112 protein-coding genes and 1 pseudogene (1 of these 113 running past the window's edge) are annotated in these 115,343 nt (G+C 36.0%); 75 read left to right on the top strand and 38 right to left on the bottom strand.

All coding sequences use genetic code 11. The features are described from left to right. From ACFP65_RS07905 to ACFP65_RS07835, 15 genes are all read left to right on the top strand, one after another. Nucleotides 1–2,294: the 3' portion of a type I restriction endonuclease subunit R gene (locus tag ACFP65_RS07905; protein ID WP_379917458.1), read on the top strand. Its footprint begins 868 nt before the window's first position; the window shows 2,294 of its 3,162 coding nt (coding positions 869–3,162); its start codon lies beyond the left edge, outside the window; it ends in the stop codon at nt 2,292–2,294. A 347-nt stretch (nt 2,295–2,641) separates the two neighbouring features. Next, on the top strand, nt 2,642–3,691 hold the full coding sequence (locus tag ACFP65_RS07900; protein WP_379917456.1) for a hypothetical protein: 1,050 nt from the start codon (nt 2,642–2,644) through the stop codon (nt 3,689–3,691). A gap of 655 nt (nt 3,692–4,346) precedes the next feature. Further along, nucleotides 4,347–4,796 (top strand): hypothetical protein, encoded by a 450-nt coding sequence (locus ACFP65_RS07895; RefSeq protein WP_379917454.1) that lies wholly within the window; start codon nt 4,347–4,349, stop codon nt 4,794–4,796. A gap of 24 nt (nt 4,797–4,820) precedes the next feature. Continuing rightward, a complete protein-coding gene (locus ACFP65_RS07890) occupies nt 4,821–5,021 on the top strand; it encodes a hypothetical protein (RefSeq protein WP_379917452.1) in 201 nt (66 codons plus the stop codon). Nucleotides 5,022–5,269: 248 nt separating this feature from the next. After that, nucleotides 5,270–5,698, top strand: a complete 429-nt coding sequence (locus tag ACFP65_RS07885; protein ID WP_379917843.1) for a MarR family winged helix-turn-helix transcriptional regulator — start codon at nt 5,270–5,272, stop codon at nt 5,696–5,698. A gap of 25 nt (nt 5,699–5,723) precedes the next feature. Next, nucleotides 5,724–7,436 carry an ABC transporter ATP-binding protein gene (locus ACFP65_RS07880; RefSeq protein ID WP_379917450.1) on the top strand — a complete coding sequence of 571 codons (1,713 nt, stop codon included), beginning with the start codon at nt 5,724–5,726 and terminating at the stop codon, nt 7,434–7,436. Between the two features lie 22 nt (nt 7,437–7,458). Beyond that, a complete protein-coding gene (locus ACFP65_RS07875; RefSeq protein WP_379917841.1) occupies nt 7,459–9,231 on the top strand; it encodes an ABC transporter ATP-binding protein in 1,773 nt (590 codons plus the stop codon). Between the two features lie 359 nt (nt 9,232–9,590). Then, nucleotides 9,591–10,694, top strand: coding sequence for a HEAT repeat domain-containing protein (locus tag ACFP65_RS07870; RefSeq protein WP_379917448.1), 1,104 nt, complete (start codon nt 9,591–9,593; stop codon nt 10,692–10,694). Beyond that, nucleotides 10,687–12,090, top strand: a complete 1,404-nt coding sequence (locus ACFP65_RS07865; RefSeq protein ID WP_379917446.1) for a glycosyltransferase family 2 protein — start codon at nt 10,687–10,689, stop codon at nt 12,088–12,090. Before ACFP65_RS07870 ends, ACFP65_RS07865 begins: the two co-directional genes overlap by 8 nt. Nucleotides 12,091–12,121: 31 nt before the next feature. Beyond that, nucleotides 12,122–12,925 (top strand): hypothetical protein, encoded by an 804-nt coding sequence (locus ACFP65_RS07860; protein ID WP_379917445.1) that lies wholly within the window; start codon nt 12,122–12,124, stop codon nt 12,923–12,925. A gap of 155 nt (nt 12,926–13,080) precedes the next feature. Further along, nucleotides 13,081–14,205 carry a helix-turn-helix domain-containing protein gene (locus ACFP65_RS07855; protein ID WP_379917443.1) on the top strand — a complete coding sequence of 375 codons (1,125 nt, stop codon included), beginning with the start codon at nt 13,081–13,083 and terminating at the stop codon, nt 14,203–14,205. A 1-nt stretch (nt 14,206) separates the two neighbouring features. Continuing rightward, nucleotides 14,207–14,422: a PLDc N-terminal domain-containing protein gene (locus tag ACFP65_RS07850; RefSeq protein WP_379917441.1), complete on the top strand. Its 216-nt coding sequence runs from the start codon at nt 14,207–14,209 to the stop codon at nt 14,420–14,422. Beyond that, complete coding sequence (locus ACFP65_RS07845) at nt 14,422–15,348, top strand: ABC transporter ATP-binding protein (RefSeq protein WP_379917439.1); 927 nt, start codon at nt 14,422–14,424, stop codon at nt 15,346–15,348. The genes ACFP65_RS07850 and ACFP65_RS07845 overlap by 1 nt, the downstream gene beginning before the upstream one ends. Further along, nucleotides 15,345–16,109 carry an ABC transporter permease gene (locus ACFP65_RS07840; RefSeq protein ID WP_379917437.1) on the top strand — a complete coding sequence of 255 codons (765 nt, stop codon included), beginning with the start codon at nt 15,345–15,347 and terminating at the stop codon, nt 16,107–16,109. Before ACFP65_RS07845 ends, ACFP65_RS07840 begins: the two co-directional genes overlap by 4 nt. A 373-nt stretch (nt 16,110–16,482) precedes the next feature. Beyond that, nucleotides 16,483–16,719 (top strand): hypothetical protein, encoded by a 237-nt coding sequence (locus tag ACFP65_RS07835; RefSeq protein WP_379917435.1) that lies wholly within the window; start codon nt 16,483–16,485, stop codon nt 16,717–16,719. Between the two features lie 211 nt (nt 16,720–16,930). On the opposite strand, the gene ACFP65_RS07830 is transcribed toward ACFP65_RS07835, so the two are convergent. Then, entirely contained in the window at nt 16,931–17,374 is a 444-nt protein-coding gene (locus ACFP65_RS07830; RefSeq protein WP_379917433.1) for a VOC family protein, read from the bottom strand. A 635-nt stretch (nt 17,375–18,009) separates the two neighbouring features. Here ACFP65_RS07830 and ACFP65_RS07825 point away from each other — a divergent pair. Continuing rightward, on the top strand, nt 18,010–18,261 hold the full coding sequence (locus ACFP65_RS07825) for a hypothetical protein (RefSeq protein WP_379917431.1): 252 nt from the start codon (nt 18,010–18,012) through the stop codon (nt 18,259–18,261). 241 nt (nt 18,262–18,502) lie between these two features. Here ACFP65_RS07825 and ACFP65_RS07820 read toward each other — a convergent pair whose 3' ends face one another. Both ACFP65_RS07820 and ACFP65_RS07815 read right to left on the bottom strand, forming a co-directional pair. Continuing rightward, nucleotides 18,503–18,793 (bottom strand): hypothetical protein, encoded by a 291-nt coding sequence (locus tag ACFP65_RS07820; protein ID WP_379917429.1) that lies wholly within the window; start codon nt 18,791–18,793, stop codon nt 18,503–18,505. Between the two features lie 25 nt (nt 18,794–18,818). Continuing rightward, nucleotides 18,819–19,259, bottom strand: a complete 441-nt coding sequence (locus ACFP65_RS07815) for a hypothetical protein (protein ID WP_379917428.1) — start codon at nt 19,257–19,259, stop codon at nt 18,819–18,821. Nucleotides 19,260–19,577: 318 nt separating this feature from the next. Between ACFP65_RS07815 and ACFP65_RS07810 the strand changes: the two genes are divergently transcribed. Continuing rightward, on the top strand, nt 19,578–19,892 hold the full coding sequence (locus tag ACFP65_RS07810; RefSeq protein WP_379917426.1) for a hypothetical protein: 315 nt from the start codon (nt 19,578–19,580) through the stop codon (nt 19,890–19,892). A gap of 30 nt (nt 19,893–19,922) precedes the next feature. On the opposite strand, the gene queF is transcribed toward ACFP65_RS07810, so the two are convergent. Continuing rightward, nucleotides 19,923–20,420, bottom strand: coding sequence for a preQ(1) synthase (gene queF, locus ACFP65_RS07805; protein ID WP_379917424.1), 498 nt, complete (start codon nt 20,418–20,420; stop codon nt 19,923–19,925). Beyond that, nucleotides 20,417–20,920, bottom strand: a complete 504-nt coding sequence (locus tag ACFP65_RS07800) for a QueT transporter family protein (protein ID WP_379917422.1) — start codon at nt 20,918–20,920, stop codon at nt 20,417–20,419. Before ACFP65_RS07800 ends, queF begins: the two co-directional genes overlap by 4 nt. Nucleotides 20,921–21,173: 253 nt before the next feature. On the opposite strand from ACFP65_RS07800, the gene ACFP65_RS07795 reads away from it, so the two are divergent. Continuing rightward, the gene (locus tag ACFP65_RS07795; protein WP_379917420.1) at nt 21,174–21,548 is read left to right on the top strand and encodes a hypothetical protein; all 375 of its coding nucleotides are present in this window, start codon (nt 21,174–21,176) and stop codon (nt 21,546–21,548) included. A 56-nt stretch (nt 21,549–21,604) separates the two neighbouring features. Here ACFP65_RS07795 and ACFP65_RS07790 read toward each other — a convergent pair whose 3' ends face one another. Continuing rightward, on the bottom strand, nt 21,605–23,473 hold the full coding sequence (locus tag ACFP65_RS07790; protein WP_379917418.1) for a diguanylate cyclase domain-containing protein: 1,869 nt from the start codon (nt 23,471–23,473) through the stop codon (nt 21,605–21,607). A gap of 579 nt (nt 23,474–24,052) precedes the next feature. Here ACFP65_RS07790 and ACFP65_RS07785 point away from each other — a divergent pair. From ACFP65_RS07785 to ACFP65_RS07760, 6 genes are all read left to right on the top strand, one after another. Continuing rightward, nucleotides 24,053–25,816 carry an ABC transporter ATP-binding protein gene (locus tag ACFP65_RS07785; RefSeq protein ID WP_379917416.1) on the top strand — a complete coding sequence of 588 codons (1,764 nt, stop codon included), beginning with the start codon at nt 24,053–24,055 and terminating at the stop codon, nt 25,814–25,816. Continuing rightward, the gene (locus tag ACFP65_RS07780; RefSeq protein ID WP_379917414.1) at nt 25,809–27,578 is read left to right on the top strand and encodes an ABC transporter ATP-binding protein; all 1,770 of its coding nucleotides are present in this window, start codon (nt 25,809–25,811) and stop codon (nt 27,576–27,578) included. Before ACFP65_RS07785 ends, ACFP65_RS07780 begins: the two co-directional genes overlap by 8 nt. 61 nt (nt 27,579–27,639) lie before the next feature. Beyond that, nucleotides 27,640–28,077 carry a MarR family winged helix-turn-helix transcriptional regulator gene (locus tag ACFP65_RS07775; protein ID WP_379917412.1) on the top strand — a complete coding sequence of 146 codons (438 nt, stop codon included), beginning with the start codon at nt 27,640–27,642 and terminating at the stop codon, nt 28,075–28,077. Between the two features lie 165 nt (nt 28,078–28,242). Continuing rightward, on the top strand, nt 28,243–29,232 hold the full coding sequence (locus tag ACFP65_RS07770; RefSeq protein WP_379917410.1) for a metallophosphoesterase: 990 nt from the start codon (nt 28,243–28,245) through the stop codon (nt 29,230–29,232). A gap of 155 nt (nt 29,233–29,387) precedes the next feature. After that, on the top strand, nt 29,388–31,076 hold the full coding sequence (locus tag ACFP65_RS07765) for a methyl-accepting chemotaxis protein (RefSeq protein ID WP_379917408.1): 1,689 nt from the start codon (nt 29,388–29,390) through the stop codon (nt 31,074–31,076). A gap of 145 nt (nt 31,077–31,221) precedes the next feature. Beyond that, on the top strand, nt 31,222–31,839 hold the full coding sequence (locus ACFP65_RS07760; RefSeq protein WP_379917406.1) for a hypothetical protein: 618 nt from the start codon (nt 31,222–31,224) through the stop codon (nt 31,837–31,839). Between the two features lie 17 nt (nt 31,840–31,856). Here ACFP65_RS07760 and ACFP65_RS07755 read toward each other — a convergent pair whose 3' ends face one another. The 9 genes from ACFP65_RS07755 to ACFP65_RS07715 form a co-directional block, all read right to left on the bottom strand. Next, a complete protein-coding gene (locus ACFP65_RS07755) occupies nt 31,857–32,252 on the bottom strand; it encodes a hypothetical protein (protein ID WP_379917404.1) in 396 nt (131 codons plus the stop codon). Nucleotides 32,253–32,294: 42 nt separating this feature from the next. Beyond that, the gene (locus tag ACFP65_RS07750; protein WP_379917402.1) at nt 32,295–32,435 is read right to left on the bottom strand and encodes a hypothetical protein; all 141 of its coding nucleotides are present in this window, start codon (nt 32,433–32,435) and stop codon (nt 32,295–32,297) included. Further along, nucleotides 32,432–32,791, bottom strand: a complete 360-nt coding sequence (locus tag ACFP65_RS07745) for a hypothetical protein (protein ID WP_379917398.1) — start codon at nt 32,789–32,791, stop codon at nt 32,432–32,434. The genes ACFP65_RS07750 and ACFP65_RS07745 overlap by 4 nt, the downstream gene beginning before the upstream one ends. 23 nt (nt 32,792–32,814) lie before the next feature. Then, on the bottom strand, nt 32,815–33,639 hold the full coding sequence (locus ACFP65_RS07740) for a metallophosphoesterase (RefSeq protein ID WP_379917396.1): 825 nt from the start codon (nt 33,637–33,639) through the stop codon (nt 32,815–32,817). A gap of 43 nt (nt 33,640–33,682) precedes the next feature. Continuing rightward, nucleotides 33,683–34,060, bottom strand: coding sequence for a hypothetical protein (locus ACFP65_RS07735; RefSeq protein WP_379917394.1), 378 nt, complete (start codon nt 34,058–34,060; stop codon nt 33,683–33,685). A gap of 39 nt (nt 34,061–34,099) precedes the next feature. Beyond that, complete coding sequence (locus tag ACFP65_RS07730; RefSeq protein WP_379917392.1) at nt 34,100–34,477, bottom strand: hypothetical protein; 378 nt, start codon at nt 34,475–34,477, stop codon at nt 34,100–34,102. Nucleotides 34,478–34,497: 20 nt separating this feature from the next. After that, a complete protein-coding gene (locus ACFP65_RS07725; RefSeq protein WP_379917390.1) occupies nt 34,498–34,926 on the bottom strand; it encodes a hypothetical protein in 429 nt (142 codons plus the stop codon). A gap of 644 nt (nt 34,927–35,570) precedes the next feature. Continuing rightward, nucleotides 35,571–36,176, bottom strand: coding sequence for a DUF1349 domain-containing protein (locus ACFP65_RS07720; RefSeq protein WP_379917388.1), 606 nt, complete (start codon nt 36,174–36,176; stop codon nt 35,571–35,573). 23 nt (nt 36,177–36,199) lie between these two features. Beyond that, on the bottom strand, nt 36,200–36,787 hold the full coding sequence (locus tag ACFP65_RS07715) for a sugar O-acetyltransferase (RefSeq protein ID WP_379917386.1): 588 nt from the start codon (nt 36,785–36,787) through the stop codon (nt 36,200–36,202). 258 nt (nt 36,788–37,045) lie between these two features. Here ACFP65_RS07715 and ACFP65_RS07710 point away from each other — a divergent pair, with 258 nt between their 5' ends. Next, nucleotides 37,046–38,488: a sodium/glutamate symporter gene (locus ACFP65_RS07710; RefSeq protein WP_379917384.1), complete on the top strand. Its 1,443-nt coding sequence runs from the start codon at nt 37,046–37,048 to the stop codon at nt 38,486–38,488. A 50-nt stretch (nt 38,489–38,538) separates the two neighbouring features. Here ACFP65_RS07710 and ACFP65_RS07705 read toward each other — a convergent pair whose 3' ends face one another. Then, nucleotides 38,539–39,564, bottom strand: coding sequence for a YdcF family protein (locus ACFP65_RS07705; RefSeq protein ID WP_379917382.1), 1,026 nt, complete (start codon nt 39,562–39,564; stop codon nt 38,539–38,541). 130 nt (nt 39,565–39,694) lie between these two features. Between ACFP65_RS07705 and pgeF the strand changes: the two genes are divergently transcribed. Next, on the top strand, nt 39,695–40,423 hold the full coding sequence (pgeF, locus tag ACFP65_RS07700; protein WP_379917380.1) for a peptidoglycan editing factor PgeF: 729 nt from the start codon (nt 39,695–39,697) through the stop codon (nt 40,421–40,423). Nucleotides 40,424–40,468: 45 nt separating this feature from the next. Here the strand turns inward: pgeF and ACFP65_RS07695 are convergent, their stop codons facing one another. Further along, nucleotides 40,469–41,260, bottom strand: a complete 792-nt coding sequence (locus ACFP65_RS07695) for a methyltransferase domain-containing protein (RefSeq protein WP_379917378.1) — start codon at nt 41,258–41,260, stop codon at nt 40,469–40,471. A gap of 277 nt (nt 41,261–41,537) precedes the next feature. On the opposite strand from ACFP65_RS07695, the gene ACFP65_RS07690 reads away from it, so the two are divergent. From ACFP65_RS07690 to ACFP65_RS07675, 4 genes are all read left to right on the top strand, one after another. Then, a complete protein-coding gene (locus ACFP65_RS07690) occupies nt 41,538–41,747 on the top strand; it encodes a helix-turn-helix transcriptional regulator (protein WP_379917376.1) in 210 nt (69 codons plus the stop codon). Beyond that, nucleotides 41,744–42,103, top strand: a complete 360-nt coding sequence (locus ACFP65_RS07685) for a hypothetical protein (RefSeq protein WP_379917374.1) — start codon at nt 41,744–41,746, stop codon at nt 42,101–42,103. The genes ACFP65_RS07690 and ACFP65_RS07685 overlap by 4 nt, the downstream gene beginning before the upstream one ends. Before the next feature lie 125 nt (nt 42,104–42,228). Next, nucleotides 42,229–42,534: a helix-turn-helix domain-containing protein gene (locus tag ACFP65_RS07680; RefSeq protein WP_379917372.1), complete on the top strand. Its 306-nt coding sequence runs from the start codon at nt 42,229–42,231 to the stop codon at nt 42,532–42,534. A 294-nt stretch (nt 42,535–42,828) separates the two neighbouring features. Continuing rightward, nucleotides 42,829–43,113 (top strand): hypothetical protein, encoded by a 285-nt coding sequence (locus ACFP65_RS07675; protein WP_379917370.1) that lies wholly within the window; start codon nt 42,829–42,831, stop codon nt 43,111–43,113. 66 nt (nt 43,114–43,179) lie between these two features. On the opposite strand, the gene ACFP65_RS07670 is transcribed toward ACFP65_RS07675, so the two are convergent. From ACFP65_RS07670 to ACFP65_RS07660, 3 genes are read right to left on the bottom strand one after another with little or no spacing between them, the layout of a single operon-like run. Then, on the bottom strand, nt 43,180–43,635 hold the full coding sequence (locus ACFP65_RS07670; RefSeq protein WP_379917839.1) for a PH domain-containing protein: 456 nt from the start codon (nt 43,633–43,635) through the stop codon (nt 43,180–43,182). Further along, nucleotides 43,622–45,151, bottom strand: a complete 1,530-nt coding sequence (locus ACFP65_RS07665; RefSeq protein WP_379917368.1) for a PH domain-containing protein — start codon at nt 45,149–45,151, stop codon at nt 43,622–43,624. Before ACFP65_RS07665 ends, ACFP65_RS07670 begins: the two co-directional genes overlap by 14 nt. Further along, a complete protein-coding gene (locus ACFP65_RS07660; protein ID WP_379917366.1) occupies nt 45,144–45,629 on the bottom strand; it encodes a PH domain-containing protein in 486 nt (161 codons plus the stop codon). The genes ACFP65_RS07665 and ACFP65_RS07660 overlap by 8 nt, the downstream gene beginning before the upstream one ends. A gap of 169 nt (nt 45,630–45,798) precedes the next feature. On the opposite strand from ACFP65_RS07660, the gene ACFP65_RS07655 reads away from it, so the two are divergent. The 4 genes from ACFP65_RS07655 (at nt 45,799) to ACFP65_RS07640 (ending at nt 49,318) form a co-directional block, all read left to right on the top strand. Next, complete coding sequence (locus ACFP65_RS07655) at nt 45,799–46,137, top strand: PadR family transcriptional regulator (protein WP_379917364.1); 339 nt, start codon at nt 45,799–45,801, stop codon at nt 46,135–46,137. A gap of 2 nt (nt 46,138–46,139) precedes the next feature. Next, nucleotides 46,140–46,820: a hypothetical protein gene (locus tag ACFP65_RS07650; RefSeq protein WP_379917362.1), complete on the top strand. Its 681-nt coding sequence runs from the start codon at nt 46,140–46,142 to the stop codon at nt 46,818–46,820. Then, a complete protein-coding gene (locus ACFP65_RS07645; RefSeq protein ID WP_379917360.1) occupies nt 46,807–47,415 on the top strand; it encodes a DUF4825 domain-containing protein in 609 nt (202 codons plus the stop codon). The genes ACFP65_RS07650 and ACFP65_RS07645 overlap by 14 nt, the downstream gene beginning before the upstream one ends. Before the next feature lie 523 nt (nt 47,416–47,938). Continuing rightward, on the top strand, nt 47,939–49,318 hold the full coding sequence (locus tag ACFP65_RS07640) for an FAD-dependent oxidoreductase (RefSeq protein WP_379917358.1): 1,380 nt from the start codon (nt 47,939–47,941) through the stop codon (nt 49,316–49,318). Nucleotides 49,319–49,428: 110 nt separating this feature from the next. Here the strand turns inward: ACFP65_RS07640 and ACFP65_RS07635 are convergent, their stop codons facing one another. After that, nucleotides 49,429–49,980 (bottom strand): NADPH-dependent FMN reductase, encoded by a 552-nt coding sequence (locus ACFP65_RS07635; protein WP_379917356.1) that lies wholly within the window; start codon nt 49,978–49,980, stop codon nt 49,429–49,431. Between the two features lie 165 nt (nt 49,981–50,145). Here ACFP65_RS07635 and ACFP65_RS07630 point away from each other — a divergent pair, with 165 nt between their 5' ends. Both ACFP65_RS07630 and ACFP65_RS07625 read left to right on the top strand, forming a co-directional pair. Further along, entirely contained in the window at nt 50,146–50,715 is a 570-nt protein-coding gene (locus tag ACFP65_RS07630) for a TetR/AcrR family transcriptional regulator (protein WP_379917354.1), read from the top strand. A 125-nt stretch (nt 50,716–50,840) separates the two neighbouring features. Further along, nucleotides 50,841–51,773 (top strand): magnesium transporter CorA family protein, encoded by a 933-nt coding sequence (locus tag ACFP65_RS07625; protein WP_379917352.1) that lies wholly within the window; start codon nt 50,841–50,843, stop codon nt 51,771–51,773. 46 nt (nt 51,774–51,819) lie between these two features. Here the strand turns inward: ACFP65_RS07625 and ACFP65_RS07620 are convergent, their stop codons facing one another. Further along, complete coding sequence (locus tag ACFP65_RS07620) at nt 51,820–52,764, bottom strand: aldo/keto reductase (RefSeq protein ID WP_379917350.1); 945 nt, start codon at nt 52,762–52,764, stop codon at nt 51,820–51,822. A 157-nt stretch (nt 52,765–52,921) separates the two neighbouring features. Between ACFP65_RS07620 and ACFP65_RS07615 the strand changes: the two genes are divergently transcribed. Together ACFP65_RS07615 and ACFP65_RS07610 are read left to right on the top strand one after the other, a co-directional pair. Then, nucleotides 52,922–53,095 (top strand): PspC domain-containing protein, encoded by a 174-nt coding sequence (locus ACFP65_RS07615; protein WP_379917348.1) that lies wholly within the window; start codon nt 52,922–52,924, stop codon nt 53,093–53,095. 139 nt (nt 53,096–53,234) lie between these two features. Beyond that, the gene (locus ACFP65_RS07610; protein ID WP_379917346.1) at nt 53,235–53,675 is read left to right on the top strand and encodes a GNAT family N-acetyltransferase; all 441 of its coding nucleotides are present in this window, start codon (nt 53,235–53,237) and stop codon (nt 53,673–53,675) included. A gap of 54 nt (nt 53,676–53,729) precedes the next feature. Here ACFP65_RS07610 and ACFP65_RS07605 read toward each other — a convergent pair whose 3' ends face one another. From ACFP65_RS07605 to ACFP65_RS07595, 3 genes are all read right to left on the bottom strand, one after another. Continuing rightward, nucleotides 53,730–54,641, bottom strand: coding sequence for an AEC family transporter (locus ACFP65_RS07605; protein ID WP_379917344.1), 912 nt, complete (start codon nt 54,639–54,641; stop codon nt 53,730–53,732). 154 nt (nt 54,642–54,795) lie between these two features. After that, nucleotides 54,796–56,565 carry a methyl-accepting chemotaxis protein gene (locus ACFP65_RS07600; RefSeq protein ID WP_379917342.1) on the bottom strand — a complete coding sequence of 590 codons (1,770 nt, stop codon included), beginning with the start codon at nt 56,563–56,565 and terminating at the stop codon, nt 54,796–54,798. Between the two features lie 413 nt (nt 56,566–56,978). After that, entirely contained in the window at nt 56,979–58,739 is a 1,761-nt protein-coding gene (locus ACFP65_RS07595; RefSeq protein ID WP_379917340.1) for a methyl-accepting chemotaxis protein, read from the bottom strand. 623 nt (nt 58,740–59,362) lie between these two features. Between ACFP65_RS07595 and ACFP65_RS07590 the strand changes: the two genes are divergently transcribed. The 12 genes from ACFP65_RS07590 to ACFP65_RS07535 all read left to right on the top strand — a co-directional run bounded on the left by ACFP65_RS07590 (nt 59,363) and on the right by ACFP65_RS07535 (nt 73,812). After that, nucleotides 59,363–60,331 carry a phytoene/squalene synthase family protein gene (locus ACFP65_RS07590; protein WP_379917338.1) on the top strand — a complete coding sequence of 323 codons (969 nt, stop codon included), beginning with the start codon at nt 59,363–59,365 and terminating at the stop codon, nt 60,329–60,331. A 25-nt stretch (nt 60,332–60,356) separates the two neighbouring features. Further along, a complete protein-coding gene (locus ACFP65_RS07585) occupies nt 60,357–61,871 on the top strand; it encodes a phytoene desaturase family protein (protein ID WP_379917336.1) in 1,515 nt (504 codons plus the stop codon). 76 nt (nt 61,872–61,947) lie between these two features. Next, nucleotides 61,948–63,075: a glycosyltransferase gene (locus tag ACFP65_RS07580; RefSeq protein ID WP_379917334.1), complete on the top strand. Its 1,128-nt coding sequence runs from the start codon at nt 61,948–61,950 to the stop codon at nt 63,073–63,075. A gap of 14 nt (nt 63,076–63,089) precedes the next feature. Then, complete coding sequence (locus ACFP65_RS07575; RefSeq protein ID WP_379917332.1) at nt 63,090–63,590, top strand: glycosyl-4,4'-diaponeurosporenoate acyltransferase; 501 nt, start codon at nt 63,090–63,092, stop codon at nt 63,588–63,590. A 72-nt stretch (nt 63,591–63,662) separates the two neighbouring features. Continuing rightward, on the top strand, nt 63,663–64,526 hold the full coding sequence (locus ACFP65_RS07570) for a VOC family protein (protein ID WP_379917330.1): 864 nt from the start codon (nt 63,663–63,665) through the stop codon (nt 64,524–64,526). A 49-nt stretch (nt 64,527–64,575) separates the two neighbouring features. Beyond that, a complete protein-coding gene (locus tag ACFP65_RS07565; RefSeq protein ID WP_379917328.1) occupies nt 64,576–65,040 on the top strand; it encodes a glutathione peroxidase in 465 nt (154 codons plus the stop codon). A gap of 176 nt (nt 65,041–65,216) precedes the next feature. Continuing rightward, entirely contained in the window at nt 65,217–66,623 is a 1,407-nt protein-coding gene (locus ACFP65_RS07560; RefSeq protein WP_379917326.1) for a cryptochrome/photolyase family protein, read from the top strand. A 623-nt stretch (nt 66,624–67,246) separates the two neighbouring features. Beyond that, entirely contained in the window at nt 67,247–70,114 is a 2,868-nt protein-coding gene (locus ACFP65_RS07555) for a sigma-54-dependent transcriptional regulator (RefSeq protein ID WP_379917837.1), read from the top strand. 263 nt (nt 70,115–70,377) lie between these two features. Further along, a complete protein-coding gene (locus tag ACFP65_RS07550) occupies nt 70,378–70,863 on the top strand; it encodes a mannose/fructose/sorbose PTS transporter subunit IIB (RefSeq protein WP_379917836.1) in 486 nt (161 codons plus the stop codon). A 171-nt stretch (nt 70,864–71,034) separates the two neighbouring features. After that, nucleotides 71,035–72,018 (top strand): mannose/fructose/sorbose PTS transporter subunit IIB, encoded by a 984-nt coding sequence (locus ACFP65_RS07545; RefSeq protein ID WP_379917324.1) that lies wholly within the window; start codon nt 71,035–71,037, stop codon nt 72,016–72,018. 23 nt (nt 72,019–72,041) lie between these two features. Next, complete coding sequence (locus ACFP65_RS07540; RefSeq protein WP_379917322.1) at nt 72,042–72,839, top strand: PTS mannose/fructose/sorbose transporter subunit IIC; 798 nt, start codon at nt 72,042–72,044, stop codon at nt 72,837–72,839. Between the two features lie 19 nt (nt 72,840–72,858). Beyond that, nucleotides 72,859–73,812 (top strand): PTS system mannose/fructose/sorbose family transporter subunit IID, encoded by a 954-nt coding sequence (locus ACFP65_RS07535; protein ID WP_379917320.1) that lies wholly within the window; start codon nt 72,859–72,861, stop codon nt 73,810–73,812. A 52-nt stretch (nt 73,813–73,864) separates the two neighbouring features. On the opposite strand, the gene rpoN is transcribed toward ACFP65_RS07535, so the two are convergent. Both rpoN and ACFP65_RS07525 read right to left on the bottom strand, forming a co-directional pair. Beyond that, on the bottom strand, nt 73,865–75,157 hold the full coding sequence (rpoN, locus tag ACFP65_RS07530) for an RNA polymerase factor sigma-54 (protein ID WP_379917318.1): 1,293 nt from the start codon (nt 75,155–75,157) through the stop codon (nt 73,865–73,867). A gap of 147 nt (nt 75,158–75,304) precedes the next feature. Next, nucleotides 75,305–76,768: a PTS transporter subunit EIIC gene (locus tag ACFP65_RS07525; RefSeq protein ID WP_379917316.1), complete on the bottom strand. Its 1,464-nt coding sequence runs from the start codon at nt 76,766–76,768 to the stop codon at nt 75,305–75,307. Between the two features lie 247 nt (nt 76,769–77,015). On the opposite strand from ACFP65_RS07525, the gene ACFP65_RS07520 reads away from it, so the two are divergent. Continuing rightward, nucleotides 77,016–78,713: a M3 family oligoendopeptidase gene (locus ACFP65_RS07520; protein WP_379917314.1), complete on the top strand. Its 1,698-nt coding sequence runs from the start codon at nt 77,016–77,018 to the stop codon at nt 78,711–78,713. Nucleotides 78,714–78,762: 49 nt separating this feature from the next. Here the strand turns inward: ACFP65_RS07520 and ACFP65_RS07515 are convergent, their stop codons facing one another. Both ACFP65_RS07515 and ACFP65_RS07510 read right to left on the bottom strand, forming a co-directional pair. After that, entirely contained in the window at nt 78,763–79,803 is a 1,041-nt protein-coding gene (locus ACFP65_RS07515) for a GNAT family N-acetyltransferase (RefSeq protein WP_379917312.1), read from the bottom strand. Nucleotides 79,804–79,806: 3 nt separating this feature from the next. Next, on the bottom strand, nt 79,807–80,571 hold the full coding sequence (locus tag ACFP65_RS07510) for a GNAT family N-acetyltransferase (protein WP_379917310.1): 765 nt from the start codon (nt 80,569–80,571) through the stop codon (nt 79,807–79,809). Between the two features lie 516 nt (nt 80,572–81,087). Here ACFP65_RS07510 and ACFP65_RS07505 point away from each other — a divergent pair. From ACFP65_RS07505 to ACFP65_RS07480, 6 genes are all read left to right on the top strand, one after another. Continuing rightward, nucleotides 81,088–82,398, top strand: coding sequence for an ABC transporter substrate-binding protein (locus tag ACFP65_RS07505; protein WP_379917308.1), 1,311 nt, complete (start codon nt 81,088–81,090; stop codon nt 82,396–82,398). Between the two features lie 5 nt (nt 82,399–82,403). Beyond that, on the top strand, nt 82,404–83,270 hold the full coding sequence (locus ACFP65_RS07500; protein ID WP_379917306.1) for a carbohydrate ABC transporter permease: 867 nt from the start codon (nt 82,404–82,406) through the stop codon (nt 83,268–83,270). Next, nucleotides 83,270–84,094: a carbohydrate ABC transporter permease gene (locus ACFP65_RS07495; protein ID WP_379917304.1), complete on the top strand. Its 825-nt coding sequence runs from the start codon at nt 83,270–83,272 to the stop codon at nt 84,092–84,094. The genes ACFP65_RS07500 and ACFP65_RS07495 overlap by 1 nt, the downstream gene beginning before the upstream one ends. 345 nt (nt 84,095–84,439) lie before the next feature. Continuing rightward, the gene (locus ACFP65_RS07490; RefSeq protein ID WP_379917302.1) at nt 84,440–85,882 is read left to right on the top strand and encodes a murein hydrolase activator EnvC family protein; all 1,443 of its coding nucleotides are present in this window, start codon (nt 84,440–84,442) and stop codon (nt 85,880–85,882) included. 134 nt (nt 85,883–86,016) lie between these two features. Beyond that, on the top strand, nt 86,017–86,778 hold the full coding sequence (locus ACFP65_RS07485; protein ID WP_379917300.1) for a TrmH family RNA methyltransferase: 762 nt from the start codon (nt 86,017–86,019) through the stop codon (nt 86,776–86,778). Between the two features lie 215 nt (nt 86,779–86,993). Continuing rightward, complete coding sequence (locus ACFP65_RS07480) at nt 86,994–87,518, top strand: HD domain-containing protein (RefSeq protein WP_379917298.1); 525 nt, start codon at nt 86,994–86,996, stop codon at nt 87,516–87,518. 170 nt (nt 87,519–87,688) lie between these two features. Here ACFP65_RS07480 and ACFP65_RS07475 read toward each other — a convergent pair whose 3' ends face one another. After that, nucleotides 87,689–88,111: a hypothetical protein gene (locus ACFP65_RS07475; RefSeq protein WP_379917297.1), complete on the bottom strand. Its 423-nt coding sequence runs from the start codon at nt 88,109–88,111 to the stop codon at nt 87,689–87,691. A 368-nt stretch (nt 88,112–88,479) separates the two neighbouring features. Between ACFP65_RS07475 and mgtE the strand changes: the two genes are divergently transcribed. The 9 genes from mgtE (at nt 88,480) to ACFP65_RS07430 (ending at nt 98,886) form a co-directional block, all read left to right on the top strand. Continuing rightward, a complete protein-coding gene (mgtE, locus tag ACFP65_RS07470; protein WP_379917295.1) occupies nt 88,480–89,844 on the top strand; it encodes a magnesium transporter in 1,365 nt (454 codons plus the stop codon). A 123-nt stretch (nt 89,845–89,967) separates the two neighbouring features. After that, nucleotides 89,968–90,312, top strand: a complete 345-nt coding sequence (locus ACFP65_RS07465) for a winged helix-turn-helix transcriptional regulator (protein WP_305067563.1) — start codon at nt 89,968–89,970, stop codon at nt 90,310–90,312. A gap of 339 nt (nt 90,313–90,651) precedes the next feature. Then, nucleotides 90,652–91,698, top strand: a complete 1,047-nt coding sequence (gene pheS / locus ACFP65_RS07460; protein WP_379917294.1) for a phenylalanine--tRNA ligase subunit alpha — start codon at nt 90,652–90,654, stop codon at nt 91,696–91,698. A gap of 6 nt (nt 91,699–91,704) precedes the next feature. Beyond that, nucleotides 91,705–94,122, top strand: coding sequence for a phenylalanine--tRNA ligase subunit beta (gene pheT, locus ACFP65_RS07455; RefSeq protein WP_379917292.1), 2,418 nt, complete (start codon nt 91,705–91,707; stop codon nt 94,120–94,122). A 281-nt stretch (nt 94,123–94,403) separates the two neighbouring features. Further along, a complete protein-coding gene (locus tag ACFP65_RS07450) occupies nt 94,404–94,670 on the top strand; it encodes a cell division protein ZapA (protein WP_379917290.1) in 267 nt (88 codons plus the stop codon). A gap of 41 nt (nt 94,671–94,711) precedes the next feature. Then, nucleotides 94,712–95,287, top strand: coding sequence for a CvpA family protein (locus tag ACFP65_RS07445; protein ID WP_379917288.1), 576 nt, complete (start codon nt 94,712–94,714; stop codon nt 95,285–95,287). A gap of 129 nt (nt 95,288–95,416) precedes the next feature. Beyond that, nucleotides 95,417–97,792 (top strand): endonuclease MutS2, encoded by a 2,376-nt coding sequence (locus ACFP65_RS07440; RefSeq protein WP_379917286.1) that lies wholly within the window; start codon nt 95,417–95,419, stop codon nt 97,790–97,792. A gap of 118 nt (nt 97,793–97,910) precedes the next feature. Beyond that, on the top strand, nt 97,911–98,222 hold the full coding sequence (trxA, locus tag ACFP65_RS07435; RefSeq protein ID WP_327756801.1) for a thioredoxin: 312 nt from the start codon (nt 97,911–97,913) through the stop codon (nt 98,220–98,222). 379 nt (nt 98,223–98,601) lie between these two features. Further along, nucleotides 98,602–98,886 carry a hypothetical protein gene (locus tag ACFP65_RS07430; protein WP_379917284.1) on the top strand — a complete coding sequence of 95 codons (285 nt, stop codon included), beginning with the start codon at nt 98,602–98,604 and terminating at the stop codon, nt 98,884–98,886. Nucleotides 98,887–99,045: 159 nt separating this feature from the next. Here the strand turns inward: ACFP65_RS07430 and ACFP65_RS07425 are convergent, their stop codons facing one another. Then, on the bottom strand, nt 99,046–99,468 hold the full coding sequence (locus ACFP65_RS07425; protein WP_379917282.1) for a DUF2507 domain-containing protein: 423 nt from the start codon (nt 99,466–99,468) through the stop codon (nt 99,046–99,048). A 287-nt stretch (nt 99,469–99,755) separates the two neighbouring features. Here ACFP65_RS07425 and racE point away from each other — a divergent pair, with 287 nt between their 5' ends. From racE to cbpB, 4 genes and pseudogenes are all read left to right on the top strand, one after another. Then, nucleotides 99,756–100,595 carry a glutamate racemase gene (gene racE, locus ACFP65_RS07420; protein WP_379917280.1) on the top strand — a complete coding sequence of 280 codons (840 nt, stop codon included), beginning with the start codon at nt 99,756–99,758 and terminating at the stop codon, nt 100,593–100,595. Further along, nucleotides 100,594–101,196, top strand: a pseudogene (locus ACFP65_RS07415) (XTP/dITP diphosphatase); the annotation flags it as partial. The gene racE and the pseudogene ACFP65_RS07415, both read left to right, overlap by 2 nt. Nucleotides 101,197–101,213: 17 nt before the next feature. Next, nucleotides 101,214–101,726, top strand: a complete 513-nt coding sequence (locus ACFP65_RS07410; protein WP_379917279.1) for a metallophosphoesterase — start codon at nt 101,214–101,216, stop codon at nt 101,724–101,726. Nucleotides 101,727–101,974: 248 nt separating this feature from the next. After that, nucleotides 101,975–102,460: a cyclic-di-AMP-binding protein CbpB gene (gene cbpB, locus ACFP65_RS07405; protein ID WP_379917277.1), complete on the top strand. Its 486-nt coding sequence runs from the start codon at nt 101,975–101,977 to the stop codon at nt 102,458–102,460. Nucleotides 102,461–102,501: 41 nt separating this feature from the next. Here cbpB and ACFP65_RS07400 read toward each other — a convergent pair whose 3' ends face one another. The 4 genes from ACFP65_RS07400 to ACFP65_RS07385 all read right to left on the bottom strand — a co-directional run bounded on the left by ACFP65_RS07400 (nt 102,502) and on the right by ACFP65_RS07385 (nt 104,899). Next, nucleotides 102,502–103,407 (bottom strand): mechanosensitive ion channel family protein, encoded by a 906-nt coding sequence (locus ACFP65_RS07400; RefSeq protein WP_379917275.1) that lies wholly within the window; start codon nt 103,405–103,407, stop codon nt 102,502–102,504. Nucleotides 103,408–103,507: 100 nt separating this feature from the next. Continuing rightward, nucleotides 103,508–103,753 carry a hypothetical protein gene (locus ACFP65_RS07395; protein WP_379917273.1) on the bottom strand — a complete coding sequence of 82 codons (246 nt, stop codon included), beginning with the start codon at nt 103,751–103,753 and terminating at the stop codon, nt 103,508–103,510. Between the two features lie 22 nt (nt 103,754–103,775). Then, complete coding sequence (locus ACFP65_RS07390) at nt 103,776–104,174, bottom strand: hypothetical protein (RefSeq protein WP_379917271.1); 399 nt, start codon at nt 104,172–104,174, stop codon at nt 103,776–103,778. A 41-nt stretch (nt 104,175–104,215) separates the two neighbouring features. Then, a complete protein-coding gene (locus ACFP65_RS07385) occupies nt 104,216–104,899 on the bottom strand; it encodes a hypothetical protein (protein WP_379917269.1) in 684 nt (227 codons plus the stop codon). Between the two features lie 202 nt (nt 104,900–105,101). On the opposite strand from ACFP65_RS07385, the gene ACFP65_RS07380 reads away from it, so the two are divergent. The 3 genes from ACFP65_RS07380 to ACFP65_RS07370 all read left to right on the top strand — a co-directional run bounded on the left by ACFP65_RS07380 (nt 105,102) and on the right by ACFP65_RS07370 (nt 106,820). After that, nucleotides 105,102–105,500: a DUF948 domain-containing protein gene (locus tag ACFP65_RS07380; protein WP_379917267.1), complete on the top strand. Its 399-nt coding sequence runs from the start codon at nt 105,102–105,104 to the stop codon at nt 105,498–105,500. 87 nt (nt 105,501–105,587) lie between these two features. Further along, nucleotides 105,588–106,223: a YtxH domain-containing protein gene (locus ACFP65_RS07375; protein ID WP_379917265.1), complete on the top strand. Its 636-nt coding sequence runs from the start codon at nt 105,588–105,590 to the stop codon at nt 106,221–106,223. A gap of 99 nt (nt 106,224–106,322) precedes the next feature. Beyond that, nucleotides 106,323–106,820 (top strand): DUF421 domain-containing protein, encoded by a 498-nt coding sequence (locus tag ACFP65_RS07370; protein WP_379917263.1) that lies wholly within the window; start codon nt 106,323–106,325, stop codon nt 106,818–106,820. Nucleotides 106,821–106,916: 96 nt separating this feature from the next. On the opposite strand, the gene ACFP65_RS07365 is transcribed toward ACFP65_RS07370, so the two are convergent. Beyond that, nucleotides 106,917–108,008 (bottom strand): M24 family metallopeptidase, encoded by a 1,092-nt coding sequence (locus ACFP65_RS07365; protein WP_379917261.1) that lies wholly within the window; start codon nt 108,006–108,008, stop codon nt 106,917–106,919. A 246-nt stretch (nt 108,009–108,254) separates the two neighbouring features. Between ACFP65_RS07365 and ccpA the strand changes: the two genes are divergently transcribed. After that, entirely contained in the window at nt 108,255–109,262 is a 1,008-nt protein-coding gene (gene ccpA / locus ACFP65_RS07360) for a catabolite control protein A (protein WP_379917259.1), read from the top strand. A gap of 149 nt (nt 109,263–109,411) precedes the next feature. Here the strand turns inward: ccpA and ACFP65_RS07355 are convergent, their stop codons facing one another. Together ACFP65_RS07355 and ACFP65_RS07350 are read right to left on the bottom strand one after the other, a co-directional pair. Further along, nucleotides 109,412–112,165 (bottom strand): transglycosylase domain-containing protein, encoded by a 2,754-nt coding sequence (locus ACFP65_RS07355; protein WP_379917257.1) that lies wholly within the window; start codon nt 112,163–112,165, stop codon nt 109,412–109,414. A gap of 225 nt (nt 112,166–112,390) precedes the next feature. After that, on the bottom strand, nt 112,391–113,356 hold the full coding sequence (locus tag ACFP65_RS07350; protein ID WP_379917255.1) for a rhodanese-related sulfurtransferase: 966 nt from the start codon (nt 113,354–113,356) through the stop codon (nt 112,391–112,393). Nucleotides 113,357–113,649: 293 nt separating this feature from the next. On the opposite strand from ACFP65_RS07350, the gene ACFP65_RS07345 reads away from it, so the two are divergent. Then, the gene (locus tag ACFP65_RS07345) at nt 113,650–115,224 is read left to right on the top strand and encodes an NlpC/P60 family protein (protein WP_379917253.1); all 1,575 of its coding nucleotides are present in this window, start codon (nt 113,650–113,652) and stop codon (nt 115,222–115,224) included. Nucleotides 115,225–115,343 lie beyond the last annotated feature (119 nt).

Here is a 115,343-nt window from a genome sequence, read left to right as displayed (position 1 = left end):
GATACGTATGGCATGCAACGGGATCGGGTAAAACACTGACTAGTTTTGTTTCAACTAAGCTCCTTGCTAAGAAACCGGGCGTAGATCGTACAATTATGCTAGTAGATAGAAAAGATTTGGATAACCAAACTACCACTGAGTTTTCTAAATTTGCATCAGAGTACAATACAGGAATTTCTTCTGGTAATAATAAATCCAATAGTCTGATTGTTGGAACGGATAGTGCTAAAGAACTAAGTAAAACCTTGCTATCGGATGCTAACTCTAATGTCATTATAGTGACGACTAGACAAAAGTTGGATTCAGCCTTACGTTTTGCTAAGAAAGAAGAGGAAAGAAAAGGAACAAATCGATTTGAGAAATTAATGGGTCAGCACATCGTATTTGTAGTAGATGAATGTCATCGTGCGTTGAGTGCAGAAGGTATGGAAGAAATAAAAAAATTCTTCCCTAGGTCAACTTGGTTCGGTTTTACTGGAACTCCAATATTTGAAGTCAATAAAAAGCAAGCACAAGGGCAATTAGCGAGAACAACTCATGATCAATATGGTGAAGTATTACATACCTATACAATCAAAAACGCTTTAGAAGATAAATCAGTCCTAGGTTTTCAGGTAGAACATGAAAATACGATTTTGCCAACATCTTTAAACAATCATATATATGAACAATTCAGGTCAGATGAAAAGAATAGCTTAAAAACTTCTGAAGAAATCAATCAAGAAATAGATCATTTGGGTGAAATAAAAAAGGAAGAATATATAGATAATAGTATTTTTGAAAGTGACGAACACATAAAAAAAGTAGTACGCAAAATACTCCGACCGGACAATGCCTACAACAAATTTGATTTTGAAAATGGACGTCCTCAAAAGTCTGCAATTTTGACGACGAGTTCAATTGAAATGGCTAAGCGCTATTATTATGCTATTAAAGAGTTAACTGCAGATACTGAATGGTTTCAGAATGAATTTTCGAAACAACCTGTTCGAAAAGGAAGAACTTTCGATGATCCGGATTTCCCTAGAGTTGCTATTACATATTCTCTAGATGAAAATAACGAAGAAGCTAAGGCGAATCAAGACGAAATGAAATTCATAATCGAAGACTATAATCATTATTATAATACTTCGTGGTCAATAAAGGATTTAAACCGCTACAATGGAGATATTAATAATCGCTTAGCTAGAAAAAGAGCTGAATTCAAAAAACTAGGGAGTCAAATAGATTTAGTAATTGTAGTCGATCGCTTGTTGACTGGATTTGATGCTCCTACTATTCAGACATTATTTGTTGATCGCAACTTGACATATGCAAATTTAATTCAAGCATTTTCTAGAACGAACCGAACTTACCCTGAAAAAGATAAAGGAATGATTGTGACATTTCGTAAACCAAATACGATGGAAAAAAATGTAGCAGACGCTACAAAATTATATTCTGAAGCTAAAGAAGAATCTGGACTAATTTATCCCACGTATGAGGAGTCTAAGAAAAGATTCAAGAAGGCTCACAACAATATCAAGGAATTTATCATCGTACCGGGCGATATAGATGAGCAATCATCTATTGAGACTAGAATTGATTACGTTAAAGCTTATCAGGAGCTAAGTAATTCTTACAAGGCATTGGTGACGTATGATAACTACAATGATGATATTGAAAAATCTAATGTATTAAAAAATCAAGTTCATGTTGTTGAAGAACAAATGGGAATTTATAATACAGTTAAAGGATCACTGGAAAGGGAACTGTCAATAGATCCAGTAGACCCACCAGATTTTTCTGAAATTGAATTTTACAACGATAGTAATATCAAATTGTATGATATTGATGCAACTTATATAAATCGCTTATTAAATATTTACTCTGCGAACAATCAGGATATACGTGAAGAAATTGAAAAAGCTCTGCAGAAGTTAAATAAAATTGAATACGTTAAAGAAGTTTATCGCGAGATATTAAACGCTATAGATACGAAAGAACTAGACATTAATGAAGATATATTTGTTGTGAAGAGACAATACTTCGCAGAAGCTAGAGATAAATCAATTCGGGAGTTTACAAAGAATTGGTTTGTTTCAGAACATGAATTACATTCTTCTGCTTTGCAGTATGTAATAGGAGCAGATCCCATACCGAATATGGGTGGTATCATAAACAGTAAAGATTATGATAAATATAAACTATCCAACCCAGAAGCTAAACCTTTTAAGTATGCACAAGCTGTTAAAAGAAGTTGGCGACTAGTTCTAGACGAAGTGATTGTTCCATTAGATAATGAATTAAGATAACTAAATTGACCAATTCGCTTTTTAAGTGAAGTGGTCAATTTTTATATCTAGATAATAGATTTAAATAAAATTACTAATTGATCTTTATTTAAAAAGATTGATATTTTAAAATTAAGGTATCATAAATTTGAGCAAGACTATTTGAAAGTTGAAGTATAAGAATTTTAGGCCTTTTAATTATTTTGATTTAGACATAAAATTTAAAATTTCTTTTGGAAATTAAGCAATTTTTAATAGGATATTAGAAACCCCGATAAATTCAAAGCAGAATATAGAATAAGAAGAAATGATATTTTAAAGAAAGTAGGGATTTTCTGAATTCAATTAAACACAAATATAATAGAATAATGGAAAATAAGTTCTCAAAGTTTATTAAGAAAATTGCACACGTTGTATTAGTCATTCTCATCTTGATCCTGCTTGGCAAGGAAGTGAGTCTTTTCCTAGGTATTACTGTCTTTATTTATTTTTTACATATTTCGATTCATGAATTAGGACATTTGATTGCTGGATTAATTTCGGGGTATCGATTGAATTGGATTCGTATATTGAATATTGTTTTATACAAAAAAAAAGGTAAGTATGAAATTCGCTATCAACCTTTTCCAGGGTTGATTGGACAATGCTCCATGAGACCCCCTGAAGACCTTGAATCTGCTCCTTTCGTACTTTATCATCTTGGAGGAATAATAGCTAACGCCGTATCCTCTGGATTAGTGAGTGTGTTTTTAATGAGCTCGCTACCTGAATTTGTCAGGAGCGGTATACTCATCTTTTGCGCAACTGGAGTTTTAATTGTTGTAGCTAACCTTGTTCCTTTTGGGTCAAATGATGGAAAAAATATATGGAATGGATTGAAAAGTACTAATCGAAGAATTCAACTAAATTATATTTTACAAATAAGCACGGATATGATGGAAGGAGCGACTTTTACAGAATTAGAGAAATATATATACTACAATAATGAAGAACCGTTAACTGACCCTTACAATGTCGCGATGATTTTACTGGATGTCAATCGTTACGAAGAAAAGTACGCATTTCAACAAGCAAAGAATTGCCTAATGCCATTAGTGAAAAATATTGATAAAGTGCAACATGCGCATAAAAAAGTTGTGTTAGCAGAATATTTGTTTCTTTCATTAATGTGCTCACCTGAGGATAAAGAGATTGAAAACTTTATGGAGAATAAGTGGTTAAAAGTTTATTTGTCCTTAAAACAAACAGATACCATAAGAGTATTAGCCGCGTATGCGCTTATCAAAGAACAGGATATAAAGAAATTTGAGACTTTGATAGTAGATGCTAGGTCATTGTTAGAAAAAATAATTGTTCCAACAGATAGTAAGTTAGAAGCTCAATTGATTGACTACTTAGAAGACATTGCCAAAAATTAACAATAGAGTGGCAAAAGCAAAAGACGGCTCCGTGTACACGAATGGGCTTGAAAAATAGGTTAGATAAATATTAAGCGAAAATGAAGTAGATTCAAATTTATTAAATCATGACATACTAAGTTTACATCACAATAAAGAGACCGTTAAATTAATCATGATTAATTTAACGGTCTCTTTATTAAAATTCGACAGCTAATACAGGTAACGGAAACTTCATTCCTTAGGTGATAGACTCAACAACATGAAAAGAACACTCATCGTCATGCAGAACATGTTATATGAAATACCATAATAATAAATATCTGGAACTGAGCCTTCGCTAAAATTACGAGTAACAAAAAGCATACTAATAGCAAATACGAAAGAAATGATTCTATAGATAATTTTCTTTGTCATATGAATTACCGCCTATTCTTTATTTTTAAATACCTTCTTTGTAAAAGTCGTTACTTATTTTATAGGTAAAGTATACTCTTCAGTGTTCGTCAGAAACAGTAGCCTTTAAAATAATTTTCGAATAGATAATATATTCTATAAAAAGACTTTTCGTATACATATCAAAGGTAAAAAGTAAGCTAAAAGCGTTCATTTTAATCATTAATTGATATATGTTAGACTCAACTATATGTGAAGATTAAAAAGGAGCGCATAAATCTTGAGTAAGGAAATCTATACAAAGGAACAGGAAAGAGAAGTATTGGAAGAAACGCTCAGAGATATGGGATATTACTTAAATCATAATTATTTTATAGCAGAAAGAGGAATTCGACCAGATCTGCAATGGTATTTTAATTGGTCACACTACATAACAGCGTATTTTGGTTTTTATTGTTTACTTTTCGAGGAAGATCATTTAGTCATGCTGAGTTTGAAGTATTTACAAAATGATCCAGAGAAACATAGCCTAAAAATCAATTACGCTGATATTACTGACTTTTTTATATCACGTCCACTTATACAATACTGTCTAGGGTTTAAAGTTGAGAACAAACGGTACTATTTTTATATTGATGCGAATGCTTCTTATTCCTTTACAGGACTGGACTTTTCAGATAAAAACTTTCATTACTTAATGGAAAATCATTTCAAAGGATTGATGAAATAAGAATATGTTAGGAGTATACGGTAAATGAAAGATAATAGTAGAAAAACTTTATTTATACTGGTCATTTTACTCGTATTCATAAGAGTAGGAGGGGCCTTTCTTAGAAGTGGGTTGGGTAGCTCGAGTAGTAACTTATCAGGAATACAACAAATCATTATTTTGGTGTCAACGATTGGGTTCTGGGGTCTCGTTTACTGGTATTTAAGAAATAAAAGACATAAATAGAGAGAACAGAACAAGGAAATCTTAATTTGACTTATAAAAAATCCTACTTTCGTTCATCTTACCGTTGAAGATTTACCACCAAAAGAATAAAAGATTTGAAATGCGAAACGTTAGTGATTCTGATTACTAGCGTTTTTTCTCTTGAATTTACCTAGTTGGTAGTTTGTAGACCTAATTCGTTGCACGCGCAACAAATATTTGATAAGGTTATCAAAGAGTAAATGAAAAGAAGGTGAATAGTATTGTCCATGATGCGCTTGATCAATAGAACCACTCGTTTAGGTGAGATGTATCGAAATGAAAAGATGAAGCAGTACGGTTTGAAAGGCATGCACCATACATATATCTTGAATATTTGTAACAATCCTGGGGTAACGCAAGAAAAACTTGCAGAGATTATCTATGTAAATAAAAGTAATGTGACCAGACAACTGACGAATCTAGAAAAAGCGGGTTATGTCACGCGTTCTCCTGATCCAAAAGATGGTCGAAAGTTGCTAGTGTATCCAACAGATAAAGCACGGGAAGTGTATCCAAAAGTCGCTAAGATTTTAAAGGAATGGAACGAGATGATTCTGGATGGCTTTTCAATAGAAGAACAAGAACTTTTACTAGAACATATGTCAAAGATCATGAATAAAGCAAAAGCGAAAGTCGATAAAATGGATACAGATTAAACTCATAGAGTAGAAAGGTATGTTCATGAAATTATTTATAGAATATTTGAAACCTTTACGGGGAAGATTAGCGAGCGGTTTGACGGTGAAATTCATAGGCACGATTATGGATTTGTTTCTACCATTGATTCTAGCTTTTATTATTGATGTCGTGATTCCAACGGGTAATATCAATCGGGTACTGCTTTGGGGAGGGGCGATGGTGCTTTGTTCGATTATAGCAATCGTACTGAGTATCAAAGCGAATCAGATGGCATCAGGCGTTGCCAGAGATGCTGTTGAACGGATTCGCCATGATCTGTATGAGAAGATTACCTATCTTTCTGCCAGTCAGGCAGACCAGTACGGAACACCGTCTTTGATTTCAAGACTGACGTCAGATACGTATAATCTTCACCGGACGATTGGCTTGATGCAGCGAATCGGTGTGCGGGCACCGGTCTTGTTGATTGGTGGAATTTTGATGACCGTCACTTTGGATCCCGTATTGACCTTGGTGATGATGGGCGTATTACCCTTTGCGACGGTGACGATTTATTATATCTCGAAAAAGGGTGTCCCCTTGTTTGATCAGCTCCAACAAGAAGTCGATAAGTTGGTCCGAACCGTTAGGGAAAATATTACCGGGGCTCGAGTGATCAAAGCCTTGTCTAAAACCGAATACGAGAAAGTACGATTTGAAGGGGTCAATCAAGGCGTCGTCGATGCAGAGACCAGTGCCAATAAAACCATGGCTGCCACAACACCATTAATGAATCTCTTTTTGAATATTGGATTAACGCTTGTTCTATTGACGAGTGCTTACAGAGTTAATGAAGGCTTAACGCAACCAGGCGTGATTATTGCTTTTATGACATATTTCACGATTATCTTAAATGCGATGCTCAGTATTACCCGAATCTTCGTCTTGTTCTCTAAAGGCTTGGCGTCTGCGGACCGAGTGCATACGATTTTACAAACGGAACCAGAGCTTGAAGTCCAGCCGCTGGATGAAATAGAAGATTCGGCTCATGTCCGTTTTGACCATGTGTCTTTTGGTTATGAGAAAAACAATACGGTAGAGGATATTGATTTTGTTTTAAACAGAGGTGAAACGCTTGGGATCATCGGCGCGACAGGTAGCGGGAAAACGACTATCGTCAAATTATTATTGAGACTCTATGATGTCGATTCCGGCAGCATCCGAATCGATGGCCGAAACATTAACAGTATGGATTTGGAAGAGTTGCATACAAAATTTGGCGTTACCTTCCAAAGAGATTTCTTATACGCAGATACCTTAAGTGAAAATATTGACTTTGGTCGCCAACTTCCAGAAGAAGACATTTTACAATCAACGGAAGCGGCGCAAGCGGAAGAGTTTATTGAGTCCTTAGACGAAGGCGTGGATCATCGTTTGACGGCTAAAGGGACGAATTTAAGTGGGGGACAAAAACAGCGGGTCTTGTTGTCGCGTGCTTTGGCGGGAGATCCTGAGATCTTGGTATTGGATGATTCTTCTAGTGCCTTGGATTACAAAACGGATGCCAAGTTAAGAAAAGCCTTGAATAAACATTATCAAGAGACGACAACCATTATGGTCGCTCAGCGCATCAGTTCCATTCAGCAAGCCGATCAGATTCTGATGATCGATAAAGGGCAAATCATTGGCAAAGGGACGCATAAAGAACTGATGGAGACCTGCGAACCGTATAGAGACATCTACTTTAACCAGTCGGGAGGCGAAGAAATTGCGTAAAGGCGGAAAGAAACCAAGACCGATTCCTAAAAAGAAGGAAAAGCTGAAAACGAGCCGCGCCCATGTCTTGAAACGATTGTGGTCTTATTTATTCAACTACAAGTGGATGCTTATAACCGCAACGATTTTAATGGTCACGAGTAATGGCTTGTCACTGATTGGACCTTATTTGTCGGGGCTTGCGATTGATGCCATCCAACCAGGAATGGGAAATGTCCTATTTCAGAGAGTGTTTTATATTGTAGGCTTAATGGCCATCTTTTTCGTACTCTCTTCGATGCTTGAGTATATGATGCAACGCTTGATGATTCGCTTAACGCAACGGACGGTCAGACGAATCAGGCGAGATGTATTCAATAAGATGTCGGAGTTACCAGTCGGCTTTTTTGACCAGCATCAAACTGGAGACATTATTAGTCGCATCACCTATGATATCGATACGATCAACCAGTCTTTACAAAATGATTTTATTCAAATCGTGACGAGTGCCATCACGATTATTGGGTCATTAACGATGATGATCCTGATTTCACCTATACTAACCTTGGTCTTTGGAGTCACTTTACCGATTTCCATTTTCCTGACAAAGTTTATGGTGGCGCGTTTTCGACCGTTATTCAAAAAACGCTCTGTTAAATTGGGAGAGCTGAACGGCTACGTTGAAGAAATGATTTCTGGTCAACAAACGATCAAAGCCTATAATCAGGAAGAAAATATGATCATGCGCTTTGACGAGAAAAATGAAGAAGCGGTCTCTGCTTATTATGATGCTGATTACTACGGCAGTATGGTTGGACCTTCGATTAACTTTATCAATAATCTTTCCTTGTCTTTGGTCAGTGTAGTGGGGGCACTGCTTTATTTATTCAATTATTTAACCCTAGGTGGCGTTTCTTCATTCGTTTTATATTCTAGACGATTTTCAGGACCGATCAATGAATTGGCGAATATCATCAGTGAACTGCAATCAGCTTTTGCCGCTGCGGAACGCGTCTTTTTACTGATGGATGAACCTTCTGAAGTAAAAGATATGTTGGATGCGCATGTTTATGATGATGCGGAAGGACACGTACAGATGAATCACGTTGATTTTGGCTATACACCAGAGAAAATGACGATTCATGACTTGAACTTTGAAGCACCAATTGGCAATGTGATTGCGGTCGTTGGACCAACAGGCGCTGGAAAAACAACTTTAGTGAATTTGCTGATGCGCTTTTATGATCCGAGTGCCGGAACGATTGAACTGGACACTGTGGATACAACGAAAGCAACAAGAGAGAGTCTGCGAACATCATATGCCATGGTCTTACAAGATACTTGGCTGTTCAGTGGGACGATCTTTGATAATCTCGCTTACGGGAAAGAAAATGTGACGGCTGAAGAAGTAGAAGAAGCCGCAAAAACGGCACAAATTCATGACTATATTATGAATCTGCCGAACGGCTACCAGACAGTGATCGACCAAGAAGGCTTGAATATCTCTCAAGGTCAGAAACAATTGTTGACCATTGCCCGTGCCATGATCTTGGATGCGAATCTATTAATTCTGGACGAAGCGACTTCAAATGTGGATACACAAACAGAAATGAAAATCCAAGAAGCCATGCAAAAGCTGATGAATGGGAAAACCTCTTTTGTGATTGCCCACCGACTGTCAACGATTCGTAATGCCGATACAATTTTAGTCGTTAAAGATGGACGGATTGTCGAACAAGGCAATCATGACGACTTACTTGAAAAAGAAGGCCTTTATTCTGATTTGTATTATTCGCAATTTGAAAGTGCTGTTTAAAAACAGAATCGAAACAAGAATTTTCACCGTTAGTCTAAGACGTAAGATCTGTTCACTATCAGATCTTACGTCTTTTTTATGGTCGAAAAGAACTTTAAAATGGAAGCGTTTAGTATAATATAACTTGTTTGATTGTATCTTAGGTTATATATGTCTAAATAATGTACAAATGGAGAATTTGAAAGATCATACTTCGAATTCGGATGAAATAGAATAGATTCCTAAAAACAAATATGATATTCTTAGCTGAATAAAAAAATCGTACAACTAGTTATAGAAAAAGTTTAAGTGAAAAACAGTAAAGCTACAAAATATTTCATCTACTCAACCTCGACTAAATTTAAAAAGGAAGTGATTATATGATCTGGTATTTTCTATTTGCACTGATTGCAGTGACACTCGTGATTATGGGGAGTCTTATCTTGTACAAAGTAAGAGAGTCAAGAAGAAGCAAAAAACAATTAAAGTTAACAAACAACTGGAAAACGTATTTTGATGACCGTTTCACAAATAAGCAAAGTGGCAGTGAAGTAATAGAAGAAACTACTTTTAAGCGCTTATACTCAATTGAAGAACTGATTGCATTTTTCGCAGGAGGCGCAGCATATCATCATTCTCCTTTATTAGAAGAAAGAGAACAATTCAGACAATTGATTCGCAATAACAAAAAAGACTGGATTCAGTTAGGAAAAGCTTATGGCAAGAAAAAGTTGATTGAAAAAGCCTACTTTGCTTATATCTGCGAACAGCTTCGCATCAATGATCCAAAAGAATACGATGAATTGACAGAGCTGATGGTGTCTTTTGCATTAGAGCCTTCCATCAACAGTCGTGAGAATGCACTTAAAGCACTCTATGCCTTTGGAAATGAAGATGCCGTAGTAGAAGTTTTCAAAAGATTGTCAAAAACAGCTCACACGCATCACCGTAAACTGGTAACAGATGGTCTGCTTGAATTTAAAGGAAACCAAGAAGGACTAGCAGAATCACTTTACGACAACTTCAGTGCGTTCAATGCAAACTACCAGGTTGCGATGGTCGACTTCTTCCGATTGTCAGACGCACCACTATCAGACAAGTTGATCGCCTTACTCAAGCAAGGAACAAAAGATAAAGAAGTGTTATGTGCATTGCTACGTTACTATGAGAAATATCCCGTTCAAGCCTACAAAAAAACCATTTTATCTTATCTAACACAGAGCTTTGATGAGAATTGGGAATGCGTCTCAACGGCAGCGGCTGTTTTGAGTCAATACCCTGGTGAAGATACACTTCAGGCCTTAAAAGTGGCTTTGTCTTCGCAGTATTGGTATGTAAGACTAAATGCAGCTCGTTCAATAGCAGAACTTGGTGTGTCAGAAGAATGTGTGATGGACATATTAGACGGTCAAGATGCTTACGCGAAAGAACAATTAGTGTATCAAATGGCGAGTACAAGAGAAAGGCTGGTTCAAAATGGATAATGTGGATATATTTCTACTTATAACAGGAATTTTCTTTGCGACGTATACCATTATTTATGGTTGTTATCTAACAATTAGTGGAATCATTTCTATGAGTAGTCTGCGCAATTACAGAATAAAACAGCGACTTGAAAATGAATTGAATCATCAATTTTACTTTCCGATTTCGATCCTTGTACCAGCTTATAATGAAGCGACAACGATTGTGACAACCGTGAATCATTTATTGGAAATGGATTATAAACTATATGAGATCGTTGTGGTCGATGACGGTTCAACAGACAAAACAGCTCAATCTATGATCGATAAGTATAATTTGAAAAGAGACTTTAAGCCGGTAAGGCTTCAAGTGCCTTCAAAAGAAATACTTGAGGTTTACAGCGGTGAGCATAATCATATTCCTATCGTCTTGGTTAGAAAGAAAAATGGTGGAAACAAAGCAGATGCTGTGAATGCTGGGATCAATGTTTCAAGATTTCCATACTTTGTAAGTATGGACGCTGATGAGATTTTACAAGCAGATGCTTTGAAATATGCGGCGAGACTATTCTTAGAAGACGATAAAGTCATCGCGATCGGTGGACAAATTTGTATCGCCAATGGTGTGACCTTCGAAAAAGGTATGCCAGTCGAAACTAAAATGAGCAAGAATCCCATCGTCAGTATTCAAACACTTGAATATATCCGTTCATTTATCACTTCCCGTATTTTTCATGATAAATTCAATGGGAACTTGAATATCTCTGGTGGATTCGGTTTGTTCAAAAAAGAAGCGGTGATTACAGTTGGTGGATATGATCCAAACAGTGTAGGAGAAGATATGGATCTGGTTTTGAGACTCCACGTTCATCACCGTGAAAACAATATTCCTTATGCTATCAAATACACATCTGATGCAATTTGTTGGACGCAAGCACCATTCACTGTGGAAGACTTGGGCAAACAGCGTGCAAGATGGCATCGTGGGCTGATTCAATGTATGTGGAATCATCGTGTCTTGTTTATGAATCCAAAATTCAAAGCAATCAGTATGATCTCTTACACCTATTATTTTTTATATGAATTGATTGCACCTTTCGCGGAATTACTAGGAATTATCGTGATTGGAGTAGCCTTGTATTTAGATAAGTTGAATGTACCTTTTGCGATTATGATTGCATTTTTATATCTGGGATTCTGTATTTTACAGACCATCGTTTTATATATGAGCAAGTCTTTGCAAAGAGTCGATAAAATGTACGCAGAAGATGTAGCTTGGACTGTGTTAATGGCTTTTGCTGAATCACTTGTTTTTAGACCTGTACTATTTTTCATTAGAATTTATGCGACGTTGACCTATGTAAGCAAACTTCATAGCTGGAGTTCGATAGAGAGGGAAGTACTTGAAGAAAACTAGGAGAAAATCCAAAAGGAAAGTGGTGATAAGTATGCTGTTTTGTTCTGCTTTACTGCTTTCTACTGCTGGTTTTATGTTTCAAAAGGATAAGTCAAGTACCGTCCTCTCGTGGTCGATTGGACAGGATACGCAGAAGCTGATGGATAAGTATCAGAAACCTTTGTCTATCAATCGTATTTTCCAATATGTTTACCCTCATGAGTATATTGACGGTAAACTTGCTAGCCATATTCAAGCGATGCGAGAGAATGAAATATCGGTTTATGCGATGGACGGTGGACATCATTGGGGAACGACAGAAGATGGTTTTGAAGAAATGACGGACTTTGTTGATCAAGTAGTGGAATTCAATGGTGCACAAGATTCTGACAACGTCATTGAAGGTATTGTATTTGATGTAGAACCTGCGCAAGATGAACGCTTTGAAAATAATGAACAAGAAATCATGAAAGAGTTTGTAGATAAAATGATACAAGCTTATGATTATGCTTCAAGTAAGGGTTTAAGGGTAGTGGTGTGTGTTACGTATTGGTACGATGAAAATCATTCAGCTGAGTTGAGACGGCTGATCAAAGACGGCTTGGATGAAGTAGCCGTCATGAATTATTATCGTAATAGAGAAATCGAGCATATAGAGAATGAAGTCAAGATGGCTAGAGAATACAATAAACCGATTATGAGTATTTTTGAGTTCGATAAACCAGATAATGAAGGCATATTTGATCAAAATACTTATTACAATCAGGGACCAGAAGCAGCGCATACAGTATTCAAAAAAATAGACAAACACTTTAACTATGATGGCCTAACACCAGGCTGGCATCAGTTGAGATGATTCAAAATAATCTAAAGACTACTCAAGACACTCGTCCATTGTTTTGAGTAGTTCTTTTTTTGTTTCCTTTTAGTTAACTTTAACACTTCAAAGTTAACAACTACTCTATTGAGTTCCTACAAAAACAATCGTACACTTATGTAGAGGTGATTGAGATGAAAGTAAGTTTAGGAACAGTGATTTTGAATGAGCGTAAAAAGAAACACATTACTCAACAGCAATTAGCGGATTTTATGGGTGTGTCCAAGACATCTGTGTCGAAGTGGGAAAACGAGTATGCCTATCCAGATATTACATTGTTACCTTTATTAGCAGCTTACTTCGATATCAGTATTGATTCATTATTAAACTATGAACCAGAACTAAACAAAGAAGAGATTCAGCAAATTTATCTTTCGTTACAGAAATCTTTTGAAACCCAAGAACCTAAGGAAGTTTGGAAGTCGATTAAAAGTCTGACTCGAAGATATTATTCGTGCTATCCTTTTATTTTGCAAATAGGTTTATTGATTTTAAATCATTTTGATAGATTGCCCGGAGAAGATCCTAGTGAACAAAAGGATCACTACGTTGGAGAAGCGCTGAACTTGTTTATACATATTAGAACGAGTAGTTCTGATACAAAATTGGTCGGCGAAGCAACCAAATTAGAAGGCTTCTGTCTATTATTATTGAACAGACCAGATGACGTTTTGGAAACTTTAGGAAGTTACGTTGAAAATTACATACCTACAGATGATTTAATTGCTAGCGCTTATCAACAAAAAGGACAGCATGAACGTGCAGCCGCTACGGCTCAAAGCGGTATTTATCAAAATACTTCGGTATTGATGAGTGCTTTAACCAATTATACCCAGTTAGTTTCAGCGGACTTTGACAAGTTTGAAGAAACCTTCCATAGACAACGAATACTAATTGAAACATTCAATATTGAATACGTTAATCCTTCTTTAGCTTTAAATGCGTATTTATCAGCGGCAGTCGTATATGCACAATATCAGTCAGAGAAAAAAGTTTACTACTGTTTACAAAACGTAATAGAGGTTTTAGAAAAGAATCAATGCATACTTGCATTCAATAGTGATGGCTATTTCAATTTGATTCAAGACTGGTTAGATCACTTACCTCTAGGTGATCATACCCCAAAAAGCTCCTATCAGGTTATTGAATATATAGGGAGTCTCATCTTGACTCATCCAGCATTTGATCTTTATAAAGAATCGGAAGAGATGATAGACATTGTAAGTAAGATTAAAACGACTATTAAAAGGAGTAAATGATATGAATACAGAAGTGCCAACATGGCTACTGGATTACTGGATGCTACTAGCTCCCATTATATTACTGCAGCTTATTTTGATGGTTACTGCATTAATCCAAGTTTTGAAACAAGAACAGTTTCGTTTTGGGAATAAAGTCTTTTGGATCATTGTCGTAGTAGCCATTCAGGTAGTCGGACCGATTGCTTATTTTGCTTTTGGAAAGGAAGATCAGTAATGGCTATCCTAAAACTAGAAAAAGTCACAAAGTCTTTTGGTGATCAACAAATACTCAATCGCATTGATTTGTCTATACCTAAAGGCAGTGTCTATGGATTTATTGGAATGAATGGTGCTGGTAAAACGACGACCATGAAATTGATCCTCGGCTTAGAGGAATTAACTGAAGGAGAAATCACAATAAATGGAGAAAGAGTGACATTTGGAAATACGAAAACAAACCGCTACACCGGTTACCTCCCAGATGTTCCAGATTTCTATGGCTTTATGACAGCGAGAGAATACTTGAAGCTTTGTGGTGAGATTACAGGTATACCTAAAAAGATATTATCAGATAAGATACAGGAAATGATTCAAAAAGTTGGCCTTAAAGAAAATAAAAAGCAAATTCGAACATATTCTAGGGGAATGAAACAACGCTTAGGTGTCGCACAGGCGCTTTTGAATGAACCAAAATTACTGATATGTGACGAACCAACTTCAGCTTTAGATCCAAGTGGAAGACGAGAATTTTTGGATTTAATAGCATCTTTAAAAGGTGACATTACAATTTTATTTTCAACGCATATTTTAGATGATGTAGAACGTATTTGTGATCAAGTCTGTATTTTACATCAAAGTAAAATCGTTGCGGACGGTGCGATTAAAGAATTGAAGAGTCAATATACAAGTCCTCAAATAGAGATACAAGTTGATCAAGAATCAGAGACTTTTCTGGTAACGATTTTAGATCAGTTGATGGAAGAGCAAAAAATTCAGTCATACCTTAAAGAAAATGATGCCTACATTCTTTCGTTTACAGGTAACTATACAGAGTTAGCGAGTCTGATTTTTGGTCAGTGTAAGGAATCGGGGTTTGTTCCCAATTTGTTTCGTAAAGTAGAACCTTCCCTAGAAAGAATCTTTTTGGAGGTGACTAAATGAGAGATATAGTCATATTTACAAAAAAAGAATGGTTAGAAGCGTGGAGAACCAAGAAACTACTCCTAATTTTAACAGTGTTTGTATTTTTTGGTGTACTGAGTCCCTTGATTGCCATATTAACACCAGAAATCCTCAAAAGTTCACTAGGAGAGAGCCTTCAAATTTCATTACCGGAACCAACATCACTGGACTCATGGGTACAATTTTATAAAAACTTAACGCAGATCGGTATTTATTTATTGGCGATATTCTTTAGTAATAGTGTGAATGGAGAAGTGAAAAGAGGTAGTTTGGTCAATTTAGTCACGAAGGGACTAAATCGTTCAGCGGTTATAACCAGTAAATTTTTGATGATAAGCATATTAGCAATAGGATCAATTGTCCTAAGTTTTCTTGTAACAGCAGCTTACACAAGTGTGTATTTCACGGATAGTATTAGTCAGCATACCGTATTAGGATTGATTCCTTTTTTAATCTTTCTATTATTTTTCTCAGCAGTGGTTATCTTAGGTTCAACCCTTTTTCAAAGTAGCTTTATTTCCTTACTCTTTACCTTATCGATTACGGCATTGATGTACCTAATCAATATTTTTGAAAGTGCACGGCCTTATAATCCGCTGACATTAATCGTAGAGAATGTAGCAATCATCCAAGGAACCACTGAGTTCAATCAAGTAAATTGGGCAAGCGTCATCAGTTTGGTACTAGCCACGATATCATTGTTGGTAGCTGTTAAAGTGATGGATAGAAAAAAGTTGTAATCGTAGTAGGCATTAAATAGAATTTAGAATATACAAAAAAGCTGACTTCAGTTATGTACTGGAATCAGCTTTTTTTTATTACTTATGTATATTATTTTTTAGCGGGTCCAAATTCTTTGGCGATTGAATGTATAACATTTGAGAGAAGATTTGTAGAGAATGCAATTGCAAGCATAATGATTTTGAAAAAAGCACCAATCATATATTTGATCCTTTCTGAAAAGAGTATAATAGAGTTGAATTACTTATAATGCTAGATTAGCATGAAAAAAGTGAGGAGCTCAATGGTTTTGAGGAGATAGTAAGCTTAGTTTCTTACTCATAATGATATGAGTGCCTAAGCTAGGGTATTCAATTGGATGAAGTAGCCGTCATGAATTATTATCGTGATAGAGAAATCGAGCATATAGAGAATGAAGTCAAGATGGTTAGAGAATACAATAAACCGATTATGAGTATTTTTGAGTTCGATAAACCAGATAATGAAGGCATATTTGATCAAAATACTTATTATAATCAAGGACCAGAAGCAGCGCATACAGTATTCAAAAAAATAGACAAACACTTTAACTATGATGGCCTAACACCAGGCTGGCATCAGTTGAGGTAACCATCTGAAAACGAATAACATAAGAAAGAGCTATTCAAGGTAAGCAATCTTGAGTAGCTCTTTTTAGTACTTCAACTAAAACTTAATGACTAACTTGGAATAAAGGGTAGCCTTATTTGAACAAGAACAGAATATTTCTTCTTTGTCGACAGATTATAGGGTAACGTTAACTCATAAAATTCTTACTTTTAACGCAGATCTTTTCTAATGTCTAATGATCCATTGTATGCTTATCTTTAAATTCTGTTATGATTTGCCAATTGATACCAAATTTGTCAGTAAGTTGAGCATAGGCAGGGCTATAGCTGGTCTTACCTAAAGGATAATCAATTTCTGCTCCCATAGATAATTTATCATATAGTTTTTCTGCATCAGCTATTTCTTTTAAATCGATCATAATACTAATGGCTGAACCTGGATGGAAGTTTTGGTCAGGTAGAGTGTCTGCAAGCATTAACCAAGAACCTCCAATATTAATAAGTGAATGCATGACATTTTCTTCGTACCCCTCCGGAATCCCATTCTCAAATTCATGAGGCCAGTCTTTTACAAGCTCCATGCTTTCAACAGATCCACCAAAAGCATCTGTATAAAAGGATATTGCTTCTTTTGTGTTACCATTTAGTAATAAATAAGGACTTAATTTTACTTCCATCTTAAAAACTTCCCTTCCGAATTAGATTCATCTAAATAATTTAATCCTTTTCATTTCTAGTTTGTTTTAAAGAAGAGTAATCTAGTCAACATACTTAATTGAACGGTGTTTCTATCAGTTTTTGTGAGATGAAATCACTTTAATAAGCAAATGGAAATAGCGTGACGATCACCTCCTCTAGTAGGATGTAATTGTAAGTTTACACAAACGTGGAAATAATATTTCTCGTCAGGAATAGATAGAAAGGCATGAGAATTTATACATATTAAAGTATTTCTCTTGTTAATAGGATAAGGATCGACCACTAAAAATGCTATCTTCAGTCAAAAAAGATTTAATTATAGCTAGTATAATCCCTTGACAGCCTGTATACAAACGAAACTATTTTCATGTTAGTTTCAATGATATAGAAACATCTCGTCCACGATGATTCAAATGAGTATTGATGCTGAAGTAGTTTTTTAGGAAGCGATGAGATATTTCGAAAGAGAAGTTGACGATTTGGAGAATTAATAAACTTAGTGAATACTATCTTATAAAGGATATGTTCAATCGTATATTTTGAATTACCTAAAAGCGGTTGATATACTTAAATTGGTTGGAGTAGTTCACATATACAGACAGGGGGAATCATTTTGTCAAAAGATATTTTAAGAGATCGAATCATTGAGATCTACAAAAGCGACGAGGGCATCAATGGTAAAATAGGTGACTTAAAGACAGCTTTTCCTGACGGTGAAATTATTGAAAAAGTGGAACAACTTTATGAAGAAGGGGTTTTAACAATCAGATCAGATAAAGGTTCTGGAAAAGAAGCCTTTCTTGACAAAGCAGACAGTGATAAAGAAGTGACAAATTTTTATCCAGAAGTATTGAAGTACAAATAGTAACAAATACAAATGAGCGTTAGTGAATAAAACTCACTAGCGCTTTTTTTATACACGTATCTATATACATATTCTGCCATAAAGACTAGTCGATTTTTTTAATCATTAAGATGTGAGGACCTAGACCAGGATAGGCAAACGGATCTCCTTGTTGCTCAAAACCGATTTTTTTATAATAATTCTTAACTTCTAAGCGTCCTTTACACCACAGAAAATCAATAGTCTTTTCTTTTAAGACTTCTTATGCAGATAATATAACGGATTTTCCAATGTTTTGTCTTCTAAATTCCGGTAATGTAGCCATTGCTCTCAATCGATATTGTTTTTCACTAGGTAACTCAGGACAAACATCTACCGAAAAAGAAGCTACTGAAACTAATGTGTGTTCAATGAAACCACCCACATGAAAAGTTGAAGGCAATAAATCTGTGTCGTATTGACACTCCTCAAAAGTCTGGTGGGGTCTTAGTATTTTGTGTCTGATAGGATAAACTTCTTCTGCAGATAGCTGTTTAATACTTAGTTCGGTCATTTTTATCATTCCTTTAAGAGATAAACTAGATGAAGGTGAAAAACAGAAGATAAGTGATAACGATAGTTAGTAAAACAAAAAATGTCTCAGACTTATTCATTAATAAAGCTACACACGCATCTCCATAAGGAACCGATCGTGTCTTAAACATGATAAAATCAAATAGAATATATCCAAAAGTGAGTATTGCAGAAAGTATCATCATATAAATAGCTAGAGACCGAGACAAGAAAAAGGCTAGTGCAGTCGTGAGTATAATAAACATAAAGGTTTGAAAAATTAAACCAGCGAGTACAAACCAGAAAGAAAAGTCTTTATTCTTTTTTGCGAGTTGTTGGTAGACTGATATATAGTTGTCCATTTGTTCTCCAGGTTCAATCCATATTCCATCGTTATTTTTTAGCGCCACATGAGCCGGATTACGATTCAACACGATTTTTATAGAATCTTTTGGAATGCCGGCCAAGATTCAACCGCAGAGATAATGACCTGTTTCGTGCACTGTAAGATAAAGAATCACTATCAAAATAAACCAAACTAGGTAAGTGAGTACATTCATATTAATCTTCCTTTCCATAGAGAGCTTCTAATTTATTTTATTCGCTGCTTGAACTATTGGATAAGAAACAAAAAGATGACCTAGATAAGTGGGAACGGTAATAGGAGAATCCTTATGATGAATATAAAATTTAAAGCAGAATTAGGTCAAGTGAAATGTGTAACAGAATATTTAAAAGAAGAAAGGTCTTTCATGATTCAAACTAATTGAGGAACAGTATCCTTAATGATAGGACATCAATATCTTTCTTTAGAAGTAGATTGTCATCAACAATCCGTTATTGGGATATCTGGGTTTTTTGATATTGAGTTATGCAAAACAGGACATGTATCTCATTTGAATTTTGAAGAAAATACTTTAGCAAAGATTGTATCTGAATCGCTATTGCTAGAATGCGAGGTTGGATACGACTATAAAATGATTGGCGAAACCATTTTTGATCCAATTTCAAAAAGATTGTTGGTTGGGACTATAGATAAAAACGCATATAAAAAAACCTCAACTTTTTCTAGAGACATTTGGAATCAAATGACTTACTAGTATAGTAGAGGTTTTTGCGATTATATAGCCCTAACGATTATCAATTGTCTCTGGATACAGATCATGATTCGCTAATCTATTCCAGGCTACGTCTTCCCAGCGTGTACCAGGTTTACCGTAGTTACAGTAAGGATCAATTGAAATACCGCCGCGAGGAGTGAATTTACCCCAGACTTCAATGTATTTGGGATCCATTAATTTGATTAGGTCTTTCATGATGATGTTCATGCAGTCTTCATGGAAATCTCCATGATTCCTGAAACTAAAAAGATACAGTTTCAAAGACTTGCTTTCAACCATTTTTTCACCGGGTACATAAGAAATATAGATTGTCGCAAAGTCCGGTTGTCCTGTGATTGGACAAAGACTTGTGAACTCCGGGCAATTGAATTTTACAAAGTAGTCGTTATTAGGATGTTTGTTGTCAAAGCTTTCGAGTACTTCTGGTGCATAATCCATACTGTACTTCACTTCTTGATTTCCTAAGTGAGAGATACCAACTAAGTCTTCTTCATTACGTCCTGTCATAAAATCACCTTTCTAGCTTTCAAGGGTTTTTCTAGTGCTTGAACCAACAGCACACCAAGAATCCCTGGAATAATTTGTCCAATGACTAGATTAACTACTAGCGCCCAATAAGGAACACCGAGTAAAAAGTTCAAGTAACTTGGAATACCTAAACCAATTAAAAAGATAATCGGTAAAGCGATAGACCAACGAGGTAATGCAAAACGTTTGATAAGAACGATAGAACCGGAAACAAGTATTCCGATAACCAATCCTCCAATAACATCAATAGGTCCTAATCCGCCAAGTAAAAAGTTCGAAAGTGCGTTAGCCAAACCAAGTGGAAGAACAAGAAAAGGGAATAAATAAGAAAGAGCGTAAAGACTGGTCGCGATTCGAATCTGATAAGCGCCGAAAGAAATCGATGCAGTAGAAGCCATAGCGACGATGTATAATGCAATTACAAGTGCTGAAATGGTCAGTTTACGGGTATTAAATGACTGTTGAGTAGTCTCTTTCATATTGATCACCTCCAATAAATTTGCGTTGAGTAGGATCCATAAAAAGATAATCCTAAACAACAAAAAAACGTCCAGTGCATGCGTATGCTAGGACGTTAAAATAAGCAATAGTCAAATGCTATTGCTTCCCTAGTTTTGTTTTCCGACAGGATGGTTACGAACTGTCTATTCTATTGGCTTATAGTAGAATACCATGGAATAAGGAGACATGCTACAAGATCTTTATTTTCGAATCAATTTAAGGTAATTGTTAATGAGTGATCGACTCACAATATGTGATATTGATTTATTTGAAAAGAGTCCAAGCCTGAACCAAGTAGGGGAAGATTATTGGGGAACGAGACGGATGAAAGCACCGGAAGAGTACCAATTGAACGCAGTCATTGATTCTAAGACGACTGTATTCACAATCGGCTCACTTTTTTTCAATCTCTTTGGGCATTATTCACAGGAAATATTGAAGGAGATCCATTTTAAAAGCCAATTCATTCCAATAGATAAAAAAGACTGGAAACTGTCTGATGAACTGTATCCATTGGTACTGAAAGCTGTAAGCAAAGATAGACAGGATCGGTATCCGACTGTAAAAATATTTGCTAGAGAATGGTTAAGGAGATCCAATAACTAAAAATAGACCAGTAAGCAATCAATTAGATGATTGATACTTACTGGTCTATTAAGACTTTATTTATATTGTTGTGCATTTCTTTTCACTCTATACATAGCATTATCAGCTCTGCTGAGTAATTCAGTAGCGGTAGTCCCATCAATTGGATAGTAAGCAAATCCTATACTAGCCGTACATATCAAGGTATATTTATCAATAATATGAGGCTCACTTAGCAATTCTCGCAAAGATTGAATCTTAGCAGACACGAGATAGGCTGAGATATTCTTTATAAGAATTGTGAATTCGTCTCCACCAAGTCTAGCCGCAAAGTCATCCTCTTCTATAAACTCTCTGATTCTAATAGCGATAGAAACTAAAATTTCATCCCCAACAGCGTGTCCATAGAGGTCGTTGATTTCTTTGAATTTATCTAGGTCAAGAAACAAAATAGCAAACGATGTTCCGTCCACCTCTGAATGCATAATTGTTTCTTGTAAGTTATTTTCAAAAGATCTTCGGTTAGCCAGGCCAGTCAAATGATCATGATACGCATAAAAGTGAATGCGTTCTTGATCCAATTTATGCTCAGTGATATCTCTACCAATGCCAAAACTCCCTACTAGTTTACTTTTAACTAAGATAGGAATATGGGTCATATGGATCCATAGATTTTTTCCGTGATATGTCTTAAATGTGAACTCATGGCTGTTAATCCAACCTTCGGTGATTTTAGCCATGTTCTCTTTAGCGGTTTTTAACTGCTGTTTATCGATATAATCAGTGATTGGAGAACCAATTAAGCTGTTTTGATCTGTTCCTAATAGAGACAATCCAACAGGGTTCATACTTTGGATTTTACCTTTCAAATCCAGAGAAAAGACGGAATCAGGGTGATACTCAAATAATGACCGATAACGTTCTTCACTGAGTTCGAGCTCTTCCGCTTTATCGTAATATTGTTTAACAAGATTTTGATTTTCAAATAGTACGATAAATTGCCTAAGAATAACAAGAATGATAGAAATTCCTGAACCGATACTAATCACATCAAGCCCGCTAGAGTGATTGATCATAAATACAAATAGAATGACGACTAATGCATAAGGTAAAACGAGTCGTGCGATCGAAGTAGAAATAACGTCGGTATCTGATAGTTCAGTTACTTCTTGCATATCACATTCTTTTTCCAGTAATGCCGTATAGCCAATCAACAAAACAGGTAGGATAAAGAGCGGATCAAACCAGCTTCCAGAAAAGTAAGAAGCTTGTGTAATTTCAAAGAAGTACAAACCAATTGAAAATACCTGTATACAAATGGCTGATATGATGTAATAGACAGCTTTTTTTTGATAAAAGTATTCGCCACCAAAATAGAAAATCGAGACACAAAGGATCAATACAATATCTCCTACAAGATAAAATAAAGCGACTAAAACAGAAGCGAGTAAGGAATCAGATGTTTGAGTGACTATTGGTCCTAAAAGATAATACCAACTGAAAGTAAGTGATACAGATAAGATCACTAATATATCGAACATAAATTTTAAAATGAAGGACTTTTTGGCGTAGGTGAAGATCCTCCAAGCGAAAGCAAGAAAGTAGCAGATACCTGAGCCAATATAGAAAATATCATAAATACCTGGGGAGTTTGATTCTCCTGGCAGAAATGAATTTGCAAAAGTCCAGCTAAACTCTGCAAGTAAGTAACTTATGGAAGCAAGCAATAATAATTGCCAATACCGTTTGTTTCGCTCTGTCTGTGCATATTTAAAGGAGTCAGCTATCCAAATAACGGGTAGAAAGGTGCCGAATAAGGAAATGATGTTACCGCCAGTTGTTCGAATCATTGCATCAGTTGGCCATACTACAAGCCAACTATAGTAGAATGCGATCCAACCAACGATAATGAATAACCAAATTCTATTTTTTGATTCTATGGGCATAGTTCATCTCCTTTAATTTAGTATTTAGAAAAATGATAACGTACAAAATGATGGTTATAGGACTAGTTATAATTCTCTTTATATATGTACTCAATATCGTAATAAATCCCTTTAAATTAAGTGTATCACAGCGAATTTTAACTATAATACAGAATTAAAAAATAGTATTTATAAATAGACTTGATAGTAAAAAATGGTGATAAATCTGTTATAGAAAAAATCAATCAATGAATTTTATGTTTTTAAGCGTATGACAATTTACAGGAATAGAAGTGAACGTTAGTCGCACTAGAGGCGATTTTTTTATTTCACTATGCAACCGTCGTCAACGTTGAGAAACTAGAAGCTAATCGCTATACGCCTTGATACGAAAAGGATTTCATAGAGTCTAGGGCACAGAAAATTCATGATTTTCTCGTTGACATTTACTAATAGTAAGTATAATATAGTTAGCACGGTAACTATATTTGAGTGGGTAGAATAAAACGTTGAAGATTGAGAAAGGATACTAAGAGATGATTACTTTTCGAAGTAACCATTTAAACGTAAAAATAGCTCGCTTATTAAACGGAGGACATTATGGTTAAATTATTAAGAAAAGCAAATACAAAAGAGAGAATCGGGATTATTCTCAGTATTCTTTTTATTATGGTTCAAGTATGGCTGGAATTGAAAATTCCTGATTACTTAGCTGATATCACTACAAGATTACAAACTCCAGGAACAACGGTTTCTGATATTTTCTCACCTGGATCCATCATGGTCACACTTTCTTTACTAAGTTTAGTGGCATCGATCATTGTGGGATATATTGCCTCAAAAGTAGCAGCAGGTGTAACGCAAAGAATCCGTGGACAAGTCTTCAACAGTGTCATGGATTACACGCCCGGAGAAATCAAACAGTTTTCAGTTCCAAGTTTGATTACAAGAACGACTAACGATATTACTCAAATTCAATTGGTTATTGCAGTTGGATTACAAGTAGTGATAAAAGGCCCCATTACAGCTATTTGGGCCATTACGAAAATTGCGGACAAAAACTGGCAATGGACTGCAGCAACAGGTGTAGCGGTACTTGCGCTACTTATCATGTTGAGTACAATTCTCATCTTCGTTCAACCAAAATTTTCAAAAATCCAATCTTTGACAGATAGATTGAATAGCTTGACTCGTGAAAACTTACAAGGAATTCGTGTAGTTAGAGCCTACAACGCTGAAGATTACCAGAATGGTAAATCATTAGACGCTAATGAAGAACTGACAAACGTGAACCTATTTACGAGTAGAATGTTAGCCATTATGAATCCGGGAATGTCAATCATTTCAAATGGACTAGCTTTATCAGTTTACTGGATCGGTGCACATCTGATTGATGCAGCAGGACTGGAAGAAAGAATTACCTTATTTAGCGATATGGTCGTATTTTCTTCTTATGCCTTCCAAGTCGTTTTAGGATTTATGTTAATGACAATTGTTTTCTTGATTTTACCAAGAGCACTGGTTTCAGCAAAACGAATCAACGAAGTTCTAGAATTGGAATCGACAATCAAGTTTGCTAGAGAGAGTGAACAACCAGCAGATGGAAAAGGAACAGTCGCATTCAAAGACGTGACCTTTGCTTATCCAAATGCTTCAGAACCTGTGATTAGTGACATCAACTTTACCGCTAATGCGGGGGATACGGTTGCTTTTATCGGTTCAACGGGTAGTGGTAAAAGTACGATCATTGGCTTGATCCCAAGATTCTACGACGTAACAGAAGGTCAAATCTTGATTGATGGACAAGATATCAAATCATACAGTCATCAAGACTTGAATGAGAAAATCGCATATATTCCGCAAAATCCATTCTTGTTCAGTGGAACGATTCGTTCGAATATGAATTTTGGTCATAGTTCTAAATTGCCAGAAGACGATTCAGAAATTTATAAAGCATTAGAACTCGCAGAAGCAAAAGAATTTGTCCTTAGCAAAGAGGACCGATTAGAAAGTCGTGTTTCACAAGCCGGAAGTAACTTCTCTGGTGGACAAAAACAACGGTTGTCTATTGCTCGTGCAATTGCTAGAAAAGCTGAAATTCTTATATTTGATGATTCATTCTCAGCGCTGGATTACAAGACGGATAGAAAACTTAGACATAATCTGTCTGAACAAATGGCCGGTACGACTAAACTCATTGTTGCCCAAAGAATCAGCACGATTATGGATGCAGATCAGATTCTTGTTTTGGATGAAGGAAGAGTCGTCGGTCAAGGAACACATAAAGAACTGTTGGAAAGTAATCAAGTGTATCAAGAGATTGCCTATTCTCAACTTTCCAAGGAGGAACTGAATAATGGATAATACAAAAAATGCTAAAAATTATACTTTCAAAGAAATACTAGCGAATGTAAACATCTATGCTGGACAATACAAGATTCTATTCTTGTTGTCTATCATCTTTGCAGCATTCGGAAGCGTCACGATCATTATTGGTCCTGACCGCTTAAGCGAAATCACAGATATCGTTGTCCAAGGTATTGGAACTCAGATTGATATTGCCCAAATCAACCGTATTGCACTTACATTAGTGACATTATATTTGATCGGTAGTTCCTTAACCTATGGGCAAGGCTTTATCGTAGCAACCATTACTCAAAAATTCTCTAAACGTTTAAGAGAAGAAATCTCTATCAAAATCAACAAATTACCACTTAAATATTTTGACTCAAACAGCCAAGGAGATATTTTAAGTCGCGTCACTAATGACTTGGATACAGTTGGACAGTCATTGAATCAAAGTCTTGGGACACTCGTTAGTTCAGTTGTTTTGTTTATCGGATGTTTGTTTATGATGTTGAAAACAGATCTGATCATGAGTTTCTCAGCGATTGCTTCAGTATTACTTGGTTTCGTCATTTTGACATTTTTGATCAAAAAATCTCAGATTCACTTCAAAGGTCAGCAAAGTAAATTGGCTAAGGTAAATGGATTTGTTGAAGAAGCGTATACTGGACATAATACGATTTATTCTTATAATGCAAAAGATCAATCCGTTGAAGATTTTGAAGAAATGAATGCAGATCTTTATACAAGTGTCTGGAAAGCGCAATTTCTTTCAGGTATGATGCAGCCTCTAATGGGATTCATCGGAAACTTTGGTTATGTTGTCGTGTGTATCGTTGGGGCGATTTTAGTCATCAACGGATCGATCACTTTTGGTGTGATTGTAGCCTTCACTGTATACGTTAGACTGTTTTCTCAACCACTTGGTCAAATGGCGCAAGCTTTCACAGGCCTACAACAAGCGAATGCCGCAATGGGTCGAGTATTTGAATTCTTGAACGAAGACGAGATGCAAGATGAAACAGCTAAAACACAAAAAATCACAGGTAAAACTACAGGACACGTAGCGTTTGACCATGTGAGCTTTGGCTATGATCCAACGAAAACAATTATTGATGATTTTTCTACAGAAGCACTGCCAGGCCAAAAAATTGCCATCGTTGGACCTACCGGAGCCGGTAAAACAACAATCGTTAACTTATTGATGAAATTCTATGAAGTAACAGAAGGTAGAATTTTGATCGATCAAAAAGATATTGCAGAAATGACGCGTGAAGAAATCCATGATCAATTCTGTATGGTCTTACAAGATACTTGGTTATTCGAAGGAACGGTTAGAGAAAACTTGATTTACAACCAGAAAAACATTACAGACCAACAAGTTATAGATGCTTGTAAAGCTGTCGGTGTTGATCATTTTATTAAAACACTTCCTGAAGGTTACGACACTGTTTTGAACGATACCGTTTCACTTTCCGTTGGTCAAAAACAATTGATGACGATTGCTCGAGCGTTACTGAAAGATTCTCCAATGTTGATTCTAGATGAAGCAACCAGTTCAGTCGATACGAGAACAGAAGAATTGATTCAAGCAGCGATGGATAAATTGATGGAAGGTAGAACGTCATTTGTAATTGCTCACCGTCTATCTACGATCCAAAATGCAGATACCATTCTTGTAATGAAAGACGGTGCCATTATCGAAAGTGGTAACCACGAAGCGTTGATGCAAGCTCAAGGATTCTACTCTGATCTTTATAACAGTCAATTTGAAAAATGATCCTTTAAATCGATTTAACCTTCAACACATCGGTGACATGGTTAAGAGAGGATGAATGAAAATGGACCCTCATGGTACGATTGGATATGAATTGAGAGAGTTATCGATCTTATTTGTACGCTATATCGAAAAGGAAAAAGCCGGTAAGAATTTTGAAGAAATGCATCGAATGCAGGCATGGACGTTGAGTTTCTTGTACGAAAATCAACATAAACCTATCTTTCAAAAAGATATCGAAAAAGAATTCTCTATTCGTAAATCTACAACAAGTAACTTAGTTAAACGCCTGAAAAATAATGGCTATATTGAAGAAAAAAAAGGTACCCAGACAGACAAGCGCCTCAAAGAGATTGTTTTAACAGATAAAGCAATTGAACAGATCAATGCATTTAGACCGTATGTCGAAAAACTTGAAGAAACTATTACTCAAGGAATCAGTGAAGCGGAACTTGCACAGTTCAAAGAAACGCTATCTAAAATCAAAGCAAACTTTGAATAATCATGAGAAATCACTAACGATAGAACAGTCGTTGGTGATTTTTTTTTTGCAAATCCATTCTTTATATATCTGTTTTGAATTCTTACGAGCAATTACTTTATTATTTTAACCTGCATACCGTATACTAGGGATAAGAGAAATATGGTTTAATAGGAGAATAATAAGATGTTTACAGACAAAAGATTGACAGAAGCTTATCAGAATGCAAAACAACTGTATTTTGACGATCACTCTCGTATCGTCTTTATGAGTGATGCCCATCGAGGCGATGGTAGTGTGTCTGATGAATTTCTGAGAAGTCAGAACTTGTTTACGCATGCACTGAACGAATATTATGAGAGTGAGTATACATTTGTAGAAGTAGGTGATGGCGAAGAACTTTTAGAGTATTCTGAGTTTGAACATATCAAGAATGCCTACGTCGGTGTATATGAAACAATCAAAAAGTATTATGACGATGATCGTTATATTCGAATTTACGGAAACCATGACCTCTTTTTAAGAAATAAAAAGTATGTAGAAAAGAATTTTTATGTTAATTATGATGAGTATACAGAAGAATATTTTGATTTTATGAAAGGACTAGAGCCGATAGAGGCCCTTGTTCTCAAGCATCGTCAAACGAGTCAGGAAATATTTGTATTACATGGCCATCAAGGGGATGCACCAAATGATCAGTTCTGGTTTTTCACCATGCTATCACTGAAATATTTCTGGCGTTTCTTGCACCGTTTTGGAATTAGAAACCCGGCAAGTCCTATCAAAAATGTCAATAAACGACACAAGATTGAACGGAATTATAGTAAATGGATCCAAAAGAATAGGAAAATGTTAATTTGTGGTCATACTCATCGATTCAAGTTTCCTAAAAATAATGATCGTCCCTATTTCAATACCGGCTGTGGTATCTATCCTGCAAGTATTACGGCAATCGAACTTTCGGAAGGGATGGTTCGCTTGGTGAGATGGAAAGAAAAAGTTAATGAAAAGGGTCAATTGTATATTGAAAGAGAAACGATGAGAGGTCCAGAACCAGTTGAGCTATTTGATATTCGTAAACCCAAAGAGGTAGTAGAATATCTAGCGAAACTCAAGCTACAGCGCACAAAAAAAGAGAGAGAAGACCGAGCAGCTTTCAGAGAAAAACATATGTGAATTTGATTTTGTAAAATGTATGATAAAGAGCTTCTACCGAATGGGGTTAAACCATTGGTAGAAGCTTTTTTTAAACTTACTTTAAATAAACTGAAGTTGTTCCGATAACAATAGATAGGAGAGTACAAAAATAAGAAAAGATGAGGGAATGTGTATTGAAGAAGAAAGGTCTTAAATTAACAAGCCAAATGAGTATCATTATTGCAGTATTATTTGCAGTAGTATTTATCAGTCTAGGGTTGACGATTTATGTTAAAACGACTGAAACGATTGAGGAAATGACTAGTGAAAAAGCTCAGACAGATTTGAAGTTGACGGAAGAGGTATTAGATTACTGGTATCCGGGGGACTGGAATGTTGTGAGCGGGGAATTATACAAAGGTCAAGTGCCCGTTAGCAATGACATGGTAGATAGAGTCACAGCGATCACTAATGGTCCTTCCACACTTTTTTTAGGAGACTCAAGAGTAGCGACAACGGTCGAAAGAGATGGCCAGCGTGTAGTCGGGACAGTCGCTTCAGAAGAAGTGGTCACAGCAGTTCTAGAGAATGAAGAAACATATATTGGAACGGCAGTAGTTGCCGGAGAAAAGAACCAAACTGCTTATGAGCCGATATATGACGCTACGGGTAACGTGGTAGGTATGTGGTTTGTTGGTGTTTCCCAACAAATGATCAATGAGTCAATTTGGTCCATTTTTTCAGTGCTACTTATTGTAATGACGCTTGCAGTTATCGTATTCATCATTATCTTGTCGCTATTCAATAAGCAACTAAAAAGACGATTTGCGGAAGTTTCAACTGTATTGGAGCAAGGTGGTCAAGGAGACTTTACTAAGGAAGTCAATGTCACTTATTACGATGAAATTGGTCTTATTGGAGAAAGTTTCAACATTATGAGATCACAACTCGCTAATTTGTTACATCACGTAGATGAGCAAGCCAATTCAGTAGCTGCTTCGTCAGAAGAATTGCTTGCGAGTTCTTCTGAATCTTCAAAAGCGACAGAAGTGATTACAGAATCAATGAATTCAATGGCAGACACTACAATGACTCAATCCGAAAAAACGAGTAAAGTGAATCAGACGATTTCAGATATTATTCAAAATATTGCGAATATGTCTAAACGGATTAAAGTGATTCATACTTCAGTAGAATCTGTTCAACAAAACGTTACAAATGGTGAATCAATTATTCAAGAATCTGTTTCAGATATGCATACCATCAAAGAAAAAACAGATCAGACATCATCGTATGTAGATGTACTGAGCACTCAATCTCTAGAAGTAGAAAAAATCGTTTCGTTTATCAACGAAATTTCAGAACAAACCAACTTACTAGCATTAAACGCAGCGATTGAAGCAGCACGTGCAGGTGAGCAAGGAAAAGGATTTGCGGTAGTAGCTGAGGAAATCAGAAATCTTGCGGAGAAATCTGCCAACGCTACAAAACAGATCGAATCCATAATTAGCGAAATCCAAGGAAACATTTCAAAATCTTCTCTTTCTATGAAGGAAGCAGATGAAGCAGTTGTTCACGGGGAAGAAAGTGTGCAAGAGGCTGGAAAAGTATTTGAAAAGTTGACCAATTACATTAACCGATTGAATCAAGAATCCAGTTCCGCTGAAAAAGAAGGAAGCATTGTTGCGAATCATTCATCAGAACTAGAATCGATGATCAATGAAGTAACCGGTGCAATTGAAGAAATTTCAACTAAAGTAGAAGATGTTGCATCATCTACAGAAGAACAAAATGCCTCAATGGAAGAAATCACAGCCGCCTCCAATGACCTTGCAGAAATGGCACAAGAACTGCAAAGCAAAGTGAGTTTATTTAAAGTTTAAAGAATAGTAGAACCCTTATCAGACAGAAAATTTGATGAGGGTTCTTTCTATTCAATCATTTAATAAAGCGGTAACAAAAATATATGTCTATTATATCTATAAACAAGTATAATCTTATTAATAAAAGATGGGTGGAGGAAACTATGTGAGGAAAATAAAATGGTCGAGTCTGTTACTGTTGTTTTTGATTGCCGGATGTTCAAGTCTTGAAGAATCCGTAGAAGTTGAACCAAAAACAGAGTTAGTGGAAGAAATAGTAGAAGCAAATACGGAAGTAGAAGATTTGGAGAGAAAATTCGATTACGAAAGCTTTGAACAATTATACAAAAGAATATTAAAAAATTTGAAGATAAAGGATATGGACATAACTCATACCGAAAATAATAATCATTTTACAGCTGTAGATAAGTCGATGACTTTTGGTAAAAGAGACATATTAACTCTAGATGGAAATCGCGATAGCGCAATAGATCCAACACAAAGAGTGCTTTACTTAGAAAACGAAGAAAAATCGATATTAATTAAAGTGATCATTGCATACACTGAACAATTCATAGGAGATGATATGGTATATTACAGTAGTGATCTTTCTTCAGAGGGTTTAAGTGAGTTAAATAAAAAATCTGAACTGATCACATTGAGTTATAAAAATTTGCTATTTACAGTAGTACAAACTACGGATGAAGCGATAGAGAATGATTTTACTCGAAAAATTACAAGCAGTCTCATCAATATTATAGAGAAACCAGCAGATTCCTTTTAGGAGTCTACTGGCTTTTTTTAATAATTTTCTGGAGGAATGACAGGTAACAACTTCAATTGATAAACAGGAAACACCAAGTTTATGATAATAAAAGTCGCAAGCAACCCGAAATTGAAAAGAAATAGATATTCGGATGGGACTATCTGCCTAGACAAGTTAAGGAGAACGACGAATAAAATAATACTGATTAATGACCAGAAACGAGTAGATATTTCTACTTTTTGACCGTCTTTAACAGGTAGCAGATTACTTTTACATCCAAATAATTTTGCGCGAATGACTGTTTGATTAGTATTCAAATCTAATTCAGAAGATGGACCTGCAATTTTTTCATCGGGTTGACCACCTATTTTAATGGTCATAAATCCTGGTGATCCCAACAAACCGGTCTTTCTAACGATGGTAACACTCATGAACTCATCCTTTCTATACTCTATACCTTCATTGAACCCTATTTAAATAACAATTGTAAAAGTTAGCGACTCTTTATCGTTAATGATCATCATGAACAACACACTTAAAGTCATGAATAGACGGCAATTCCCATTAAACGAACCACCTGAGCGACCTGGTTCACTAACGATAAAAAATTTCATCGATAAACTCTTTTCTTAGAATAGAGTTTGAAGCAAAATATTTGAAAAAATATCATTATAATTGTCACAAAAAGTAAAAGACCTATTGCTGAAAATGGTTTAAAATACCATTGATTTTCTATCAAACCACTAGCAAAAATCAATAAAGCTGAAGAGCAGAAACTAATGATATTTCCTTTAACAATAAGTTCTTGCTGATTGTTTTTTGTTAAAAACAAACTGAGAGCGATAAATGCGATTAGCATGAATAGATACATCCACATACTTCCGAAAGCGAAATCTGTATACATTGATAGAAATACATAAGGAAATAAATAGCTTAACAAACTGATTTTTTTAAGCATTTTTGAATTCAAAAGATCACTCCTCAAAGGTCTTGTTAATACCTTGTTGAAAATCGTAAAAAAATGAGTTCGGGCTTATTGTTGATCCTAAAAGGGAATAAGCTATTTCCAAGCCCTCTACTAACAACCATATTCGTATCTTCTTCAGTGTAAATACCTTCTGTATATTTTGGGAAAAGTCCTTGATCGGGTGCGATAAGACCACCAATAAAAGGAAGTCTAAACTGACCGCCATGAGCATGACCACTGAAGACTAGGTCAATATCCTGTTTGACATATAAATCGAACAGTTCAGGGCGATGAGATAAAAGAATTTTAAATCCTTCAACATCCTCTGTGAGGCTTTCTAACTCATTTTCTGGGTCTGCTCCAGGAAATGAAGGATCTTCTATTCCTAAAAGAGTCAGCTCACTAACTCCGGAAGATAAGGTAAACGTTCGATTATCTAAAAGAATGACGGTTTGATTGATAGCCTCAATTAGTTCTTCATACTGACTGCTTCTAGCTTCGTGATTACCCGTAACGAAATAGACAGGCGCAATTTGAGCAGCTCTTTCAATAAACTCAACAGCAACAGGAATATCGGTATTTCTTGAATCAATCAGATCACCAGTTACCACAATGATATCTGGATAAGCCGCTTCCAATTCTCTGATAAGTTTATTACCCCAGTCCTTATTATGTAAATCAGATACTTGAGCGATTGTATAGTTGTCGAAATCGCTTGGCACTTCATCATCAATTAACTTATACCATTTTGTCTCAATATGCGTGTTGCCCCATATGATCCAAATTAAAAGTAACGGAATGAGAAAAAGGAGAAAGCTGAGCACTTTATGACTTTTGATACGTTTGATCATTTATATTCCTCCAATTATAGGACAGATAAAAGCAGCGTATGGGTTAGTCTTCAATAATGGACAATTCGTAGGGTGGGAAAAAATAGTTCGTAACGAAAAAAACGGGTATTATTACTAGAAGGGATTTCCAAAAGTTGCTGACACCTAATATAGAATTAGCTATGACAAGCAATATAATGATAGAAAAAATCATAGGTGTGTACCATTTTCTTGTCTTGATTTCTAGCGCAGCTCCGTCTTTGACATTGACTATCTGTCTTTGAGTACCCAATTCCTTTAATTCAATTGTAGCTATATTTTCTTTTATGTGGATAATGTTCGGTTCATCCAGCTTAAGCTTTTCTGTTTGATCATTGACCTTGATTTTCATTAATCCACCTGAGCCCATGAGGCCGGTGTTTCTATGTATTGTAATACTCACTTAGACTTCCTCCCAAAATTTAATATAGAATGATTCATTTCAAAGCTTTTTTATGATCTTCAACTCATAAAAACTATAAAAAAATCCTACTATCAAAGATCCAAGTAGCAATAGAAAAACTAAAACTAATTTCCATTTAGGACTAAGAATAAAGAATAGAGAAGTGAAGGCAATAATCAGTGTCCAATAATAATAGTTAAAACTGGATTTCACTGTAATTTCTATAGAATCTCCATCTTCGATAGTAATAGATTTGTTCCTAACAGCAAATTGCTTGAGTGCAATGGTAGCGGTTTGATCAGGGATATCGAGCTCAAGCATCTGGTTTGAACGGATGCTTTCGATACGTTGATTATCGATTTTAAGATTCAATACGAAAGACGAATTCTTAGTATTTCTATGGATTTTAATACTCATTTAAGTTACCTCCATCGTTATTAATAACTATTCCAATGTTGCTCTTTTTCAGACATCTCCGATGTTCGTTTAATCAAATACTTTGGTACAAACATATCAAAAATAGTCAGCCCTATGATAAAGAAAAGTTGCATGTAGATAGTTGAACGAGTCATTGAGAAATCATTAAAAAAAGGGATGAGGGCTGTAATCATCAGAGCAAAACAAATTAAATATCTTAATCCCCACATGAGATTATATCTTACAATATCAAACGTCTCCCCATCTTCCACGGTAAATATTTTACTGGTTAAAGCGGTGCTGATTTTGATGGTTTCTTGTTCTTTGGGAATTTCAAAAGTAACAGATTCTCCAGGCGCAAGCTTTTCTAAAACAACATCGTCCATCTTGACTGAAATATTACTCATCACACTGAATGCTCCAACACTTCTTTTGATCGTTACACTCATAATCAAACAACTCCTTTGAATAAAAGTACCATAACTTCAAGTGAAATGAAATCGTATTTATAAATTTATTTAGGAGTATATAAACCTTTATATTTTTCTAAACTATTATCTAGATATAAGCTATAATAAAACTATATGAATAGAGGAGCATGCACATGTTATTTCCGTTGGATGTTAAAGCAGCAATTGTAATTGTGATAATACATATCATAATATCTTTTAGTCTCCATGTTTCCACAAAGTACAAAATGATATTTCGTATCTATTCAATTTTGGTAAGTTTCAGCTTTATTATTTTTTATATAGGATTTCCTATGTTCTTTTACGACATCTTTTCTGACGAGACTATATCAAGGGGATTTTATTTTGAAGGACTAGCGTATTCATATCTTCTGCTTTTTCTTCCACTCATAGTGACAGCTATAGTGTTATTTGGGCAATGGATCATGAAACAAGACCATTTTTCGAAGCCGACTAAATATATTGCGCTCACAGGACCATCTCTGTTATTAGCAGGTTTAGGCATAATGGCATACTATCCATTTATGTTATTTTTTTATGGGTTTAATTAATACCAATTTAAACATAAAGAAAATCGCTTCACCCAAATAAATGGGCAAAGCGATTTTTTTGAGCACTTTAAATTACTTACCCTCACGAAGATTTTTGACCGTCCGTTTTTCTAGTAAAAAGTTTTTGAAAAATCGTGGTCCACCTTGTCCATCGGGGGCTTGTGCTACTAGCCCAACTTTCACAATTGAAGAAACAGGTAAATTAAATACTCTCATCATATCGAACTGGTTGCCATCTAAAGAGTAATGAAAGGAAAAGGCAGGTCCTACTCTAGCAACTTGCAGCCATACGGTATCTTGTTCAATAGTAGGTCCATTCGCATCGTCAGAAGTTTGATTCGTAACGACACTGACGACTGCTTTGGTACCTAAGTCTGTGTTCTCGAAACAGGCTTTTGCCCATAAAGATTCATTTTCCATAACCATGAGGACAGCCGCATCATACAAATCAGCAAAAGGATGAGAAACCTCAACGTGCATTATAAAATCACCTTCAACTTCTTGGTACAAAAAAGGTGCATTAGATAAGTTATCTGGACTTACACCTGTTTCAGATACGAATCCTTCATTGCAAAAGAAATCTGTCTTAGCTGGGGCGTCAATAATCAAAGTATCTTTTTCAAATCTTGCTTGGCTTTCATTTAACCAACTAAATTGTGTTAAGTCTATTCTAGTCAATTCTATTCTCCTTTAAATTCAATTTATTTACGCCATTTAATATCTGATTCTTTTATCGGTCTGATCACTCTACATGGATTGCCAGCAGCGAGTACATTTGGAGGGATATCATTTAATACGACACTACCCATACCAATGATAGAATTTTCTCCAATAGTTACATCTTGAGCGATTTTTACATCTCCGCAAAGCCAAACTTTGTCTCCAATAGTCACTGGTTTTGCATAGACTCCGCCATCAGCACGTTCTACTGGGTCTTCAGCGTGATTCCCTGTGTAGATTCCAACCCTAGGTCCAATGTAGACATCATGACCGATTCTTACTTCGTTACAATCTAAAATAATCATATCGTGGTTAATATAAACGTTATCGCCTATATAAATATTGAATCCAAATTCACACCTGAAATTGGATTCGATAAAAACATTTTCACCAATGGATCCAAAAAGGTTTTCCAGTATGCTGTTGTAATAGTTACTTTCATCGTTGACGAGTTTATTGTACTGACGACATAAGAGGATTGCTTCTCGTCGCGCTTTTTCAATATCTTCATGGGTATCATCATACATTTTCTGAGAATTCACAATTTTTTTAATATCTGATGGTGACATGGTTCACCTCTTTTTCGTTAGAATAGTCTTCTCAAAAATAGACTACCTTATTGAGTAACCGTTTGCAATCTTAATAAGAGGTAGATTGAGTATCGTCCGTTTTAGTTTCGATTTCTTTCATTTTGTATTTTATTAGCTGTACTTTATAGTGGAAATAAGAGCAAGCGTAATCATACTTTGAGTGATTGCTTGATTATCTTTAAGGCGGTATACTAGTAAGATAGCCCAAAAATAGGCTTGGGAAGAAGGAGAAGATTTATGACACCAAATATGATCGGATTTAGCTTTGTAATGATCGGAATTTTCCTGATTTTAGGAAAGTATGTTAGAAACAATGCGAAGTGGTTACGTAATTTATTTTTACCAAGTTCAATTATAGCTGGATTTATTGCATTACTTTTAGGACCAGATGCTTTAGGAAGACTGACTTCGATGTTTTTAGATGAAGGAAATTTTTTCTATAATGGATTGGTTCCGGAATTTATTCTTGAAGTCTGGCGACCGCTCCCAGGTATGTTTATCAATATTGTGTTTGCGGCATTATTCTTAGGTAAAACTGTACCGAGCGTTAAGAAAATATGGAAAACAGCCGGACCTCAAATTGTTATGGGACAGGCTGTTTCTTGGGGACAGTATGTTGTAGGATTACTACTAACGATATTCGTTCTAACACCATTTTTTGGAATGAGCCCGTTAGCTGGCGCACTAATCGAAATTAGTTTCGTGGGTGGACACGGTACGGCTGCTGGTCTAGCAGATACTTTTGCTACCTTAGGATTCGCGGAAGGGGCTGATTTAGCACTCGGGCTTGCAACCATTGGGATTCTAGTAGGTGTTCTAGTCGGTATTATTTTGATCAATATCGCATATAGAAGAGGGACAGCAAAATACGTAGGTGGCGATACAGATTTTACAGACGAAGAGCGTGAACAGCTTGGGGAATCTTATGGGTACGATATGGAGCCTACCGTCAAAGAAGCGAAGGCTATCGAACCACTGGCTTTTCATTTTTCATTGATAGCCGTTGCGATTGCATTCGGATATCTCTTACAACAAGGATTGATTCTTTTAGAAGCTTATACTTGGGGGGCTTGGACAGATGTTTACTTGTTCCCTTATATGCCGTTATTTCCACTAGCCATGATTGGCGGTATGCTGATTCAGTTATTCTTCGATAAGATGAACATTCATATGTATATTGATCAGAACTTGATTAGCAAGATTTCAGGATTTGCACTAGATATCTTACTGGTATCTGCATTAGCAACCTTGTCATTAGATGTTATTGGAGATAACATTATTCCATTTCTATTAATTTCGATTGTAGCAATCATATGGAATGTGTTTGCCTTTTTATATCTTGGTCCGCGTATGATTCCGGATAACTGGTTTGAAAGAGGCCTTGGTGACTTTGGTCAAGCTACGGGAATGACTGCAACAGGCTTACTCTTAATGAAAGTTGCGGATCCTAAACATCAGACACCGGCACTTGAAGGATTTGGATACAAGCAGATTCTATTTGAACCTTTTGTGGGTGGTGGATTAGTCACTGCAGCATCACTACCCTTTATCTATCAATTTGGACCAGTGGTTTTCTTGATTGTTTCAATTATTGTAACAGCAGCATTTCTGATATTCGGTTTGGTTTACTTTGGACCGAAAAAGAATCATGAAAAACAAAGATCAAAAAAGTCTAAATAGTAACTATATAAAAAACACGACGGACTCAATGAGTCTGTCGTGTTTTTTGTTTAATTGAGATAAAGGTACAAAGCCGTTAAAATAATATTTAAGACGAAGCCGATAGATAAAATAATCAGATGATACTTTCGGTAAAGATTCATAAAGGCAATAAATTCTCTAATAAATGCATTAGGAATATAATAAAAGGCCGTTCGTGCACCTATGCCGTCAGCATCTATATTGGCTCTTTTAGCATAAATACCAGCTCTTAGTAAGTGATAGTTATTAGTTACAAATACAGCTTTTTTATTAGAAGAAGTCATTTTTTCAGCAGAAAACTTCATATTCTCATAAGTGTTTTTTGACTGACTTTCCAAAATAATCTGTTCTTCTTCAAGTCCAAGTGTTTTCGCAAACTTTGCCATCGCTTCAGCTTCAGGTAAACGTTCATCCTTACCTTGTCCACCCGAGAAAATCACATACGCCTTTTTATTGTTTTTCTCTAGTTGTTTTCGGTAAAAATTGAGACCTTTCTTGATTCTGCTTTGTAGTAAGGGGGGGACTTTATAACCATCAATCAAACCGCTACCTAATATAATGATGTAATCTTTATCAAGTTTAGGATAGTAAATCTGATAAAGAAGCGAAGAAACAGCAAACATAAATAAAAAGAAACCGACGTAGGCTAAACAGAAACTAGCAAAAGAAAATAAAAAGTCCAGTTGAGTAGGAATGTATTGATCTAGATTTAAAATTCTAGCAATATTTAAAAAGAGTATGCCAATCCCAATGACTAGTAATAAAGAATTTTTAAGCCGAATACCTTCCTTTTGATAGATTTTTATGGTGTTGAAAAAAGAAAAAATAATTAGACCAAATCCTCCGAAGGCTAATAAGATAACAATCAAACCGAATAAAAAAACGAAAATATAAGTGATGAATGTTCCAGGATTTTGAACCGTTTCATAAGCAAGGGACCCCATTACACTGATTAAAGCGAGTGTCAGAAAAAAACCGTTTAAAACTTTTCGGCGATCTTGTATATATGCTATGATAAAAAGTGCTATAAAAAATACTGTAATTAAATGAACCATAAAGTCTCCTTTAAATAGTGTAATCAGCGAATTTGCTGTTTTCTTATGCACCCATCATATAATATTTAGTACATTATGCCTACAAAAACAATAAACGAGTTATCGAGTAAGAAGAATGGGAGTGAATCGAATGAAATCTAAACGGTTAGAAGAGCATGGATTGATCAACAAGGTTGCAGGTAGTGACTATAACTTCAGATACCAGAAAGCGGGAAATCGAGTTGTGGAGGATCTAGAAAAAGTTCTTAGAGACTTATCGATAAAGCCTAAAGAAATATACTCCGGTCAGCAAACGCATAGTGAGCATATCGAATATGTAGACGGTAAGAATGGAGATGCTTTTGTATTTGGAAAAACCTTTAAAAATACAGATGGATTGATTACAGATCAAACAGATGTGGCCTTACTCATAAAATTCGCTGATTGTACGCCAGTCGTTTTATTTGATCCAGTCAAGAAAGTTCAAGCAAGTGTTCACTCTGGATGGAGAGGTACAACGAAGCAGATTTCATTGAAAGCAATTGAACGAATGGTTGAAGAGTTTGGGTGCGATAAAGAAGATATTTTAGCCTATGTAGGACCTTCTATAGACCTTGCAAATTATGAAGTAGGGCCAGAAGTTTACGAAGCGTTTAAAGAATTTAAGACGCGAGACGATTTTTTTGAACCTAGGGGAGAGAAATACTTGATGAGTATGCTGGATGCAAATCTGTCCATTTTACTTGAAGCAGGGCTTAAGGCAGAGAATATTGAAGTAGAGCGAGCTTCTACTTATACAGATAATCGTCTTCATTCAGCTAGAAAAGAAGGACCTGAATACCAACTTAATGGGATAATAACTATGATGCTATCAAAATAAACTAAAAACTCCGTGTCTCTTAATGAGAGGTACGGAGTTTTTTTATTATTTGAGATTATTTAACATATTTTTAGTATTTAACTGTGCTACAATAACGAATCGGTGCTCAAGATTCAAAACAAATCCATTTCTCTTTAATTCATCATTTAAATTTACGAGACGATCAAAGTGGGTATTTACTGTGAAATTAGGAAATTCCCACGGTATCGTTCGCACATAATAAATTAACCCATCCATATCGTAAAATTTTTGTTTCGGATAAGATTCGTTTTGATAAAGTATCTTAAAACCAGTTTCTTTTAATTCAGTTTCTACCGTAGATAAATGAAGATTAAAGGATAACTTTTGAAAGTCTGGAATGAGTTTTGATGCTAGTAAAACCCCATTTATGTCGCCGACTTGTTGAGTAATAAAATAGCCACCTGGTTTGAGTACCCGTTGGACTTCGCTGACTAGAAAGGATTCATGTGAATTGATGATAATATCAAAAGAATCATCTGGGAAGTCAAGGAAATCATCGTCGCCGACAAACTTAACATTAACTCCTAACGGTAATAATTTTTGTAACAATAAAGCGTAATTTTTTTCCCATCCTTCTGTTACTGAAGTAAGCTGATGAGGATGATTCAATGAATCAAGTAACTCTCCACCACCAGTACCCATATCTAGTAACTTCATCTCAGAGCCAAGTAAATTCAAAACAAGTTTACTATAGTCCCAAGGGAGTGGGTCCATTTCAGATTTACCTTCTAAATAAGAAAAATCCCATCCAATAAATTTTTGCTGATTTTTTTCACTTTTAAGCCAGTCTTTTTTTATTTTTTCTAGATTTATCATCGTTCTATCTCCTCAAATTTAAAATTATGGAGGCGATATAGCCGATGTTGATAGGAATCATTTATCTCGATATAGTGCCCATCACACTCAGCTATATCGAGTAGCTACATCGTTTGAAGTTCATAAAGGCTCACTCCTTAACTATGATGATTAAATTATAGCAGTAAAATACAGGAGTTGAAAGTGTATTCAAAAAAGTATCTAACTATTGACAAAATGTAACGACTTAGTTACTATTAGTGTAATGACTTGATTACATTTGGAAGTAGGAAAAGAAATGATTGAAAATCGAATTAAAGTTTTAAGAGCTGAGATGAAATGGACACAGGCGGATTTAGCTGAAAAAGTAGGGATTTCTAGACAAGCGGTTATTTCTATTGAAAAGTATAAGTATACACCTTCTCTTGAACTCGCTTTTCAAATAGCTGCTGTATTTGATAGAGATATTAATCAAGTTTTTACAATGAAAAAGGAGGAAAAAGAATGATTGTATTATTAGAAATCGTAGGTGGGTTAAGTTTAGCTCTTTTTGTACTTGTAGGGGCTTTGAAAGAAGCGAAGGATACTGCGGACAATAATGAAGATGAAAGATGGCGGATGATTATTGGTAAGGCAGACCAAGCGGCATTGAATACGTTTATTGGAATCAGTTTTGTCTCATTTTTTGTTCCAGCTGTTCTAAGAGGTATTGGACATGTAGCTACTCGATTTTCTTGGGAGACACTATCCAATCTACCTGATGGGTTTTCGATTAGTTTTTATAATAGTTATCCGTTAACTTTAATGCTTATTGTACTCTCTTTCAGATACATAGCAATCTGGCACTACAAGAATAAATACTAAATATAGAGTAAACCAGCTTGCTACATATTGTATCGTTTGATATATCGCGTAATGATACGTTTTTAATATAGAATAAAACTCCCTCGTAAGTCATACTATAAATATAGAAAAGGGGGAAATAGAAAATGAAAATTGGCGATAAGATAAAAGAGGGTAGGCTTAATAAAGGCTATACACAAGAACAAGTAGCAGAAATTTTGTATGTTTCCAGATCCACTGTATCGAGTTGGGAAGTGAATCGAACTTATCCTCCTTTAGATATGTTAGTGACGCTAGGTGATTTGTATGAGATTTCATTAGATATCATGTTAAGAGAAGATAAAAAAATGGTAGAAAAAATAGTAGAAGAAACTAAACTAAGTATGAATCTTAAGAAAATCAATATATTTTTACTGATCTTATTTATTCCATTAGCCATCTTCATGGGATAAAGCTTATGGATATCCGGTAAAGATATAAGTTAAAAGCAAACAAAAGATGTCCAATTGTTCATTACAAACGATTGAGATTCCACTAGAACATATAGTAAGTAGTTCAGAAGAAGTTAGGAAGATCGAACTGATCACGAAAAGGAGCAAAATTAAAATAGCTACAAGTTTTGATGGATTCCATAATTATATTTCCTGTATGCTTGAAGGTAATAATGTAGTAATATAAGTTGTAAACAACCCTACTACGTGGTCATAAAGTACAATTTAAATTAAGAAAGGTAGAGGAATAAAGCAATGACTAAAAACCAGTATCCACTTGTAATGATTCGACTAGTACTATACATAAGTATCGTTTTTTTAATTGGTGCTAGCCTAGTAATCAACAATTGGTATAACGCACCAACATCTGAAATATTGATGAATTATCTTTTACCAACAATGCTAATTGTTTTTGGGATCGAAATAGAAGAATACCGTAAAGCTTCAAGACTTATAATGATCTTTTTAGGACTACTTTTCTTTATCTATATAGCAGTACACTATCTTATAGGGTTTCATAATCCCTATTGGGGAAATTAATTGAATCAAACAAAAAACGTATTCGATCTCGCAGTAGTTTAAACTACTCTAATCGAATACGTTTTTTTAGCTTAAGGTTGTTTGAATTCTTTCTTGAATTTCAAAGGCTTCTTCCTGTTTTAATTCTGGCAAATAATTTGTCTGAAAGGCGGTAGTCACTCGGATTTCAGCAAGATCGAAAGAATTAGCTATAGGACCGATATCTGACTCAATAGTTTGAACGCGTAACAAAGGAATTGTAATTTGTTCTCTTCGCCATAACCCCTTGTAAATGATCAGCTGATCTTCGTTCAGGCTATAGCGCCAGTATTTTGCTTTAAAAGAAGGGCGAATGCCTATAAAAAATATCCATTGTATGGTAATCAGAATACCTGTTAATCCAAAGATCCAATCAGGCACAGTAAAAAATTTGAAAAATTGATTCATCAAGAAGAGTACAATGATAACTGCTAAAAAGAAAGAACAATGGATGAATGATTTTATTCTCCAATAACGGATAACATTAGGGTTAGTTTGATTCATATTCACCAAGTTCACCTCTTTCTGATCTAAACCATTCAAATAATTGAAAAGCATCTACTTCTTCAACAAAGTTTAGTTTTATATTTTGTGATAATTGACCTTGGGCGGAAAAAAGTACGACTTTGGCAAGGTTAGCTTTTTTCAAGAAAGGATTTTGTGCGAACTTAAAGTTCAGAATTCTATTTTTTGGAATATACGTTTTTTTTATCGAAAATCTTTGAGCGACTTGTAACGTAATTTCATTTTGCGATAGCGCGTAGCCATTCAACTGTTGAGAACGGTAACCGTATGATAGGTTTATTACAATAAACACAACGCATATGACCCAAGCGTATGACCAAAATAGCGCAGAGATGATTACTGAGGTAGCGATCCAGAACAACATTCTGAATTGGATAAATCTTCGAATAGAGCGTTTTGGAGTAATTAGTTTCGCAGATAAGAAGTCATATTCCGGGAAGCAAGACTGAACGAGTATTGCTAATTGATCCGTTTTAATGAGTGGAAAAAGGATTACTTTTCCACTTCCAGCTTCATCATTTTTGTCGCTTGAATCGTCCTCTTCTTCATCTTCAGTGGCAATTGATAAAGAAAGTGTTGTATACCCAAAACATTTCATTAAAATGTTCTGTTGTTCTTCAATACTTTGAACATTTTCTAGGACAATCGTTTGGCTGTTTGTCTCTAACAGACCTCGTTTAATCGTTAACTGTTTATCAGATAAAAAGACACTAAACTGATATTGTTTAATCACCATCAAACAGATTCTAGTTAAGTAAACAAAGAGAATCAAACTCAAAATGATTAAGAATAAAAGCGCAATAGATGTTTGAACAATGAGAGATTCTACTTGGTCAAATAAACTGATCTCTAAATTATTGGATAAGAAGCTACCGACTGTTAAAAATAAAAAAAGGCTTTGCATAAAAGAAGTATTCAATAAAGCCATCTTAATAATTTCTTTGATTGACAATTGAAAAATTAATGCGTCTTTTGTAGTTATTTCCAAAAAATCTGATTTTGAAAATAACTCTTTAGTATGCGTATCAGGATCAGCGAGGCTTGAATCGATATCAGTATTTAAACGGTTGATTTGGCTTTTAATTTGATCAAGTTGCTCATCTGAGATAGCTTCTAGCAAAATGTTTTTTCCGGGAGTTTGAATCGTAACTTTAGTGATTTTTAAAAATCGATGTATCAAACTCTCAGAAGTATCAATACTTTGAATACGACTGATTTGAATATCTTTCTCTTTTCTTATCACAAGACCGGTTTTTAGAATAAATCGGTTATCCTGAATAGAGTAGGATGTTCTGAAATACTTGATGAGATCGATTATTAAACCAAACAGTAAGACGACGGTCAGTACACTTACCGATATTAGAAGAGACTCTAAAAAAGCTCCATCAGAAGGTTTTACTAAAGTATAGATAAACAAAGGTACAAATAAAGTGGTAAGTCTCTTAAAGGCTTTAGTGATTAGAATACCTATATGTAGTCTTTGCTCATTATACATCTGAATGGACCTCCTTAATGAGATCCATAATACGAATCTTTAAAGCTTGAGCATCTTTTTCAAGTAAAAGTGGAACAGTATGGCTTGTACCGGCAGTTTGAATTTCGACTACTTGTACCTGATATCTTCTAGATAAAGGACCGTCTTCAACAAGCACTTGTTGAATTCTTTCTATAGGAATAATCTCTCTTGTCCTGAAAAAGACTCCTTTCAGTATCTCTAAATAAGTAGGATGCACTTCATAGCGAATGGATCTGTATCTTATGTAAGGTAAAATAAAATAATCTATACAAAAAGTTATACTTATCAGTGAAATCAGTATGATAGATAAAACATTGGACCATTCGAACCAGTGAATAACCCCAATTAGACTAGCACAGCCGAGTACATAGAAAATAGCGATGACTAAGCTGTGTGTTCTATCATACTTAACGACAGCCGCATCTAGTTTGTTTAAAGGTGCTTGTTCTTCAATCAAATTGTTCATTCCTTTTCATTAAAATCTGTAACTCAATCATTATAGCAGTCGGAACTAAAATTTCATATACGTCGAAAGTAGGATTAAACTTAGCAAACATTACAATGGATGGAAAAGTACTATGTGTGAAATAGTAATTGTGATATACTCAGATAAAGGAGCGGGTGGAGTGAGTGAATCTATCAATAAAGACTACATTAGAGGACATATCGATACGATTATCTTAAGAATACTTCTTGAACAAGATAATTATGGATACGAAATTATTAAAAGTATAAAAATACTTAGTAATGGTAATTATGAACTTAAAGAACCTTCTTTGTATACAAGTCTAAAACGACTAGAAAAACTAGCATACATCGAATCATACTGGGGAGATGAAACACACGGTGGTCGTAGAAAATACTACAAAGTTACCAAGGCAGGTAACCAGTATTATATCAATGCTTTAAAAGAATGGAAAATTGCGAAGACATTAATTGATCAATTAGTAGAGGGGACATCATAGAAATGAAGACCATTGAACGACATATTGATAAATTATTTAAACCTTATAAAAAGAGCAAATATATTTTAGAATTAAAAGAAGAAGTATACTCCAATCTACTAGCCAGAAAAGAAGATTTAGAGTTAGAAGGTTATAGCGAAGAAGAAGCGGTTAAAAATACCATTAATTATTTGAACTCTATAGAGCATCTTATAGAAGAAAATAAAGTTATAGATATGAATGTGCTTTTGTCCACTCTATTCCAATCAGTAACTTTATATACTGTGCTGATCTGGATTGGAACACTGCCTTTGTCCTTATTTCCAGAAAATAGTTTACTGAGTTTCTTTTTTATGCTCCTTACAGTTTTGATAGGGATCGTTTATCTCTCGTATCTAAGAAAAACGAGATCAAGCAACCCTAAGTTTAAAAACTTTAATATTAAGAGAATGCAAAAACTTAAAAAAGTTATATGGCAATTGTGGGGTGGATTTATTGTCATTATCTTGCTTAGTGTGACTGGAATCTACTTTGCTAGCAATATATGGTTTTCTCGACCTGTCACAATCGATGGGCCTTACGAGTTTGCAACAATAGCAACAAGCTACTTGAAACCATTTGCTATAATCATCATTCCACTTACTATGAACAGACTTGCAAATCTGGTGGAAGAAAGTGAGGAATATCTAAATGAAGAAAATTAAAGACTATTGGATCTTGGGATTATTTATAGCAGGAATCGCTGTTTTCTGTTGGATACAGTTAATGGTTCTTCCTGAAAGACATCAAGCAGAAGAGCGTTATGCTCAAGAGCAACTGAGTCCATTGACTCAAGACTTTAATTATATTGCTGAGTATGAAAGTGACTATCTTGGGGACAATTCAAATACATTCAATTTATTTAGAAGTTTACCCATGACGCAAGATGAAATGACTTTTCAGCTTTATCCAGAGGAATTAGGAGTCGAAATTCATTATCCAACTACTTTAAATGAATCAGCTCATTCAACCATCACTACTGATAGAGATAATGAATACGGACAAAAAGAAGAAAACATTGCGTACAGAGCACTTTTGTATAATACCACTGCAGCATTTGCCTTAATCAAGAATATAAATCAGCTGACTTTTGAATTTCAGGACAGTAGGTTCGACTTTAAAAGAAGTGATTTTGAATCTATGTACTCAAACCTAGACCAGTTGCTCGACGAAGATACTTGGATTCAAAAAGTTCAACAACCATTGCAAGATGATCAATACGTAGAGAAAATATTCAAAGAATTAGCTATTGTTCATTAATCCAACAAACAGTACATTAAGAATAGTGATTGTACTGTTTGTTTTTATTTACTTTAAAATGATGTTGTTGGATTGTTGCCAAAATAGGCTAGAAGAAGATAGTTTGTGAAAAAATATCCTAACGGAAATAATATATGAATGTTTTTACTTACTTTTCGTATGTTTCAAGCTTCAAAACCTTTAAGAATAAGGCTTTTTACAAAAAAGATCTTATTGAATTAATTTGAACAAACCTCTTGAAATTTAAAAAATCAGGAGTATAATGAGTATGAAAACAGCAAGAGATCATGTTTTCATTGTAAGTAGAGTGCATAAGATCACCAGGTAAGGGATACGAGAGTTTATAATTACAAATAAAACATAGACAGTTTTTCATCGTGCGAAACAAGAGGAATCATTCTGATCGTGCTTGTGAATAGTTGTTCTATTTATTTTTGTGAATATAATAACTTTCAGCCTGGAAGTCTCGTTGTTTTTCATCGCAAGACAAAATATTATATATTTCCTAGGAGGAAAATAGAGAATGAAAGTAGTAGTTGTAGGTTGTACACACGCTGGAACATCAGCGGTTAAAACGATTCTAACTGAAAATCCGGACGCACAAGTAACAGTATACGAAAGAAACGATAATGTATCTTTCCTATCTTGTGGTATTGCTTTGTATGTTGGTGGAGTTGTTAAAGATCCAGCAGGACTTTTCTACTCAAACCCAGAAGAATTAGCTGACTTTGGTGCAGACGTTAAAATGGAACACGATGTTTTAAACATTGATTCTGAAACTAAAACAGTAACTGTTAAAGACCTTAAAACTGGTGAAGAGACTCAAGACACTTATGACAAATTAGTTGTAACAACTGGTTCTTGGCCAATCATTCCTCCAATCCAAGGTATTCAAAGCAAAAACGTTGTACTTTGTAAAAACTATAATCAAGCACAAGAAATTATTGCACGTAAAGAAGGTAAACAAAAAATTACTGTCGTAGGTGGAGGATACATCGGTATCGAGCTTGTTGAAGCTTTCGCTGAAGATGGTAAAGATGTAACTTTAGTTGATGGTCTTGACCGTATTTTGAATAAATATCTAGATCCTGAGTTCACTACTGTATTAGAAGAGGACTTAAGAGGACGCGGCGTTAAAGTTCAATTAAACGAAATGGTTCAAGGATTTGAAGATAGTGAAGATGGAACAATGACAACAGTTAAAACTTCTGGTGGAGAATATGAATCAGAAATGGTTATCTTATGTGTTGGTTTCCGTCCAAATACTGATCTTGTTAAAGGTCAAGTTGAAATGCTTGGAAATGGCGCAATCATCGTTGATAACTATATGCGTACAAGCAACCCAGACATTTTCGCAGCTGGAGATAGCTGTGCCGTAAACTACAACCCAACTGGTGGACACGCTTATATTCCATTAGCAACTAACGCTGTTCGTATGGGATTACTTGTGGGTAAAAACATTAAAGAACCAACATTAGAATACAGAGGAACTCAATCAACTTCTGGTTTACACTTATTTGGATGGAACATTGGTTCAACTGGTGTAAGTGAGTCTAGTGCTCCAGTAATGGGTCTTGAAGCTCGTGCGGTTATGTTTGAAGATAACTACCGTCCAGAATTCATGCCAACTAACGAAAAAATCATGATGAAACTTGTTTATGAAGTAGGCACAAACCGTATTGTTGGTGGACAAGTTATGTCTAAATATGACATCACTCAATCAGCAAACACATTGTCACTTGCTATCCAAAATAAAATGACAATTGAAGATTTAGCACTAGTTGACTTCTTCTTCCAGCCAGTATTCGATCGTCCTTGGAACTACTTGAACTTACTAGGACAAGCAGCAATGACACACGAAGCTGAACTTGAAAAAGAATCAATGAACGCTGGTTCTAATTAATTTAAAATGAACGCTTAAAAGAGGGTTCAGGCATATGTCTGAATCCTCTTTTTTTGCGCAAAAAAAGAAGCCGTACCAAAAATGGTAGGCTTCTTTAGGAGAAAAATGCATTATCCTCTTACAGATTTAAGTGCAGTTCCCCAAGAGTTTAATTGGTCAAACATCATCGTCATATTTTCTAGGTGTAAGTCTCCTGGATTAAATGTTGAAAAGTTTTCGAAGTCTAAAAATAGTGAGAATGTAGGATGTACGCGAGTGTCAGCAACCATTAATTCTCCTAGGATTCCACGCAAGTGTTCAGCAGCACGTGCACCACCAGTTGAACCGTAACTCATAATGCTTGCAGCTTTATTGTTCCAAGCCGTTGTTGGTGCGCTATCCAAAGCATTTTTCAAAGCACCAGTGATACTGTGGTTATATTCAGCTACAACGAATACATATGCGTCTAATTCGTTAATTTTTTCTGCCCATTTAGCTAAGCCAGGTTCTGTTCCAGCAGTAGTTCCGAAGAAAGGTAAGTCGTAATCTGCGATATCTACGATTTCGTATTGTGCGTCGTTTCTTTCGTCCGCAACTTTTTTAGCCCATTCTCCTACTTGTGTACTAACTCGTCCTTGTCTAGTGCTTCCTAAAACGATCCCGATTTTCAATTGTTCTGTCATGATAAATCTCCTATTCATTATTTATTTTAAGATGCTGTCTTTTCTCCAACATCTGTTGTATAATTCTATTATAGCTTACAAAATGTAAGTGACAATAGACAGTAATTGATAAGTGTTGTTTAAACAACAAAAAATTAAAATTGTCGAGAAAGTATAGGTGGTAAGATGCAACAATCAGTAGAAACCGTTGATATTCGTAAAATTCGAACACGTAAATCGATTATTGAAGCTTTTTTTGGATTATTAAAGAAGAAACCGTTTGAAGCAATAAGAATTAGTGACATTACTTCGATGGCTATGATTAATCGAGCGACATTTTATAATCACTTTACGGACAAATATGAATTATTTGAAGTGATTACTAAAGAGATCATTATGGAAAATGTTCGAAATCAGCTCGCTGAAACCACTAATTTCTGTCAAAACACATTGACAAGTGTTTTTGTGGCTTTGACCAATTATCATAATGAGTTGCATGCATTATGTTCTAATAGCTATGACGAAATGGCGAGTATCAATGAAACGATTTTGAGAAAAGAAGTGGAACACGTACTTTTTGAGTCCTTGACAGTGAAATATCCTAATAAAAAGCCTGAAGAGATTCAAAACGCAGCTTCTGTATTTAGTTGGATGCTTTATGGGGCTGCTTACGAGTGGAAAACAAGTAGTACGTTGGAACCAGAAGCTTACTTTGCTAAAACAATGAGTTCGATTGAACATATTTTAAGTGAATAAATCTTATAAAAGCCGGAATGAGTCATAGAGACAAGTTCTGGTTTTAATTTTTTTTCAAAACATGCGATAATAGGAAAACAGGCATGATATAGTGCCAAAGTCAAAGTATGTGAACGGAGAAAAACATGATATCTTATTACAATTTTGGAGAAGAAGTCAATAAGAGTTCGAAATCCGCGGCCGAATGGGTTTCTGTAACAAATCCTACTAGTGAGGATATTGAGTATCTTTCAAAGACTTTTGATCTTCCAAGAGATCTCTTTGTTTCGGAGTATTTCCCAGAAAATATCACTGAGATTGAACAAGTTTTCTCGAATATTCTTGGGGAGTGCTTGTATGTTGTTTTAATTAACTACAATGAAGTAGAACCGCATTCTGTTGAGAAGGGGCTATATCCAGTTACGTTTATCTTTAATGAAGATATGCTGATTACAATTGCAGATGAAAAGGATCAGTCTATTTTGCCATCTATCCAAAATGAAGTAGATGCTGAAGTGAATTCGGGAGAACTGATCACGAGTTTTATTTTGAATATGTATCAATTATACATTGCTGAACTGATCGATTTAAAAGTACGCATCGACGATATTGACCAAAGAGCAAGAAACACAACGCAACGAGAAACATTGTTAGACCTGACAGACGCAGAGCGTGATATGGTTTTTTTGGAGCAAACATTAGATGATCAAAAGCAGACCATTCTTAATTTACTAGAGCGAGATCTATTTAAAAAAATGGAAGTAGAAGCGCGGACGATCAAAGAGATTCATAAAAAAATCAGAAAATCAGATCGACTAGTAGAAATTTATAGAGACTTGATTGATACTACAGGGGGGCTGATTTCGGATATGATCGACAGTCGTCTAAATAGGATCATGGAGTTCTTGGATTCCGCCCAGTTGGTGATCGCTATTCCTACACTAATATTCAGCCTATGGGGCATTAACACAGGTGGACTGTTTGGTACCGATACACCTTTAGGATCGCTGATAGTTGTGATTTTAGCGGCTATCTTAGGTTTAGGAACGTATTTCTATCTAAAAAGAAAGGAATACTAAAAAACAGAGTCTCCTTAATGAAAAGGGGACTCTATTCTTGGCTTACTTATTTTAATTTGAAAGACGGTGGGAAGATACTTGCAATAAACTTGCATTCATCTTCTGTTAATTTAAAGCTAGCTGCTTCAAGGTTTTGTTCCATCTGTTTACGATTTCTCGCACCAGGAATAACAGCATCTACGACATCTTTGGACAGATAATATGCTAATACAATATTCTGTAGTCCTGTATTGTATTTTTCAGCTAAAGGTCTAATCTGTTCGACTTTTCCAAGTATTTCGCTATATGTTGGCTCTTGGAACTGAGGACGACTCTTCTGACGATCCGTTAATTGAGTGTTCTGGTCGTATTTACCAGCTAAAAGTCCTGAAGCAAACGGGAAGTAAGGAATAAAGCTAATATTTTGTTCTTTATAATACTGGAATACTTTGCTTTCTGCTTCTTGATTTAGTAAATTGTATTCATCTTGTACAACGTCGATATCCTGATGTACGTTTGCCTCTTTGATTTGATCAAATGAGAAATTCGAAACACCAATCGAACGAATTTTACCTTGTTCCTTCAGACGAGATAAAGCACCAATTGCTTCTTCTTTAGGTGTATCTTCATCTGGGAAGTGAATGTAATAAAGATCAATATAATCTGTTTGTAGACGAGCTAAGCTATCTTCTACTTGCTTTGTCAAAAATTCAGGGGAATTATTTAATTTCAATTCACCATCAACGTATTCATGCGCGCCTTTTGTAGCGATCACGATATCTTGGCGTAAATGGTTCTTTTTAAGTGTTTCACCAATAATCGATTCAGACTTACCGTCACCATAAATGAATGCTGTATCAATAAAGTTTAATCCTTTATCAATGGCATCAAGTAAGATCTCGCCACCGTATTCTGTATTTGTTTCTGGATTAGCGTCACTAATTTTGTTAGCACCTAAACCAATTGGATGTACCTTCAAACCGGATCTACCTAATGTCACAAAGTCACTCATCAAATCTCTCCTTTAAATGGTTTTCTACTTCTTATTATATAGTAAAAAAATTCAAAAATCAGAATGATTTGCTCGCTTCAATAAAATAGTTGCAATCTTAGGTAAAGAACGTTATTTTAAGGATATGAAGTTCACTATGTTAGTAGGAGGTTTTTTAATGGATAAGAAATTAAGAAGATCAACGACGGATCGTTGGGTTTCAGGAGTATGTGGAGGAATTGCGGAGTATCTAGATATACCATCAATTGCTGTCAGATTAGGTTTCCTTATATTGTCGCCAACATTGTTACTGTACATTATTCTAGCAGTTTTGATTCCTGAAGAATATTGATATGCAAAAATCTAAAAATCTTTCGTGGGGTAGCTAAAACCTTGCGAAGGATTTTTTGTTGTAAAGATATATTTTTTCAAAGCAGACTGCTATACTGATTTTATCCCAAAAAGGGGAATCATTTAAAGCAGGTGAATAGATGGATAACCTTATGATAAAAAAGATCATGACAGAAGACGAGGCTTATCAAGGGGCTCTAACATTAAGAGATAAAGTACTTAGAAAGCCTTTAGGGATCAGATTAGAACAAGAAGCGAAATCATCCGAAGAAGACGCCCACCATTTTGTGGTGCTCTTAGAAAATAAAGTTATTGGGACGCTTTTTCTTATAGAAACGGAAAGCCAGATTTATCAGATGAGACAAGTGGCAGTCGATCAAGACTATCAAGGGAAATCAATTGGAAAGCAATTAGTGGTTGAAGCTGAAAAGTGGGCAAAAGACTTTGGAGTCAAAAAAATCTGGATGCACGCAAGACAAAACGCTTGGCCATTCTATGAAGCGTTGGGCTATGTTTACGCAAGTGACGAGTATATGCAAATAGGGATTGTTCACAAAACAATGGAAAAGCAGGTATCATAAAAAGGAGAGCGTGCAGAATCTAATTCTGTAGGCTCTCCTTTTTAAAATAAAGTATTATATAATGAATGTTAGTGCAAGTGTCATAAGTACTAGGGAGACAATCATACTGATAGAGGACAGGAAACTGGACGTGGAACGCTGATTACCGTATACGATCATATTAATCGTTGCTACTGTTCCAATTGGAGCAAGTAAGACAAGAACGAGAGACATCTTGACCAGCTCAGGTAGTGGTAGAAATAAATAGAAGAGGACAGCCACAGGTATCGCTAAGGTATAGCGTACAGCTAGTACATGCGTAATTTTTTTAAGAGAAGCACGATCCATATTGATTTCTAGATAGAGTCCCACCATAAACATAGATAGAAAAGCATTACCGCTCGCAAATAATTCAACGACGGAAGTAATACTTGTGGGGACGGTGAGTCCGACTAAAGCTAGAAGTAGCATAATGACATAAGTTGTGAATGCAGGAGAGCGAAATAAGCGTAAGGCTCTTTTTATATAACTGGATTCTTCTCTTTCTTGACCGAGTAATCTGTCTACCACAATAGGGGAACCTCCAAAAAGCATCAAAGCATTCCCCATATCAAAACTACCGATAAATGGAATAGCTGCTGGAAAGAACCCTTGTACGAAAGGAATTGTAAAATTACCTATATTGAAGCCGCCTTGCGAAAACATCATCATTGAGCGTTCTTCAAAGCTTTTTTTCCGCCAGAAAAGACTACCAGCTAAGATCAAACCTATATTACATAATAAGCCAAGTCCAATCATTATAAATAAAAGAACATCAACTTCAACAGCGTTAAATCCTATAATGATAGTAGCTGGTAGGGTAAGATTCAATACGATTTTTTGAATGATTGTACCGTCTGTAGACCGCAGAATTCCTGCTTTTTTAAAACTGTAAGCGACTAAAACGACGAGCAGAAAACTGAGAGATTGCAGAAAAATTGCAAGCATATATAGAAACTCCTTATTTATTTAGTTTAGAGTGTAAGTTCATCATAAGGTGTTCAGTAAGATTGTTCAAGTGTTACTCATTTAAAGGAAAAAGTGAAAGAGCCCTGGTTCACTTTTCAATGATCAGGACTCTTCGAACGAATAAGATTATAAATTAAATTGTAAAGACTTGTATCCATTTATCTAAGCTTTTAGAAAGTTCAACGATTTGAGAAATTTTTCCGCCATCTCCAGCAATTTCTTCCATCGAACTACTAATTTGTTGCGTAGCAGCAGAAGTTTGCTCTACACCAGCGGCAGATTCTTCTGATACAGATGCAACTTCTTCAATCGAAGCAGTCATATCATGCGTGTTTGTTTTGATCTCTGTAAGATTGGAATTAATGATATCTACACTAGTAACAACCACATCCAAAGACTTAGAAATCTGTTTAAATGTTTCTCCAGTAGCTTTGATTTGGCTTGTTCCATTTTGGACTTCTGAATAACCTTCTTGTAAAGAATCACTCACACTCTTAGATTCTGTTTGGATCGTTTGTACGAATCCAGTGATCTCAGAAACAGAAACATCTACTTGTTCAGCTAGTTTACGAACTTCATCAGCAACAACAGCAAATCCTTTTCCATGTTCTCCAGCTCGAGCAGCCTCAATAGCCGCATTTAAAGCAAGAAGATTCGTCTGATCAGCAACATTTTGAATAATCTCAACTAGTTTAGAGATTTCTTGAGTCTGTGCATCCAGTTTGTCAACTTTCTCAACAGATTGTTTAACGATGTCATTGATTTTCATCATTTGAGTTTCAGAAGAGGCCATCATAACTTGACCATTATTTGTTTCTTCTTTCACTTTATTCGAAAGTGTTTTGATATCTTTTCCGTTATCCGTAGTGAGATCTACTTTTTTCGAAAAATCATTCATGATTGTTGAAAGTCTGCTGGCTGTGTTTGCTTGATTCTCTGAACCTTCAGACAATTCTTGCATTGTCATAGCCACCTGATCTGTACCCGATACGACTTCAGAAGATGTTTCAAACAATTCTTTAGTATTGTAAGATAGCGAGTCAGATACTTCAGAGATACTTGTAACAAGTTCTTTTAGACGATCTTGCATAATATTAGTCGATTCAGATAACTGACCGGTCTCATCTTGAGACAAAATCTCTAAGTAAGGGTTTTTTAACTTACCTCTTCTTACAAGATCCATTCTATTCATAACGTTTTTGATAGGAGTCGTAATGGATCCAGCTGTAATAATGGCAATAATGATCGAAAGTACAATCACGAGTAAGGCACCGATTATCGTAAGAATCATCGAAGAATCTACGACACTGATGACATCCTGACCAGCTTGTTCGATAATGACTTCTCTTTCTAAAGAAGCACCAGAAAGTTCCTCGATCATAGCCGCTGTAGTAGGAGCAAGAGCTTCCATATTCTCTGAAGCCAGTTCTGGATTTCCATTATCATAAACTGCGATAACATTGTTTATAAGCTCGTTAGACCATTCTTTATGTGTTTCAACCAAATCCATAGCGGTATCAGAAGCGGACATTTCACCAATTCTATCAAAATATGGCATAGCTGATGCAGTATTATCTGCGACATTATTTTTATAAGCGGTATCACCAGTCGCTAAGTAGCTACGGACATTGTAAGCACGGCTTGTTACAGAATAGGCTGCACGTTCATCGGCTATCATTAAAGGTGTTTCAAAATCTACCATAATACTAGCGTTTTTTTCGATTTGGCGAGAGGAGAGGGTGATGCCTATAGCCATAGCGATAACTAAGGCTATAACTAAGCCAAATCCTAAAAGGATTTTAGTACGAATACTTTTAAACTTAAATAAAGGTTTCTTTTGTTTACGATTTTCTATTTTTGTTTTACTTTTTTTCTGTGCTTCGGGTTTTACTGTTACTTCCATTTTTCCAACTCCTTTTTGATTGGGTTTGATGTTTGATTTTGGTCTTCAAAAAGTACATAGTTTGAGTATAAATACCTAAGTTTTGATGATGCTATCTAGATAGGAAAAAATCATTTAAATACAGTACATTGTCTCTAAAGCAAAAACAAAAGCTGAAGCAGATCATTCTCTGCTTCAGTGACTGAGTTCAAATTTATAATCTAGATCAATTGGTTCATTGTATGTATGCCTAGGTAAGTATACCCATATACTTTACTCCTCAATAGTCATTATCGGAATAGTTTAGTAATTGTTAATCCCAAACTTTAAAGTAGTCAGATTCAAAATCATGCTTTAGAATAAAAAACCAGGAAGTCTTGTAGTTGAGTTCAAGACTTCCTGGTTTTTTTTATATTAAGGTAATAAGCTCTATTTTAAAGGGTGAATCTCTTAACTAAGTTGTCCATATTTTGAGCTAATTCAACTAGTTGAGAAACTTTACCGCCATCACCGGCGATTTCTTCCATTGAACTATTGATTTGTTGTGTAGCAGCCGATGTTTCTTCTACACCTGCAGCCGATTCTTCAGATACTGAAGCAACTTCTTCTATAGAAGCGTTCATGTCATCCGTATGACGTTTAATTTCTGTCAAGTTTGAGTTAACGGTAATGATACTGCCGGCTACATCACTTAATGATTTACTGATTTGATTAAATGTCCCAGCAGTCGACTTGATTTGAGAAGTTCCACTTTCAACTTCAGCATAACCTTCTTTTAATGATTCACTAACGCCTTTTGATTCATCTTGAATCGCTTGAACAAATCCAGTGATTTCATTCACAGAAACTTCAACTTGTTCAGCAAGCTTCCGCACTTCGTCAGCTACAACTGCGAATCCTTTACCGTGATCTCCAGCTCTTGCAGCTTCTATAGCAGCATTCAAGGCAAGTAAATTTGTTTGATTCGCAACGTTTTGAATGATTTCAACTAACTTGGAAATTTCTTGAGTTTGAGTATCTAATTGATCTACTTTTGAAACAGATTGTTTCACGATATCATTGATTTTTTGCATCTGAGCCTCTGAAGTGGCCATCATCGTTGTACCATTTGCGGTTTCTTCAATCACTTTAGCAGATAGGCGATTAATATTTTGACCATTTTCTGTTGTTGAAGCCACTTTTTCTGAAAAACTTTCCATGATACTAGCAAGTTTACTTGCTGTATTTGCTTGATTTTCAGAACCTTCGGATAGTTCTTGCATCGTCATAGCAACTTGATCTGTTCCAGACATAACTTCAGATGATGTCTCAGACAATTCTTTACTATTATAGGTTAGTAGATAAGAAACTTCAGAGATATTAGAGATCATATCTTTTAATGTATCTTGCATGCCGTTTGCAGCTTCAGCAAGTTTACCTGTTTCATCCTGACGATCAATTACTAGATGATCACCTTTCAAGTTTCCGTCTTTAATTTCAGTTACTTTTCTCATGACGCTCTTGATTGGTATAGAGATAGAACGTGCGGTTAGAACTGCTACAACTATTGCTAAAATAATAACTAAGATTGCCACAACAATATTGATAATAAATGAAAAGTCACTAATTTCTTTGATGTTTTCTCCAGCTTCTTTGATCAGCTGTTCCCGCTCTTTCGCTGCAGCAGAAAAGCCGTCAAGCATTTGAGTGGTGGTTGCTGACATATTGTCGAGATTGGTAATGGCTTGTTCTTCATCGCCATTTTGGTAGACATACAAAACGTTATTTAGAATATCTCGAGTCCAAGCTTCATGAGTTTGAGATAAATTGTAAATTGTTTCAGAGTCCGATAAAGAGGTTAGAGTCTCCATGTATGGTTTGACTGCTTCAGAACTTTCTATGAACATATCAATATAATTTTCTCTCCCAGTCATTAAGTAAGCACGAACGTTAGTGGAACGTCTAGCGATTGAAAATCCAACGCGTTCATCTGCAATCATCAACGGGACTTCATATTCAATTAATGATGTCGTTACTGCATCCGTTTTTCTATCCATTAGGCTACTCTCAATAACAAGACCAATTACCAATAGTACAACTATCCCAAAACCAAATAAAATTTTTGCTTGTAAACTACGAAATTTGAATCGTTTTCCAAATTTCTTTTTCTCTTTGACCTTTTGACTATGAGTTACTTCATTTGTAGTTGCTTCCATTATTTAATTCACTCCTTCCTAGATATTATCGGTAGACCAATAGAAGAATTTAGGGAAATCATATGAGTTAGTGATAAATTGTAAACGCTGATAGAAAGTAAGTAGTTTTTTTTGTATTATACATAAATGTATAATACATAGCTTGTTTTGAAATGCATTTGTATATTTATGCGAATCAAATTATTAAAATCTTATATTTTTTGCGAAAATAAAGTCGTTTTAAGATAACATATGATATATCTATACAATAAAGTCCGAATAGACAAATATAACTAAACTTATGAAATACGCATATTGTGAAATGAATTAGTACTAACATAGCGAGTAAGGTTTTGTGAACAAAAAAAGACACTAAGAAAATCTCTTGTTTTTACTCCTTACGATTCTTTTATTGAAGTAACTGGATGCATTTATAAGTGAAATTTCATGTTTAAAAAAAGATTTTAGAATTTAGATTATTTGGCAGAGATATAAAGAAAGCTCAATTGAGCCTTCCATAGAAAGAAAGTGGAGATTTTTTAATAAATTAAATCGTTGAACGCTTTTCGATAACAAGTAATATGTTAATATAAAGTAAAGATACCTATCTTGTGAAAACAGAAGCTTCCTGATAGGAAGAACTCTTGTTTAATATAAAATTAGATACACATTGCCTGAAATTTATTTTGTGCAGATTATCTAATCCATTTCGAGGAGGAAGTGAAATCGAAAAAGAAAAAAGTAAGCAAAAAAATTTAAATTTGGATTATGCTTATTGCGAAGAAATCATAAAAAAACATTCAAAAAGTTTTTATTTTGCCTTTTCAAGATTACCCGAAGAAAAAGCCAAAGCCGTTTATGCCATCTATGCATTTTGTAGACAGGCAGATGATAGTATCGATGAAGCGGACTCTTCCAAAGAGCAGCAAAAGGCATTACAGAGTATCAGAAAAATGCTGGAGCAGTTTGAAAAAGGGGAAGATCCTGACTCCCCAGTGTGGAGAGCATTGAGAGACGTATTTAATCGTTTTGATATGTCACTGAAACCATTTTACGATCAGTTGGAAGGTCAGACCATGGATTACAACTTCAAACAACCCGAATCGTTAAAGGATTTGGAAAAATACAGTTACTTTGTAGCTGGCTCTGTGGGGTTAATGCTACTCCCGATACTGGCGACAAAGCACCATCAAGAATTGAAAGAGACTGCAATATCACTTGGAGTAGCTATGCAAATCACCAATATTTTAAGAGACGTCGGTGAAGATCAGAGAGAAATTAATAGAATTTATCTTCCAGTTGAGTTGATGAATGAAGTGGGCTACACATACAATGATTTAAAAAGTCAGGTTATCAATCCTTCATTCATTTCTATGTGGGAGACTTTAGCCACTCGGTCAGAAACGCTCTACAAAATTGTGAAACAAGATTTATCTAAATTTGACACAGATAGTCAGTTACCTGTCTTGTTATCAGCAAATGTTTATGCCGAAATACTATCGACTGTCCGCAAGAATGGATACGACTGTTTCAATCAAAGAAACAAGACCTCATTTATAAAAAAGCTCAGCATTTATAGAAATACCCAAAAAACATTGAAATCTTACAAGTAAGGCATTGGATAAAGGAGAACGAAGCATGACGATTGAAACACAATCAAGTAAAGAAAAGTCAGTAACGGTAATTGGTGGCGGTTTAGGAGGAATCTCCGCAGCGATCGCCCTTGCTCAAAGTGGATATAAGGTGGCGCTTTATGAAAAAAACTATCATATAGGTGGAAAGTTGAATCGTCTAGAAGTAGATGGTTACGGTTTTGATTTAGGGCCGTCTATTTTAACGATGCCTTTTATCTTTGAACGACTGTTTCTTGTAGGTGGTAAAAAAATGGAAGATTACGTGAAAATTGAAAAGCTAGATTTACAGTGGCGATCATTTTTCACAGATGGTACAACAATAGATCTTTATGAACAACTTTCCGATATGGATCAGCATAATCCGTCTTTAAGTAAAAAAGATATGGAAGAGTATGAAGCTTTTTTGGAGTACTCTAAAGCCCTTTATAAAATCACTCAAGAAGGCTATTTTAATAAAGGTCTGGATACAACTTTTGATGTAATCAAATATCACGGGCCGATATCAGCTTTTAAAGGGTTCGATTTACTTTCAACTATGTCTAGTGCGATTGAAAAAAGAATTAGTCATCCTCATTTAAGAGAAATGTTAAAGTATTACATCAAGTATGTTGGTTCGTCGGCTGAAGATGCTCCTGCGATACTGAATATGCTTGCTTATATGCAACATGATCTAGGATTGTGGTATGTTCCCGGTGGTATGCACAAGCTTGGCGAAGCGTTACAAAAGTTGGCTTTAGAAGAAGGCGTATCGATTTATAATGGACAAGAAGTTGTGCGTCTTGAGAAAGATGCGCACAAGAATATTACAGCTGCTGTTTTGGCAAATGGAGAAATAGTAAAGTCTGATTATTATGTTTCTAATATGGAAGTCATTCCGACTTACCGTTATTTATTGGACGAAGACAAAAAAGAAATGAAAAAGCTAGAAGAAAAATTTGAGCCAGCAGCTTCTGGAATGGTTCTTCATCTTGGGGTGGATAAATTATATCCACAGTTAGCACATCATAACTTCTTTTTCTCAAATGATTCTAAAAAAAATTATGAAACGGTTTTTCATCGTCACGAACTTCCGGAAGACCCAACAATTTATTTGGTCAATGTCAATAAGACAGATTCAGACCAAGCTCCCGAAGGTCACGAAAATATCAAGATCTTACCGCACATTCCCTATGTACAAGATGAGCCCTTCACAGATCAGGAATATGCCGATTTAAGAGAACGCGTATTGATCAAACTAGAAAATATGGGGCTGACAGACTTAAGAGAGCATATTGTATTTGAGGATATGTGGTTGCCAGAAGATATTCAACAAACTTACTACTCAAACCGTGGCGCAATCTATGGTGTATTGGCTGATAAAAAAGCTAATAATGGATTCAAGCATCCTAAACAGAGTGACCGTTACGGTAATTTGTACTTCGTTGGGGGTTCAGTGAATCCAGGTGGTGGCATGCCGATGGTTACTTTAAGTGGGCAACAAGTTAGAGATATGATTGTAAGAAGAGATGCAAAGTCATAATTAAAGAAAAAGCGAAGGCAATGAGCTTTCGCGCTACATAAGTTTAGCGTTCAAAAGGTTCAGTTAGGAGAATTACATGTACCTATTATTGATTATGAGTGTCTTCGTTGTTTTAGTCGCAGTTTTTAGTGGATTTTTTATCCTCTGGAACTTTCCTTATATCGAAAGGTCTAAAGGCGAAAGAGGGCGTTTTCCAGCAATCTCTATTATTATTCCTGTTAGAAATGAAGAAGATAATATTCCGCATTTACTAGATTCTCTTTTTGCTCAATCTTTAAAGCCGAAAGAGATCATCGTAGTAGATGACGACTCAACGGATCGAACCGTCGAAGTTCTTTCGAGATATGATGTCAAAATCAAGCAAAGAGATCAAGCGATTGATGATCCGCAACTCGTTGGTAAAACGGCAGCTTGCTCTAGAGGAGCTAAAGATGCGACAGGGGAATGGCTAATGTTTATAGATGCCGACACGACCTTTGATCATGAGAATAGTTTAGAATCAATCTGTCAGTCTTTTCAAGAAAAGGATGCATCGGGATTATTTACCATACAGCCATATCATCGAACAAAAAGACTGTATGAGCACTTTTCAGCACCACTTAATGTGATTGTCGTAGCAGGACTAAATGCCTTTACACTTTTAAAAGAACGGTTTGAAACTGGAGGCGCGTTCGGACCATTTTTAATGTGTTCATCCAAAGAATATGAACAAACAGGTGGTCATGAGAAAACACTAGATTCTTACATGGATAATATTGAACTAGCAAAAGTCTTTCAGGAAAACAACCTGCCAATTCATAATTATGGCGGGAAAGGTATTTTCTCTTATCGGATGTATCCAGAAGGCCCCAAGCAGTGGCTTCAGGGGTGGTCCAAAAGTGTCGCGAACGGTTCAAGCAACACACATCCATCGGTCATGTCCGCTATCAGCTTATGGATAACAGGTGGATATATTGCTGCAATCTTACTAATAATGTCTTTCTGGATAACATCTCCTATCTGGACAGGGATCAGTGTTTTTATGTATGTTTGTTATGCTTGCCAATTTATTTGGCTTGCTGGAAAAGTTGGTAAATTTCCGAGCTGGTTATTTTTGATTTATCCTGTTGTACTGAGTGCTTTTGTGGCGGTATTTACTTGGTCGTATATTCAAGTTAACGTACTACATGCTGTTTCTTGGAGAGACCGTAAAATAAATGTATAAGAAAGGATGAAACAATGAGTCAAATATTAATTCTGATAGTCGTAAACGGTGTAGCGTGGTTTATCATCCATTTTGGTGTCTCAGTCGGATTACTTAAAGTATCAGATTTGACGTTCAGCAATCATCCTTTCTTAAAAAAATTGTTTAAATCGTATGCGTGGGAAGATGAAGGTGAATTTTGGGAGCGAAAAACAGGTGTCAAAGAATGGAAAGACCGTTTGCCAGATGGAGCTTCTTTATTTGGATTGGGGTACAAGAAAAAGCACTTAGCTGCTAAGAGCCAAGTGGATTATCCTAAATTTATTTTAGAGACAAAAAGAGCAGAATTGACGCATTGGATGATTTTATTGCCGGTGCCGTTATTTTTTTTATGGAATCCGCTTTGGGCAGCCTGGCTGAATGTTTTATATGCCTTAACGATTAATCTACCTTTTATTATTATTCAAAGATATAATCGGCCAAGACTCGCAAGAATACAAAAAATGAAAGAACGTAAGAGAACCTTTAAAAAGTAGTGGAAAATCAATGATAAGAAGTGTATGATGAATGAAAATGAACTTATAAAAAGTAAGTTAAGGGGACTATTTATGAATGCATCATACAAATTGGATCAAAAAGCTAGTATCGGATCGGTTACGTTAAAAGTAAGAAATCTAGATCGCCTATCTGAATATTATCAGACTCTAGGCTTAGAAGTTTTGGAAGCATCAGAAGAAAAAGTGAAATTAGGTGTTCGTGGTTCTAAGCAGCCATTATTGATATTAAAAACAATTCAAAACGTAGTAGATAGAAGAGCGGCTGGATTATTTCATACAGCATTTTTATTACCCAGTCGTAAAGATCTAGGCGACACACTTTACAGACTACTTGTGAAAAAAATTCCGATTGATGGCGCTTCAGATCATGGATATAGCGAAGCCATCTACTTGCAAGATCCAGAAGGCAATGGAATTGAAATTTATCGTGATAAACCAAAAAGTGATTGGGATGTTCGAGAAGATGGAAGAATCGCTGGTATCACAATTGAAATGGATGCAGATGGTGTAATTGAAAGTAGAGACCAGTCTGCTTTGATTGAAAAGTTTCCAGAAAAAACAACGATTGGTCATATTCACTTGTCGGTCATCGATTTAGACGAAACACAGAATTTCTATCAGCAAGTAGGTTTTGATTTAACCGATCAATATGGAGATCAAGCGAGATTCTTTTCAGCGGGAGGATACCATCACCATATTGGTACAAATATTTGGATGGGTAAACATTTGCCTGCGTTATCAAAAGAAGATCTAGGTTTGGAATCTTATTCAGTAGTACTGTCTTCTATAGAATCTCTTGAAAAATTGAAACAAATTATTGAAATCCATGGTATACTTGTATTAGAAGATGCTCATGAAGTTCTGTCTGTATTAGACCCTAATGGCATTGAGGTAAGATTTGAGCTTAAAAGATAAGTTATATTTTCTACCTAATTTTATAAGAATGAGAAAGGATTGAAATTGAATGACTATAGCAGATTTCACGGTAAAAGATTTAGAAGGCAAAGATGTAGAGCTTTCTAATTACACAGGTAAACCGATGCTAATCGTTAATACGGCTAGCAAATGCGGACTGGCTTCTCAATTAAAAGATCTTGAAGAATTATATCAATCTTATAAAGACAGAGGATTTGTCGTGCTAGGATTTCCTTGTAATCAATTTATGAACCAGGAACCGCTTGAGAGTGGAGAAATTGCTGAATTTTGCCAATTAAATTATGACGTAACTTTTCCAATGTTTGATAAGGTGAATGTCAATGGCGGAGATGCACACCCATTATTCAAACATTTAAAAGAAAAGACTGGAAATAAAATGATCAAATGGAATTATACAAAGTTTTTAATTGATTCAAACGGAGAGGTCATTAACAGATACGCTCCAACAACAAAACCTGTGAAAATTGTGGAAGACTTAGTTTCTATCCTTTAATAGACGATGAATGAACTGCCTTATACAGTATCGGTTATACAGAACCGACACACTGAATAAGGTGGTTTTTTATTTTGTCCTATCTATTAATATAAATAACATTGGGGATTTAATAATTGTATCTAAAAATAAATTGTGTCATACTTTTATTCTAAGTGTATTAAGGAGAGTGGAATATGGTATCCGTAATGTGGTTTCGAAGAGATTTACGATTAGAAGACAATATTGCTTTATCGCAAGCATTTGAAAAGTCAGAAGAGCTCATATTATTGTTTCAAATCAATCCGGAACAGTTTCTAAAAGATAGCATGAATCATGCGGCTTTCTTTACAAGTGTGCTTCATTTGAAAAAAGAAATTGAACAACAGGGCATGCATCTACAAATATTGCATGGAAATGTAAAAGATAGTTTTCAAAAGTTAAAAGAAGACGTACCCGATTGGTCCGATGTTTATTTTAATCAAGATGAAAAAGGATACGGGAAAAAGCGCGACGACTTGATGAGAACTTTTTTCAAGGAGAACGATATCTCTGTTCATTCTTATATGGATCATTACTTGCATGGTGCAGATGAAGTCCATAACAATTCAGGTGATTTGTATAAAGTATTTACCCCTTATTACAATAAATGGATTGAACTAGACAAACCCACTCCAATGAAAGTAAAGATAGACCAAAATAAGGTCATGAAGGAAGTTTTGTACGCTGATAATGAGGAAAAACTGGAAAAGATGGTTGAAGAGGCAGAGCTAGATATCAATTATAAACCAGGGACCCAGGCAGCAAAAGAGCAGTTGAAGATATTCATAGAAGAAAGATTAGATGACTATAAAGACGGAAGAGACTATCCTGATGAGGATAAAACGAGCCGATTATCTCAACATATGCGATTAGGTGAACTCAGTATTCGTACCCTTTGGGCCGCTGTACAAGCAGAAGCGAGTAACAAAAGTCAGCAAACTTTTTTAAAAGAACTTTGCTGGCGAGATTTTTACCATATGATTTATGTAGGAAATCCTAACCAAAAAGAACAGCCTATCAAAGAACAGTTTTCTCATATTCAGTGGGATAATGATGAAGAACAATTTGAAAAGTGGGTTCAAGGAAAAACCGGTTATCCGATAGTGGATGCAGCGATGAGACAACTAAGTTCGTTAGGGTGGATGCACAACCGTTTAAGAATGATTACGGCTTCTTTTTTAACAAAGGACTTATTGATTGACTGGCGCCGGGGAGAAAAGTATTTCCAGAAGATGTTGACTGATTACGATCCATGCAATAACATCGGTGGATGGCAATGGGCAGCTTCGACTGGAACAGATGCTGTTCCTTATTTTAGAATATTCAATCCAGCGACTCAATCTGAAAAATATGACAAATCTGGCGATTTTATAAGAGAGTTTGTACCTGAACTCAAATCCGTGAAAGATAAATATATTCATGCTCCAGAGAAAATGAGTAAAGAAGAACAAGAAGCTTGTGGTGTAATCATTGGAGAAGATTATCCGGCACCTATTGTAAATCATTCAACTGCTCGTAAACGAGCGATTTCGATTTATGAAGAAAGTAAAGACATCAAATAATAGAAAAATGCCCAAGTAATATATACAAATGAGCGCTTAGAATGCTGTGAATGTGAAAGTTAAGCAGATGAATAATTAACAATGTTCTATATATTCCCCTTTTGTATAAAGATTTTGAGATTAGAATGTAGTTTTTTTAATTAATTTTTTAAATATATTGTTGACTATTTCACATACTTGCTTTATAGTTCTAATTGTAATGGAAAGAGAGGAACTTTCTTATTTGCATTCTCTCCTCTTCTCTTTTCATTCATTGTTTCAAAGTGTTAGGGATTGAAAGAATCATTTATCTGATCCAGTCCCGTTCTAATATAAGACTATACCTCTGTCGTCTGATCCTCAACGACAAGTATATCATTTACGGGTATCCCTTACCGGGTGATAGAGAGAGAAAAGGTGTGGCCCTTTTTTCTCTCTACACTCTTTTTATTGAAATCATTTTTCCAATCAGTAGTGGAATAGAAGAATGAGCAGTAAGTAACATTTTGAATAAAACGAACACACTATAAGAGAAAGAGCATAAAGACTTATGTTTTTTCTTCTATAGTGTGTTTTGTTTGTGTGTTTTCTAGTGTATACTGTTTTTGAAGTTTCAAGTAGAGAAAAAACTTGAAAAGGAGCCTATCATGAAAAGAAAAGAGCGTATACTTGAATATGTTTTAGAACAAACTAAAGGATACACTAAGAAAGAACTCGAGTTAAAACAAGGTGTAACCACTCAGCAACTTTCAGACTCATTGGATATCTTGCGGAGCAATGTTTCAAAAGATTTAAATGCACTGGTTCGAGAAGGCCAGTTATATAAAATAGAAGGACGTCCTGTAAAATATATTGATATTAAACTCATGAGGCACAAACCACTTACAAAATATGTCTCTAGTTATAAGGAAACCAGACAACCTGTAACGAGATCAGAAACAGGCATCCATAATTTTTCTTTCTCATCAGAAGAAGATATATTTGAAACAACAATTGGTGCAAACGGGAGTATGAAGAATGCGGTAGAGCAAGCCAAAGCGGCTGTACTCTACCCACCCAAAGGGTTAAATACACTGATAACTGGTCCCACTGGCTCAGGTAAAACTTTTTTCGCGCATGCTATGTTCCGATTTGCTCAATCAAATGGAATGGTGGACGCTTCAAAAGAGCTCATTGTTTTTAACTGTGCAGATTATGCACACAATCCAGAATTATTAATGAGTCATTTATTTGGTTATTCCAAAGGTGCCTTTACAGGTGCTGTTGCAGATAAGGAAGGTTTGATTCAACAAGCTGACGGAAGTATGCTTTTCTTAGATGAAATCCATAGACTTCCACCTGAAGGTCAGGAAATGATTTTCTATTTCATGGACCATGGTACGTATAGCCGAATGGGTGAAACCGGTAAGGCTAGGGGAGCTGAGGTCAGAATAGTCAGCGCGACAACAGAAGATCCTGGATCAACTTTACTGGACACATTTATGAGAAGGATACCTATAAATATCCATCTTCCATCATTCAAACATCGACCAGCTAATGAACAAATCGACTTAGTGAAACTCATGGCAGGAATTGAAGCAAACCGTATTCAAAGAAGGATTAGTCTAACAGAAGATGTGATAAAAGCACTGATTGCAAGCGTTGGCTACGGGAACGTTGGGCAATTGAAATCTAATATTCAATTAGTGTGTGCTAGAGGTTTCATGCATCAAATGCACAAGGATGAAGTGAACTTAACGGTAATCGACTTGCCTGATGGGATTAAATCTGGTCTAGTGCAGTTATCTTCAGATCGTAAAGGTCAAACGGAATTATCGAAGTTTTTAGAACCAGTTATCACGGTTTCTCCAAATGAATCCTTTGTTAAGATGAAGGCCGATGCTTATGAATTGCCGTATAATCTTTATGACATTATCGGTGACAAAGCGGCGCTTTTGAAAGCGGAAGGATTAGATCAGGAATCCATTAACCATTACATTTCAACAGACATTAATGTTCACTTGAAGTCGTATTATCGAAATCACGGATTTTCATTTAATACGGAATCTAAGTTAGCTGAATTTGTAAACGTGGAAGTGATTCAACTGACTCGAATACTTTATGATTTGGTTAAAAAAAGATTGGGTCCTGAGTTTCAGCAGAATTTTATCTATGCCATGAGCTTGCATATTAGTTCTTTTCTGAAAAAAATTTATTTAGGAGAAGAGCGCAGTATTAATCACAATATTAAAGAGATGGCCATTGATTTTCCAGAAGAATATGAGGTAGCTAAAGAAATCCGAGAAATCATTTCAAAAGAACTCTCTGTTTCTATTCCAGATAATGAAATTTACTATTTAACCGTCTTATTGGTTTCTTTGAAAGACGAACAAGCTAAAGGAAAAGTCGGGATTGTTGTAGCAACACACGGTCAGTCTACTGCGAGTAGTATGGCAAGCGTTGTTGAAGAGTTACTAGATATCGAAAAATTACTCGCGATTGATATGCCATTGGATATGCCTCCTCAAACAGCTTATGAACGAGTAAAACAGGCGGTTACAGAAGTAGATGAAGGAAATGGTGTATTATTACTAGTGGATATGGGTTCCTTGTTTACTTTTGGAGATAAATTAACAGAAGAAACAGGCGTCGCCGTTAAAACGATAGACATGGTCTCAACAGCGGTTGTTTTAGAAGCTGTTAGGAAAGCCTCGCTAGTCGACACAGATTTGAATACATTGTACGATTCTTTGAAAATATTTAGAGGATATGTAGATACAGTCAAAACGAAGCCGATTGAGTTTGATTTAGCGAAAATGAAACCTCAAGTCATTCTTGCAGTTTGCGCAAGCGGAGAAGGAACGGCTCAGAAAATCAAAGAACTCGTAGAAGGTGCGATTGACCATAACTTTGAAATCGACTTATCTGTTGTAGCGTGCTCTGTAGCGGAACTGAAAGAACGAAAAGAAGAATTGAAGAAAAATTACGCTATTATTGCGACTACCGGAATCATGAACCCCAAGCTTGATGCGCCATTTATCCCACTAGAACAATTTATTGAGCGTGATGTAGCCGTTGTTTTAAATGATCTTGTTTCTAAAAACAATCATGCTTATCTTAAACCAGAATTAGACGAAGACAGCGCTAGAAGATTGTGTCAAAATTTTATTGAAGAGAGTTTCACTTTCATCAATCCGTCAAAAGTCATTGATCCACTTTGGTCATTTGCTCAAGAATTCTACACACTTTCTAATGGAACAAAAGATCAATATGCTTTCAATATCAACTTGATCATGCATTTAGCAGGTGTCTTGGAGCGATCAGTTTTAAATGAAGCACTGACGATTGACGTAGATGCAGATGAAATACAGCAGCATGAGCTCTATACGTCTGTAAAAAATATTGTTGGGAAGCTGGAACAACAATTGAACGTAAAGATCAGTCTTAATGAATACTATTATCTATATCATTACATTGAAAGTCATTTAAATACTGAAAAAGACAATCAGATCGATGAGATATTTGAAGATTAAATAAAACACTTAAAACACACTGACAAGTTGTATTGTTAGTGTGTTTTTTTAGTGTATCGAAGCAAAGCTTGTTAAACCGCTATTTTCTGTTTTAAAAAGTTGGCACGCTTCTTGCTTATAGTTAAGTGAGCACAGATAATCAGTCAGTGGATTATTTAAATTCACCACTCTAATTCTAGAGGGGCGTTTGAGAATATCCATTCACAAGTGACAAACTGAAAGGAGGATGCCATCAGATCGAAAATGGAGGGTGAAATTGGATGATGGATGTCAGATTAGCCCGAATCGATGATCGGTTGGTTCATGGACAAGTTGTAACTACCTGGACCAGAATAACGGGTATCAGCAGAATTCTTGTTGTCAGCGACGAAGTGGCTAGTAGTGAGTTGAGAAAGTTTTTACTCAAGCAAGCCGCACCACCTGAAGTGAAAACGAATGTTATGACAGTTGAAAAGCTCATCGAAGTATCGGATCATATCTTATTAGAAAACGTAAAAGTGATGCTCTTATTTACAAATCCGGCAGATGTGGCAAAACTAGTCAAGGCGGGTATTTATCTTGATACAGTCAATATTGGTGGAATGAAGTTTTCACAAGGCAAGAAGATGATTACCAACTTTATCTCAGTTGACGATCAGGATATCGAAGCGTTCAAGTTTTTGAATCTTCAAGGAATTGAGCTGGAAATCAGAAAAGTTCCCAGTGATCGTAAACAGAATTTAATTGAAGTTCTGAAGAAAGTAGATTGATCTTGTTTCACAATCCGAATTCTCATAACACTTGAGAAGACAGTATTATAGTGTATAAACCGTGTTCAAAATATAAAAAGTGGATTTGTATTGATCGATTTAATCGATTGCTCAATGAAACTAAAAAATATATAGCGGAACTACCAATCGCTATAGGTAGGAGGGAACTCAATGGTAGGAATCATCCTAGCAAGCCACGGAGAGTTTGCAGAAGGAATATTGCAATCTGGGTCAATGATCATCGGAGAACAAGAAAATGTAGCAGCAGTTACACTTATGCCGAGTGAAGGACCAGACGATATTCGTAGAAAAATGGAAAAAGCAATTGCTTCATTTGATACAGACGAAATTTTGTTTATCGTCGATTTATGGGGAGGAACACCATTTAACCAGGCGAATACTTTATTCGAAGAGAACAAAGAAAAATGGGCAATCGTTGCCGGCATGAATTTACCAATGGTTATCGAAGCGTATACGTCTAGATTCTCAATGGAGTCAGCGCACGAAATTGCTTCAGCAATTATCGGTGTTGCACAAGATAGCGTAAAAGTTAGACCGGAAGAATTGCAGCCAGCAACATCAGGTGCAAGTGCAAATGGAAACAGTGAGCCAAATCAAGCACTTCCCGAAGGTACTGTTGTAGGAGACGGTAAAATCAAGATTGGACTTGCACGTATTGATTCACGTCTGTTACATGGACAAGTTGCGACAGCTTGGTCAAAAGATGTTAATCCAACTCGTATTATTGTTGTTTCTGATGATGTGGCTCAAGATGATCTTAGAAAATCGCTGATCACACAAGCAGCACCACCAGGAGTAAAAGCAAATGTGGTTCCAGTTGATAAAATGATTGAAGTCTTCAAAGACCCTCGTTTTGGTAAAACAAAAGCACTACTATTGTTTGAAAACCCGACAGATGTTGTAAGAGCTGTTGAAGGCGGCGTAGAGCTTGAAGAAGTGAACGTAGGATCTATGGCACACTCTGAAGGTAAGGTCATGATCAACAATGTACTTTCAGTCGATCAAAAAGACGTGGACGCTTTTGAGAAATTAAAAGAACATGGTATTAAGTTCGATGTACGTAAAGTACCGGCTGATCAACGCAAGAACATGTGGGAATTATTGAAAAAATCTAAAATGACGAGAACGGTTTAAAACTAAGGAGGTAAAGAATAATCATGGGTATTGTATCTATAGTATTAGTATTATTAATCGCATTTATTGCCGGAGTCGAAGGAATCTTAGATGAGTTCCAATTTCATCAACCGATTATTGCTTGTACATTAATTGGATTAGCAACTGGGCAACCGGCTCAAGGTCTTCTGTTAGGTGGTTCGCTTCAGTTTATCGCTCTAGCATGGATGAATATTGGAGCAGCAGTTGCTCCAGATGCTGCATTAGCATCTATTGCTTCAGCTATTTTAGTTACTATGCGTGGCGCAAGTGTTTCTGAAGGTATCGCATTAGCAATTCCGTTGGCAATTGCTGGACAAGTTTTAACAATCTTTGTTCGTACAGCGACAGTTGCAATCGCGCATGCTGCAGATAACAAAGCAAGAGAAGGATCATTTAGAAGCGTTGAACTATTACATTTAGGTGCACTTGTTCTTCAAGGTTTGCGTATCGCAATCCCGGCTGCACTAATTATTGCAGTTCCAGCTGCACTTGTTACAGGGACTCTTCAAGCAATACCAGAATGGTTAACAGGTGGTATGGCTGTCGGTGGTGGATTTATTGTTGCAGTAGGTTATGCAATGGTTATCAATATGATGGCGACTCCTAAAGTATGGATTTTCTTTGCACTCGGTTTTGCACTTTCTGCAATTTCTGAATTGAATTTAATCGCAATGGGTATTATCGGAACTGTATTAGCTTTACTATATGTCCAATTCGCTCCTGAATTTAATCGAGGTGGCGGTGGCGGAGGAAATTCCGGTGGTGGAGATCCTCTAGATGATATCTTGAACGACTACTAGAAAAGGAGCGATGAAAAACATGGCAGATAATATTGAAAACAGTAAATACAAATTAAATAAAAAAGAGCGTATGCACGTAGCCTGGAGAAGCCAATTCCTTCAAGCTTCATGGAACTTTGAACGTATGCAAAACATCGGTTGGGCATACGCAATGATTCCAGCTTTGAAAAAATTATACACTTCAAAAGAAGATAGAGCACAAGCTTTAAAACGTCACTTGGAATTCTTTAATACTCACCCTTACTTGTCTTCACCAATTTTAGGTGTAACGTTAACACTTGAAGAAGAAAAAGCTGCAGGTAGAGATATCGATAATGCAGCGATTCAAGGGGTTAAGATTGGTATGATGGGTCCTCTAGCAGGTGTTGGAGATCCAATTTTCTGGGCAACCATTCGTCCGGTATTAGGAGCATTTGCAGCTTCATTAGCTTTAGGTGGTAACTGGTTAGGACCAATCATTTTCTTCTTAGTTTGGAATATACTACGTATGGGATTCATCTGGTACACACAAGAATTAGGGTATGTACAAGGTGGTAACATCACTCAAAACTTAAGCGGTGGCTTGATGCAGAAATTGACTCAAGGCGCTTCGGTTCTCGGTATGTTTATCATGGGTATTCTTGTTCCAAGATGGACTACAATGAACTTCCCGTTGGTATTAAGTGAAGTTGAATTAGATCCAGCTAACGTCATCAACTTCGGGGAATTAGCAGATCGCTTCAATAATGGTGAAGTTTCTGGAGACGTATTAAGAGACTTCGCTGAAAATGTTCGTAGTGGTTTAAGTACTTCTCCTGTAGAAGTAACGACTCTTCAAAACACATTAGATCAGTTATTACCAGGTATCGCACCATTACTATTAACTCTAGGCTGTGTGTGGTTGCTTCGCAAGAAAGTTAGTCCAATCACAATTATCTTTGGATTATTTGCAATTGGTATTCTTGGATTTGTTGTTGGTATCTTTGGACAATAATTTCTAAAAATAAAATGCGGTCCATTCTCAATTTGAGAATGGACCGCATTTTTTATGAATCAAATCGTTTTCGTTTAGAAGAAGCGGGAATATTAAGCTGTTTACGATATTTTGTAACAGCTCTTCTGGAAATCGTAATGTCATCTTCAGCAAGTAGATCGACGAGTTTTTGATCGGATAATGGTTTTTCTTTATTTTCATTTGCAATCAGGTTTTGTAGTTTCTGTTGAACAGAATGCGTCGATAGGGAATCGGCTCCTTCGTTTTGAAGCTTTCTGGATAGAAAGAACTTAAATTCGTATGTTCCAAAGTCAGTCTGGATATACTTACCATTGATTGTTCTGCTGATTGTAGATTCATGTAAATCCAATTCTTTAGCCAATTCACTAAGCTGAAGAGACTGAAGCGGACTCGTTTTATCAAAAAAGAAAGCTTTTTGTCTGTTTACGATAGCAGTACCCACACGCAAAATGGTTTCATTTCGCTGTTTCAAACTCTCTTGCAAATTCTGATATTCTTGTTTCTTATCTTTGATATAAGAGTGGACTTCTTTATCACTATGGTCGTTTAGTCCGGATACATAGTCTTGATCAAAAGATAAGACAGGTGTGTTTAGTTTTGCTTCTTTGATGATCAAATGTTGATTTTTAATTTGAACAATCAAGTCCGGCCTGATGGTGGTATCCAAATCACTTTGAAACTGCTCACCGGGAGAAGGATCTAATCGTTTAATATAATCGAAAACAGATTGGACTTCTTGGAGAGAAATCCTATATCTATCTGCAATCCATTTCCATTTGCGGTCCGCTAAATCCTGAAAAGATTCTTCTAGAATGATATACGCTGTTTCTGGAGCAGTATGATCACGTTCAGTTTGGAGCATCAAAGATTCCTGTAGAGAACGAGCAGCGATTCCGGCTGGTTCAAGTTGTTGAAGTAAAACCAGTGCATCCAACAATAAAGTTTTATCGGTTTTCGTTTCTTCAACAGCTTCTTCAATCGATTTTGTAGAGTATCCTTTTTGGTCTAACTGATTGATCCACCAGAAAATCATTTCTCGAATCAATGTATCTCTATAAGTGAGTAAAACTTGTTCTATTAAGTGATCTCTTAAACTTTTACGGTTATCAGGTATCCAGCCCATATCTTGATCAACTGGAGTCACTTCAGAGAGAGTACGAGGAAGCTTAACTTCTATAAACGGATTTTCAAGTGCTTTTGAATTCAAATATGCGATTAATTCATCTTGGTTAAAGTTGAGTATCTGAATTTTCTGTAGTAGGATAGGACTGAGTTGTTGTCGTTGAGATAAGTTGAGGTTCTGATTCAAGTCCAATTCGTTCACTCCTTTTTTCCTATGTGAATGATGAGTATTTTGCTTGTCGGTCCTTATAGTTTAACACAAATAAAGGCTTACTTTACAGAAGCGCTTAGATTTAAGCACATAAAAACGGCAGTATTCAAGTTGAGAATACTGCCGTTTTGTGGATTTTTATAAAGAAACGACAGAAGGTTCCATGGCGTCTTTTGGAATGCCAAAGAAATAAGTTGCAACAAATCCACCAGCATAAGCTGCTAGTAATCCTAACACATAAGCCCACCAAAGATTGTTCACAATTAATGGGATGAGTGCCACACCACTTGGACCGATGGCACTTGCACCAACACCACCGAATAGCCCAATGACGGCACCGCCAATACCACCGCCAATACAAGCGGTGATAAATGGTTTACCGAGCGGAAGGGTTACTGCGTAAATTAGTGGTTCTCCGATTCCAAGAATACCAACCGGTAACGCACCTTTGATCATTGTAGTCAGTTGTTTGTTTTTACGTGCACGTACAAGTATGGCAAATGCTGCACCTACCTGGCCCGCACCAGCCATTGCCAGTATAGGTAAGAGTTGCGTAGAACCGGTCTGTTCGATCATGGTCACATGAATCGGTGTTAATACTTGATGTAAGCCGAACATAACCATTGGCAAGAAGAGTGATCCTAATACAAAACCAGCAAATGCACCGCCGACACCGAGGATCCAATTTATCATACCAACAAGATTTGCCGACACGAAACCAGCTAATGGCATAATCAGAAATATCGTAGCCAAACCGACGACAAGTAAAGAAATCGTAGGTGTCACAATAATATCAATTGAATTAGGAACAACTTTACGTAATTGTCTTTCTAATAATGAAAGAATCCATACAGCTAGAATAACGCCGATGATACCGCCTTGATTAGGTGTTAAGGGTTCTCCCGTAAAGATATTGGGTAAGGGCATTTCAGGTATCATACCGGTCAGGTAAACGACCCCACCGATAATACCGCCTAATCCTTCAGTAGCTTTAAATACTTTAGCTGCATTGATTCCTACATATATATTTAAATATCCAAATAACCCTTGCTGAATAATACCTGCAACCAATACAAAATACTGCCAGTTTTCTCCCGATATCACTTCAGCTCTTAATAAATTAGAAAAGACAGAGGCGATACCGCCAATAATTCCTGCTCCAACAAATGCGGGAATTAAAGGAATAAATATACTTGCTATGGAACGTAAAACCTTTTTGAGAGGGGTCTGAGGATTATGTTTATTTTTGTGAGCGGCTTTGTTTTCGGCAGCCAATTGGTCCAGGTTGTCTGTATCTTTGGAAAACAATGCCTGGTCCTCAGAAGGGGTATCTTCTTCTCCAACAGCTAAGTTTGCAATGTCCCCCATTTCATTGGCTACTTTAGCAGCTAGTCCAGGGCCTAAAATGATCTGATACGTATCTTCTTCTACAGTTCCAAGTACACCATTAATCTGCTTTACCTTATCATCGTTCACTTTACTTGGATCTTTTATATCGACCCTTACTCGAGTCATACAGTTGATCAATGAATGCACATTACTTGTTCCGCCAATTTGCTCGTAAATTTCTTGAGCAAGTTTTTTCTCATCATGTTTTACCACGATTAACGCCTCCTTGTGTAAATTTTATGTAACGGTTTCTATGACCTTATCGTATCAGATTACTCGAGAAAATCAATAAAAATCCTTTTCACTTTATATATTATTTATATGAAATTTTATTTCATAACAAATCAATGTAAAATTAAGCTGAATGATGAATAAAGATAAGATTATTAGGCATCTTTCAAATTCTGACTGTGCTATACTATTTTTGTAAACATAATTTTTTTGTTGGGGGAGAAAAAACTTGAAATTTACAGATTATACTTATGAACGACCAGATTTTGAAGCTTATAAAGAAAAAGCAAACACAATCATTGAAACCTTAGAACAAGCAGAAGCACTAGAAAGTGTTATAGAATCGATCCAGAAAATGTCTGAACAAATGTCGACGCTCGAAACGATGATAAACATTGCATCTATTCGTTACTCGATCGATACGAAAGATGCTTATTATGAAGAAGAGGATCATTTTTGGAACGAACATCTACCTTTGTTCCAAGAAGTAGATACACGTTTCTATAAAGCCGTGACAGAATCTGGTTTTTACGAACAGCTAAAAACACATTTTCCAAAAACCTTTATTCAAAATATGCAATACGAATTAGATGCTTTCGATGCGTCTGCTATCACACTACTTCAAAAAGAAAACCAGTTAAGTAGTGATTATCAAAAACTGATTGCTTCTGCAAATGTTGAATATGATGGCAAAAAACTGAACCTTTCTCAATTTGGACCATATTTACAGGATACAGATAGAGATGTTAGAAAGTCGGCAACTGATGCACAGTGGAGCTTTTTTGAAGAAAATGAAGCCAAACTTGATGAACTTTATGATCAATTGGTGAAAGTCAGAGACCAAATTGCAAAAACTTTAGGCTTTAAAGATTTTGTTGAGTTGGCTTATGTGAGAATGAAGAGATATGACTATAACCGCGATATGGTGGAAGTTTACCGAAAACAAGTACTTGATTATGTTGTACCGGTCACAACGAAACTGGCTCAAAGGCAAGCAGAGCGTATTGGAATTTCAGACATGAAACATTATGATACACCCCTTCAATTCTTGGATGGGAATCCAATTCCTCAAGGGGATCCAAATTATATTATTGAACAAGGGAAAAAGATGTATCATGAGTTATCGGAAGAAACGGGTACATTTATCGACTTTATGTTTGACAAAGAACTCGTTGATTTACTTTCAAAAGAAGGAAAAGCCAGTGGTGGGTATTGTACGTATATACCTGATTATGACTCACCGTTTATCTTTGCGAACTTCAATGGTACTTCTGGAGATATCGATGTTCTGACTCATGAAGCAGGGCATGCATTCCAAGTATTTGAATCTCGTTGGATCAAGCAACCAGAAATCGTCTTTCCAACTTATGAAAGTTGTGAGATCCATTCAATGAGTATGGAATTTTTCACTTATCCTTGGATGGAACTCTTCTTTAAGGATCAGACAGAGAAGTATAAGTTTGACCATTTAAGTGGAGCACTGCGCTTTTTACCGTATGGTGTATTAGTCGATCACTTCCAACATGAAGTTTATGAACATCCTGAAATGAGTATAGAAGAAAGAAAAGCAACTTGGAGAAAGTTAGAAAAAGACTATCTACCTGAAAGAGATTTTTCTGATAGTGCCTTCCTTGACAAAGGAACTTTTTGGTATCGTCAAGGACATATCTTTGAATCACCATTTTATTATATTGATTATACGCTAGCGCAAGTTTGTGCACTCCAATTCTGGAAGCGTTCGTTGATAGATCAAGATAAAGATGCCTGGAACGATTACATGGAAATTTGCCGTGTTGGTGGAACGCAAAGTTTCTTAGAAATCATTGAAACAGCTAAGCTTCGCTCACCGTTTGAAGAAGGGTCGTTAAGTGATGTGATCAAAGCGATTGAAGTAGAATTAGATCAAGTAGACGATAAAGCTTTATAAGAAAAGAACGATTCCCTTTTAAGTTAGGGAATCGTTCTTTTAGTTTCTTTTAATTGTTAGAATCCATTTCTTTTAAACTATGTTCGATTTCATTTGCTTTCTTAATTTTTTCATCTAGTTCATTTTCCAATTCTTTGAGCTCGTTTTCCAAGAATTCAATCGATCGATAAGCTTCTGATAAAGAAGCATCGACGGATTTTGGATACTCAGAGTTTTTACGAGCCTCACCGCTGACGCCATGAAGCATCCAAGGAGAAGGAAGTTCAAAAGGATGGTTATTTGGAAGCAACTCGGCTTCAGTTTCTGTTAAATCTATCCAGACAATGGTTTCTGAATTTTCTAGAAGTGTTTTGGAATAATTGGATTGAACCGTATTCCATAAAGCTTTTTGTTGAGTGAAATCATCCCAAGGATAAATTACATGCAGGTAATGACCACCTTTATCTTCTTCGCACAAAATAACGTAACGGGATTGATCTTCGTTTTCATAGAAATTCCACTTCCCTAGAAGTTCTTCATTGAAGAGTTTTTCTGAGGCAGGGAAGGGATAATAAGCTTCAAAAGGAAAGATCTTTTTAGAAAAAGAATCACTTAAATAAGTTTGAGCCAACCAATTCTGCTTGCGGCCAAGATCTGTAAACTTAGTCCAAACAGTAGAATCTTCGTCGGATACCAATAAAGAAAGGTCTGTGGTCTGTGCAGCGTACAAAGTAATTACATGAGGTAGACCGATTTTACTTAATACTTTTTGAGCGGGTAGATTATGCTTTTCTGTGTTCGCGCCTACGAATACCACTTCAGGTAATTGAAGTGACAATTCCTTAACATACTGAAGAATTTCAGTAGCGTAATTTTTCCCACGAAAACGAACATCGCTTCTTAATCGGCCGAGCATAATGAAATGATTTGCAAAGATAGTATACCCCGCAGTGCTGACTAACTGTTCGTCTATAAATAAGCCGAACAATCTATTATCTCCGTCTGTAAGGCTAGGGTATGCTGTAAGCATATAATCATCTTCTAATCCAGTTTGCATAGATTTGTATTGGTCATAATCAAATTTGTTTAATTGTCTGATTTCTTTATTCAACAACTATTCCTCCTGGCCTCCTAAGATCTTTTGGGCAGCTAATTGATACCCAGTGAATGCATACCCTTGTTTCAGATACATTTCCCGTGGGGTATCATCCGCATCCGCTACGAGTATAACTTGTTTTTTCTTTTCTTTAGCCATTGTCATGACAGCAGTCTGTAATGCAGCCGCAACACCTTTATTTCTGAAGTCCTCAGATACATAAAGATCATCTATTTCAATGCTTTCTTGCCCAATAAGTGCGATAAGAGATCCAACTGGAGTACCATTGATATAAGCGATGAGTGGACAGATAAAATCGGATTCTATAATAGATGTATAAAGATCTTGCTTCATATCCGCAAATAAAGAACCGTAAGTTAAGTCTTGAGGATAATTCAATTGCTTGAAATCCGCTAATTTTTCTTCAGAAACGGGTGAAACATGTATATTTGAAGGAACTTTAATAGAGAAATGATTAGGGTCAATCTGTAATAACTCAAGCATTTCAATCTGATAGCCTGATTCTTCAAAGTAAGCAACAATTCCAGGGGTGAATCCTTTGTCTTGTGGCCAATAAAATTTAAGATGTTCTAGTCCTTCTTCTTCGTGAAAAGCAAGCTGTATGTTTTCGATTAGCTCAAATTCAGCAAGCGTCGGTTGATACTTTAGAATGAAAAAATTTGAATCGTATCTATATGGAAGATATTCGTTAAAATATTGCTGAAAAAATTCGTTTTCGTCAATCAAGTTGCTGTAGCGATAAACATGATCAAAAGTAATCAAACCTTGTCATCCTTTCTTATCTTTTAAAAGACTACCTATTATCGGAAAGTATATTATTTACTTGAAAATGGATAGGCTACAAGTTGGTTAAGCCTATCCAATTATACTTCAATTTGTCTGAATCATAAAGAGAATCGAAGTAGATTGTATAATCATGATTTATTTTGTGTAAATAATCAAAAATATAACATTTATAATATGAGTGTTTTCTAATAAAGTAAATTTTGTTATTTATCATGAATTTAAAGATGCATAAAACGTATGAAAAATAGAGTAAACCATATTTGTATAGATAGATTAGGTTAGGTTAAAAACACTTATAATTTATTTTGCTTCGATGACAAAAGTTGCTTCAAAAGCATTTTGCTAAATATTTTCATTTCTGTGAGTCTATCTGCTACTAGTTTTTACATATATTATGTTAAAATTAAAAAAGAAAAAAGGATTATCAGAATAAATATACATTAATTAACATTCATGATAATATTTTTACAATTTTATAAGGGAGTGAATATCATGGAAATGAAGATATACAAATCATTGTTCTCATTACTTTCAGTACCATTATTGCTGGCCGCATGCGGAACTGGTGGAACAGAATCGGGTACAAGTGACGAGGGGACTGAAAGTAGCGTTGAAGGTGGAGTTGTAAAACTCGACTTCTTTAATCAAAAACCGGAGATTACTGCTCAATTAGAGGAACTCGCGCAGATGTATGAAGAACAAAGTGAGGGTCAAACACAGGTGACGATTACAACAGTCGGAAGTGGAGAAGGTTCTGCTGGACTACAAGCACGCTTTTCTTCTGGAGATGAGCCCGCAATGATGATGCTAGGTGGATTACCTGAAGTTGAGCGTTATAGTGATTCATTGCTAGATGTAACAGATCTAGAAGTTTCTAATACGTTAATCGATGGCACGTTAGAAGGCGGAATGATTGATGGCGTACCACTTGGTATTCCACTTAACTTAGAAGGCTTCGGCTGGATGTATAATCGTGAAATTTTTGAAGAAGCAGGCGTAGATCCTGAATCTATTCAAAATTATGATGATTTTGCAGCAGCAGTAGAAACACTTGATAGCCAGAAAGAAGCGTTAGGAATTGATGCGGTTTTTGGTTTTAGTGGTGGAGAAAATTATATTGCGAATCAATTTTCTGCAAACTTCACAAGCCCTGAATTTAATGAAAGTATTATAGAATCGTATGAAGCTACTGAACTGAACTGGGAGTACGGAGATCAAATGAAGAAATACACAGATCTCTTTAATGAACATAATGTTCAGCCAATCTTAACAGTCGATTATAGTCGTTCTGTTGAAGAATTGTTTGTAAATAATCGAGTTGCGATGGTTCATCAGGGAATTTGGATTGTTCCTACACTAAATGACATTGATCCAGAATTCGCTCAGGAAAAATTAGGTTTACTACCGGTTTACGGTGAAAATGATACAGAAGGTAAAATTATAGCAGGAGCGCCGTTTTATATTGGTGTAAATAAAAATCTGGATGAGGCAGTAGTTGAAGAATCGAAAAACTTCTTGGACTGGATGTATTTGTCTGATGAAGGTAGAGAAATGATTGTTGGGGACTTGGCCTTTGTACCTGCACAAGAAGGATACGAACCGAGCGACATTGCCGACCCTGTTTCAAGCGAATTATACCAAGCATTACTTGATGGAGAAACTGGCGCGATGACACATAAGCAATATCCGGACGGATGGTTCCAACAAGTCCTTTATCCAGAATATCAGAAATATCTGACTGGCGATCAGTCGTGGGAAGATTTTGAAAATAATACAGCGGAAGCTTTTAAAGAAATGCGGTGAGTTTGATGCAAGGTAAACATAATACAGCATATTATTGGGCATTTGTTTTGCCTTCAATTTTAGCAGTATCAGTCATTATACTGATTCCACTGATTCTTGGAATCGGTACATCTTTAACAGATTCAGATGGATATACTTCTTCTTTTATCGGTCTTCAAAATTATCTGAATTTGATGAAAGATACTCAATTTTTGAACAGTTTGTGGTTTACATTAAGATTCTCGTTTGTAGCCGTTATCCTTGTCAATGCAATTGGTTTAGGATTAGCGCTACTTGTAACTCAGAAATTAGGGAAAGTCGGTACGCTTTTTAGAACGATATTTTTTATGCCGAACCTAATTGGTGGGATCATTCTTGGATTTATCTGGCAATTTATTTTTGTCAGAGCGTTTGAGGGAATTGCTACAGCAACTGGGATATCATTTTTTAGTGCCTGGTTGTCAGATTCCTCTACAGGATTTTGGGGTATGATCATTGTTTTCTTATGGCAAATGAGTGGGTATATCATGATCATTTATATTTCGTTTTTGGCGAATATTCCTAAAGAACTGATTGAAGCAGGATTTATGGATGGTGCAACTAACTGGAAAGCCTTTTGGAATATTAAGTTTCCGATGCTGGCACCGGCATTCACGATTAGTTTATTTTTGACTTTAGCGAATGCGTTCAAAATATACGATGTCAACTTGGCGCTGACAAATGGTGCGCCATATGGTTCAACTGAAATGGTCGCAATGAATATTTACAATACTGCATTTTATCAGTACCAACAAGGATATGCACAATCTAAAGCGATTATATTTCTACTTCTTATAGCGGCAATCTCTTTAACACAAATTCTTATTACACGGAGAAAAGAGGTTGATTTATAATGAGTAGCGTGAAAAGACATAAATCGCTAGTTTTCTTAATGGGTACGATTTTATCTTTAACTTGGATATATCCGTTTGTTATCATATTTTTTGGTTCATTTAAAAATAGATCTGAGATTTTTACAAACACACTTTGGGTACCAGAAGATGTTGTAACGGATAATTACCCAAGAGCCTATGAAAGTTTGGAGTTTGCAAGCAGTTTTTTCAACTCGTTGTTGATTACCACAGTCAGTATTATCATTATTGTAATATTTTCTTCTATGGCTGCTTATGCACTAGCTAGAAAGAAAAACAAAATGAGTAATGCTATCTACTTTATGTGTGCGTTAACTATGCTGATTCCTTTTCAGTCTGTTATGATTCCATTGGTTAGTATGTTTGGACAAGTCGATCTTCTTAACCGATTTGGACTTGTTATCATGAACTGGGGATTCGCAACGAGCATGTCAATCTTCTTATACTATGGGGCTATGAGATCAATCTCAGTTTCACTAGATGAAGCAGCCTATCTCGATGGAGGGAATCCTTTGCAGATATTCTGGCAGGTGATCTTTCCCATATTGAAGCCGACAACTGTAACAGTGATTATCTTGAATGCCATTAGATTATGGAATGACTTCTTACTACCTTCTCTTGTTATTAATAAAGAAGGCATGCGGACGATACCGCTTAGAATGTATTATTTCTTTGGTGAATACACTGTTCAATGGGAGTTAGCGCTAGCAGGTCTAGTGTTAGCGATCATTCCAATCATTATCTTATACATCTTTCTTCAAAAATATATTGTTGAAGGTGTTACAGAAGGCGCGACAAAATCTTAATAAAAGGATATTCGAAAGATGCAGAGCAAATGAAGCTCTGCATCTTTTTTGTGCCATAAGTTGTCAAATTTTGTCAAAAATTGTTCACTGTAAAAGAAGCAAATTAAAATTAAAAGAAGGATGTTATATTTTTAAAGTGCTGAGAAATAGGCATTTCACCCAAATTTTTTGTTCGAATTTTCGTCAAACAATACAGTTTTGTAACAAATTACAGGATGATTTGTCATAAGAATAAAATCTTAAATATTCAAAAAACGTGATAGGATTAACTTAGTCAACCAGAGAGAAACAAGTGACCAAGTCACAAGTAAAGAAATTATAAAAAAGAATGTAGGAGTCGTTAAATTGATTAAAAAGAAAGTATTTGCCGTAGTAGCAGCATCATGCCTTAGTTTTCCAGTATTTGCACCCATTCAAGCATCTGCTCAATCTGATCGTATGGAAGAGTTACAAAGAGAGCAGCGTGAACTGAATGAGAAAAACAAATCTTTAGATGAACAGATTCAGTCAAAAGAACAACAAATGGAAAGTTTGCAAGAAGAACGTACTCGACTGGAAGAAGAAGTGAGTGGTCTTCAAAAGAATATCGATGAATTGGTTTTGAAGATTGAAGAACAAGAAAAAGATATCGAACGTATTGAAAAAGAAATTGAAGCATTACAAGCAGATATCGATAGATTAGAAAAACAAATTGAACAAAGAAATGAACAGTTAGAAAATCAAGCAAGATCAGTACAGACAGAAGGAAATGCCTCTGATATTATCAACATGGTCATATCTGCCGAAGATTTTTCTGATTTAATTGGACGTATCGGTATGGTTTCTCAAATCGTATCTGCGAATCAAACAATCATGCAAGCTCAAATGGATGATCAAGAAGCTTTAGAAGCTGCAGAGCAATCAATCAAAAAAGAAAAAGAAGAAGTACAAACAGTAAAAGCTCAACTAGAAGTGGATCAAAACAATTTAATTGCACAAAGAGTGGAATTAGACGATAAGATTATCCAAGTTGCAGAACGTTTCAACATGACTGAAGAAGAAAAATCTTCATTCGTTTCAGAACAAACACTTGTAGCACAACGAACAAGTACACTAAGTGCAGAAATGCAAGAAGAGCAAGAACGTATTATGGAAGAACAAAGAAGAATCCAAGAAGAAGCTCGTCTTGCCGAAGAGAAACGTCAAAGAGAAGAAGAAGAAGCTTATAGATTAGCAGAAGAAAAAAGAGTAGCGGAAGAAAAAGCAGCAGAAGAAAAAGCAACAAGTGAAAGAGCCGCAGCTAGAGCTACAGCAGAAAAACAAAAATCAGAGGTAGCGACTTCTACTTCAAAACCGTCACAACCTGAATCAACGCCAGCACCATCAACACCGAGTACTCCTGCTCCATCAAAACCAAACAATAGTGGGGGTTGGACAAGACCGGCTAGTGGACGTATATCTTCTCCGTTTGGTTACCGTACGCACCCAATCAGTGGAGAACGGAAACTTCACAGAGGAATCGATATTGCCGGTGGTGGACCTATTGTCGCTGCAAAATCTGGTAAGGTTGTTACAGCTTCCTTTGGTGGTAGCTATGGTTACCACGTCAAAATCGATCATGGTGATGGAACTACTTCACTTTATGCACACATGTTAGCGGGTCTTAAAGTGGCACCTGGACAAACTGTTTCTCAAGGACAACAAATTGGTGTCATGGGCTCGACAGGTAGTTCAACAGGCGTTCACTTGCACTTTGAAATTACAGTAAATGGAAATCTTGTTAACCCTCTTTCTTATATCGGAGGATAACTAGATGACTAGAATCGGAGAGCTGCACTACTAACGTAGATGTATGCTCTCTTTTTTTGTTTAATTAAACGATTATTCGCTGCTCAATTTGGATTGAATTATGTTAAACTATTCTTTGTAAAAGAGAGGACGTTATGATGGAGAAGATTGAATCCACAAAAAACCAAAAAGTCAAAAATTGGAAAAAGCTTTTGACCAGAAAAGGTCGAAATAAAGCGGGACAATACTTAATTGAAGGTTTTCATTTAATAGAAGAAGCTATTCGTGCAAATATAATCATTCAATGTTTGATTATTAGAGAAGATGTCATGAATAGCGAGTGGGTAGAGAGTATAGAATCGGTAGAAACTTATGAGGTATCTTCTGAAGTGGCTTCAGAACTCGCAGATACAGGAACCACACAAGGGGTTTTTGCTGTGCTAAACATAGAAGAAAGAAAAACTGAAACCGTTGAGAAACCGTACCTTTTTATAGATGCCGTTCAAGATCCTGGAAATGTGGGTACACTTATTCGTTCTGCAGACGCGGCTGGATTTGGCGGTGTAGTGCTAGGTGAAGGATCAGCAGATTTATATAATCCTAAAACTTTAAGATCAACCCAAGGAAGTCACTTTCATTTAAACGTAATCAGTGGAGAACTAGAGCGATGGGTGGGATCTTTTCAAGCTAAAGGATATGCAGTTTACGGAACAGCATTGGATGAACGAGCTGTTGACTACTCTAATGAAAAACAAACACAACCTTTTGGTCTGATTGTTGGGAACGAAGGAGCGGGTGTACGTTCTGAGTTACTAGAGGTCACAGATAAAAATTTATATATACCAATTAAAGGGCAAGCGGAATCTTTGAACGTTGCAATTGCTGCTAGCATCTTGATGTTTTCTATATATCAATAAGAGAGCTAACTAGATTGGGACAAAATAAGTAATTATAACGGAAATTTGACAATTTCCGTCTATTAATAATGTAAGCGTTTTTTATCCAACTAAATGCTTTAAATATAATTCCGTTAGGATTAAGATATGGAACATAAGCAATTAACGATTTGCATAAAACATTCTATTAAATAAAATGACTATAGATATCAACCGTAGCATAAAGGAGACGTTTCATGGAATTTGTTCAGTCTATCTGGGAACAGGATCTAGAATATGTAGCTTTAATTAATGATCTACTTGAAAATGAAGATTTGCTTAAATTAGAAACCATTACGCATCACCACTATACAACGCGTTTGACACATTCGCTTTTTGTTTCATATGTCAGTTACCGTATAGCTAAAAAAATGAATTTGAATGTAAGGGCAGTTGCTAGAGCAGGTCTCTTGCACGATTTCTTTCATGAAGGACGAGAAGAAATTGCTGCTATGGAAATGGGCTCACACAATTGTGTGCATCCGAAAATTGCTGTGGAAAATGCAGCAAAAATTACGCCACTAAGTGAACTTGAAAAAGATATCATTTTAAAGCATATGTTTTTGTGCTCAAAAGTTGGATTACCACGATACAAAGAGAGTATGATAGTAACTTGCGTAGATAAATATTGTGCAATCAGTGAAGTGTCCCAACCATTAAGAGAAAAGACAAAAGCGAAAATGGCGAATTTAATTTCTCGAATACGCCTAGTACACGCATAAATGGATTAAAAGTGATTCTTTAAGAGGATCTCTTCCACTACTTTACAAGTAAAAAAAGCAGGAGTTGGATTGTACACATGTGTGCAATCCAACTCCTGCTTTTTTGATTGTCTAGTTTTAAGGTACCATGTGCGGAATAAGGGGGATTCAGATAAGTGATGAACGCGATATTATAATGGGGCGTTGATCAGCAGTTCATTTTCAACTAAATCAACCACTTTGAAACGATTATCTTCTTTAATATAAATGGATTTAAACATCTGCTCGTCACCGTCAGTAAATAGAATGACCCTTGTTCCTGGGTTATCTGTAATGAGGTAAGCATCTAGTTGAGAAGGATCGAAAGTATCTTGATCAGCAAATTCTTCGTAATCGCTTAAATCAGAAATCATCTCAGCATCCTCTAGATCTTCATCCTCTACTGGTGCCATTTCCTCTTCAGTTGCAGCGGCCTCTGTTACCTGAGTTTCATCATCTACAGCAGCTTCTTCTTCTTGAGTAAGTGTTGTCTCTTCATTTGCTTCATCTGTATCTCCTGCATTGCAAGCGCCTAGTAAGCTTATGCTTAATAGTAAACCAATCATCTTTTTCATATAAATGCTCCTCTGTTAGAATGATGGTTTAAGTATACAAAATATCTAATGATTCCTCAAAAGATAGGGATTCAGGCACGAAATAGGTTGTCTCTGTTGAAAAATAAAAATGGATACTGTATCGTTAACTTACAAATACCGCCTTGAAATAGACTAAATAATCAGATATGATGAATTGTCGATTGGAAAGAGATGGTTAAAAGGAAGTTTCGACTCAAAGTACATGCTAACCGCATGTTTTTTTGAGCATATCCTAACTAGTGAATTTGGAGGTGAGGCAAATGGATGCCAGTCCCAGTTTTTTATCAATAAGTAAATCAAATCAAAAAAGTGCCTCCAAAGGTATACTCAGTGAAGGATGATAGAAAATGAAATTTATCAAAGATAACAAACAAAAACACTACGAACAAATTTTTTCAGCAGCTAAAAAAGATGATCGCGAACAGTTCAGAGAACTGTTCCTTAAATTGCATGACAGAGATCAGCACGAAATCTTCCACTTATTGTATCCAGAAAAAAAGCGGAAAATTTCTCATTTTCTTGATCCTGAAGAATTTGCTGAAATATTTGAATGGATGGAGACAGAAGATCAAGAAGCAGCCGTTCAGTATCTTCCAGATGAATATATGGCCAAAGTATTCAATCATATGGCGGCCGATGACGTAGCGCACTTTTTAAACGAAAGTGACGATACAGATAATCAAGTCTTGCTTTCTATGATGGATGACCGCGAAAGTGAACGTGTACAGGAATTACTGTCTTATGCACCAGAAACTGCTGGGTCAATCATGACCAAGGAGTTTATAAAAATCAATTACAAGTTAACACTAGATCAAGTAATTGAAAAATTGAGAAACATTGGCAAAAAAGCAGAAACAATTTATTACTTGTATGTGGTCGATGAAAAAGAACGATTGTTAGGGGTTCTGTCACTAAGAGACTTATTACTGTCTCCTGAAACAGAAAGAGTAGAAAATATTATGTTTAGTCAAGTTGTTTCGGTCAAAGTGGATGAGGATCAGGAAAACGTTGCGAGAGTCATTCAAGATTACGATTTACTCGCTTTACCAGTGCTTGCGCACAATGGTTCTATGTTGGGTATCGTAACGGTCGATGATATTATGGACGTTTTAGAAGACGAGGTAACAGAGGATTTCAATGACTTTGCAGCAATCAAAAAAGGCACAGACGACAGAAAAATGACGCCATTTAAAACGGCAAAAGCACGAGCACCATGGATTGTCATCCTTTTATTCTTAGGAATGATTACAGGAAGTTTGATCAGTTTCTTTGAAGAAACCTTACAATCGGTTGTCTTACTCGCAGCCTTTATTCCTATGATTATGGATACAGCAGGGAATGTAGGTACACAAGCCTTAGCAGTAGCGGTTCGTAACTTAACGATTGAAGATGATCAAGACAAAGAAAGTCTCTTCCAGACAATTAAAAATGAACTTGGAGCAGGGGTCTTAATCGGTATCTTAGCAGCAGTAGTTGTGAGTGGTATTGTGTTCGTTCTTCATGGAAATGGCGTGCTAGCTCTGATCATTAGTGTTTCTATGTTGTTAACGGTAAGTGTATCTACAGTTATGGGGACCGTTATTCCTGTTATTATCAATAAGTTTAAAATAGATCCAGCAGTAGCTTCAGGTCCGTTTATTACAACAATCAATGATTCATTGGGATTATTTATTTACTTTTCTATTGCAACACTTTTCCTTGAGCACTTATAAGAAGGATTAAAGGAGTTAAGAACAATGTTATGTCAGAAATTCAACTTTTTCTTTGATTTACTTACAAAAAGTTCTTATTGATGATATACTGTTGTTGTTTGAAAGTAGAGGTGAACATACATGATTGAAGCAACAGAGAATAAAATCATTTGTCCAAAGTTTGAGCAAACTTTTTCTATACTTGGAAAAAAATGGACTGGACTCATTATTGATGTTTTATTGGATGGACCTCGTCGTTTCAAAGATCTTTCAGAGTCGATACCTGATGTAAGTGATCGTGTTCTAGTAGAAAGACTGAAAGAACTTGAACAGGCTGATATCGTGACTAAGAATCTTGATGAAGATTGCGAAATCAAATCTGGATATTGTCTAACGTCAAAGGGCGCAGCTCTTGAAACAGTTATGAGAGAAGTACAAGGCTGGGCTGACGAATGGATTAGTGCTGAGGAATGCCATAAACACCTATAATCGGTTTCAAAACCAATAATATAAATGAAAAGCTATTGTTGAAAAAGAGTAATTCAGTGGACTATCAAGAGAGCGAATGCCATTGGCTGAGAGCATTCGTATAAAAAGCTGAATGAAGTTCACTTTCAACGTTCTAGAGCTCAAGGTCTGCGGATCATTTGCTTTGGTTAAAGCGGATTTCGTATGACAGAAGAAATCTCGGTATGCGCCGTTATGCAAAAGTGTAAGACTGGCTTGATTCAGTTTTAAACAAGGGTGGTACCGCGTGTTGACCTCGTCCCTATATTGGGATGGGGTCTTTTTTTGTTCAAAAAACTACATAAACAAAGGAGAGAGATTATGGAATTAAAAGATAGATTATCAGACATTTCAGCAAAGGCAAAAATTGAAATCAATGCAGTAACAACTATGGAAGAATTAGAAACATTGAGAGTCGCTTATTTAGGGAAAAAAGGTGCGTTAACCCAAGTGCTTAAAGGAATGAAAGATCTATCTGCTGAAGAGCGTCCAGTGATCGGGCAGCTGGGAAACAAAGTTAGAGACGAAATCACGACTCAACTAACTGAAACGAAAACGTCTATTGAAAAAGAAGTTTTGAACAAGCGCCTTTCAGAAGAAACACTGGACGTTACTCTTCCAGGTATCAAACCGAAAAAAGGTCAAGCGCATGTCATCACGCAAAGTATAGAAGAAATTGAAGATCTTTTCTTAGGAATGGGTTATCAGATTGTTGAAGGAAATGAAGTGGAAGAAGACTATTACAACTTTGAACGTGTCAATCTTCCACAAAACCACCCAGCTCGAGATATGCAAGATACATTTTATATCACTAACGAGATTTTACTGCGGACGCATACGTCTCCAGTGCAAGCGAGAACGCTTGAAAAGCATGATTTTTCAAAAGGACCCCTTAAGATGATCAGCCCTGGAAAAGTTTACCGTCGTGATACAGATGATGCAACGCACTCTCATCAGTTCCATCAGATTGAAGGTTTGGTCATTGATAAGCATATTACAATGGCAGATCTTAAAGGAACACTAGAAGCACTCGCTAAGAAAATGTTTGGAGAAAATCGTGAAATTAGATTACGCCCGAGCTATTTCCCGTTTACGGAACCTTCTGTAGAAGTCGATGTCAGCTGCTTTAAATGCGGTGGCAAAGGATGTAACGTCTGTAAACAAACTGGTTGGATTGAAATTCTTGGAGCCGGCATGACACATCCAGAAGTGCTGAGAATGTCCGGTGTAGACCCAGAGATTTATGGTGGATTCGCATTTGGCATGGGACCAGACCGCATTGCAATGCTGAAGTACGGAGTCGATGATATCCGTAATTTCTACTTGAACGACCAGAGATTTTTAGAACAATTCAAGGTGAAGGGATAAGATAAAATGAAAGTATCATACAACTGGCTATCAAATTATTTGAATTTAGAAAACACAACGCCTGAAAAGCTTGCTGACCAGATTACGTTGACTGGTATTGAAGTGGATAGTCTCATCGAAATGGGCAAAGGCTTAAAAAACATTGTAGTCGGAGAAGTAAAATCTATTGAAAAAATGGAAGATTCCGATCACTTAAACATTACACAAGTGGACGTTGGTGAATCAGAGCTGTACCAAATCGTCTGTGGAGCTCCTAACGTAGATAAAGATCAGAAAGTTATCGTGGCTCTCCCTGGCGCAAGACTTCCAGGAAATTTCAAAATCAAGAAAAGTAAGTTGAGAGGACATGTTTCAAACGGTATGTTATGTGCGCTTGATGAACTTGGATTTTCAGATTCAGTGATTCCAAAGCATGCAGAAGATGGTTTGTATCTTTTACCGGAAACAGCAGTCGTTGGTGAAAGTGCATTACCATATGTTGGACTAGATGATGTATTGATCGATTTAGATATTACACCGAACAGAGCTGATGCAATGAGTATGCGTGGCGTAGCGTTTGAAGCCGGTGCAATCTTGTCTCAAGTGCCGACTTTTGAAGATATCCAAGTACCAGAAGATCCATCGAGTTCGATAGAGGAATGGATCAGTGTATCAGTTGAAAACCCAGAAGATACACCGTACTATAAATCGCGTATTGTAACGAATCTTACTGTTACCCAAAGTCCATTATGGTTGCAACGTAGACTGATGAGCGCTGGGATTCGTCCGATTGATTCGGTCGTCGATGTTACAAACTATATCATGCTGGAATATGGACAACCGTTGCATGCTTTTGATTACGACTTATTGGATTCCAAAGAAGTTCATGTAAGAAGAGCGCAAAGTGACGAGATGATGACAACGCTTGATGGACAAGAAAGAACTTTGACAACCGAGAATTTAGTCGTAACAAATGGTAGTAAACCTGTTGCACTAGCAGGGGTTATGGGCGGTCAAAATACACACGTAACGGAAACAACTCGTACCGTTCTAATAGAATCAGCAGTTTTTGAATCTTCTTTGATCCGTAAAACTGCCCAATCATTGAATCTTCGAAGTGAATCGAGTTCAAGATTTGAACGTGGATTGAATCTAGGAACCATTCAAGATGCTTTGGATCATGCAGCTGTTTTAATGTCAGAAATAAGTAACGGTACAATCATTTCTGGAGTGGCCGAAGCAAATGATCAACAGGCAATTGAAAAAGAAGTTTCGATTACTGTAACAAAAATCAATCATGCATTAGGAACTGCTCTTTCTCTTGAAGAAGTGGCTTCCATTTTCACAAGGTTGCAATTTGACTATAGATTGATTGAAGATCAGTTTATTGTAACAGTACCTTTAAGAAGATGGGATATTTCGATTGAAGCAGATTTACTTGAAGAAGTGGCACGTATTTATGGCTATAACAACATTCCTTCAACACTACCTGTGATGGAATCTACCCCAGGGGAATTAACGGACAAACAGCGTCTAACGCGTAACATACGTAGATTTCTTGAAGGGAGTGGGCTAGCTCAAACAATCAGTTATGCACTAACGACTCCTGAAAAGGCAGCAAGATTTAGTATGAAACCTTCTAAGACAACAGAATTGGATTGGCCAATGAGTGAAGAACATAAGTCACTAAGACTGAGCTTAATTAGTGGTCTAATCGATAATGCTGCGTACAACTCGGCACGTCAGACAAAAAACAGTGCTTTGTATGAAGTAGGACATGTATTCTATGAAAACCAAGCGTCTGCTTTGCCTATTGAGGAAGAACACGTGGCTGGTCTGATTACAGGATCTTTATCTGAACATACGTGGCAGTCAAAAGCGCAGTCTGTAGATTTCTTTACTTTAAAAGGGATTATAGAAGAATTACTTGGGTCCATTGGATTCAGTGAAAAGATCTCGTTCACAGCTATTAAAACACTAGAAGACTTCCACCCTGGAAGAACAGCTGAAATTTGTATCGGAAATGATGTAATAGGTGTCATTGGACAAATCCATCCACTCATTGCACAAAAATTTGATTTAGAAGATACTTTTGTATTTGAAATGAGCGTTGAAGCGCTTGTAGAATCTGAAAAAGATCCGGTTCGTTACCAAACGATTCCTAAATATCCTGGAACTTCTCGTGATATTGCCTTACTTGTTCAAGATACGGTTACACACAATCAAGTCATTTCGACAATCGAAGCAAACGGCGGAAAATGGCTGAGAAACATCCAGTTATTTGATCTTTACCAAGGAGAACATATCCAAGAAGGTCAAAAATCCCTTGGGTATTCGCTATCTTACTTGAATCCTGAAGCAACTTTAAAAGAAGATGAAGTAAACCAAGACTTTGAAAAAGTTAAAGCAGCCCTTGTTCAAGAATTAGATGCTGAGATACGTTAAAATAAGATAAGTATATTCAACTAAGTTCTGAACAACGTGAATTTTTGCGTTTGGAAAAGAGAACGAATCCTATCAAAGCGATTAGGTAATCCGGACAGTCTGGACAACCTGATCGCTTTTTGGCTTTGAATCAGAAATAAAAAATTGTGAATAAGAGGAATGGAGTTTAGAAATACTAGAAACATTGAAGCGTTTAAAGAAGCAAATAATAAGCAATTGGTGCAAGTTCTTTTTTTTCATGTTATTATAATAAGGAATTTGTATATCTAGGAGGCAGGTCTATGCCTGAAGAAAAGAGAAGGTTCAAAGCTAAAATTGCTGGCGAAACGTATACAATCGTAGGGCCACGCTCAGAGCAACATATGAAGACCGTTGCTCAGACAGTGGACGAACAGATGAACCAACTGAAAGAAATGACTAAAGGTCTAGATCCAGAGAAGAGAGCTATATTGATGGCGATTAACGCTGTTTCAGATCAACTCGAGATGAAGAAAAAAATAGTGAAGCTCGAAGAAAGAATAAATGAATTGGAAAATGAACGCTCATGACCTAACTTGATCGTTTAGCCATTAAGGAGAGCAAAAGTACCATGGTATTCACTCTAATTATATTATTTTTATTACTCATATCGCTCTATAGTGGAGCAAGAAGAGGACTGATTTTACAATTGGTCTTAACAATTGGATACTCAATATCCTTTTATTTCGCATTACAGTATTACCAAGAAGTAAGCGAATTTGTAAGAATGCTTGTGCCTTATCCGAGCCCAGTTTCAGCTACAGATAATCCTTTCGTTTTATATGGAAGAGAGATTATTTTCAATTTAGATCAAGGGTTTTATAATGGCGTTGGCTTTATAGGAGTCTTGATAATCGGTTGGATCGCAACACGCTTTGTTGGAGGGCTACTGAATTTCATTTCAGAGATTCCAATATTAAAACAGCTGAATGCCATAGGAGGCGCAATCATTGGATTGCTCGTCCAGTACGTTGGAATTTTTCTAGTTTTATTTCTATTATCTACTGTACCAGTAGGTTGGATTCAAAATCAGTTTGAGTCTAGTACAATCGCAAAAAAAATCGTGTCGGATACTCCAGAATTATCTTATAATATTTACGAATGGTGGATCCAAGAAGGCTTAAGAGAAGATGGCATAACTGAATAAGTTTAAAACGAACGAGCATCAGACGACAAATATGATGGTGTTGATCTGGTATACGTAGGCTTAAAGCACGTATCCAGCAACACTTTTTTTGTCGGTACTTGTTAATACGAATTAGAGAGGCTTGATAGAATGAAGATGAAAATCGAAAAATCATTCAAAACACTGGATTTTCCTAAAGTAATGAATCAACTATCGACTCATGCAGTTTCAAGTTTAGGAAAAGAAAAAATCCTAGCACTTTCTCCTTCATCAGATTATGAAGAAGTGAAAACAAGACAAGAAGAGACTGACGATGGCGTCAGAATACTAAAAATGCGTGGGGGCATTCCATTATCACCCTTCTTAGATATCAGACCGCACTTGAAACGTGCGAATATCGGTGCTGCATTGAATGGCCAAGAGATAGCTCAAATCGGTAAAGTAATCCAGAGTGTAAGAGAAATCAGCCAATTCTTTACCCAATTAAAAGAAGACGAAATAGAATTAAACCAGCTTTATAAAATCAGTAATCAGTTTGTCTTATTAAGACCGCTTGAAAGAACTATTTACTCGGTTGTAGATGAAGGTGGATACGTTTTAGATGACGCAAGTACGAAGTTAAGAGGTATCCGAACGGCTATCAAACAAACTGAAAATAGAGTACGTCAGAAGCTTGAGAGTATCGTTAGAGGGAGTCAGGCAAGGTTTCTGACAGATGCGATCATTACTATGCGAAATGACCGTTACGTGATTCCAGTAAAGCACGAGAACAGATCGACCTTTGGTGGTGTTGTACATGACCAGAGTTCAACTGGCCAAACGCTCTTCATCGAACCGCAAAGTGTTGTGGATTTGAATAATCGTCTAAAACAATACCAAAGTGAAGAGCGTAGTGAAGTGGAAAGAATTCTTGCTGAATTAACCAATGAGATTATGCCGCACACAGCTGAAATCGAACAAAACATGACGGTTTTGATTTTACTGGATTTTGTGAATGCTAAAGCGAAGTATGCAAGAGAAATCAAAGGAATTAGACCACTGATTAGTAAAGAAAATCATGTCTCCTTTATTCAGGCAAGACATCCTTTACTAGAAGAAAATGACGTCGTAGCAAATGATTTGATTCTAGGTGAACAGTATCAAACGATGATCATTACTGGACCAAATACAGGGGGAAAAACAGTTGCTTTGAAAACACTTGGCTTACTTCAATTAATGGGACAATCTGGATTGCAGATTCCTGTAGAAGAAGAAAGTGTTATGGGTATTTTTTCAAGTGTATTTGCGGATATTGGTGATGAACAGTCGATTGAACAGAGTTTATCAACATTTTCATCTCACATGACGAACATCGTTAATATACTAAGTAAAATTGATGAAAACAGTTTGATTTTACTAGATGAACTAGGTGCTGGTACGGATCCTCAAGAAGGTGCTGCTCTAGCAATCGCAATGCTTGATGCAATAGCTGCTAAAGGAAGCTATGTGCTGATCACTTCACATTATCCTGAGTTAAAGGCTTATGGATATAATCGCCCTCAGACGATCAATGCGAGTATGGAGTTTGATGTTCAAACTTTGAGTCCTACGTATCGATTATTAATAGGAATACCAGGACGAAGTAACGCATTTGAAATTGCTAAGCGATTAGGGCTTGAAGAGGCTATCATCGAGTCAGCTAGACAATTGATGAGTGGTGAAAGTCAGAGTGTTGATGAAATGATTCAAGATCTGGAAACAAAAAGAAAACAAGCAGATCAAGCAACAGTATCTACTAAAGAAGAACTGAAAAATGCTCAGAAGATTCACGAGGAATTGAAGACGGCATTCAAAGATTATGAGATTGAAAAAGATAATCTTAAGAAGAAAGCAGAATCAGAAGCTAATAGAATTATTGAGCGGGCCCAAAAAGACGCTAATGATATCATAGAAAATCTTAGACAAAGACAGCTCGAAGGACAAGCAGGCGCAAATATCAAAGAGCACGAATTCATAGATGCTCAGACGAAACTAGCCAACTTAAAGACAGAAGAAGCGGCTTTAAAAAAGAATAAAGTGCTTCAGAAACAAAAACGCAAAAAAGAATTGAAACCTGGAGATTCTGTTCAAGTAGAATCTTTAGGTCAAAAGGGTATTTTGATTGAAAAATCCGGTAACAAACAATGGGTCGTGCAAATGGGAATGCTGAAGATGAAGTTGAACGAAAGTGATCTTACGCAGACTCAAGCTGAAAAAGAACCAAAACAAGCTCGTGCTTCATTGAAATCTTACTCTATGGGCTCTGTATCTACAGAAATAGACTTAAGAGGAGAAAGAGTGGAATCAGCTCTAAACCGATTAGATCAATATCTTGATCAAGCTATTTTGTCTAATTACCCTAAAGTCACTATTATTCATGGGATGGGAACTGGAGCAGTAAGAAAAGCTGTTCAAGATTATTTGAAAAAACATGCTCAAGTAAAAACTTATGGAGATGCTCCAGCAAACCAAGGTGGTAGCGGAGCTACAAACGTGACGTTTAAATAAATTTATGACAAATCAGCAAATATAGCTCAAAGATTAGATTTTTTGTCTAATCTTTGGTATACTGTTTTTGTTGCAATAAAAACTTACTTTTTATTAGTAAGAATAGGAGGATATCATTATGGTTAAAGAATTAACAGATAATACTTTTGAAGAACAAACAGACGCAGGATTAACATTAGTTGATTTCTGGGCTACTTGGTGCGGACCTTGTCGTATGCAATCACCAGTTATTGATCAATTAGATGAAGAATCAGCAGGAGACGTCTCGTATTATAAAATGGACGTTGATGCAAACCCTGAAACTCCAGGTAAATTTGGAATTATGAGTATCCCAACGCTATTAGTTAAAAAAGACGGAGAAGTTGTGGAGAAATTGATTGGTTATCACAGTAAAGAACAAATTGAGTCTGCGCTTGCTAAACACAAGTAAAACTTAAGATAGATACTGAGAAACAGTCCTTATTTAATCTGCTGATATAAAGGGTTGCTAGTTGTACTAGTACTCTTTACAGCAATACTAAATAAAGGGCTGTTTTTTTAGTGCTAATGTATCACTATCTTCTGGGTTTAAAATGTGTCAGCTTTTCAACAGCAAAATTACTAATATAATCTATTTCGCTCAATGGGTATCAATTTTAAAGGATTTGAGCTAAACTAATTTTAACGATATATAATTAAGAAGATTTTTTTACATCTATCTGGATTGTAACAATGTTAATATAATCCGTTTTAAAATGGATTGAAGAACTCTTTGAAAGTAGAAAATGCCTATTATATGTCCACTTAAGGAAGAAACGGAGTGAGCAATAATGACCCAAAATAGAACCCTTAAGACCGAACTGGAAGATGCTTTAGAATATGGGTATGTCGTTGAGTGCAAAGACAGAACCGTACATCTTACAGTAGAAGCAAGAGATGTTTTCCGTAACGCTGACGATGAGATTGATTGTCCCTTAGATGTCGTGTTGAGAAAAAACGACTTCTCTTTACAAGACTTGATGTCTTGGAATGCCCGAGAAGTTCGATTTATTCAATTCGCTGAAGACGGTACTGAAATCACTTTGAACAGCGTAAGTTTAAATGTAAATTTATAGAGCTTGATTAAAAATTGAATAGCAAACTAATCAAGAGTTTTTGAAAATTCAGCTAATCACTTAGCTTAATTTTTGAACGCTTTTTTTTGTATAAAAATAAGACAATCCGAAACTGAGTAATGTTATGCCTCAGCAAGAATTGACTTATCTTTTCTGTGATTATAAAATGGGTTCTTTAGGATCCGTTTGGATATATAGATAGGCCTGTTTCTTTTTAGGTTTAACTTCAAAAATCGCCTCAGTGAATAGTTGATGAATATCTTGAAGTTGTTGTGCTAAAAATCCTGCTTCAAGCGAGAATGAAACAGACGCATCTTTGCTCAATCTAGCTTCGATAATTTCTCCCGATAATACATATTCGCGCGTTTGTTTTCTTTCACTCACAAAGGTTAATTCTCCAAAGCCATTCTGCTCAAATTTTGAAAATAGAGACGCTTCATCTTCGGACGGATTTTTGCGGGCTAGTTCTTTTCCTGCCCAATATAAGATATCATTTATGTCAGTACCTAAAAGATTTGGAAGCAATTGATCTCTTAATAGAGTAATTGCCTGGAACTGCTTTTCATTGTTTTGTTCTGTCAAAATTAACCCACCTCAAACATTTACTATTCTTATCTAAACTATTATAACGCAGATGTGTTATCTTTTCTAACAAAATTAAAAGCTAATCACCTTAATCAGTGAAGGTTATTTCATTAAAATTTTATAATGAGTATAATTTCTATACGACGTACTACTTGCGATTTTTGTGTAAAAGAGGGAAAATATAGTGTATTATAAAATTGACTGAACGATAAGTGTAGGTCAAGAACATAACGATACTAGGTAAACTGACTTATCAAAGTATGGTTTAAAAAGGTTGTCAGAAGATGATAAAACAAGCGATAGGATTACTTGATTCAGGTGTTGGTGGACTCACTGTCATGAAAGAAGCGATGAAACAACTACCGAATGAATCATTTTATTATATAGGGGATACTGCAAGATGTCCCTATGGTCCAAGACCAGAAGAACAAGTTAAAGAATTTACTTGGGACCTTACAAAGTTCTTACTAGAAAAAAATATCAAAATGCTTATTATAGCTTGTAATACAGCTACCGCAGCTGCACTAACAGAATTGAAAAAAGAATTGGATATCCCAGTTATTGGTGTGATTTTACCGGGTAGTCGAGCTGCAATCAAAACAACAAAACTTAACCGGATTGGTGTCATTGGTACTGAAGGAACGATACGGTCTGGTGAATACAAGAAGGCCATCACAAAAAAACAAGCAAACACAGAAGTCTTCAGTGAAGCCTGTCCAAAATTCGTACCGTTAATAGAAAGTAACCAGTTCAGTAGTTCAATTGCTAAAAAGGTCGTTAATGAAAGTCTTCAAGATCTAAGAAGGAAGAAAGTGGACACACTTGTGTTAGGCTGTACGCATTACCCTTTGTTGAGACCACTAATTCAAAATGTTATGGGAGATTCAGTTACGTTGATTGATTCAGGTGCTGAAACGGTTAATGAAGTCAGCGTGCTACTAGATTATTACGATATGGCTGAAGAAAAATCAGACTATCCTAATGAACGCAAATTTTATACTACTGGTTCTGTCAATATGTTTAAAGATATTGCATTAGAATGGTTAGAACTAAACGAATGTTCAGTTGAACATGTCTCTATTAATAGATTGAAAGGAACTAAATTAAAACATGACTCAAGATAAACAAAACTATATCGTAATTGCAACAGAAAACAAAGGTAAAGCAGCAGAATTCAAATCTATATTTGAAAAAAGAGGACTCGAAATTCGGACGCTACATGATTATCCAGAACTTGAAAGTGTTGAAGAAACTGGAGAAACTTTTGCGGAAAATGCGTTATTAAAAGCAGAAAGTATTTCCAAAGCACTTGGAACGATGGTCCTTGCGGATGACTCAGGCCTTAAAGTGGATATACTACATGGACAGCCGGGAATCTATTCTGCTAGGTTTGCGGGAGAAGATAAAAATGATGCTCGAAATAATGCCAAATTATTAGGTGAGTTAGCTGAAATACCTGAAAGCGAAAGAACAGCTCAATTTCATTGTACACTAGCATTAGCAGCACCAGATAAAGAAAGCTTGACAATAGAAGCAGAATTAGAAGGTAGAATACTCGGTATTCCTAGAGGAAACAATGGATTTGGATATGATTCTTTATTCTATGTACCAGAAAAAGATAAAACGCTCGGTGAGTTGTCTGAAGCCGAAAAAAATGAAATCAGTCACAGAGCACTTGCAGTTAGAAAATTAGAAAACGTTCTAACAGATTGGATATCAAATTAACTTGAGGAGTAGACTCAATGAAAATATTAGCAGTAAGTGACAATCACGGAGATCGTTATTTTATGGAAGAAATTTTATCGATTTATTCAGAACAAGTAGATATATGGGTTCATTGTGGTGATTCAGAATTTGATGAAAAAAATCCGTTGTGGCAAAATTATCATACTGTTAAAGGGAATATGGATAGAACAGATGCCTTCCCTGAAACAAGAGTTGAAAGCTTTCACGAACAGAAACTAATGATCGCACATGGTCACCTACACAATGTGAAGTCATCTTTTAGTGCATTGAAACAGGAAGCGCAAAAAGATGATGTAAAACTAGTATTCTATGGCCATACGCATATACCTAGAGTAGATAAGGAAGAGGACATCTACTTCATTAACCCAGGAAGTTTGACTCAACCAAGAGGGCCTATCCATAAAGGTAGTTATGCAATAGTAGACATGAAAGGGGAAACTGGAGAAGTCACTTATTACGATATTGATCATAATAAGCTAGACCAGTTATCCGAAAAAATCACTCTATAGTTTTTTGAGTATATGCAATGAATCTAAAGAGGGTAGATCCGTCTACTCTCTTTTTCTATGCAGAAATTTATGAAATGAAACAGATCTAAATACTGTTTTTTCAGTAAATTAATACTTTCAGATAAGATAAGTTAAGTTTGTTAAAAAAGAATCTAAGAATCTTCTTTTATTTCTAGATAAAGTTAGTGTATCTATGAAGAAGGTAGTAAAATAAGATACGGATAACAACGTTTACAAGGAGTGAAACTATGATTGGTGAGAAAATCAAATCCTTACTAATTGATCAGGATAACCAGTTAGTTAAGCCAGCAGAACAAGTTGCTGTCGTAGGAACAAAGAATCGATTAAACCACGCTTTACTTATTCTAACAACAGATAAATATGCGGTCGTACCAGTGTTAGATGAAAAGTCTAGAATGAAAGGGCTCGTTTCAATGCCATCTATCATGCAGGCTATCATGGAGATAGAAGATGTTCATTTCGAAAAGCTTGGAGAAATTATGGTAGAGGAAATCATGGAAGAAGATTTTCCGTTTGTTTACGAAGATTTTGAATTGGAAAATGTCCTGCATATGTTAGTAAATCATGCGTTTATTACAGTTATTGACGAAGAAAAAACCTTTAAAGGAATTATTACTAGGAGTGAAATCTTAAAAGGTACAAATCGTATTGCCCATGAATTTGAGCGTATGTATGACGTAACAGAAAAAAGTAAAACGGAAATACAGAAATAAAAAAACGGACGAATCGGCTTTCGATTCGTCCGTTTTCTATTTTATTGAGAAGCTAAATCCATATTGATTTTTGGAAGTTCGATGCCTTCTTTTGAAAGAGCATCCACATATTTTTCATAAAATGTATTTCGAATCGCAAATTCTGTACCCGCTTTTGTATACATAATGATCTGGACAGCAGTTTGGCCAGAGCCTACAGGTACGAAAGAAATATTTGTCGGTTTAACAGTAATCTCTTCATATTGAGGAATAAATCTGGCATTTACACCTTCAATGATGGTTCTGACGTGATCAAGATCAGTATTCGGAAACAGCCTGATCTCAAGCATAACTCTCATGTCAGCTCTTGAACGGTTACTAATGACTGTGATGGCACGATTAGGAATAAAGTGAATCGTTCCATCGAAATCTTTCAATTTCGTTGTCTTAAGATTCACATCTTCTACAACGCCCATAATATCGTTGATTTTAACAACATCTCCAACGTCTAGCTGTTTCTCTAGAAGTATCATAAATCCATTGACGATATCAGACACGAATCCTTGAGCCCCAAGTGATAGTGCCAAACCAATAACTCCAGCACCGGCAATTAACGGTCCCAAATCGATACCGATTAAGCCAAGAATCGCATACACTAAAATGAAATAGAGTATAGAGTTATACAAGTTTTTACTTAACTTATATAGTGTATTATATCGGTTCGGTAGTGTGTGATTTTCTTTGATATATTTTCTGAAGATTGTTTCAATTAAGACATGACCTATCTTTTTTAATATAAAAAAGATAATTACACTCAATAATATCTGAAGAAATAAGACAATACCACTAATCATTACTTGTTGCCAATTAATTTTATTCCATAATTCTGCTAAAATACCGACTTTTTCGGTGATCTCACTACTTAATTCTGCACCTGCATCTGGATTTTCTTCGGTTGCTAAAAACATTTAAAAACTCCTTTTATATACTCTTTCCTTCGTTTGTAAACAATAAAACGATTGTACCAAATATAAAGGTACATTTCTAGGAACAGACTATAAGAATCAATTAAATCGGCAAAAGGTAAATTAAAAAGAATATATCCTTATTTTTAGGCGTATCACCATTGAAAAAATCTTCGTAAGTAGAATAAGCAGAACCATCAGAAGTATAACTTAAAAGCATTAAAGGTTTGTTTTTAGTTAATAATTTGCTTCCATCACTAGGAGTAATATAAGCATATGCGCCCTCATTAGTTTGAGGAAAGAAATCCAAGGCAGTTCTTGTACTAGATTGGCCGAATGAAAGACTCATTTTTGCAAAAACATCTTCAAATTCAGACGAATCTTCCTCTCTCGCTGGGGTTAACCCAAAAGAGTAGACCGCTGAAATTATATTGTCCTTCTGTACTTATGGAGGTTAGTAGTTGACTATCTGTTTTAGAAACACCTTCGTAATAGTCTAAGTATAGTTCAACACCTTTTCCTTCATAGTTCAATTCATGTTCACCGTAAAAATCGAATGACAGAGTATGAGGGTTGCTTGTGCTAGAGATTGTACGAAGGTGATTGTCTTGAAGCCCACCAACTTTATCTCCTTTGAAAGGCCCAATATTGTACTGAAACGCATAAAAGCCAACTAAAATGGCTATAACTAACAGAAATAAGCTCCATAATGTTATTCCTTTAGATAGTTTAATCTTATTATTTTGCTTTATAGTTGGCTTACTTTTCATATGATATCTCCTTAAGTCAGTTTGGTAATAGAAGTATTAATCTATTTAAATTCAAGATACAAAACAATATAATCTTCTCTATCCGCCATAGCCTCTGGAGAGATACTATACTCATAATCGGAGTAAGAACTGAGACTTGAAGACCATCCTAGCAGTGGGATTGGAGTGTTTTTCTTTATTTTTGTGGGTTCTGAACCTAAAAAGTTACTTGTAGCAAGGCCTTCCGTAAATTCTGGAAGGGTAGAGAGCGAGTCATTAAAAGACAACGACGATCCAGATAATTCAAGTTGAGCGTATAAACTACCAAATGATGGATCCTCATCAAAATCTGTAGTTCTGAGATCAGTGAGTCCCCATATCAATTGACCTATTGAGTCATCGCCTTCAAAACGGGAGATAGAGCCAAAATCAATCGTCTCTGAACGTTCATCATAGTGATAGTGTTCTGCATAAAATCTAATTTCTGATCCTGAATAATTCATTTCGTAAGCGCCCACTTGGCTAAACAATAAGGTTTCAACGCTAGAATGCTTATCGAGAACCGCTCGAATGTGTTCGTCGGGTAATCCTTTAATTTTATCGTTATTAAAAGGCCAATAGTTCATGTGATTTATGTAAAGTGTAGCTGCAATGATTAGTAGTAATGTTAAAGTACCGGTAATACTATAAAATGCTTTCTTATTAATATGCTTTCCTTTTTTTGAAGTTGAATCGCTTTTTTGCATATATGACACTCCTTTTATGTTTGTTTAATATAGATCATTATAAACTAGTTATGCTCTTTTGTATTGATTCTTTTGAACGAAGAAGTTTATTTAATACTAGATATTTTGTACCTGTATGGAAATCAACAATCTTACTATTTGCTTTTTAGATTTGGAGAGTGGTATTCTTATTTTGTAATCAAAAAAGGAAAGAGGGATAGTTATGACAGGTGGAGAAATCGCTGCTTTAATTGCCGCTGTAGCATTTGCTGTTCTGGTATTAGGACTTTGTTACGTATTATTCAAAGTAGCAAGCGTTGTATCAGAATTAAATACGACAATTGAAGAAGCCAATAAAAGTATTGGAACGATCACTAAGGATGCCGATCATTTACTGATTGAAGTTGAGGGATTGTTAAATAAAACAAATACAACACTTAACGATGTAAATGGTAAGCTAAGTCTTACAGATCCAGTCTTCAAAGCAGTAGGAGATTTAGGGATTTCAGTTTCTAGCTTGAATGATTCTACAAGAAACTTAACAACTCATCTAGCTGGCGCATCTAAGCGTGGGGCAAAAATGGGTGTAGCGAAAAAAGTTACTAATACTATAGCAAAATAAATGTGATCTAATAATCTATAGAATGGTTAGGGATCTCGAAACACAAATTTTGTTATAGAATAGAATTTAGAAGGAGAGCGAATAATCATGGGAAAACAAGATAGATCAGAAGGGTTTTTACTAGGAACAATCGTTGGAGCAGCAATTGCAGGAGTAAGTGCATTACTATTTGCACCAAAATCTGGTAAAGAGCTTCGCGAAGACTTGTCTCAACAAACTGACCGTGCTAAAAGCCAAGTAAAAGATTATGCAGATATTGCAAAAGAAAAAGGCATGGATTTAAAAGATACTGCTCAAAAAACAGGTACTGAATATGTTGAGAATGCTAAAAAAACATATGAACAGGTAGCTGATTCATATGGTAAAGATAAAGACCAAAACAAAAACACTTTAAATGATATCAAAGAAGAAGCTTCATCTATGGCAGAAAATGCTAAAGATATCGTTAAAGACGGTGTGAATCGTGATAAAGAAATCATGGAAAATGCTGCTGAAGATGTTAAAGAAACCGTCAAAGACGGCAAAGAAAAAGCCAAAAAATCTGATAAATATAATTCAGATGTTGAAGGTGCAGAGTCACGCACAATGTCATTTGATTATGATGAAAAGAAAATGTCTGACAGCGAAAGCAAAGGACAAAAATCTGCAAATACAAGTACCGAACAAACAAAAGAAAATGGTAATGATGATAAAGAAACAACAAATACTAACGTAGGGATCTAATCAATAAAACTTAGTATCAAAAGAGATGCACGCAATACTTTGTGCATCTCTTTTTTCTGTATATGAAACGGTAGAATAAAATAAGAAAGAGTGAAAAGTATGACGCTTGAAGAATTTATTAGATTATTGCTAGTTGGAGTTTGTTTCTATGTTTTAATGATAATCGTTTTGCGTATATCGGGTAAGCGTACACTGTCGAAAATGAATGCTTTTGACTTTGTTGTTACCGTTGCATTAGGGTCTACTGTTTCAAGTCTTTTGATCAACAACCAAACAAATCTTTGGCAAGGAGTCACTACGTTCTTTATACTAGTTGGTCTGCAATTTATCTCAACTTGGCTATCCGTTCGCTCCGAAACAGTTAGTAATTTATTGAAATCAAAACCAACATTAATTTATTATGATGATCAATATGATACCAGACAAATGAAAAAAGAAAGAATTTCTAAAGCAGAAGTATTACAAGCCGTGCGCTCACAAGGAGTAGATTCAATGGAGTCCGTATCTGCAGTTATACTAGAAACGGATGGAAAAATTTCAGTTCTTAAAAAAAATTCAAAAGATACGGTCAAAGATACACTATCGAATGTGAAATAATGTAAAAAAGCACGCTCCACTTTATCAAGTATGTTACCTGACAAAGTAAGAGCGTGCTTTTTATTGCAGACCTAAGTCTCGAGTTAGTTTGTTTGACTATAATGTGATCAAGTTTTTATTAGTACGAGTAAAAGGGACGCAACCATCAGCTGTTACATAGACACAGTCTTCAATACGAACACCAATCTGATTTTCAATGTAAATACCGGGTTCTAGGGAGAAACACATGCCTTCTTCTACGACCATTGTAGAGCCTTTAGATAAACTAGGATATTCATGAACCGTTTTACCTAAACCATGTCCTAGACGATGCGTGAAGAAATCACCATAACCAGCTTCTTCAATAATAGAACGTGCTATTTCATCTAATTCTCCAGTAGTAATTCCAGGTTTAACAGCGGCTTGAGCGGCTGTTTGAGCAGATAAAACGACTTCATAAATATCTTTTTGTTCTTGAGAAACGGACTTGAATGCCACAGTACGTGTTACGTCACTTGTATATCCTTCAGCAACAACACCCAAATCAAACAACACGAGTTCATGCTCTTTTAAGGTTCTTTCACCAGGATTTCCATGAGGACTACCTGCGTGATCACCGAATAAAACCATCGTTTGAAAACTCATCTCAGAGATGCCACGTTTTTTCATTTCATATTCAATTTCCGCTACGACTTCTTGCTCGCTAATTCCAACTTTTAAAGCGTTTATACCAATTTCTAATGCTTTGTCTGCCATTTCTCCAGCATATTTCATTTTATCGATTTCATCTATAGATTTGATCAGTTGTATATCTTGAATCGCAGAAGAAATATCCATCGTTTCTTGAGCGTTTGTACTATGCATTAAGTAATTGTAACGTTCTACCGTTAAATTGTTTTCAATAATCCCCATTTTTTTAATTGACTGATCATACGAAGATAAATGAGATTTAATAATTGCCCAAGGGTTTTCTTCGTCTTTGTAGCTAACAATGGTTTCGATAGAAGACTGATTTTCAGCATCTTTAGCTTCTAGATTAGGTGTAAAAAGAAAGTCATTGTCGTTCACTAAAAATAGTGCAAGCACGCGTTCATGAGGATCACTTTCAAATCCAGTAAAATATCCTACAAGATTAGGTTCATCTATATAGATTAAGTCGAGCTCAAGTTCGGTCATTTTGGTTTTTAATTTTTGCATTGGTTGATTCATAAATACATCGTCTCCTACATATTAGTTGATATTTCCATTGTAACATGATTATAATGAGAGAGCATAATGAATAAAGTAAGCCTTTTCTGAAAAAAGTAAAGAAAATTTCATGAAAATAGCATATTTGTTCTTGAAATCTCTTTCATGCTTTGCTAAAGTTATAAATGGATAGAATAGTGTACTTTGCGCTTGATGTGTAAATGACTTAAAAAATTATAAAAACTAAGAAACTAAAAGGAGAAAACGATGGATAAACAAACAATTACAATTTATGACGTAGCTAGAGAAGCTGGAGTATCTATGGCAACAGTATCTCGAGTAGTTAATGGTAATCCTAATGTAAAACCAACAACTAGAAAAAAAGTATTGGATGTTATTGACCGCCTAGACTATAGACCAAATGCAGTAGCTAGAGGACTAGCTAGTAAGAAAACAACAACAGTAGGCGTTATTATTCCAGATGTTACAAATCTTTACTTTTCTTCTCTTGCTAGAGGGATTGATGATATCGCGACCATGTATAAATACAATATTATCTTAGCGAACTCAGATGAGAACGAACAAAAAGAAGTTCAAGTGTTGAACACATTACTTGCTAAGCAAGTTGATGGTGTAATCTTTATGGGAAATAAAATTACTGAAGAATTACGTGCGGAATTTTCTCGTTCTCGAACACCAGTTGTTTTAGCCGGAACGGTTGATCCAGACGGCCAAGTGGGTAGTGTAAATATAGATTACAAATCAGCGACCAAAGAGAGCGTTTCGACTTTGATCGGAAAGGGCCATAAAAAAGTAGCCTTCATATCTGAAAGTCACGATGAACCGATTAATGGGCAATATCGACTTGAAGGATATAAAGAAGCTTTGAAAGAAGCAGGCATTGAATATGACGAAGAGTTGGTTGTACAATCAGAATACACCTATAAAGTTGGAGATGCAGTTTACGAGCAAATTTCAAAAGCGGGTGCTACAGCTGCTGTAGTAGCTGATGATGAGTTAGCAGTTGGGATTTTGAATGCAGCTCTAGATAGAAACGTAAGTGTTCCAGAAGATTTTGAATTGATTACTTCAAACAATTCTAAATTAACAGATATGACACGTCCTAAATTAAGTACCATTGTTCAACCGTTATACGACATTGGAGCAGTATCAATGCGTCTATTAACTAAATTGATGAACAAAGAAGAAGTGGATGAAAAGACAATTACACTTCCTTTCCACATCGCGGATAAAGGAACAACTAAAGAAGACTAAAATATACAAAAAGAGGCTGGGACAAAAGTCTCTGATTAATATTGTTCTGCAAAATCAGACAAGTAGAAAAGCCGTCAAATCAAGGGATAGGTATCCTAGATTTGACGGCTTTCTTCTATTTGGCTAGTTTTGTCCCAGCCTCTTTTTTCTTACTCCGTTTCGGGTTCATCAGTTGGATTATCTTCATCAGACGAATCTTCGTCTGAGGGAGGATCTTCTGGAGTTTCTTCCTCGTCTTCATCTGAATCTTCAGGAGGAGCGGTCCCACCATTTGATTCATCCGAATTATCCGGTTCTTCTTCCGACTCTTCAGGAATCGTTGTTTCTTCGTTATCTTCATTAGGCTCTTCGACTTCTGTGTTTTCTTCAGGTTCTGGATCAGGTTCTACCTCTTGTTCAGGTTCAGTTGTTTCTGGTGGTTCTTGAGGATCTGGTACGGCCTCTTCTGGAGAGACAGATTCATTTGTATTCGGAGCAGGGGAAGGGTCCTCATCTTCATCCGAGTTATTTGTGTCATCTTCCGTGTTATCGGATCCTGCAGATCCCCAAAATTCACTTAATTCTTCATCAGTAGCACCGATTGCAAAATCATAAGTGGTAGTTTGAGGCAAGTGAGCAGTGTTAAAATACTCATTGAATGTTTCACCAGATATAGAGCGCGAACCACCACCAGGAAGTTCAACCGTACCGGGTAACATACCCGTTTGGCTAAGAACGGATTGTTGAACAATGTTTTCTGGTTGGGCATACAGTTCTCCAGCTCCTAAGAGCTCAGGTCTTGTCTCGTAAACGCGATTAACAACTTTAGCCCAGAAGTTTCGATTTCTTAAACTTGCGGATTGTCCAAACTCATCAATCAAACCAACGACTTTATTATCATATCCAATCCATGTTCCAAATGTGATTCTGGGTGTACTACCGATATACCAGATATCATCGACTTTGTCAGATGTACCCGATGTACCTGTTTTAGAAATCCAGTCGGAATCAAAATTCAATTGACTAATTGTTCCTCTAGCTGTTCCATCAGTATGAACATCTCTTAAAATATCCAGTAAAAGATAATTGGTCTGAGGACTCCATACTTGTGTTTCTTCAGTTTGGTGCTGGAAGATGGCTTCACCAGAACTGTCTTCAATCTTTTCAATAACATAAGGATCAACATGCTTTCCGTTATTGGCAATACTTGAAAAAGCGCTGATTAAATCTACTGGTGCTGGTCCATTACCTACACCACCAATGGCGGTAGAGAGATTTTGACTATAGGCATCTGCTGGAACCTCATCAATTCCCATTCTATTCATATATTCGACTGGATTAATACGTTGTATTAACTCATTATAAATTTTAAGTGTAGGAATATTTTGAGAAATCGTTAAGGCTTCTCTAGCAGTCATCCAGCGATTAGTTATAGGACCAGCATTGGTCGGTTCGTAATCCTCGCTTCCTGGAATAGGGAAGATAACAGGAGTATCTGGAATAATTGTAGCTGGCGTTATCAATCCAACGTCTAAAGCAGGTCCAAAAGTAGCGAGCGGTTTAATAATGGAACCAGGGCTTCGGTCTGCTTCAAATGCTCGATTAAACACTGATGAATCATAATCTCGCCCACCTATAAAAGAAAGAACTTTTCCGGTAGCATTGTCGATCAATGATCCACTAACTTGTATCGGCATAGTAGCAGTCTGAGTAACATCATCAGCATCCACATAGGTATAAGTTCTTTCAGCGCCTAAAGTGTCGACTTGTTCAGCTACAACTTGTTCGACTGCTTGATGAACATCACGATCAATCGTTGTATAAACTTTATAACCACCATTTCTTAAGGCAGATTCAGCACGGTCCTTATACTCATCTCTTAAATTTTCATCAGCTGCTAATGTTTCAGCGCTGACTTCATCTTGCTTGATAAACTCTTGAGCAAGAATTTTGGTAGATTCCTTAATGGCAAGGTCGTAAACGTAAGAGATGTCATCACCATCGCTAGCTTCTTTTTGGATGAAGTCTTGTGTAACATCATAATTGATTGCTTCAGTATACTCATCTTCAGTGATATAGCCCTCGCGGAACATACGGAAGAGAACTTCATTTAATCTTCTCAAACCATACGTTTGATCTTCTTTTAGGTCTCCTGTCTGAGTATATGGACTATAGCTGATTGGACTTTGTGGCAAGCCTGCAATAAATGCAGCCTGGGGAAGTGTCAGATCAGAGGCTGGAATACCAAAAATACCTCGAGCTGCTTCTTGAACCCCAGCAATGTTTTGTCCTTTGTTGTTACGACCAAATGGAGAAATGTTCAAGTACGACTGTAAGATGTCATCTTTTGATAAAGCATTCTCAAGTCTCATGGCAAGCAAAATCTCATTGGCTTTTCTGGAATGAGAAACTTCGCTCCCTACAAGCTGTTGCTTAATCAGCTGCTGAGTAAGAGTAGAACCACCCGAACTTGAAGCACTATTTGTTAAATCCTGTACCAGTGCTCTAGCAACGGCTTTAGGGACAATTCCATTATGCTCATAGAAGTATTCATCTTCAGTTGCAATGATGGCATCTTTTACATAAGAAGACATTTGATCCAAATCAATTGAAGTACGAATTAAATCGCTTCGAACATCACTGATCACCTCACCACCCGCATAGTACATGGTGGATTTTAAAACAAAGTCATCGATTTGAGACTCCATTTCACTATATTCAGGAATTTCGCTGTCATCTACAAGTGAAGCGAAATATCCAATAGCTGCACCTGTTCCCAGAGAACCACCGATCAATAGAGTGACAAAAAATAGTACGACAAGGGTTTTGATAACTCGATAAGAGATATCGAAGTAATAAAAAAATCCTCGCTTTGAAGAAGTCTCTTCTGTTTTTTCTTTATTTTTATGTTCAGATCGCTTCATTTCAGACTCCTTTGTATATAATAATAAACAATGTATGGCTTGCTACATTATAGCAAATAGGGGGGGAAAGTGAAACTAGTACGATATATCAAGATATAAACGCAAATAATAAAACTTCTGAAAAAAGAATGTATGTTCAATATCATTTATAAAAACAATCCTTTAACAATAGGCATGCTGAAAGTGATCAGGCAGTCTGTTGTTAAAGGATTGTTTAAATAACTTTTAGACAGTTTCGGGTAGTTTTTCTCCAATTGCAGCAAGTTTATCTGCAACTTCTTCTCGGCTTAAATGATGTTCTTTTACATAACGGTTCTCAGGGGAAATACGACATTCATGTGTGCATCCTCTAAGGTACTTGTCTTCATTTTCTTCAGAAGAAATGATTTGACGGTTACAGAAGGGATTGCCGCAGTTTACGTAACGTTCACAAGGGGTATTGTCAAACCAGTCTCTAGCAATAACCGTTTTTTCTTTACGGTTAATTTCTACACTGATTCTTTCATCAAATACATACATCTTACCATCCCAAAGCTCACCTTGAGTGTCAGGGTTTGTACCATAGTTATGAATACCACCATGAAGTTGTGCTACATCCTTAAAACCTTCTTTAAGTAACCAGCCACTGAATTTCTCGCAGCGAACACCACCAGTACAGTAGGTAACAACTTTTTTATCCATGAATTTTTCTTTATTTTCCTTGATCCATTCAGGTAATTCTCTAAAGCTCTTGATATCGGGACGAATAGCACCTCTAAAATGACCAAGATCGAATTCATAGTCATTACGAGCATCTAATACAATCGTGTCTTCGTCTTCTAGTGCAGCACGAAACTCTTGAGGCTCTAAGTATGCTCCAGTAAGTTCGTTAGGGTTCAAATCGTCTTCCCCAAGATCAAGGGAAACAATTTCAGGTCGGTAGCGGACATGCATCTTTTTGAAAGTGTGCCCATCTGCTTCATCAATTTTGAACATCGTATCCTCGAAGCGACTGTCTGAACGCATAGCTTCCATATACTGTTCTGTTTCTTCAATAGTTCCAGAAACTGTTCCGTTGATACCTTCTTCTGAAACCAGAATACGACCTTTCAGGTTTAGACTTTTACATAATTCGAGATGTTGATCTCTAAATTGTTCTGGATTCTCTATATCTACATATTTGTAATAAAGTAATACACGGTAATTACTCACATTTGTTCCTCCTTGATGAACATTTGTAGCCAGACTGACTAACATTCTTAAACATTAAAATTATACATGATGAGGAATCAAATTGCAAGAAACAGTCGATGGAGTATCTGGAGATAGTCAAAAAGAAATTTAAGTGTAATATGTTTGAAATCTAATCATACAAAAAGAGTGCTATAATCTCTTTAGTCCTCAAAAAAGAGGATTTGATGAATTGAATCTCGAAATAAACTAAAATTAAAACTCAAACCAAACTCAAATAATTCTAGACAGTACTTTCTTGGAGGGAAGCAATAGTGAAAAGCAAATTAGTATTATTCTCAGCAACAACGACTTTATTATTAAGCTCTATGATCTCAGCTCCAATTGTATCAGCAAGTGAATTTGATAGTCAGATTGATGAAGCTCAAACGCAAGCAGAAGAAAAAGGTCAACAAGTTGATTCTTTAAATCAGACAATCGATGTTTTGAAAAAACAATCTGAAAAGACTCAAGCTGAATTGACAAAGATTAACAACGATATCTCTACTAATCAGACGTTTATCAAAGAAGCTGTAACACGTCTTGAGCAAGCACAAGTTGAATATGATACTTTACAAGAAGAAATCGCAACACTTGAAACATTGATCGAAAAGAGAAATGGTCAGTTAGAAGAACAAGCACGTAAAATTCAAGTAGATGGTCAAACAGCAAATTACATAGAATTTGTTTTAGACTCTGAATCTATCTCTGACGTAATTGGACGTATTGATGTTGTATCAAATCTTGTACAATCCAATAAAAGACTTGTAGAAGCACAAGTTAGAGACAAAGAAGCGGTTGTAACAAAGCAAAATAAAACAGAGCAAACAATTGTTCAACAAAACGCTTTAGCTGAAGAACTTGAACAAGTTTCTGCAGATTTAGAGCAACAACAATTAGAGCAAGAAGTTCTAGTTGCTCAATTAGCATCAGAAAAAGCAACAGCAGAATCTGATCGCACAGAATTCTTAGCTCAAAAAGCAGCTGCAGAAGAGCAAGTTGTTCAATTAGTTACTGCAAGAGATGAAGCAGCAAAAGCAGCTCAAGAAGCAGAAGAACAACGTCAACGCGAAGAAGAAGAAGCTGCAGCACTTGCAGTAGCTGAAGCAGCGGCAGCTCAACAAGCCCAAGAAGAAGCAGCGGCGGCTCAAGAAGTGTCGACTTCATCTTCAAATGGATCTACTGAAAGTACAGAAGTAGCTTCAAATGAACCAGCATCTTCACCAGCTCCTAGTGCACCGGCGCAGAATAATACGCCAGCACCAAGCGTAAGCTCAAACGAACCAGCTGTTTCAACTTCAAGTAACAACAACAGCTCAAGCAATACTTCTAGTTCAAACAACAATAGCTCAAGTAATACTTCTGGTTCAAGTACTGAATCTAGTAGCAATGCGAATAACCAAGCGGCAGCAACTCCTGCTCCCGCTAAAAAAGAAGAAACTAAAAAACAAGAAACACCTAAAAAAGAAACAGCTCCTGAACCTAAACCAAGTGGTACATCATGGAGTTCAATTAAGTCTATCGCTGATAGCAAACTAGGATCAAAATATGTATGGGGTTCTAGAGGACCGAGTACATTTGACTGTTCTGGATTTACAAGCTGGGTGTTCCGTCAAGCTGGAAAATCGCTTCCAGCAACTTCTGCAGCTCAATATGCTGGATCTCAAAAAGTGAAAAATCCTCAAGCTGGAGACTTAGTCTTCTTTGGTACAAACGGTAGAGTAACGCACGTTGGTATTTACGCGGGTGGCGGACAATTTGTCGGTGCTCAAACAAGTACTGGTGTTGCTTACACAAGTGTAAATTCTAGTTACTGGGGACCTAAATTGATCGGTTACGGTAGATATTAATCTTAAAATAAAAATAAAAGAGGCTGGGACAAAAGTCCCAGTTAAATAATAAGATCCACCGGGAAATCTACTTGAGATTTTCCAGTGGATCTTATTTGTTTATGTAAGCAAAAGGAGCA

This window comes from Marinilactibacillus sp. GCM10026970 (assembly GCF_042660675.1).
GTDB lineage: Bacteria > Bacillota > Bacilli > Lactobacillales > Carnobacteriaceae_A > Marinilactibacillus.
The sequence above is the reverse complement of the archived record's forward strand: the minus strand, read 5'-3'. Positions and strand labels throughout refer to the sequence as shown.

What these genes read in the sequence shown, in the direction of transcription:
- ACFP65_RS07900 (WP_379917456.1), top strand. Translation starts at nt 2,642, where the DNA reads ATGGAAAATAAGTTCTCAAAGTTTATTAAGAAAATTGCACACGTTGTA.
- ACFP65_RS07890 (WP_379917452.1), top strand. Translation starts at nt 4,821, where the DNA reads ATGAAAGATAATAGTAGAAAAACTTTATTTATACTGGTCATTTTACTC.
- ACFP65_RS07885 (WP_379917843.1), top strand. Translation starts at nt 5,270, where the DNA reads ATGATGCGCTTGATCAATAGAACCACTCGTTTAGGTGAGATGTATCGA.
- ACFP65_RS07880 (WP_379917450.1), top strand. Translation starts at nt 5,724, where the DNA reads ATGAAATTATTTATAGAATATTTGAAACCTTTACGGGGAAGATTAGCG.
- ACFP65_RS07870 (WP_379917448.1), top strand. Translation starts at nt 9,591, where the DNA reads ATGATCTGGTATTTTCTATTTGCACTGATTGCAGTGACACTCGTGATT.
- ACFP65_RS07865 (WP_379917446.1), top strand. Translation starts at nt 10,687, where the DNA reads ATGGATAATGTGGATATATTTCTACTTATAACAGGAATTTTCTTTGCG.
- ACFP65_RS07860 (WP_379917445.1), top strand. Translation starts at nt 12,122, where the DNA reads ATGCTGTTTTGTTCTGCTTTACTGCTTTCTACTGCTGGTTTTATGTTT.
- ACFP65_RS07855 (WP_379917443.1), top strand. Translation starts at nt 13,081, where the DNA reads ATGAAAGTAAGTTTAGGAACAGTGATTTTGAATGAGCGTAAAAAGAAA.
- ACFP65_RS07850 (WP_379917441.1), top strand. Translation starts at nt 14,207, where the DNA reads ATGAATACAGAAGTGCCAACATGGCTACTGGATTACTGGATGCTACTA.
- ACFP65_RS07845 (WP_379917439.1), top strand. Translation starts at nt 14,422, where the DNA reads ATGGCTATCCTAAAACTAGAAAAAGTCACAAAGTCTTTTGGTGATCAA.
- ACFP65_RS07840 (WP_379917437.1), top strand. Translation starts at nt 15,345, where the DNA reads ATGAGAGATATAGTCATATTTACAAAAAAAGAATGGTTAGAAGCGTGG.
- ACFP65_RS07835 (WP_379917435.1), top strand. Translation starts at nt 16,483, where the DNA reads ATGAATTATTATCGTGATAGAGAAATCGAGCATATAGAGAATGAAGTC.
- ACFP65_RS07830 (WP_379917433.1), bottom strand. Translation starts at nt 17,374, where the DNA reads ATGGAAGTAAAATTAAGTCCTTATTTATTACTAAATGGTAACACAAAA.
- ACFP65_RS07820 (WP_379917429.1), bottom strand. Translation starts at nt 18,793, where the DNA reads ATGACCGAACTAAGTATTAAACAGCTATCTGCAGAAGAAGTTTATCCT.
- ACFP65_RS07810 (WP_379917426.1), top strand. Translation starts at nt 19,578, where the DNA reads ATGATAGGACATCAATATCTTTCTTTAGAAGTAGATTGTCATCAACAA.
- queF (WP_379917424.1), bottom strand. Translation starts at nt 20,420, where the DNA reads ATGACAGGACGTAATGAAGAAGACTTAGTTGGTATCTCTCACTTAGGA.
- ACFP65_RS07800 (WP_379917422.1), bottom strand. Translation starts at nt 20,920, where the DNA reads ATGAAAGAGACTACTCAACAGTCATTTAATACCCGTAAACTGACCATT.
- ACFP65_RS07795 (WP_379917420.1), top strand. Translation starts at nt 21,174, where the DNA reads ATGAGTGATCGACTCACAATATGTGATATTGATTTATTTGAAAAGAGT.
- ACFP65_RS07790 (WP_379917418.1), bottom strand. Translation starts at nt 23,473, where the DNA reads ATGCCCATAGAATCAAAAAATAGAATTTGGTTATTCATTATCGTTGGT.
- ACFP65_RS07785 (WP_379917416.1), top strand. Translation starts at nt 24,053, where the DNA reads ATGGTTAAATTATTAAGAAAAGCAAATACAAAAGAGAGAATCGGGATT.
- ACFP65_RS07780 (WP_379917414.1), top strand. Translation starts at nt 25,809, where the DNA reads ATGGATAATACAAAAAATGCTAAAAATTATACTTTCAAAGAAATACTA.
- ACFP65_RS07775 (WP_379917412.1), top strand. Translation starts at nt 27,640, where the DNA reads ATGGACCCTCATGGTACGATTGGATATGAATTGAGAGAGTTATCGATC.
- ACFP65_RS07770 (WP_379917410.1), top strand. Translation starts at nt 28,243, where the DNA reads ATGTTTACAGACAAAAGATTGACAGAAGCTTATCAGAATGCAAAACAA.
- ACFP65_RS07755 (WP_379917404.1), bottom strand. Translation starts at nt 32,252, where the DNA reads ATGAGTGTTACCATCGTTAGAAAGACCGGTTTGTTGGGATCACCAGGA.
- ACFP65_RS07750 (WP_379917402.1), bottom strand. Translation starts at nt 32,435, where the DNA reads ATGAAATTTTTTATCGTTAGTGAACCAGGTCGCTCAGGTGGTTCGTTT.
- ACFP65_RS07740 (WP_379917396.1), bottom strand. Translation starts at nt 33,639, where the DNA reads ATGATCAAACGTATCAAAAGTCATAAAGTGCTCAGCTTTCTCCTTTTT.
- ACFP65_RS07730 (WP_379917392.1), bottom strand. Translation starts at nt 34,477, where the DNA reads ATGAGTATTAAAATCCATAGAAATACTAAGAATTCGTCTTTCGTATTG.
- ACFP65_RS07725 (WP_379917390.1), bottom strand. Translation starts at nt 34,926, where the DNA reads ATGAGTGTAACGATCAAAAGAAGTGTTGGAGCATTCAGTGTGATGAGT.
- ACFP65_RS07715 (WP_379917386.1), bottom strand. Translation starts at nt 36,787, where the DNA reads ATGTCACCATCAGATATTAAAAAAATTGTGAATTCTCAGAAAATGTAT.
- ACFP65_RS07710 (WP_379917384.1), top strand. Translation starts at nt 37,046, where the DNA reads ATGACACCAAATATGATCGGATTTAGCTTTGTAATGATCGGAATTTTC.
- ACFP65_RS07705 (WP_379917382.1), bottom strand. Translation starts at nt 39,564, where the DNA reads ATGGTTCATTTAATTACAGTATTTTTTATAGCACTTTTTATCATAGCA.
- pgeF (WP_379917380.1), top strand. Translation starts at nt 39,695, where the DNA reads ATGAAATCTAAACGGTTAGAAGAGCATGGATTGATCAACAAGGTTGCA.
- ACFP65_RS07695 (WP_379917378.1), bottom strand. Translation starts at nt 41,260, where the DNA reads ATGATAAATCTAGAAAAAATAAAAAAAGACTGGCTTAAAAGTGAAAAA.
- ACFP65_RS07690 (WP_379917376.1), top strand. Translation starts at nt 41,538, where the DNA reads ATGATTGAAAATCGAATTAAAGTTTTAAGAGCTGAGATGAAATGGACA.
- ACFP65_RS07685 (WP_379917374.1), top strand. Translation starts at nt 41,744, where the DNA reads ATGATTGTATTATTAGAAATCGTAGGTGGGTTAAGTTTAGCTCTTTTT.
- ACFP65_RS07680 (WP_379917372.1), top strand. Translation starts at nt 42,229, where the DNA reads ATGAAAATTGGCGATAAGATAAAAGAGGGTAGGCTTAATAAAGGCTAT.
- ACFP65_RS07675 (WP_379917370.1), top strand. Translation starts at nt 42,829, where the DNA reads ATGACTAAAAACCAGTATCCACTTGTAATGATTCGACTAGTACTATAC.
- ACFP65_RS07670 (WP_379917839.1), bottom strand. Translation starts at nt 43,635, where the DNA reads ATGAATCAAACTAACCCTAATGTTATCCGTTATTGGAGAATAAAATCA.
- ACFP65_RS07665 (WP_379917368.1), bottom strand. Translation starts at nt 45,151, where the DNA reads ATGTATAATGAGCAAAGACTACATATAGGTATTCTAATCACTAAAGCC.
- ACFP65_RS07650 (WP_379917362.1), top strand. Translation starts at nt 46,140, where the DNA reads ATGAAGACCATTGAACGACATATTGATAAATTATTTAAACCTTATAAA.
- ACFP65_RS07645 (WP_379917360.1), top strand. Translation starts at nt 46,807, where the DNA reads ATGAAGAAAATTAAAGACTATTGGATCTTGGGATTATTTATAGCAGGA.
- ACFP65_RS07640 (WP_379917358.1), top strand. Translation starts at nt 47,939, where the DNA reads ATGAAAGTAGTAGTTGTAGGTTGTACACACGCTGGAACATCAGCGGTT.
- ACFP65_RS07635 (WP_379917356.1), bottom strand. Translation starts at nt 49,980, where the DNA reads ATGACAGAACAATTGAAAATCGGGATCGTTTTAGGAAGCACTAGACAA.
- ACFP65_RS07630 (WP_379917354.1), top strand. Translation starts at nt 50,146, where the DNA reads ATGCAACAATCAGTAGAAACCGTTGATATTCGTAAAATTCGAACACGT.
- ACFP65_RS07625 (WP_379917352.1), top strand. Translation starts at nt 50,841, where the DNA reads ATGATATCTTATTACAATTTTGGAGAAGAAGTCAATAAGAGTTCGAAA.
- ACFP65_RS07620 (WP_379917350.1), bottom strand. Translation starts at nt 52,764, where the DNA reads ATGAGTGACTTTGTGACATTAGGTAGATCCGGTTTGAAGGTACATCCA.
- ACFP65_RS07615 (WP_379917348.1), top strand. Translation starts at nt 52,922, where the DNA reads ATGGATAAGAAATTAAGAAGATCAACGACGGATCGTTGGGTTTCAGGA.
- ACFP65_RS07610 (WP_379917346.1), top strand. Translation starts at nt 53,235, where the DNA reads ATGGATAACCTTATGATAAAAAAGATCATGACAGAAGACGAGGCTTAT.
- ACFP65_RS07605 (WP_379917344.1), bottom strand. Translation starts at nt 54,641, where the DNA reads ATGCTTGCAATTTTTCTGCAATCTCTCAGTTTTCTGCTCGTCGTTTTA.
- ACFP65_RS07600 (WP_379917342.1), bottom strand. Translation starts at nt 56,565, where the DNA reads ATGGAAGTAACAGTAAAACCCGAAGCACAGAAAAAAAGTAAAACAAAA.
- ACFP65_RS07595 (WP_379917340.1), bottom strand. Translation starts at nt 58,739, where the DNA reads ATGGAAGCAACTACAAATGAAGTAACTCATAGTCAAAAGGTCAAAGAG.
- ACFP65_RS07585 (WP_379917336.1), top strand. Translation starts at nt 60,357, where the DNA reads ATGACGATTGAAACACAATCAAGTAAAGAAAAGTCAGTAACGGTAATT.
- ACFP65_RS07580 (WP_379917334.1), top strand. Translation starts at nt 61,948, where the DNA reads ATGTACCTATTATTGATTATGAGTGTCTTCGTTGTTTTAGTCGCAGTT.
- ACFP65_RS07575 (WP_379917332.1), top strand. Translation starts at nt 63,090, where the DNA reads ATGAGTCAAATATTAATTCTGATAGTCGTAAACGGTGTAGCGTGGTTT.
- ACFP65_RS07570 (WP_379917330.1), top strand. Translation starts at nt 63,663, where the DNA reads ATGAATGCATCATACAAATTGGATCAAAAAGCTAGTATCGGATCGGTT.
- ACFP65_RS07565 (WP_379917328.1), top strand. Translation starts at nt 64,576, where the DNA reads ATGACTATAGCAGATTTCACGGTAAAAGATTTAGAAGGCAAAGATGTA.
- ACFP65_RS07560 (WP_379917326.1), top strand. Translation starts at nt 65,217, where the DNA reads ATGGTATCCGTAATGTGGTTTCGAAGAGATTTACGATTAGAAGACAAT.
- ACFP65_RS07550 (WP_379917836.1), top strand. Translation starts at nt 70,378, where the DNA reads ATGGATGTCAGATTAGCCCGAATCGATGATCGGTTGGTTCATGGACAA.
- ACFP65_RS07545 (WP_379917324.1), top strand. Translation starts at nt 71,035, where the DNA reads ATGGTAGGAATCATCCTAGCAAGCCACGGAGAGTTTGCAGAAGGAATA.
- ACFP65_RS07540 (WP_379917322.1), top strand. Translation starts at nt 72,042, where the DNA reads ATGGGTATTGTATCTATAGTATTAGTATTATTAATCGCATTTATTGCC.
- ACFP65_RS07535 (WP_379917320.1), top strand. Translation starts at nt 72,859, where the DNA reads ATGGCAGATAATATTGAAAACAGTAAATACAAATTAAATAAAAAAGAG.
- ACFP65_RS07505 (WP_379917308.1), top strand. Translation starts at nt 81,088, where the DNA reads ATGGAAATGAAGATATACAAATCATTGTTCTCATTACTTTCAGTACCA.
- ACFP65_RS07500 (WP_379917306.1), top strand. Translation starts at nt 82,404, where the DNA reads ATGCAAGGTAAACATAATACAGCATATTATTGGGCATTTGTTTTGCCT.
- ACFP65_RS07495 (WP_379917304.1), top strand. Translation starts at nt 83,270, where the DNA reads ATGAGTAGCGTGAAAAGACATAAATCGCTAGTTTTCTTAATGGGTACG.
- ACFP65_RS07485 (WP_379917300.1), top strand. Translation starts at nt 86,017, where the DNA reads ATGATGGAGAAGATTGAATCCACAAAAAACCAAAAAGTCAAAAATTGG.
- ACFP65_RS07480 (WP_379917298.1), top strand. Translation starts at nt 86,994, where the DNA reads ATGGAATTTGTTCAGTCTATCTGGGAACAGGATCTAGAATATGTAGCT.
- ACFP65_RS07475 (WP_379917297.1), bottom strand. Translation starts at nt 88,111, where the DNA reads ATGAAAAAGATGATTGGTTTACTATTAAGCATAAGCTTACTAGGCGCT.
- mgtE (WP_379917295.1), top strand. Translation starts at nt 88,480, where the DNA reads ATGAAATTTATCAAAGATAACAAACAAAAACACTACGAACAAATTTTT.
- pheS (WP_379917294.1), top strand. Translation starts at nt 90,652, where the DNA reads ATGGAATTAAAAGATAGATTATCAGACATTTCAGCAAAGGCAAAAATT.
- pheT (WP_379917292.1), top strand. Translation starts at nt 91,705, where the DNA reads ATGAAAGTATCATACAACTGGCTATCAAATTATTTGAATTTAGAAAAC.
- ACFP65_RS07450 (WP_379917290.1), top strand. Translation starts at nt 94,404, where the DNA reads ATGCCTGAAGAAAAGAGAAGGTTCAAAGCTAAAATTGCTGGCGAAACG.
- ACFP65_RS07445 (WP_379917288.1), top strand. Translation starts at nt 94,712, where the DNA reads ATGGTATTCACTCTAATTATATTATTTTTATTACTCATATCGCTCTAT.
- ACFP65_RS07440 (WP_379917286.1), top strand. Translation starts at nt 95,417, where the DNA reads ATGAAGATGAAAATCGAAAAATCATTCAAAACACTGGATTTTCCTAAA.
- trxA (WP_327756801.1), top strand. Translation starts at nt 97,911, where the DNA reads ATGGTTAAAGAATTAACAGATAATACTTTTGAAGAACAAACAGACGCA.
- ACFP65_RS07430 (WP_379917284.1), top strand. Translation starts at nt 98,602, where the DNA reads ATGACCCAAAATAGAACCCTTAAGACCGAACTGGAAGATGCTTTAGAA.
- racE (WP_379917280.1), top strand. Translation starts at nt 99,756, where the DNA reads ATGATAAAACAAGCGATAGGATTACTTGATTCAGGTGTTGGTGGACTC.
- ACFP65_RS07410 (WP_379917279.1), top strand. Translation starts at nt 101,214, where the DNA reads ATGAAAATATTAGCAGTAAGTGACAATCACGGAGATCGTTATTTTATG.
- cbpB (WP_379917277.1), top strand. Translation starts at nt 101,975, where the DNA reads ATGATTGGTGAGAAAATCAAATCCTTACTAATTGATCAGGATAACCAG.
- ACFP65_RS07400 (WP_379917275.1), bottom strand. Translation starts at nt 103,407, where the DNA reads ATGTTTTTAGCAACCGAAGAAAATCCAGATGCAGGTGCAGAATTAAGT.
- ACFP65_RS07395 (WP_379917273.1), bottom strand. Translation starts at nt 103,753, where the DNA reads ATGAGTCTTTCATTCGGCCAATCTAGTACAAGAACTGCCTTGGATTTC.
- ACFP65_RS07390 (WP_379917271.1), bottom strand. Translation starts at nt 104,174, where the DNA reads ATGAAAAGTAAGCCAACTATAAAGCAAAATAATAAGATTAAACTATCT.
- ACFP65_RS07385 (WP_379917269.1), bottom strand. Translation starts at nt 104,899, where the DNA reads ATGCAAAAAAGCGATTCAACTTCAAAAAAAGGAAAGCATATTAATAAG.
- ACFP65_RS07380 (WP_379917267.1), top strand. Translation starts at nt 105,102, where the DNA reads ATGACAGGTGGAGAAATCGCTGCTTTAATTGCCGCTGTAGCATTTGCT.
- ACFP65_RS07375 (WP_379917265.1), top strand. Translation starts at nt 105,588, where the DNA reads ATGGGAAAACAAGATAGATCAGAAGGGTTTTTACTAGGAACAATCGTT.
- ACFP65_RS07370 (WP_379917263.1), top strand. Translation starts at nt 106,323, where the DNA reads ATGACGCTTGAAGAATTTATTAGATTATTGCTAGTTGGAGTTTGTTTC.
- ACFP65_RS07365 (WP_379917261.1), bottom strand. Translation starts at nt 108,008, where the DNA reads ATGAATCAACCAATGCAAAAATTAAAAACCAAAATGACCGAACTTGAG.
- ccpA (WP_379917259.1), top strand. Translation starts at nt 108,255, where the DNA reads ATGGATAAACAAACAATTACAATTTATGACGTAGCTAGAGAAGCTGGA.
- ACFP65_RS07355 (WP_379917257.1), bottom strand. Translation starts at nt 112,165, where the DNA reads ATGAAGCGATCTGAACATAAAAATAAAGAAAAAACAGAAGAGACTTCT.